General features: G+C 64.2%; 65 protein-coding genes, 2 tRNA genes and 1 pseudogene (1 of these 68 only partly in view). 33 read left to right on the top strand and 35 right to left on the bottom strand.

What is annotated here, in order from left to right; all coding sequences use genetic code 11:
* Positions 1-758: cytochrome P450 (locus PW947_RS30460; RefSeq protein WP_299636501.1), on the top strand; the 758-nt coding region annotated here is incomplete at its 5' end.
* A 57-nt stretch (positions 759-815) separates the two neighbouring features.
* Here PW947_RS30460 and PW947_RS30455 read toward each other — a convergent pair.
* Positions 816-2,213 carry an MFS transporter gene (locus PW947_RS30455; RefSeq protein WP_299636500.1) on the bottom strand — a complete coding sequence of 466 codons (1,398 nt, stop codon included), beginning with the start codon at positions 2,211-2,213 and terminating at the stop codon, positions 816-818.
* Between the two features lie 75 nt (positions 2,214-2,288).
* On the opposite strand from PW947_RS30455, the gene PW947_RS30450 reads away from it, so the two are divergent.
* Positions 2,289-2,564, top strand: coding sequence for a hypothetical protein (locus tag PW947_RS30450; protein ID WP_069709860.1), 276 nt, complete (start codon positions 2,289-2,291; stop codon positions 2,562-2,564).
* 135 nt (positions 2,565-2,699) lie between these two features.
* On the opposite strand, the gene PW947_RS30445 is transcribed toward PW947_RS30450, so the two are convergent.
* The 7 genes from PW947_RS30445 to PW947_RS30415 all read right to left on the bottom strand — a co-directional run bounded on the left by PW947_RS30445 (position 2,700) and on the right by PW947_RS30415 (position 9,895).
* Positions 2,700-3,821, bottom strand: coding sequence for a phosphotransferase family protein (locus PW947_RS30445; protein WP_069709859.1), 1,122 nt, complete (start codon positions 3,819-3,821; stop codon positions 2,700-2,702).
* Position 3,822: 1 nt separating this feature from the next.
* Positions 3,823-4,917, bottom strand: a complete 1,095-nt coding sequence (locus tag PW947_RS30440) for a TIGR03857 family LLM class F420-dependent oxidoreductase (protein WP_299636496.1) — start codon at positions 4,915-4,917, stop codon at positions 3,823-3,825.
* A 61-nt stretch (positions 4,918-4,978) separates the two neighbouring features.
* A complete protein-coding gene (locus PW947_RS30435) occupies positions 4,979-5,434 on the bottom strand; it encodes a nuclear transport factor 2 family protein (protein WP_069709857.1) in 456 nt (151 codons plus the stop codon).
* 10 nt (positions 5,435-5,444) lie between these two features.
* Complete coding sequence (locus tag PW947_RS30430; protein WP_299636493.1) at positions 5,445-7,508, bottom strand: tyrosine-protein phosphatase; 2,064 nt, start codon at positions 7,506-7,508, stop codon at positions 5,445-5,447.
* Positions 7,508-8,026, bottom strand: a complete 519-nt coding sequence (locus tag PW947_RS30425; protein WP_299636491.1) for a VOC family protein — start codon at positions 8,024-8,026, stop codon at positions 7,508-7,510. The genes PW947_RS30430 and PW947_RS30425 overlap by 1 nt, the downstream gene beginning before the upstream one ends.
* A gap of 64 nt (positions 8,027-8,090) precedes the next feature.
* Positions 8,091-8,876 carry an SDR family oxidoreductase gene (locus tag PW947_RS30420; protein WP_271183574.1) on the bottom strand — a complete coding sequence of 262 codons (786 nt, stop codon included), beginning with the start codon at positions 8,874-8,876 and terminating at the stop codon, positions 8,091-8,093.
* A 140-nt stretch (positions 8,877-9,016) separates the two neighbouring features.
* Positions 9,017-9,895 (bottom strand): AraC family transcriptional regulator, encoded by an 879-nt coding sequence (locus PW947_RS30415; protein ID WP_069709853.1) that lies wholly within the window; start codon positions 9,893-9,895, stop codon positions 9,017-9,019.
* Between the two features lie 147 nt (positions 9,896-10,042).
* On the opposite strand from PW947_RS30415, the gene PW947_RS30410 reads away from it, so the two are divergent.
* From PW947_RS30410 to PW947_RS30400, 3 genes are read left to right on the top strand one after another with little or no spacing between them, the layout of a single operon-like run.
* A complete protein-coding gene (locus PW947_RS30410; protein ID WP_299636489.1) occupies positions 10,043-11,332 on the top strand; it encodes a sulfotransferase in 1,290 nt (429 codons plus the stop codon).
* Positions 11,333-11,392: 60 nt separating this feature from the next.
* The gene (locus tag PW947_RS30405; RefSeq protein WP_299636487.1) at positions 11,393-11,743 is read left to right on the top strand and encodes a 2Fe-2S iron-sulfur cluster-binding protein; all 351 of its coding nucleotides are present in this window, start codon (positions 11,393-11,395) and stop codon (positions 11,741-11,743) included.
* Between the two features lie 48 nt (positions 11,744-11,791).
* Complete coding sequence (locus PW947_RS30400) at positions 11,792-12,295, top strand: ester cyclase (RefSeq protein ID WP_299636485.1); 504 nt, start codon at positions 11,792-11,794, stop codon at positions 12,293-12,295.
* A 65-nt stretch (positions 12,296-12,360) separates the two neighbouring features.
* Here PW947_RS30400 and PW947_RS30395 read toward each other — a convergent pair whose 3' ends face one another.
* Positions 12,361-13,017, bottom strand: a complete 657-nt coding sequence (locus PW947_RS30395; RefSeq protein WP_069709849.1) for a TetR/AcrR family transcriptional regulator — start codon at positions 13,015-13,017, stop codon at positions 12,361-12,363.
* Between the two features lie 78 nt (positions 13,018-13,095).
* Between PW947_RS30395 and PW947_RS30390 the strand changes: the two genes are divergently transcribed.
* The 4 genes and pseudogenes from PW947_RS30390 (at position 13,096) to PW947_RS30375 (ending at position 16,781) form a co-directional block, all read left to right on the top strand.
* Entirely contained in the window at positions 13,096-14,046 is a 951-nt protein-coding gene (locus PW947_RS30390) for a Rieske (2Fe-2S) protein (RefSeq protein ID WP_299636482.1), read from the top strand.
* Between the two features lie 14 nt (positions 14,047-14,060).
* Positions 14,061-15,132: pseudogene (locus PW947_RS31305) on the top strand (aromatic ring-hydroxylating dioxygenase subunit alpha).
* Between the two features lie 61 nt (positions 15,133-15,193).
* Positions 15,194-16,270 (top strand): LLM class flavin-dependent oxidoreductase, encoded by a 1,077-nt coding sequence (locus PW947_RS30380; RefSeq protein ID WP_069709847.1) that lies wholly within the window; start codon positions 15,194-15,196, stop codon positions 16,268-16,270.
* 28 nt (positions 16,271-16,298) lie between these two features.
* Complete coding sequence (locus PW947_RS30375) at positions 16,299-16,781, top strand: nuclear transport factor 2 family protein (protein ID WP_299636476.1); 483 nt, start codon at positions 16,299-16,301, stop codon at positions 16,779-16,781.
* A 32-nt stretch (positions 16,782-16,813) separates the two neighbouring features.
* On the opposite strand, the gene PW947_RS30370 is transcribed toward PW947_RS30375, so the two are convergent.
* From PW947_RS30370 to PW947_RS30310, 13 genes are all read right to left on the bottom strand, one after another.
* Positions 16,814-18,469 carry an FAD-dependent oxidoreductase gene (locus PW947_RS30370; protein ID WP_299636474.1) on the bottom strand — a complete coding sequence of 552 codons (1,656 nt, stop codon included), beginning with the start codon at positions 18,467-18,469 and terminating at the stop codon, positions 16,814-16,816.
* Positions 18,470-18,541: 72 nt separating this feature from the next.
* A complete protein-coding gene (locus tag PW947_RS30365) occupies positions 18,542-19,462 on the bottom strand; it encodes a TIGR03619 family F420-dependent LLM class oxidoreductase (protein WP_299636472.1) in 921 nt (306 codons plus the stop codon).
* An 89-nt stretch (positions 19,463-19,551) separates the two neighbouring features.
* The gene (gene cofC, locus PW947_RS30360) at positions 19,552-20,127 is read right to left on the bottom strand and encodes a 2-phospho-L-lactate guanylyltransferase (protein ID WP_299636471.1); all 576 of its coding nucleotides are present in this window, start codon (positions 20,125-20,127) and stop codon (positions 19,552-19,554) included.
* Positions 20,128-20,151: 24 nt separating this feature from the next.
* Positions 20,152-20,808, bottom strand: coding sequence for an NADPH-dependent F420 reductase (gene npdG / locus PW947_RS30355; protein ID WP_299636469.1), 657 nt, complete (start codon positions 20,806-20,808; stop codon positions 20,152-20,154).
* A 21-nt stretch (positions 20,809-20,829) separates the two neighbouring features.
* Positions 20,830-23,166, bottom strand: coding sequence for a 5-amino-6-(D-ribitylamino)uracil--L-tyrosine 4-hydroxyphenyl transferase CofH (cofH, locus tag PW947_RS30350; RefSeq protein ID WP_299636467.1), 2,337 nt, complete (start codon positions 23,164-23,166; stop codon positions 20,830-20,832).
* 78 nt (positions 23,167-23,244) lie between these two features.
* Positions 23,245-25,620, bottom strand: coding sequence for a TonB-dependent receptor (locus tag PW947_RS30345; RefSeq protein WP_299636465.1), 2,376 nt, complete (start codon positions 25,618-25,620; stop codon positions 23,245-23,247).
* Between the two features lie 180 nt (positions 25,621-25,800).
* Entirely contained in the window at positions 25,801-26,895 is a 1,095-nt protein-coding gene (locus tag PW947_RS30340; protein WP_299636463.1) for a CaiB/BaiF CoA-transferase family protein, read from the bottom strand.
* On the bottom strand, positions 26,895-27,824 hold the full coding sequence (locus PW947_RS30335) for a 3-keto-5-aminohexanoate cleavage protein (protein WP_299636462.1): 930 nt from the start codon (positions 27,822-27,824) through the stop codon (positions 26,895-26,897). Before PW947_RS30335 ends, PW947_RS30340 begins: the two co-directional genes overlap by 1 nt.
* 105 nt (positions 27,825-27,929) lie before the next feature.
* Positions 27,930-29,591, bottom strand: coding sequence for a LuxR C-terminal-related transcriptional regulator (locus PW947_RS30330; RefSeq protein ID WP_299636460.1), 1,662 nt, complete (start codon positions 29,589-29,591; stop codon positions 27,930-27,932).
* A gap of 283 nt (positions 29,592-29,874) precedes the next feature.
* Complete coding sequence (locus PW947_RS30325) at positions 29,875-31,029, bottom strand: glycosyltransferase family 4 protein (RefSeq protein WP_299636459.1); 1,155 nt, start codon at positions 31,027-31,029, stop codon at positions 29,875-29,877.
* The gene (locus tag PW947_RS30320) at positions 31,026-32,219 is read right to left on the bottom strand and encodes a glycosyltransferase family 4 protein (RefSeq protein ID WP_366146153.1); all 1,194 of its coding nucleotides are present in this window, start codon (positions 32,217-32,219) and stop codon (positions 31,026-31,028) included. The genes PW947_RS30325 and PW947_RS30320 overlap by 4 nt, the downstream gene beginning before the upstream one ends.
* Positions 32,216-34,048, bottom strand: coding sequence for an O-antigen ligase family protein (locus tag PW947_RS30315; RefSeq protein ID WP_299636457.1), 1,833 nt, complete (start codon positions 34,046-34,048; stop codon positions 32,216-32,218). The genes PW947_RS30320 and PW947_RS30315 overlap by 4 nt, the downstream gene beginning before the upstream one ends.
* Positions 34,049-34,205: 157 nt before the next feature.
* Positions 34,206-34,739 (bottom strand): GNAT family N-acetyltransferase, encoded by a 534-nt coding sequence (locus tag PW947_RS30310; RefSeq protein ID WP_299636455.1) that lies wholly within the window; start codon positions 34,737-34,739, stop codon positions 34,206-34,208.
* 239 nt (positions 34,740-34,978) lie between these two features.
* On the opposite strand from PW947_RS30310, the gene PW947_RS30305 reads away from it, so the two are divergent.
* The 10 genes from PW947_RS30305 to PW947_RS30260 all read left to right on the top strand — a co-directional run bounded on the left by PW947_RS30305 (position 34,979) and on the right by PW947_RS30260 (position 48,982).
* Positions 34,979-35,230 carry an acyl carrier protein gene (locus PW947_RS30305; protein WP_299636453.1) on the top strand — a complete coding sequence of 84 codons (252 nt, stop codon included), beginning with the start codon at positions 34,979-34,981 and terminating at the stop codon, positions 35,228-35,230.
* On the top strand, positions 35,227-36,504 hold the full coding sequence (locus tag PW947_RS30300) for an acyl-CoA dehydrogenase family protein (protein WP_299636451.1): 1,278 nt from the start codon (positions 35,227-35,229) through the stop codon (positions 36,502-36,504). The genes PW947_RS30305 and PW947_RS30300 overlap by 4 nt, the downstream gene beginning before the upstream one ends.
* A 2-nt stretch (positions 36,505-36,506) precedes the next feature.
* The gene (locus tag PW947_RS30295) at positions 36,507-37,613 is read left to right on the top strand and encodes an amino acid--[acyl-carrier-protein] ligase (RefSeq protein ID WP_299636449.1); all 1,107 of its coding nucleotides are present in this window, start codon (positions 36,507-36,509) and stop codon (positions 37,611-37,613) included.
* Between the two features lie 50 nt (positions 37,614-37,663).
* Complete coding sequence (locus PW947_RS30290; RefSeq protein WP_299636514.1) at positions 37,664-38,668, top strand: DUF1839 family protein; 1,005 nt, start codon at positions 37,664-37,666, stop codon at positions 38,666-38,668.
* Between the two features lie 245 nt (positions 38,669-38,913).
* Complete coding sequence (locus PW947_RS30285) at positions 38,914-41,466, top strand: glycoside hydrolase family 2 protein (RefSeq protein WP_299636513.1); 2,553 nt, start codon at positions 38,914-38,916, stop codon at positions 41,464-41,466.
* Between the two features lie 629 nt (positions 41,467-42,095).
* Complete coding sequence (locus PW947_RS30280; protein WP_299636447.1) at positions 42,096-42,830, top strand: Crp/Fnr family transcriptional regulator; 735 nt, start codon at positions 42,096-42,098, stop codon at positions 42,828-42,830.
* A 71-nt stretch (positions 42,831-42,901) separates the two neighbouring features.
* The gene (locus PW947_RS30275; RefSeq protein WP_299636445.1) at positions 42,902-44,299 is read left to right on the top strand and encodes an undecaprenyl-phosphate glucose phosphotransferase; all 1,398 of its coding nucleotides are present in this window, start codon (positions 42,902-42,904) and stop codon (positions 44,297-44,299) included.
* Positions 44,289-45,254: a glycosyltransferase gene (locus PW947_RS30270; RefSeq protein WP_366146152.1), complete on the top strand. Its 966-nt coding sequence runs from the start codon at positions 44,289-44,291 to the stop codon at positions 45,252-45,254. Before PW947_RS30275 ends, PW947_RS30270 begins: the two co-directional genes overlap by 11 nt.
* A gap of 39 nt (positions 45,255-45,293) precedes the next feature.
* Positions 45,294-46,493 carry a polysaccharide biosynthesis/export family protein gene (locus PW947_RS30265; RefSeq protein WP_299636441.1) on the top strand — a complete coding sequence of 400 codons (1,200 nt, stop codon included), beginning with the start codon at positions 45,294-45,296 and terminating at the stop codon, positions 46,491-46,493.
* 38 nt (positions 46,494-46,531) lie between these two features.
* Complete coding sequence (locus PW947_RS30260; RefSeq protein WP_299636439.1) at positions 46,532-48,982, top strand: polysaccharide biosynthesis tyrosine autokinase; 2,451 nt, start codon at positions 46,532-46,534, stop codon at positions 48,980-48,982.
* A gap of 1,265 nt (positions 48,983-50,247) precedes the next feature.
* Here PW947_RS30260 and PW947_RS30255 read toward each other — a convergent pair.
* Together PW947_RS30255 and PW947_RS30250 are read right to left on the bottom strand one after the other, a co-directional pair.
* On the bottom strand, positions 50,248-50,670 hold the full coding sequence (locus PW947_RS30255; protein ID WP_299636438.1) for a transcriptional regulator: 423 nt from the start codon (positions 50,668-50,670) through the stop codon (positions 50,248-50,250).
* A gap of 327 nt (positions 50,671-50,997) precedes the next feature.
* Positions 50,998-52,194, bottom strand: coding sequence for a glycosyltransferase family 4 protein (locus PW947_RS30250; protein ID WP_299636437.1), 1,197 nt, complete (start codon positions 52,192-52,194; stop codon positions 50,998-51,000).
* Between the two features lie 298 nt (positions 52,195-52,492).
* Here PW947_RS30250 and PW947_RS30245 point away from each other — a divergent pair, with 298 nt between their 5' ends.
* On the top strand, positions 52,493-53,887 hold the full coding sequence (locus PW947_RS30245; RefSeq protein ID WP_299636436.1) for a glycosyltransferase family 4 protein: 1,395 nt from the start codon (positions 52,493-52,495) through the stop codon (positions 53,885-53,887).
* Positions 53,888-54,054: 167 nt separating this feature from the next.
* Here PW947_RS30245 and rpiA read toward each other — a convergent pair whose 3' ends face one another.
* Positions 54,055-54,750 carry a ribose-5-phosphate isomerase RpiA gene (rpiA, locus tag PW947_RS30240; protein WP_299636434.1) on the bottom strand — a complete coding sequence of 232 codons (696 nt, stop codon included), beginning with the start codon at positions 54,748-54,750 and terminating at the stop codon, positions 54,055-54,057.
* Positions 54,751-55,167: 417 nt separating this feature from the next.
* Here rpiA and PW947_RS30235 point away from each other — a divergent pair, with 417 nt between their 5' ends.
* Positions 55,168-56,271 (top strand): glycosyltransferase, encoded by a 1,104-nt coding sequence (locus PW947_RS30235; protein ID WP_299636432.1) that lies wholly within the window; start codon positions 55,168-55,170, stop codon positions 56,269-56,271.
* Positions 56,272-57,175: 904 nt separating this feature from the next.
* Here the strand turns inward: PW947_RS30235 and rlmB are convergent.
* A complete protein-coding gene (gene rlmB, locus PW947_RS30230) occupies positions 57,176-57,913 on the bottom strand; it encodes a 23S rRNA (guanosine(2251)-2'-O)-methyltransferase RlmB (protein ID WP_299636429.1) in 738 nt (245 codons plus the stop codon).
* Between the two features lie 211 nt (positions 57,914-58,124).
* Complete coding sequence (gene rnr, locus PW947_RS30225) at positions 58,125-60,596, bottom strand: ribonuclease R (RefSeq protein WP_299636428.1); 2,472 nt, start codon at positions 60,594-60,596, stop codon at positions 58,125-58,127.
* A 304-nt stretch (positions 60,597-60,900) separates the two neighbouring features.
* On the opposite strand from rnr, the gene PW947_RS30220 reads away from it, so the two are divergent.
* Both PW947_RS30220 and PW947_RS30215 read left to right on the top strand, forming a co-directional pair.
* A tRNA-Leu gene (locus PW947_RS30220) sits at positions 60,901-60,987 on the top strand.
* A 217-nt stretch (positions 60,988-61,204) separates the two neighbouring features.
* Positions 61,205-61,291, top strand: a tRNA-Leu gene (locus tag PW947_RS30215).
* A gap of 92 nt (positions 61,292-61,383) precedes the next feature.
* Here the strand turns inward: PW947_RS30215 and PW947_RS30210 are convergent.
* Positions 61,384-61,785, bottom strand: a complete 402-nt coding sequence (locus tag PW947_RS30210) for an MAPEG family protein (RefSeq protein ID WP_299636426.1) — start codon at positions 61,783-61,785, stop codon at positions 61,384-61,386.
* Positions 61,786-62,066: 281 nt separating this feature from the next.
* On the opposite strand from PW947_RS30210, the gene PW947_RS30205 reads away from it, so the two are divergent.
* The 8 genes from PW947_RS30205 to PW947_RS30170 all read left to right on the top strand — a co-directional run bounded on the left by PW947_RS30205 (position 62,067) and on the right by PW947_RS30170 (position 74,118).
* A complete protein-coding gene (locus PW947_RS30205; protein ID WP_299636425.1) occupies positions 62,067-63,287 on the top strand; it encodes an MFS transporter in 1,221 nt (406 codons plus the stop codon).
* 415 nt (positions 63,288-63,702) lie between these two features.
* Positions 63,703-64,701 (top strand): TetR/AcrR family transcriptional regulator, encoded by a 999-nt coding sequence (locus PW947_RS30200; protein WP_299636423.1) that lies wholly within the window; start codon positions 63,703-63,705, stop codon positions 64,699-64,701.
* Between the two features lie 209 nt (positions 64,702-64,910).
* Positions 64,911-67,409, top strand: coding sequence for an acyl-CoA dehydrogenase (locus PW947_RS30195; protein ID WP_299636421.1), 2,499 nt, complete (start codon positions 64,911-64,913; stop codon positions 67,407-67,409).
* Positions 67,410-67,545: 136 nt separating this feature from the next.
* Positions 67,546-68,979: a 3-oxoacyl-ACP reductase gene (locus tag PW947_RS30190; protein ID WP_299636420.1), complete on the top strand. Its 1,434-nt coding sequence runs from the start codon at positions 67,546-67,548 to the stop codon at positions 68,977-68,979.
* An 18-nt stretch (positions 68,980-68,997) separates the two neighbouring features.
* Positions 68,998-69,912 carry a MaoC/PaaZ C-terminal domain-containing protein gene (locus tag PW947_RS30185; RefSeq protein ID WP_299636418.1) on the top strand — a complete coding sequence of 305 codons (915 nt, stop codon included), beginning with the start codon at positions 68,998-69,000 and terminating at the stop codon, positions 69,910-69,912.
* Between the two features lie 84 nt (positions 69,913-69,996).
* Positions 69,997-71,298: an acetyl-CoA C-acetyltransferase gene (locus PW947_RS30180; protein ID WP_299636416.1), complete on the top strand. Its 1,302-nt coding sequence runs from the start codon at positions 69,997-69,999 to the stop codon at positions 71,296-71,298.
* Positions 71,299-71,317: 19 nt separating this feature from the next.
* Positions 71,318-73,090 (top strand): AMP-binding protein, encoded by a 1,773-nt coding sequence (locus PW947_RS30175; RefSeq protein WP_299636414.1) that lies wholly within the window; start codon positions 71,318-71,320, stop codon positions 73,088-73,090.
* Positions 73,091-73,182: 92 nt separating this feature from the next.
* Positions 73,183-74,118 (top strand): DUF1571 domain-containing protein, encoded by a 936-nt coding sequence (locus tag PW947_RS30170; RefSeq protein WP_299636412.1) that lies wholly within the window; start codon positions 73,183-73,185, stop codon positions 74,116-74,118.
* Between the two features lie 7 nt (positions 74,119-74,125).
* Here PW947_RS30170 and PW947_RS30165 read toward each other — a convergent pair whose 3' ends face one another.
* From PW947_RS30165 to PW947_RS30145, 5 genes are all read right to left on the bottom strand, one after another.
* Positions 74,126-74,545: a hypothetical protein gene (locus PW947_RS30165; RefSeq protein WP_299636410.1), complete on the bottom strand. Its 420-nt coding sequence runs from the start codon at positions 74,543-74,545 to the stop codon at positions 74,126-74,128.
* A gap of 43 nt (positions 74,546-74,588) precedes the next feature.
* Positions 74,589-76,175: an FAD-binding oxidoreductase gene (locus PW947_RS30160; protein WP_299636408.1), complete on the bottom strand. Its 1,587-nt coding sequence runs from the start codon at positions 76,173-76,175 to the stop codon at positions 74,589-74,591.
* 94 nt (positions 76,176-76,269) lie between these two features.
* On the bottom strand, positions 76,270-77,223 hold the full coding sequence (locus PW947_RS30155) for an anti-sigma factor (RefSeq protein WP_299636407.1): 954 nt from the start codon (positions 77,221-77,223) through the stop codon (positions 76,270-76,272).
* On the bottom strand, positions 77,223-77,741 hold the full coding sequence (locus PW947_RS30150) for a sigma-70 family RNA polymerase sigma factor (protein ID WP_299636405.1): 519 nt from the start codon (positions 77,739-77,741) through the stop codon (positions 77,223-77,225). Before PW947_RS30150 ends, PW947_RS30155 begins: the two co-directional genes overlap by 1 nt.
* A 30-nt stretch (positions 77,742-77,771) precedes the next feature.
* Positions 77,772-77,924, bottom strand: a complete 153-nt coding sequence (locus PW947_RS30145) for a hypothetical protein (RefSeq protein ID WP_299636403.1) — start codon at positions 77,922-77,924, stop codon at positions 77,772-77,774.
* Between the two features lie 383 nt (positions 77,925-78,307).
* On the opposite strand from PW947_RS30145, the gene hfq reads away from it, so the two are divergent.
* Complete coding sequence (gene hfq, locus PW947_RS30140) at positions 78,308-78,769, top strand: RNA chaperone Hfq (protein ID WP_299636401.1); 462 nt, start codon at positions 78,308-78,310, stop codon at positions 78,767-78,769.
* A gap of 277 nt (positions 78,770-79,046) precedes the next feature.
* Positions 79,047-79,211: a hypothetical protein gene (locus PW947_RS30135; protein WP_299636399.1), complete on the top strand. Its 165-nt coding sequence runs from the start codon at positions 79,047-79,049 to the stop codon at positions 79,209-79,211.
* Positions 79,212-79,319: 108 nt separating this feature from the next.
* On the opposite strand, the gene PW947_RS30130 is transcribed toward PW947_RS30135, so the two are convergent.
* Both PW947_RS30130 and PW947_RS30125 read right to left on the bottom strand, forming a co-directional pair.
* On the bottom strand, positions 79,320-80,063 hold the full coding sequence (locus PW947_RS30130) for a DUF2968 domain-containing protein (protein WP_299636398.1): 744 nt from the start codon (positions 80,061-80,063) through the stop codon (positions 79,320-79,322).
* A 48-nt stretch (positions 80,064-80,111) separates the two neighbouring features.
* Positions 80,112-80,756 carry the final stretch of a sigma-54 dependent transcriptional regulator gene (locus tag PW947_RS30125; protein WP_299636396.1) on the bottom strand. Its footprint extends 747 nt past the window's final position, so the window shows 645 of its 1,392 coding nt (coding positions 748-1,392); its start codon lies beyond the right edge, outside the window; its stop codon occupies positions 80,112-80,114.

The following is an 80,756-nucleotide window of genomic DNA, read 5'->3' as shown; positions in this document are numbered from 1 at the left end:
CCGAGAAGTTCCCGATCTTCATCGTGCTCGATCTGCTGGGCCTGCCGCAGGAGCGGATGGCCCAGTTCCTCAAGTGGGAAAAGGAACTGCTGCACACCAACGACTGGCAGGTACGCGGCAACGCGGTGAAATGCGTCAAGGACTACCTGCTCGAGGAAATCGAGGCGCGCCGCAAGGAACCGCGCGACGATTACATCACCAAAGTGCTGGATTTCGACGTCGACGGCCGTCCCTGGACCGACGACGAAGTGCTCGGCCACTGCTTCAACCTCTACATCGGCGGTCTCGACACGGTCACCTCGCTGCTCGGCAACATCTTCAACTACCTGGCCTCGCATCCCGAGAAGCAGAACGAGCTTCGTGCCGACCCTTCGCAGATCGTGCTCGCGGTGGAGGAATTCCTGCGCGCCTTCGCGCCGGTCACGGCGTTCCGTATCGCCACCAAGGTCATCGAAATCCAGGGCCAGACGATCATGCCCGGCGAATACGTGGCGTTCTGCTCGCCGGTCGTCGGCCGCGATCCGGCGTTCTACGAAGATCCCCAGGACATCCGGTTCGACCGCAAGGCCCCGCACATGTCGCTGGGCAGCGGCATCCACAAGTGCCTCGGCATGCACCTCGCGCGGCTCGAACTTCAGATAGCGGTCGAGGAGTTCGTCAAGCGCGTCCCGGAGTTCCGGACCAAGGACGGTTTCCAGGTTCCCTATTTCGTGGGCAACATCCTGCACGTGCCCGACCTGCAACTGCAGTGGGACTGACGTAATTTTCCTGCCCCGAGCGGCTCGCGTCACCGCGACCGCTCGGGCAATTTGCGGTCAGGCCGTTTTTGCCTCGCTCGGCAGATGCTTCGCGGCAACGAGGTAGTTGAACACCGCGACGATCAGGACCAGCGCCGATATCAGCATGCTCTGCTGCAATCCCGTCGCCGACGCGGCCAGGCAACCGGGTGCCGGACTGGCGCCATGCACCGCAAGGCACTGCGCGGCATAGTCGCCCGCGAAATGGTAGTCCGCCAGCCGATCGCTCAGATAACCCAAGGCGACCGAACCGATCCCCAGCCCCGCCACCGTCTGCCCGAACGCATGCAACGCCGCCGCCGATGCGCGCATGCGCGGCTCGACCAGGGTTTGCGTCACCGTCATCACTGCAGGCGTGAAGGCGTAGAGCAGCGCCGTGGCGACGAACAGGAAACCGACCAGGACGCGCCAGTCGGACTGGTAGAGCGCCAGCAGATATAGCGGCAGCGCCATCCCGACGGTAATCGCCGGTGCCCATGCCCCCCATCGTATATCGCGTTCGATCAAGCGGCTGGCGATATTGCCGCCCGTGATCTGGCCGACCATCGTGGCGAGGCTGAACGACATCGCGAAAATCAGCCCGGCCTGCGACAGCGGCAATTCGAAACGCCGCACCAGCAGAGGGATCAGAAACAAGTTGGTCCCGAAGCCGACCAGCCCGACAAGGCCGCTGCCGCACGTCAAGTGAAGAAACGATGCCGATCGGCCAAGCCGCCGGAGAACTTCGGTGAAGCGCGGGGTCAGCGCCTTGTCGCCGGCGTCCTTGCGCTCGGGTTCGGGTATCGTCGTATAAAGCAGCAGGGCCAGCACCAGACCCGGCACACCGACCGCCGCCATCGTCCAGCGCCAGCCGAAATGCTGGGCAAAGGCGCTCCCCGCAACCGCGGCGAAGGCGCTGCCAAGCGGCGCGCCCAGCGCGATCAGCGAATATACCAGGGCGCGGCGCCCGACGGGAAACCGGTCGGAGATCATCGAAACCAGCGCCGGTGTGAAACCGGCTTCGCCCACGCCCACGCCCATGCGGCAGAGCAGCAGTTGCACGTATCCCCCGGCCGCGCCGCACAGTGCGGTCATGATCGACCACAGCACCGTAACCACAGCGATCAGGCGCACGCGATTGAAGCGCTCCGCCAGGCGGGCCAGGGGTATTCCCAGCACCGCGTAGAACAGCGCGAAGGCCAGACCGCCCATCATTCCCAACTGCAGATCGCTCAATTGCAGATCGCGCCGGATCGCTTCGCCGACGACCGCGATGATCGTGCGATCGACGAAATTGATCATGAAAATCGCGCCCAGCAAGGTCAGGAACCATCGGTCCCTGGCGGCAAAGCCTGTAACTGCCATGTCTACGTTCTCTCCCAACACGGACAAGGTCTTGTCTCGCGCATTGAACATATTGAACAGATTTCTTCTCATTTGCACAATTTTTTCTTGAACTGGATAGGGGCTTGGGCCAACAGCAAGGTCAAACTGCTATCGGGGATTCCGCCAATGAAATCGCTTTTGCTCGCTCTCACCGCCCTCACCCTATCAGCCCCCGCCTTTGCCGCCGACGCGCCTGTGATAGACCGCAACGAGGCGATCTTTTCGGCAGAAGGAACAAAGCTGGGCAAGATCGACCGCGTCCTGCCGGGGGCCGACGGCACTGCCAGCACGGTGCGCGTGATCTATCGCGGCAAGTTCATCACGATCCCGGTGCAGACGCTCAGCACCGGCGAAAAGGGCCTGACGACCAGCCTGACGAACGCCGAACTCAAGAAGCTCTGACGGTTCGCGTCAGCTCGGCAAGGTGTTGGACGGGACCCCCGGGTCCCGTCCCAACCGGCGGAGCCGCCATATACTTGAAGGTCAGGGCGACCCGCCCACCGCATCACCCGAATGCAGCGGGCATCGAACGAAGCCCTATTCCTTTACCGGCGTCAGGTTCTTCATGAAGGCCACGAAGTCCGGCCCGAACTCGGGCAGCGGCAGGCCCAGCTTTTCCGCCAGATACTGCGTCATGAAGTTGTCGTTGAGCGACTTGTTCGTCGCAGGGATGTTGCCGATGCCGACCTGACGGTCGAAGGCCCCGACCGCGACCAGCGCCATGCGCAGCGCGGCGACGATATCGTAATAGTCGAGGTGTCTGGCGGTCTGCCCGCTGGCCGCTTCCCACAGGGCAATGGTCTCATCCCGGCTCGGCAGGCCTTCGAGCCGGGGCACGCCGAAGCGGCGACCGAACAGGTCGTCGAAATAAAGCCACCACGCCAGATCGAGTTCGGCGGGGCCCAGCGCGGCCAGTTCCCAATCGATCAGCGCGTTGACGCCGCCGTCGGGCGCGAACATCACGTTCGACGGGGTCGGATCGCCCCACAGCACGTTGACGCCGGCATCGTCGGGCATATTGTCGCGGACATAGGCCATGGCGGCATCGACGATCGGCATCGCGCGCCCTTTGCCCGCCGCCTTGTGCCAGGCTTCCAGCGCGCCGACGTACTGGTCGAGTCCAGGCTTGCCGAGGTCCGGCAGGGCGAGGAACTCGAAGCCATCGTGCCAGTCGATACGCGCCATGCTGCCAAAGGCCGCGATGGCGTTGGCGAAAGTTTGGCCACGCTGGGCCGGCGTCATCTCGACGAGCCAGCCTTCCAGGTTGTAGTTGGGCTTCTGCTTGGCGCATTCGCCCTCGACCTTGCCCATCACCAGGAACGGCAGGCCCAGGATATCGGACTCCAGATGCATGCCGATCCAGGGCGGCACCGGCAGGTCGCCACGCGCATCGAGCGCGGCCATCATCTTGCCTTGAAGCGCAAGGCTGCTGCCGAACACGACCTCAAGATCGGTGGGCTGCCGGCGCACCACCAGGGTCTGGCCCCGCGCTTCGCCGGCTTCGACGTAATCGACGTCGACGAAGAATATGTCGGCCGAAAAACCGGCACCCAGCGTGACGTTCAAGGGCTTCACGACGATGTCGCGCCAGTCCGGCTTCTGCGTGGCCAGCCAGTCCTGCAACTGCACGGTGATGCGGTCGGGGGTCAGAACTTCCATGTCAGAGCCCCTTCGCGGCCAGAGCGCGCTTCAACTCGGCCGTCAGCGGCCCCATGTCCTTGGGCGAAGATCCATGGAGCAGGATCTCGTCGGCACCGGCGTCGAGGAAATCCATCAACTGGTCCGCGCAGCGCGCCGCGGTGCCTACGGCGGCCCCTTCGTCCAGCCACTGCTGCGGAAGCAGCTTGCTCACGTCGACCAGTTCCTGCCGGGTATAGGCCTGGTCGGCCGGCTTGCCGTTCAGCCCGGCGATCTTGGGATGGGCGCGAATGGCGTCCAGTACCGTCTTGTCCCAACCATTGATGTCGACGATCAGGTCGCCGAAACCGGGCAGTTCGAAATAGGTGATAGCCCGGCCGCCCACGACGGCCTCTTCCTCCGCCTTGGGCAAGTCCGGCGCGACGATGATGTTGTGATAGATACGCACCGACATCGGATCACGCCCGGCCTTCTCGGCCGCATCGCGCACGATCTTGGTGCTATTGCGCACGCCTTGTGCCGAGACGAAGGGGTGCAGCAGCACACCGTCGCAATGTGCGCCCGCGAATTCCAGGCTCTTGGGCCCGATGGCGGTGAAGATGATCGGCGGCGGCGTGCCGCCGTGCCGGTCCGTCAGGCTGATCGCCGGGAATTTGCCGAGGATGCCGTCGTAATCGACCTTCTCCCCCGCCCATAGACGGCGGCAGATCGAAATCAGATCGGCCAGCCGCTCCATGGTGATGGGCGGCGATCCCAGCATCTTCATGTAGGCAGGCACGGCCCGCGCGAACATCAGGCGGAACCGCTCGCCGCTCATCGCCTGCATCATGTCGGCGACGCTGGCCGTGACCAGCGGGTGCCGCATCGTCGCATACATGGTGCCGGTGATGCGGATCTTCGAGGTGGCCTGCGACACGGCGCCGGCCAGCACCGCCGGCTCCTTGAGCGAATAGCGTTCGGAAATCCAGACGCAGCCCAGGCCGATCCTTTCGGCCTCCTGCGCTTCCTCGATACCCCGGCGCGGATCGCTGACCCGGCCGGGCAGGATGTACGTGCCGAACTTGTCGAACAGGGCCCGCGCCCCCGGCTCCTGCGCCACGTGCCGCACTTGCGTCATCACATTCGTCCTCTCTTGTCGACGCGTCGGGATTGCCCCCGCCGTCCTTCACCGCAACCTATCAGGCGACAGGGGCGGGATGAACCTCGACATAGAGCCGGGTCAGCTTGAGCGCGGCGATCTTCCAGGTCCCGTCCTGCCGGACGTAGCGCTCGTGATAATGGCCGAACCCGGTGATCGAGGCCCCGCCGGGGATCGGGCACTTGCCCGGCGACCACACCACCCGGTCCTGCATGGCGGTGACGACATCCGCCTCGTCCTCGCGCAAGTCGATTTCCGAGGAATGGACCTGATGGGCGGAACGCGCATCGATCACGGCGAAGCGAACCTGGTCGAGGATCGCCGCATGGCCGGAGATCGGTGGATTGCCGGTGTCTTCGCGAACGTCCATCACCGCATCGGGCGTGAACAGACCGATGAAGCCGTCCCAGTCCTTGGTGTCGAGAAAGCGGCAGTAGCGGGCCTTAACCATGCGTATGGCTTCGTAGTCGAGCAGCCTTGCCAGATCGTCGGTCATGTCCGCACCCTCACCAGATCACGCGCATGTGCGCGCGCAAGGTGCGTTCGCGAATGGCCTCTGCGCGCTGCTCGGGCGTGACACGCACGGTATCGGCGGGAAGATGCGCGTTCACCTCGCTCAGCTTCACTTTCCTGATCGTCGGCGTCGGCCGCTCCTCGGTGTTGAACCAGCGCCCCTGCACCGCCCCGCGCGGATAGCCGGAGGTGTCCAGCCAGTTATGCACTCCCGGATCACGCGCGGAAATGACCGCGCGGAACACCCCATCGCCGTCGATCTTCGCCTGCGCCGCGTTGAGGCTCGACTGGTTGTGATACCAGTCGGTCGTCTCGTAGAGTTCGTTGGTGAGGATCAGCGACCAGTAGTCGACCTCCTTGGGAATGCGCACTTCGGTGACGAGCGCTTCATCCTCCGCGAGATCATAGGCGCCTTCGTAGTACGATTGCCGTGCCAGCCCGCTCATCTGCGAGAAGTCGACGACTTTCAAAGTGTTTATCAGTCCCTCGTCGCGCAGCTTCTGGACCTTGTCGGGAAAGGCGAGCGCGCAGACCGCAGCCGTGCCGGGTATCTCGGCGAACCTGTGGGCGAGTTGCGCCAGCGTGGGGCGCCCTTTCGAAGCCTGCGCCGCATCAAGCCGGACGATGCCCAGGCGCGGCTCGCGCTCGATGCCCCAGTCGCATCCGACGATGCGCAGCATCAGCTTCTCGGTCTCTGGCTTGAGTTCCCACCAGTCGCCGGCATGACCTTCGGGCCGGCTGGGCGAAAGGATGACGTCGAAACCGCCGTCCGCCGCGATCTTCAGGTCGTCGAAGTCGTTGGCGTCCTGCGCGGGATGGTGCTGGCCGGTGCGCAGCGTATCCGGCCCCAACTGCGCCAGGATCATCATGCGCGTAGTGCCGCGATCGCCGCGAATACGGTACGTGCCGCCCTTTTCGATCAGCGCCGCCTTGTAGATTGTGTCGGCGTTGGGCTGGAAGATGTTCTGGCAGATGTTCAGTTCGGGCACGAAGATCGGGTGACTACGATCATGCATGATGGCGTCGTTGGTGGTGCGCAACACGCCCGAAAGCAGCAGTCGCAGCGATTCCTGCATGACCTGCGGGTCGTCGCGCAGACGTTCGGGAATACGCTCGCGCATCTTCTGGCCCAGCGGTCGCAACTGGTCGAGCAGGTCTTCCCATTGGTAGATGCCGGTATCGGTCATGTCCGTCTCCACTGTCTGTCTGATGCCGGGCGAGGCAAGAACGCGATCCACGGGAAGGACCGCGCCGACCAGCAAGGCCGAAGCGCCCGCGCAGATATCGCGCCTAGTGTGTGGCAAGCAGGTGACCCTCAGTTCCTCGCGCCGGGCAGCGTCGATGCCGGCCGCCTCGAAATAGCCCTCGATGCCGCCCCACTGGCGATCGAGCACGTCAAAGGCCCCCTGGAGGAAGCCGTCGTCCACGCCGATCAGCACCGCGACCATGTCGTCCGGCGGCACGAAGCCGAAAGTCGCGTGAAGATCGTGCTTGAGGTTGCCCGACATCTTGAGATTGGCACCAAAGACATCGGACTTGCGATAATCGTCGAGGATGACCGGGCGCGGCACACCCACGAGGTCGAGGAACAGGGCCACAACGACACCCGTGCGGTCCTTGCCCGCCGTGCAATGCACCAGCATCGGCGTTTCCCCTTCCAGCAACGCGTCGGTCATCGCTGCAAGATGGCGCAGGAACGATTGCGGCATCAGGCCGTAGTTGTGAGTCATCACCTCGGTCGCCCGCCGAGCGGTCGGATCGCGGCCGAGCGATTGCCACATGTCCTCGCCCTGCGCGCGCAAGTCGGTGTTCATGTCGAGGTCGAGCAGGCGGCACTCAGGTCCGCACCACAAGTGCGGCGCCTTGTCGCGCTCCATCGACGAGCGCAGATCGGCGACCGTGCGAAAGCCGAATTCGGCAAGCTCCGCATTATGCTCGTCGAGGAAGCTGGCGGGCCCTTCCGAACGGAACAGGATGCCCGGTCGCACGGTCCGCCCGCCTGCGCATGACAGGCCGCCCACGTCGCGGAAATTGAGACGGGAAAGCGCTGCAGTCATCAGCTAGGGTCCTTGGCGGGGGGATAAGAAGGCACGACCGCGGCCATCTGGCCAAGCAGTTCGTCCGACATCCAGACATGCTCGACGAAATGGCCCACCGTATGGCGCTCGTCGGTGTAGATGTAGCGCAGCATCTCGCCGACGCTGCCCTCGAACACGACGGGATGGCGTGCAAGGTCGAGCGAGGCGAGATGCGCCTCCCAGTTTTCGACAGGGCCAGTGATACGGGTCGCTACGTGATGGAAACGGATCGCCAGGGCATCGCCACCGGGCAGGACCTCGCGAAACAGCGGCGCCGTATCGCCGACCGGCTCGATCAATTCGATCTCCACCCCGCCCACGGCCGTCAGCGCGACCTTGAGCACCGGCCTTCCCGCCGGGTCTTCGCCGGGCTGGATATTGGTCAGTTCGAAAAAGCCGGGGGCATCGTATTCGGCCTTCATCAGGGCCATGGCCGCGACGAGATCGTTGGTCACGTAGGCGACCTGGCAGTGCTGGCTATTGGGCCGTGCGAACATGCTGAATTCCTCGATGCGCAGCGCACGCTATGGCCGGGACGGCCGCATGCACCCTGCCGGACGGTCAGTTGGCGAACATCTTGCCGCCATCCACGACCAGCGTATCGCCGGTGTGGTAGGAGGACATGTCGCTGGCGAGATAGACGACGGCGCCGGCGAGGTCCGAGGGTTTCCCGGCGCGACCAAGCGGCGCCTTGGCCGCGACCATGTCGGCCAGCATCCGGCCCACTGCCGGATCGGCGAAGGTCATCTCCGTCTCGATGAAGCCCGGCGCGATGACGTTGCAGCGCACCCCGATCGGCCCGAGTTCGGCCGCAAGCGCCTTCGCGAGCGAATTGAGCGCGCCCTTGGCGATGCCGTAGTGCGCCATGGTCGGCACGCCCTGGAAGATCGAGCCGCTGCCGCAGATAATCAGCGACCCGCCGGGATCGCCCGCCTCGCTGCGCTGTTTCATGTGCCTGGCGCCTTCGCGCAAGGTAAACACGGCGCCGTCCAGGTTGACGTCGATGAGCTTGCGGTAGGTGCCGACGTCCATGTCGGTGAAGGCGACCTGGCTGGCGATGCCGGCGTTGGCCACTACCGTATCGATCCGGCCCATCGCCTCCAGCGCCCGCGCGAAGCCGGCCACGATGTCTGGCTCGCTGGCCACGTCGACGCTGTCGGCAAAGACTTTGACGCCATAGGCGCGCAGCGCTGCGGCGGCCTCCTCATTCTTGTCGGCGCGGCGCCCCCACAGGACCACGTCGCTGCCCGCGCGCGCCAGCCCTTGTGCGAAGCCGAAACCCAGCCCCGAATTGGCACCCGTGACGAGCGCCACCTTGCCGGTGAGGTCGAACAGATTTTCCGGCAATCGCTCTCTCCGCTCACGCCGGCCCGAAATGGCCGCGCTTTGGGGAAACCTGCAGTCGCCCCCGTCACTGCGCAAGCAGGCGGTGTTTCGTCATCGTGCCAATATCATCGTCAAACCGCCCTGGCGCGGCCACTGGCCGGTCACGACAACATTGCCTGCCGGAACTGCCGCGGCGTCAGGCCGCTCGCCTTGCGGAACGCGGCCGAGAACGCCGCCGCGCTGTCGAAGCCGCACTCCCACGCCACCACCTTGATCGCCGGGCCGCCGGGCGCCAGCAACCGGCGCGCCATCGCGATCTTGCGTTCGGCGACGTAAGTGGTGAGCGTCTGCCCGGTGGTGGCGCGGAACAGCCGGAAGAAGTGCCGTGTCGACAGGCCGCATTCCGCCGCGAGTTCGGCGACCTGGGGTAGCTTTCCGGGCTGCTCGACGCGTTCGTCTATCCGGGCGATCTGCATAGGCGAAAGGCGGGCGGCATCGCCAGCCTCGCGGCTGGTCGCCTGGTGCAGATAGCGATGCAGCTCGATGGTCGCCTGCATCCACACAGCGTGCGCCAGCATGTCGCTGCAAAATCCGGGCCGGGCGATCTCCTCGGCGATGCGCCGCAGCGCCTGGTCCAGCGCGCGGCAGCGAATATCGAGCGTGGCGCGCAGCGTATCCTCGCAGATGCCGATCTCCTCGGCCGGGAGGCCAGATCCGTCGAAACCGCAGCAGATCGAGGTCTGCCGCCCTTCCCCCCACCAGGTGTGCAACCGGGCCCCGGCGGGGATGAAGATGACCGGCCCCAGCGCCGTGGTCGCGCCGTGATCGATCTCCGCATAGCCGCCGCGCGGCCTGCCCGGCCGGGGCGACAGCGCCAGGTCCAGAAAGCTGCGCGGCGACGAGAACACGCCGCCTTGCGGCCCGTCGAAGCGGTAGTCGTGCAGTTCCATCACCACGCCGGGCAACGTGATCCGCCCCCGGATCGCGCAGTCCATGCCCGACGTAGCCGGCAGATCGTAGACGTGGGAGGTGCTCTCCATCAGCCCGCTTCCTCAACCATGGCGTTCTCGCGCCGAATTTGGCGCGGCGGCGATAGCCGCGCACCTTGCGAAGGAAAGGGTCGGCCTTGTTAGATCGTGCTCTGGCGCGTCCTCGACGGACAGCGACCATGGACAAGGGAGAGCGACATGAGCAGCCTCGCGCAGGAACAGGCGGCAAGCCGCAACGTCATCGACATCACCGACTTGCACGAACCGATCCTCACCGACATACAAAAGCAGGTCCTGGCGGGCGCAGAGGCCGGCGCCGACCAGATCGTGTTCGATCCCGCCGTGATCCTTGCCAACGCGCAAGGCCAGACCGGCCTGACCGATTTCGGCCCCGCCGATTTCCGCGAGCGCCTCGCCGTCTGGTGCCAGGCGGTCGACGAAGACGCGAATGCTTCTGCCGTCGCCCGCGCCAACCTGTTCCAGATGATGATCCGCCTCGCCGCGACACGGCTGCGTATCGAGGACATTGTGCAGCGGCACCCCGAAATCCTGGAGATCGCGATCGAGCGGCCGATCATCGTCGCCGGTCTGCCGCGTTCCGGCACCACGCATCTGCTCGGGCTGCTCTCGGCGGACCGTCGTTTCCGCTCCCTGCCCTGGTGGGAGGCGATCGCCCCGGTCCCGGCCCCGGATGAGGAACCGACCTCGCAGGACGCTAACCCCCGCTGGACCAAGGCCGAACATGGATGGCGGGCGATGGAATCGATCCTGCCGTACATGGCCATCATGCACGAATTCTCGCCCGACCATATCAGCGAGGACATCGAGTTGCAGGCGGTGGACTTCTCGTCCTACCTGATCGAATGGCTGGCCCACGTACCGCGCTGGCGCGATTATTACCTCAGCCACGACCAGTCCGGCACTTACGCCTACCTCAGGAAATGCCTGCAGGTTCTGACGTTCCTCAACGGACCGAACCGCTGGGTCATCAAGTGCCCCCAGCACATGGAACAGCTACCGGCACTTTACCGGACGTTTCCGGATGCCACCTTCGTGCTGACTCACCGCGATCCGGTCGGCTCGATCCGCTCCCAGCTTACGATGTATACTTACGCCGCGCGGATGCTGCGCAAGTCCGTCGACATCCGCGAACCGCTCGGCTACTGGCCCGCCCGCTACGAGACCCTGCTGCGCGCCTGCGTGCGCGACCGTGACGTGCTGCCGCCGGAGCAGACCATCGACGTCTATTTCCACGACTGGATCCGCAACCCCGACCCCATCGTCAAGGAAATCTACCGCATCGCCGACATCCCGCTGACCGACGACGTGCTGGCGGACCTTCACGCCTATCTTGCCGAGCATGGCGAGCAGAAGAATGGCAAGATCGTCTACGATCTCGAACGCGATTTCCACGTCACCGGAGAAGACCTGCGGCGGCCGTTCGACTTCTACTTCGAGCGCTTTCCGGTCAAGGTCGAGGTCCGATAAGATCGGGCCCTTGCGTTCCTACCGTCCGGCAGGACGGCGTCCCGGCGACGCTCCTTATGAGTGGGCATCACCCCGTCTCTCAAGAGGTATTCAATGCCCGAACTTAACGTCGTCACGCGCGATGGAACGCTCAGGACGATCGAGGCCGCAAGCGATGTCAGCGTCATGGAGGCGATCCGCGATGCCGGCTTCGACGAACTGCTGGCACTTTGCGGCGGATGCTGTTCGTGCGCGACCTGCCACATCTTCGTCGATCCGGCCTTTGCGCAGGCGCTGCCACCGATCTCCGAAGACGAAAGCGACCTGCTGGACGGGTCCTCCCATCGCGGCGAATATTCGCGCTTATCGTGCCAGGTGATGATGACGCCCGCGCTTGCCGGAATGCATGTCACCATCGCACCCGAAGATTGAAGTCCCTACCTATCCGCACCCGAACAGAACGAAACGGAGAGAAACACAGTGGCCTGGAAAGAACCCATTCGCGAGCAGTTGGACGTAACCGGCTCTCCCCTGCTGACCGACCGGCAGAAAACGATGGTCAAGCACTGGACCGACCTTCAGGAAACGCTGAACGCTGGCGATTTCGACGGGATGGACCGCTTCTTCCATCCCGATTTCCGCTACGGCAACCCCAACCGGCCCGACCTTGGCACGTACGAGCAATGGAAAACCTCGCCCGTCGCGCTCTACAAGACCTTCTTCCCGGCCGCCTACAAGACCATCGACGCGGTGGGCAAGGGCGAGGACGAGATCTGGATCTACGCCACCCATTACTGCAAGCACGTGGGCGGCCCTTACATGGGCGTGCAGCCGACCGGCAACGAATTCCAGGTCAACTGGTTCTCGATCGTCAAGTTCGCGGGCGACAAGATCATCAACATCTTCAGCATTTCCGATGTGCTGACCATGCTCAAGGACATCGGCGTGGTCGACGTGCCGCAGCCGGTCGATCCCTATAAGTAATCCGAGCGATCGGCATCACCGGCGGCGTGCGTGGGAACTCGATCTCCCGCGCACGCCGTGCGTCCTTACGGTTGGACCGGAGGGAGCAGGCCGGCGAGGAGGAAGGCGGCCATGCGCCCTGCCTGTTCCGTCGCGTGATCCTGGTCCACCTCGGAGCCCGCGCCCAGCCTTTGCTGCATCGGCACGGCGCTGAAATAGTACCCCACGCCCTGGACCAGCAACGCCATAAGCGCCGGGGTCGAGATATGGTTCACCGGGCGCGTGCGCCGCACCGCATCCAGCAGGTCGTCCAGGCGGTGCTGGAACGGCAGCACGAAGCGATCGACGATATGATCGAGCCGCCAGGTCGACCGGCACCCTTCCACGTTGGTCAAGGCCACGATATCGGCGTTGAGCGTCGCCCACAGGCAGAACCGCTCCACCAGATGGCGCAGGCGGCTTTCGGCATCGGCGCGTTCCTCGAACACGCTTTCGACGAAAGGCGAGGCCTGCGCCATGCGCCAGTCGACCGCGCGCACCCACAGGTCCTCCTTCCGCCCGAAGCGGACGTTGAGCAGATTGTGGCTTACCCCCAGCCGCTTCGAGAGGTCCCGCAGCGTCGTCCCTTCGTAGCCGCGCTCGGCGAAAGTCGCGAAGGCCACCCCAAGCAATACGTCTTCATCCACCGAATGGTCGGCGTTCTGGGCGGGGCGTCCGCGGCTGCGTTGGGGCTGATCGAGCATTGCGTGTCCCTTAGCGAATGGGCGTTGACTTATAAATTGTCATCCGTCAATTTAAACGCAAGGAGAATGGATGCCGCTATGAGTCTGCAAAAGGATGTTTGGTGGGCCGTCGCACGGTCGGAGGAAGTCACTTCGGACAAGCCGTTGTCCGTCGATATCGGCGATCAGCCCATCGTTTTGTGGCGCGATAATCATGGCATCGCGCGCGCCCTGGAAGACCGCTGCCCACATCGCCGCGCCCCGCTTTCGCTGGGCTGCATCCGCGACAATGGGTTGATCCAGTGCGGCTATCACGGCTGGAGCTACGACGGCGAAACGGGACGCCTGAAGGAAATCCCGAACATGAAGGACCAGCAGAAGTTTCCGCCGGTCTACAAGGCTACCGCCTTCGCCGTCAGCGAGCAGGCCGGATTCGTGCGCGTATGCCTCGATCCCAAGGCCGAGGCGCCGGCCAGTGCGTCGCCGCACTACAAGTACAGCGGCACCGCCAACGTGAGCTTGCGGCATCAGGAATACCTCGATGCCCTCTATGACGATCCCAGCCTGCTGATCGCCATCCGCGCGGTGCACTTCACCCCCTATCTGATGTCGGAACTGCACGAGCAGGGCGGCAAGCTGGTCATGGAACGCAGCTGCCAGTGGAAGACGCCGCATTGGCCGGCCCACTTCGTCGCCGAGTTTCCGCTCACCTTGCTGACCAGCACCGATCCGGTCAGCGGCGAAACCGAACTCACCTTGCGCGACGATCAGGCGAAGGAACTGCTCCACGCAGTGCTGGCGCCGGTACCGGCGGCACGCGGGGTCACGGCGGTACGCTGGCGGGCCGAACTGGGCGAGCGCCACGCCGGCATCCGGGGCGCGCTGCTGCGCGGCAGCAATCCGCTTTCGGTCCTCTCGTCGATCGACGGAACCAAGCTGCGAACCACCAAGCCGACGGTCTCTCTGCACGGCGAAGACCTGCGCGCGGAATTGCGCGGCGCCACTCATGACAGCTCCCAGCCTCCGGTTGATCGTACCGTGGCTGCCTGAAGGAGGATACCCCAATGCTCGAAGTAGCCGACCGTCCCTCGCAAACGGACGAAAGCCCGACCACCCGCGCGTCCACGCCGATTTCGCTGAACGCAATCAACCGCTGGGTTCCGCACGACATCGTGATGCGCGATAGCTGGTTTCCGGTAGCCCACAACTATTCCGTGACCGGAAAGCCAGTGCGGCGCGCGATCTATTCGCACCCGATCTTCCTGTGGCGCGAGGACGGCGTCGTCGTCGCCAGCGAGTTCCACCCCAACGAACGCATAGCCCGTGACAAGAGCGTCTATACCGACGTAAAGGGTCATTACCCGACCATGGAGCACTACGGTGTCGTCTGGGTGTGGTTCGGGAACCCCCAGGCCGCCGACCCGGTCCACCTGCCGAGCCTGCCGTTCCTGCCCCCAAAGGGCGGCCTGCCCAAACACATGACCGCCACCGTGCGGTTCGAATCCTCCGCGCCCATCAGCCTCGAAAACCTGATCGATCTGACGCATGCCGACTTTCTGCATGCCGACGTCGTGGGTGATGAACGTTCGGACAGCGAAACGGTCGAGACTTTCTACGACAGCGAGACCGTCACCATGGTTCGCACCTTGGTGAACAAGTCGGTGGCGCCGGTGATGAAGTTCTTCAGCGGCATCCGCCAGCCGACCCAGAACGTGCGCCAGGTGATCCGCATCTATCTGCGTTCGCACTGCGCGATCGCTTATGGCCAGCTTCAACCCCGGCGACGACGTGCCGCTGTTCCACCCCTGCACGCCCGAAACGCGCGACCGCACGCGCATGGAAATGGTGATGAACACCTCCAATGCCGGGCTCATGTTCCGCCATGTCATGCCCAAGGCCGGCTACAAGGTCTCGCGCCAGGACAGCTACATGACCTCGCCGCAAAGCCCGCGCTACATGCGCCATACCGACCGCAAGGACCTGCACAGCAAGTTCGACCAAGCCGGACAGCGCTATCGCATGGCGATGATGGAACTCGCCGAGCGCCAGGAGAAGGGCGATTTCGCCTATCGGGACAACGTCAGCGCCGATTGCAGCGACATCATCGGCCTGCGCAAGGAACTGTTCCAGTTCTGACCTGATCTCTCCACTGGGCGGGCCGCGAGTCCGCCCTTTTTTTCCGATAACGGGAGGGTACATGCCCACTTTCACCAACGCCGTCGGCGGTGAACGCCGCTGGTGGGCCGTCATGCCTACCCTGCCCGCCCCGGCGATGGCCGGTATCGGCCAGCAGATGGAACAGGCGGGCTTCGAAGGCTGCTTCTCGCTCCAGATCTACGGCCCGCCGTTCGTGCCGATGGCCGCGACGGCGGCGCTGACCAGCACGCTCAAGGTCGGCACCGGGGTCGCCATTGCCGGCACCCGCAGCCCGGTCGAAACCGCTTACGCCGCGATGGACGTCGATCGCATCTCGGACGGCCGCTTCGTGCTGGGCCTGGGTTCGAGCATCAAGAGCTGCGTCACCGGCATGTACGGAGAGCCCGAGCGCAAGCTGCTCACGCACTTGCGCGAAAGCGTGAAGGTCATCCGCTACGTGATCGCCAATGCCCACAAGGGCCTGGATCCGATCGCGGGCGAGTATTTCTCGGCCGATTTCGAGGAAATGATGCTCACCGCCCCGCCCGTGCGCGAGGAGATCCCGATCTGGATCGCCGCGCTGCAGGACAAGATGACCGCGCTGGCGCTGGAAATCGGCGACGGGCTGATGGTCCACGCGCTGTGGTCCGCCGCCTACACCAAAAGCAAGTTGCCTTTCCTCAACGAAACACTGGCACGCTTCGGCCGCACGCGCGCCGACATCGAGATCAACGCCTGGCCGTGGATCGCGGTCAACGACGACAAGCAGCAGGCCATCGACGACAGCCGCGCCACCGTCGCCGCCTATTCGGGCTACAAGGAGTACGAACCGTTCTTCGAAGCGATCGGCTTCGGCGACCAGGCGCGCGCCTGCCAGCTCAGTCTGGGCGAACACGGCGACATCGCCAAGGTCATCGGCAACGTCTCGGACGAGATGGTCGAAGCCTTCGTGACCTGCGGCCCAATCGATGAGGTACTGGAGAAGATCGAGCCGTTCTGGGACGTGGTCGACTCGCTCTGCCCGATGACGCCCTATCGCGACCTGACGATGGACCAGTTGACGCAATACAACGCGGGCCTGTTCAAGCTGGTCGCCACCGCCAAGGCACGGGCCGGCGCGGCGCTGCAATCGGCTTAGGGCGGCAGTGACGAGGACGCAGGACCCGATGCCCGCGCGCCAGGCCATCGCCGACCAGTTGAGCAACTATGCGCGCGCGGTGGACCGCATCGACCCTGAACTTGGTTACCGCGTCTGGCACGAAGACGGCACCGCCGACTATGGCATCATGTTCCGGGGCAGTGGCCGGGACTTCATCGACTGGGTGTGCGCCACGCATGCCCGGATGACCGCTCACGCTCATCATATAACCAACGTGCTCATCGACGTGCGCGGCGACCGGGCTTCGAGCGAGGCCTACGTCCGCGCCACCCTGCGGTTCAGCCGCGAGGGCCGGAACATGGTCGGCAGCGTCTTCGGCCGGTATCTCGATCGCTGGTCGCTGCGCGACGGGCACTGGGCCATCGACCACCGCATCTACATACAGGACATGGACGAGTTGCGCGACGCGGGCGCCCCGCTGGTCGGTGCCTTCGGCGGCACGCGCGACCGCAGCGACCCATCCTATGCGGTGCTTTCAGGCGAGCCCTAAGCCGCAGGGGCGCGACGCCGCGCCCCACCGCATCAGGCGGGCACCAGCTCCTCGACCATCGCCTTGCCGGCGATGAAGCCCGTCACCATCGCCGGGCCCACGTTGCAACCATGGGCCGGAGACTTGCCGCGCCAGATCGAATTGGCGTCGAGCCCGGCGGCATAGAGCCCCGGCACGGCCCGTCCGTCGGCACCGATGACCCGGCACCGGGCATCGATCTTCAGGCCAACGGTGGTCGAGCCATCGCCGGGATAGATCTTGATCGCGTAGAACGGTGCCTTCTCCACCGGGCCGAGGCAGGGATTCGGCTTGTGCTTGGGATCGCCGATCTCGATGTCGATCTGCGTATCGCCTTTGCCGAACTCCGTATCCGTGCCGGTTTCGGCAAAGCGGTTCATCCTGGCGACGGTCTTTTCCAGCCCATCGGCATCGACGCCGATCTTGGCGGCGAGCGCGCGCAGCGTCGGCGCTTCGATCACGTAGCCCGCCGCCACCAGCTTCTTGAGGCCGCCACCGCCGGGATAGACCATGCCCATCCCGTATTTCTTGACGAAAGCCGCATCGCCGATGATGTGCGCGGGCACCGCACCGTCGGCGTGCATGGCTTCGACGAAGTGAACCGACGCCTCGTTGCCGAAGCGTTCGCCCCTGGCGTTCACCGCGATGCAGCCCGGCTTCGACATGTCGATGAGGTGGGCATAGCGTGCCACGTAACCGTCGGGACGAGTCAGCTTGGAAACCACCGCCCAGACCGCGTTGACGATGTTTTCACCGCCCAGCGCCGCGCCGGCGTCCAGCCCCATGTTCATGCCATCGCCGGTGTTCTCGTAAGGCAGGATCGAGACGTGCTGCTCGGCAAAGGGGATGTAGGCCTTGCGCAACTGCTCGCTCGCCGAGAAGCCGCCCGAGGCCAGCAGCACCCCCATCCGCGCGCCGATCTGCTCCTCGCCGACACGCACGCCCGTCACCCGGCCGTCCTTCACGACGAGCTGGTCGACGGCGGCGCCCTTCTCCATCACGACCCCCGCGTCGAGCGCCGAGCGCAGCAGCCGGGCCGCCAGCGCATTGCCCATCGTCAACCGGGTTCCACGCGGATAGCGGCGCACCTTGTCGGCGCCGAACCGCGCCGCGAGCTTACCGAAATGGATGATGGAACGCGCCGACGGCATCTGCGCCAGATAAGGCAAGTCGAACAAGTCGATCATGAAACCGCCGGGCGCGTTGAACTCCTCGCGTGCGGGCTTCAGGTCGGCGAAGTGCACGCCCAGCTTCTTGCCGTCGAACTCCTGCGGCGCCAGCAATCGGCCGTGGTCGGCGGCTCCGGCGACTTGTGGGTACCAGTCGCTGCTGGGGAGGGAGAGCAGGAAGTGTACGGCGCTGTGCCGCTCCAGCCATTCGACCATTTCGGGGCCGGCATCGAGGTACGCGTCGATCAGGTCCGGCTCGGCGGTCGGCCCGATCACGTCGAGCACGTACTGGCGAGCAACCGCGCGGCTGTCCTTCACCCCCGCCGCGCGCGCCTGGGGGCTATCGGGGATCCAGATGCCCCCGCCGGATACCGAGGTGGTGCCCCCGAATTGCGGCGCCTTCTCCAGCACCAGCACCGATGCGCCTGTAGCAGCCGCGCGCAAGGCCGCTGTCATGCCTGCGGCGCCCGATCCCACTACTACCACGTCAAATTCGCGCATCGGGGTCTCCCGCTCCCTGTCCTGCTTCACTCTCGCCCGTTTCGGGGGCATTGCCCCCTCCGCCCGGTAGGTTCAGACCTTGGGCATGATCTCTTCGGCTACCCAGCGCAGCCGGTCCAGGTATTCGTCGATCCCCGAAATGCCGGGCGGCAGCGGCACGATCGTCTCGTTGACGCCCAGATCCTTGAGCCAGCCGATCTGGTCGATGATCTTCTGCGCATCGCGCGTGCCCGGCGCGCGCGGATCGTCCATGATCTCGTGATGCGCGCCGACGTTGAGCATTTCGAGCGCGAAGAACAAGTCGATCGGGCGGCCGTCGTATTCCGGTTGCGCCCGGATGATGTCGATGCATTCGGGGAATTTCTCGGGCGGCGTGCGGAACGGCGACCAGCCATCGCCGAACTTCGCCACCCGCTTGAGCACGGGCTCGGCATCACCGCCGAACCAGATCGGCAGGCGCGGCTGCTGCACCGGCTTGGGCGCGAAGCCGACATCCTTGAACTTCACGAATTCGCCGTCGAACTCGGGATTGTCCGAAGTCCACAGCTCGATGATCGCGGCGACGTATTCGTCGGCGATGCGTCCGCGCTGGTGGAAGTCGACGCCGAGCATGTCGAACTCGTCCTTGAGCCAGCCCACGCCGAACAGCGCGGTCGCCCGCCCGCCGCTCAACCAGTCGAGCGTGGACCAGGCCTTGGCCTGCACGATCGGGCTCTGCAGCGGCAGGATCGAAACCGAGGAACTGACGCGCATCCGCTTGGTGCGACCGGCCAGGAACGCCAGCGCCACGGTGCCATGCACGTAGTGATCGCCGGACAGCGCGATGTGCTCCTGGGGTATGATGAAGTGCTCGCCCAGCATGCACTTGTTGAAGCCCAGATCGTCCGCGACTTGCAGCGCGTGGCCGATGTCGTCACCCGTCAGCGCATGTTCCCACGGCTGGGTCATCGCCGCTACGTGCATGCTGTTCGGCACGCCCACGTTCAGCTTCATACCCTCTTCCCCTCTTCGCCTTTGTGTCGGCCGCGATGATCGGCCTGCACCGGGCGATCGCACCTTCCAAACGGAAGGGCGCCGCTGCTTCAGCCTGAAACGAGCGCCGATGCGCAGTGTCGGGCTTCGGCGAAGTCGTCGGGCGTATCGAGATCGAACGCCAGGCCGCGCCGGCGCACGATCGCCGCCTGCGGCCAGAAGCCGCGATGATGCCCCAGGCTGCCCGGCCCAAACGCGAAACGGCGCGCGCCGCCCCTGGCCAGCGCCAGAGCATTGGTGCCTTCGCCATGCCGATCGGGTGCGATGGCGACGCCTGCGTGGAATGCCTCGGCGAGGATTTCCTCCACGTCCTCGGGCGACAGGAACGGCAGGTCGGCATGGATCACCAGCAGCGGCCGATCCGGCAGCGCCGCGCAGGCACGCGTCAGTTCCTCGTTAAGCCCGGCGCCGCGATCGGGCATCCATGTCGTCATTCCGGTCAGGGCTGGCGTGGGTGCCAACAACCGCACGTCCTCGATGCCCTCGGCCGCCCGCAGGCTTGTCACGACACGGCGCGCCATCGCCTGGGCCAAGCTGGTCCGCGCCGGGAGGTCGAGCAGGTTCGACAGGCGTGACTTGACCTGTGAGCCCTGCTTCATCGCTACCAGCGCAGTCCATCGTTGCAAGCGAACGGTCCTTTGTCTGCGGCTCTAAGCCTCGAGCGGAACAAGCTCTCCGGTGATCCGAATCCCCGCGCCGTCCACCTTGTACGTCTTGTTGAGGAAGATCAGCACCGAAGTCAGCGCCTCGGCGGCGGCGGAGTTGGCGAGCGCGCCGCCATGCAGGCCGCGCAGGCCCATCGCGTCGGCCAGCGCCACGACGCGCCCGCGCGCGACCTTGTCGTCCCCGAAGACCAACACGTCGCAACCGGTATCGATGTCCTGCGCCAGCTTGTGCGCCGCCACGTTGTGGAACGCCGAAACCAGCGTCACCCCCTCGCCCAGCGCGGCCTGCGCCTTGAGCGCGGCCGATCCTTCCGACGGCAGTTGCACTCGCATGACGCGCGGCGGGACCAGCGGAACGGTGGTATCGACGACGAGTTTGCCGCTCACGTGCGGAGCGATGTCGGCAAGCGTCGCCTCCTGCGCGGCGAAGGGGACGGTGACGATGACGATATCGCCCTGGGCCGCCGCCTCGGCATTGGTCGCACCGCGCAGGCCATGACCGAGGTCTGCCGCCGCCGTCTCGGCGCTTTCCGTGCTGCGCGACCCGATCACGACCGGATAACCCGCCCGCGCGAGCCGCCAGGCGATCGCCGCGCCCAGATTTCCGGTGCCGCCCACGACGGCTATGGTTGCTAGGGTCATGCTGAGGTCTTCCTTCGTTTTTCAACCGACGCCGTGCGCCGGAACGCGCGCAGCGACATCGCGATAAAGCGTGGTGCGTTGGCGCACCGGCCGATCGACGGAGGCCGCCAGCGCACGCATCTCCGCAGGACCGAATTCCTGTCCGTTGACGCCGCCCGCCGCGCGCGTGATGGATTCGTCCATCAGCGTCCCGCCCATGTCGTTCGCCCCCGCCTGCAGCGCCGCGGCGGCACCTTCCGGCCCCATCTTGACCCACGACACCTGGATATTGGTGACGACCGGGTGCAGCACGATGCGCGCGACGGCATGCATCAGCACCGCCTCACGATAGCTCGGCCCGGACCGGGCAAGGCCCTTGCGCCAGATCGGCGATTCCATGTGGACGAACGGCAGCGGCACGAATTCGGTGAAGCCGCCGGTCTCCTCCTGCAAGGCGCGGATGCGCAGCAGGTGGCGCGCCCAGTGGCGATACTGTTCGACGTGGCCGAACATGATCGTCGCCGTGCTGCGCAGCCCGACGCCGTGCGCCACGCGCATGACCTCGATCCATTCGTCGGCGCTGACCTTGTCGGGACAGATGACGGCGCGGATTTCCGGATCGAGGATCTCGGCGGCGGTGCCCGGAAGCGACCCCAGCCCGGCGGCCTTCAGACGCGCGAGGTAGTCTTCCAGCGGCAGGCCCAGCGTCTGCGCGCCGTGCGTGACTTCGAGCGGCGAAAACGCATGGATATGGATATCCGGCGCCGCCGCTTTCACCGTGCGCAAAACCTCGAGGTAGGTATTGCCATCATAGTCCGGATGGATACCGCCCTGCAGGCACACTTCGGTGGCGCCGCGCTCCCACGCCTCGGCGGCGCGGCGGCCGACTTCGGCCATGTCCAGCCGGTAGGCGGGGCCGCGCATCGCCTTGGTGCTGCCCTTGGAGAAGGCGCAGAACCCGCATTTGTAGAGGCAGATGTTGGTGTAGTTGATGTTGCGGTTGACCGCATACGTCAGCGTTTCGCCCGAACTGTGCCGCCGCAGCCGGTCGGCGAGCGCGACGACGGCGGCAAAATCGTCGTCCTCGGCATCGAACAGCACCTCGATGTCGCGCTCGCTCGGCGGCTGCCCCGCCTCGGCCCGGTCCAGAATCGACGCGATTTGCGGGGAAACTGTCCGCGCCCCGATGCAGGCGACCTCGGGCACCGCGTCACCGCGTCCGGCCGCCCAGTCGTCGCGCTTGGGCAAGCCGCGCGCGTCGATCGCGCGCAGGACGCGCGCGGCCATCGCAGGATCCGCCCATTCCTTCGCGCCCAGCGCATGGCGCGGGCCGATCGCCAGCCGCTGCGCAAGCGTGCGACCGGCATCGCGGGTCGCGGTCTCCAGCACTTCGAGGTGCGGCCAGGGCGCTTCGGGGTTCACATGGTCCGGCGTGACCGGAGAAACACCGCCCCAATCGTTGACCCCCGCGCGGATAAGCGGCGCCAGATCGACCCGTTCGTGCAGGTTCGGCGGCGCCTGGATGGTCATCTCCGGCCCCAGGATCAGCCGCGCGGCGGCGATGGCCCACACATGATCCTCGAGCGATGGTTCGGCGTGGCCCGCCATAAGCGTGCCCGGCTTGGCGCGGAAGTTCTGGACGATGACTTCCTGGATATGCCCATGACGGCGATGCAGATCACGGATCGCCACCAGCGCCTCGACCTGTTCGGCGCGGGTCTCCCCGATCCCGATCAGCAGGCCGGTCGTGAACGGTACTTTCGCCCTTCCCGCGTCCTCGATCGCGGCGAGGCGGCGTGCCGGTGCCTTGTCCGGGGAGCCGAAATGCGGCCCGCCGCGCGCGCACAGACGCTCGGATACGCTTTCCAGCATGATCCCCATGGAGGCGGCATGCGGGCGTAGCATGGCGTAGTCGTGCGTATCCATGAGACCGGGATTGAGATGCGGCAGCAGCCCCGTTTCGCGCAGGACGAGCTGCGCCATCGCCCCAAGATAAGCCAGCGTCGATTCATAGCCCAGGTTGGCCAGCGCCTCGCGCGCGGCGGCATAGCGGGCCTCCGGCAGATCGCCCAAGGTGAACAGCGCTTCGCGGCACCCGGCCGCAACGCCCGCGCGCGCGATCGCCAGGACTTCCTCCGGATCCAGATAGGCCGTCCCCGACCGCGCGGGCGTGGTCGCGAAGGTGCAGTAATGGCAGACGTCGCGGCACAGCCTGGTGAGCGGGATGAACACCTTGCGCGAATACGTGACGCGCTGCCCGTGCCCGGCCAGCGTGGCGGCCTCCGCCGCCGCCATCATGGCGTCGGGCCCAACGCTCAGGAGCCGGCTGGCGATACCCTGCGCATTCTCGTCGCTTTGATAGAGCCTGTCCAACGTCACATCACACTCCACGCCTTGGCTCCACGCCTTGACCAGACCAGTGCCGGCTGGGGTGGCGACCCCAGCCCGGTACACCGATCAGAACGAGTATTTCGCCGATACCCCCCACGTCCTCGGCTCGCCCGCATAGACCGAGCTGGTCGGGAAAGAGGGCAGCAGCACGCTCGACGCGGAGTAGTAGTTCACGTTGAACACGTTCTTCACGAAGACGCCAAGGTCCAATCCGGTCCCGGCGATACCGCGCAGATCGAGACGGGCATTGGCGAGTTCGTAGCCCGGCAGCTTCTCTCCGTTCTGGCCGCCGAAGTCGTCGGTCATGAACAGATCTGCGTTGAACGTCAGTTCCCCGTCCGCCGGACGGATCGGCATGATCCAGCTAAGGCTGGCCGTGCCGGAGAAGGTGGGGGAATACTTGTTGACCTGATCAGGACCCAGCACGATCGTCGACGGCAAGGTGCCCGGGATGGTAACGCGCTCGACCTGCACGTTGGTATAGGCGGCATTGAAGCCGATCGTCATGCTCGGTACAGGGCTGATCGACGCTTCGAGTTCGACGCCCCAGATGCGCAGATCGGCCGCGTTCACCGCCAGCGATCCGTTGCTGGGCGAGTCGGGAGTGCCATTCGGCACGGTCGTCTGGGTATTCAGGAACTGCAGGGCGTTCTTGTACTTGCTGTAATAGGCGGCGATATTCAGCAGGCCTCGCGCCGAACCGACGTGGTAGTTATATTTCGAGCCGACTTCCACGTCGGTGATCGTCTCTTCGCCGGTCTTCTGGAACGGCCGCAAGTCGGCGCAGACGCCGCCGGTCGATACGCAGGCCGGATCGACGCCGCCGGTGGTGAAGGGGGTTTCGAAAAGCGGCGTATTGACGTTGGCACCGCGATAGCCGCGCCGGGACACGATATAAAGGAGCCAGTCCGGATTCGGCTTGTAATCGAGGCCGATGGTCCAGCTCGGCTCCTGGCCCTTGTTGGATACCGTACCGACGCCGTCGATCGCGCCGGTCCCCGCGACGGCGAGGCAGGTCGCTTCGGTGGCGTAGGTGGTGCCGATCGCGCCGCCACAGGCGGAAACCTTGTCCCAGCTATAGCGTGCGCCCAGGTTGAGCTTGAGCTTGTCGGTGATCTCGTAGCCGATCTGGCCGTAGACCGCCCAGTTCTTGTTGCGCACATGGGCCGTAACCGCCGGCGCCGGAACCGAGCCGACCGAGAAGGCGGTGAACTGCGAGCCGCTGGCACCCGCGGGCTTGTCGTTGTTGTAGAATACGCCTGCGATGAAGTTGAACCCGTTGAAATCGCCGAGCAACTGGGTTTCGTTGGTCATATACTGGCGGTCGAGCACCGACGAGGCCGTGAACAGCGTGAACGGCACCGACGCCGGGCTGGCGAGCCCCGTGGGGATATCCAGGATCGGCAGGCCGCCGGTGTTGATGAGCTGGTAGCTGTAGTTCTTGCGATAGCCGAAGATGTTGCGCAGCGTCAGCGCCCCGAAGGTGAACGAGGTGTCGTTCGTGATCGAGGTGGTCTTGCGATAAGACGCGCCGCCGTCGATCCCGCCATCGAACGAACCGCGCCTGTTCGCTCGCTGCGTGGCAAGCGCGGCATCGACCTGCGGCTGGACCGCGCCCAGGCCGAGCGCTGCGAACGGATAGTTCTCGCGCAGCAGATACAGCCCGCCCGCCAGTTCGTCGCCCTTGAAGTATTCGTAGATGGTCGTGCTCTTCAATCCGTCGACAGGTTCGAGCAGCAACGACAGGCGGAAGCCATCCTGATGGATATTGTCGAACCCGGGGCCGCCGTCGAAGGCGATCGTGCGCGGATCCTGGCGGCGGATCTGGCCCGCCGCACGAAACGCCACCTTGTCCTCGACGATGGGAATGTTCACCGCGCCCTGGATCTCGCGGTAATCGAAGCGGCCATACGTGCCTTCGACGTAGCCTTCGAATTCGTAGGACGGCTTTTCACTGCCGATCACAACCGCGCCGCCCAGGGTATTGCGCCCGAACAGCGTGCCTTGCGGGCCCTTGAGCACCTGGATGCTGCCGATGTCGTAGGTCGGCACGTTCGACCCTACGGACGGAAGCGGAATATCGTTCAGGTAGATGACCACGCCAGGCGTGACTTCGCCGAGCGGCAACTGCCCAATGCCGCGCAGTGTAAGCGCCACGTTGTCCTTGCCGCCCTCGGAGGAGAACGTGAAACCGGGCGCGATGGTCTTGACGTCGCTGACGGTCTGGACCGTGCTGCGTTCGAGCGCATCGGCCGAAAACGCGGTGATCGAGACCGAAACGTCCTGCAGCCGCTCGGCGCGCCTGCGGGCCGTCACCACGATGTCGGACGGACTGGCCGCTTCGGCCTGCGGTGCAGCCGCGGCGCTGTCCTGCGCGGCGGCCGGGATGGCGAACAGGGCCGCGGTCGAGAAAAGCGCGCCTTTCAAGATTTTCGTATGCATTTTTATCCCGTCCAAATACTGTTATCGTTGCCGCCACGATCTTGGGTCGAGGCTGGTGGTTGCTCTAGTTGCGCGCCTTCCCGGGTTTCCTCCACCTATCTCGCGATAGGCCGCGTACGCCCTGGTCCTGTTTCTTGCGTGATTGCCTTCCAGGGCAGACGCCCCGACGCGACCGTGCGATCAGGACCAGTCCCGTATCGCCTGCGCGATGTCGACCACGCTTGGTTCGCGGATCTGCCCCGGCGTGCCCGACAGGTGCGGCGCGGGTGCCGGCTGCGCAAACCCGCCCCGCTCGACGAACGTGCCGCGCGCTCGGTTGTGGGGGTGGTGCGGCGCTTCCGCCATCGACAGGATCGGCGTCACGCAGGCGTCGGTCGGCTCGAACACGGCCGCCCATTCGTCGCGCGTGCGGGTGGCGAACACTGCCGCGAAGTCCGCCTCCATGGCGGGCCATGCCGCACGGTCGTTCTGGTCGTAACCGCGGTCCGACAAGCCCAACCCCGCGAGCATCTGCGCGAAGAACTTGGGCTCCAGGCAGCCGACGGCGACATGGCGCCCGTCCGCGCAGGCATAGCTGCGATAGAATGGGGCCGCCCCGTCGAGCAGGTTGGACGCAGGCGCATCCTGCCACAGGCCCTTGGGTTGCCAAGCATAGAAAAGGCTCATGAGAGAGGCCACGCCATCGCCGATGCACGCGTCGACCACCTGCCCCCGTCCGCTGCGCTGCGCTGCCAGCAAGGCGCTGAGCATGCCCATGACGAGGAACATCGTACCGCCGCCGTAATCGCCCACGAGGTTGAGCGGGACCGGCGGCGGCGCGCCCTTTTCGCCCATCGCATGGAGCGCGCCGGTGATCGCCAGGTAATTGATGTCGTGCCCGGCGCGCAGCGCCAGCGGCCCGGACTGGCCCCACCCGGTCATGCGCCCGAAGACGAGGCGGGGGTTGCGTTCGAGGCAGACATCGGGCCCCACCCCGAGGCGCTCCATCACGCCCGGCCGGTACCCTTCGATCAGCCCGTCGGCGTGGGCGATCAGGTCGAGCAGCCGGGCCCGGTCGGCGTCCTGCTTGAGGTCGAGATGCGTCACCGCGCGGCTGCGGTGGAGAATGTCGCCGCCGACGTCCTCCCACGCGCCCGCCCCCGCGCTGGCCGGGCGGGCGACCCGCACGACGTCGGCGCCGAGGTCCGCCAGCAGCATCGCGGCGAGCGGAACCGGACCGATCGCGTCGATCTCCACGATGCGGATGCCGGCGAGCGGCCCCCTCGCTTCCTCCATCAGATGTTGGTCCGGTCCGCGCCCTTGAGATCGAGCATCTCGCGCGCCTCGGCGGGCGTGGCAACTTCCAGGCCCATCCCTTCGATGATCTGTCGCGCGGTGCGGACCTGCTCGGCGTTCGTCTCGGCCAGCCGCCCCCGGCCGCCCCACAGCGAATCCTCCAGACCCACGCGGACGTTCCCGCCCATCGAGGCGGCCATCGCGACGATCCCCATCTGGCGCGCGCCCGCGCCCAGCACCGACCACTCGTACTGGTCGCCGAACAGGCGATCGGCAGTGCGCTTCATGTGCATGACATCGTCGGGATGGCCGCCGATGCCGCCCAGGATGCCGAAGCAGGTCTGGATGAACAGCGGCGCCTTCACCAGCCCGCGATCGAGGAAATACTTGAGATTGTAGAGGTGGCTGGTGTCGTAGCACTCGAATTCGAAACGGGTGCCCAGGGGCGACAGCGTGGTCAGCAGGTGCTCGATGTCGGCATAGGTGTTCTTGAACACGAGATCGCGCGATGCCTCGAGCGCGGCGGGCTCCCACGCGTGCTTGAAGTCCTTGTAGCGGTCGAGCATCGGGAACAGGCCGAAGCCCATGGTGCCCATGTTGAGGCTGGCGACTTCGGGCGCGAATGTCTTCGCGGGGCGGATGCGCTCCTCCACCGTCATCGACGGGTGGCCGCCGGTGGTCAGGTTGATGACCGCGTCGCTGCGCTGGCGGATGACCTTCAGGAAAGGCGCGAACAAGTCGGGGTTCTGATCGGGGCGGCCATCGACGGGATTGCGCGCGTGGAGGTGGATGATCGCCGCGCCAGCTTCCGCGGCGCCGATCGCCGATTCCGCGATCTCCTCGGCGGTGACGGGCAAGTGGGGCGACATCGACGGGGTGTGAATGGCGCCGGTGACGGCGCAACTGATGATGACTTTACGTTTGGCCATGACAATTCCTTTCGCGCCGGGTGGCCTTGGCAGGCCCCCCGTTCGCGGCAATCTATCCTTCGATAGGATGACGGGCGCGACCGCGGCCGATCGCGCCCGAGGCCATTACGGCAGGATGCCGAGCTGGCGGGCGCGAAGGACCGCCTGGGGCCGGCGGCGCACCCCGAGCTTGTCGTAGATCTGCTGCATGTACCACTTGACCGTGCCCTCGGTCAGGCCCAGCCGGTCGCCGATCTCGCGGTTGCGCAGGCCGCCGCCCACCATGGTGAGGATATCGACCTCGCGGTTGGCAAGGCGTCCGGTGAGGCCGAAGTCGTCCTCCTCGTCTTCCTCGTCCTCTTCGTCGGTGCGCACTTTCGGCCCTGCCCGCATCAGCGAGACCAGGCTCACCGCGAAACGGTCCGCCGGGGTGTCGAGGTCCGGTCCGGTCGAATAGGCTTCGACCAGCAGCGATGCGATCACTTCGCCTTCATCGAGGAACATGCGTACCCATCCCGCCGGCTCCGCCATTTCCACGGCAGCGCGGACCGCCCGGCGCGCTTCCGAACGGTTGCCCTGCAGCACCGCGATCTCGGCAAGCAGGAGTTCGAAAGTGACGGCCGACCGCGTCGCGCCGCTGCGCTTGACGAATTCGAGCCAGCGATAGGCGACCTTGCGCGCGCGTCCCAGCCGGTGGCGCTGCATTTCGATGCGCAGCCAGGCGATGGCGATGCTCTCGTTGCGGCGGGTGGGGCGCAGTGTCGGGATCGGCTCGCCATCGATCTGGGGGTCGCCGGCGAGGAAGTGGCGCTCCGCCTCCTCGACTTGCCCCGCCTTGACCAGCAGCCGCACTTCCTCGGCCACCACGATGGCGCGCAGGCGCTCCAGCCCGCACTCGATCGCCACGAGGTGCGCATCGTTGAGGGTGGACAGCGCGCCGGGAAGGTCCCCGCGCGCGGCACGAAGACGCGCGTTCACCAGATAGCCCGAGGCCATCTGGTCCGCGAACGCCCATTCGCGCACCACCGGCAGATAAGTGTCCACCAGCGCTGCGGCGCCGTCGACGTCGTTGGCGTCGTAGAGCAGTTCGGCCAGCGGCAGCGCCGGCAGCGCCGCCAGCCCCGATCCTTCGCCGTGGATCTGGTGGGCCAGGTTCAGGGCTTCTTCGAGGAAACGCCGGGCAAACTGCGTCTTGCCCTGCGCCATCAGCGTCGGCGCGACGGACGCCTTGAGCGCGATCGAGGCGAAACCCGAACCCGGGCGCGCCAGGGCGACCCGCGTTTCGGCCTCCAGCTTGAGCATGTCGCTGAAATGATAGAGTTCGCGGCGGGCCGACATCAGCTGCGCCAGAAGCGTGCAGTTCAGATAGGCATGGCCTTCGTCCAGTTCGCGCAGCAGCACTTCGGCCTCGGCCTCGACACTGACCATGTCGTCGCGGGCGGCGTGGAGCATGACCAGGCGGTGGCGGATGATGAGCTGGAGCCGGTCGGCATCGTGGTCGGAAATGCTGCCCGCCGCGTGCTGATCGTCACGCGCTTTCTGCTCGGCGTTGCGCGACCCGCCGACGCGAGCGCCGGAAACACCGTTTCCGCCGCGACCTTCGCCGCCGACGCAATCTCGGCCGACTGCGCGACCGCACGCGCCGACGCCCGTGCCGACGGCGTCGACGGCGACGAAGACGTGGCCGGAGGAATCGACGTCGAAGTCGATGCAGTCGCGGTCGGTGCCGCCGACGGCGACGTGACGTCTCGCACCATCGGTGGTGGCACCGAGCCAGTTGCACGGCATCCGCCGACGACACCGCCGACACCGGCGGCAAGGTCGTGCGCACCGGTTCGAGCGGCGCCGCGCCGTTGCCGGAATCGCTGGTGCTGGCAAGCTTGATCGTGCCGCAGACCACGCTGCCGCTCGGCGCCTTGCCGCGCGCCACGGCCTGCGCGGACGGCAACGGGCCATTGTCGTTGCCGGCCAGCGCAAACAGCAGCGCCACGGCCGGTACGGCCAGGACGCCAGCGAGAATCAGCCGCTCAACAGTGCGACGGGTACCGGGTAACATGGCCCGCCCTCCGGTTCAATATGCGTCTATCGCATCGCGGTAGACTTGGGCCACCTGCGCCGCAATCACCGGATGAGCGAAATGCGTGCACGCATAGTCGCGGCACGCGGCGCTGTCGGGCAGCGGACGGATGCCGAGCAACGCGTCGGCGATACCGCTGCCGATCGCATGAAAACCGCCCGCCGGGAGCACAAGGTCCGGCGACAACGGCGACACCGCCTCCGGTAGCCCGCCAACCGGCGTCACCAGTACCGGCGTGCCGGACGCGAGCGACTCGATCGTGGTCAGCCCGAAGCCTTCGAGCGCGACGCTCGGCACCACCGTCACGTCCGACGCGCGATACCACATCGGCAACGCTTCGTCCGGCACGAAACCGGCCAGCCGCACGTTACGGTCGAGCCCGCGCGCGGTGATCCGCGACCGCAGCGCGTCTTCCATCGGACCTTTGCCCGCGATCACCAGCAGCACGTCCGGAACCGCCTGACGCACCACGAACATCGCGTCGATCAGATCGTCGAGGCCCATCCGGTGCACGAGACGGCGCACGCAGAACATCAGCGGCCGGTCTTGCGGCAGATCGAGCGCGGTGCGAGCGTCGCGCCGCGGCATCGTCGCGTTGAAGCGTTCCACATCGACGCAACCCGGCACCACGCGAATCCGGTCCTGCGGCACGCCGTAGCGCTCCGTCAGAATCTTGCCGAACGCATTCGACAGCACGATATGACGCGTGCCGCCGTTATAGACCATCCGTTCGAGCGCATAACGGAACGCGCCCGACATCCCGCCGCTGCCCTCGACACCCGACTCCGATGCCCACGGCCCATGAAAATGCACGACCTTCGGCACGCCGCCGAATACGCCGAGCGTGGGCGCCGCATACAGCGCGAAATGCGATGCGACGATATCCGGTTTCTGCGCGCGTTTGAGCGTGCGCGAATGTGCGCGCGCGCCCCACAGCCGCGTGCCGAGCCGCGCCTTGTCGTTCGCGAACGAACGCACCGAGCCGCCCGACGCCGCCGCGACTTCGTCGCTGCCGGCCACCATCCCGCGCACATTGACGCCTTGCGCGGGCAACGATGCGATCAGCGCCGCGAACATCCGGTCGAGGCCGCCGGGACGCTCGCCGAACCAGTGCATGCCAATCTGTAGCGAATCGATCGGCGCGCTCATGATCGGGCCACCGTGACGGCCGGCACGGCGTCCGACGATACGGCGCCGCGCCGCTCCATCACGCGCGCGTACAGCGCGAGGTAACGATTCGCCATCACCTGCCAGGTCAACGTCAGCGCGAGGCCGCGCGCGGCCACGCTCAAACGCTGCGCATACCGGTATTCGCCCGAGACGCTCGCAATCGCCGCGGCGAGTCCTTCGATATCGTCGGGACTGTCGAGCACGATCCCGCAATCCGGACCGATCACTTCGGCGCCGCCCGCGGTGCGCGCGGTAATCACCGGCAATGCCGACGCCAGCGCTTCGAGCAGTACGAGGCTCATCGCTTCGTATCGCGAAGGAAACACGAACGCATCCACCGAGCGCATCAACGCGGCCATATCGCGCTGATACCCGATGAAATGCACCCGGTCGGCGATCCCCAGCGAGGCCGCCATCGCCGGATAGCCGGTGGTGTCGTGCACCGTGCCCGCGACGGCGAGATGCACGCCCGGCACTTTCGCGAGCGCGTGCAACACCGTGTCGAGATTCTTGCGCGCCACCCGCAGGTCGCCCGCGAACAGCAGCATGAACGGCGTTTCCGGCAAACCGAAGCGCCCGCGTTCGGGCGAACCCGGTGCGAACTCGTCGGTATCGACGCCGTTGTGAATCACGTGCAGACGCGCCGGATCGATGCCATGCACGCAGACCTCGCTGCCCACTTTCGCCGACACCGGCACGATCACGCCGGTGTCGTTGAACGCGCGACGTTCGAGCCACAGATTCAGCCGCGCGTAGGTCACCTGATACGCATCGCGCAAGCTATGGAAAAAGCGGTACGGGAAAAAGCCGCAGCGATACCAGCCGTCATGCACGAAGTGAACGGAGTTCACATCCGAGCGTGCCCAGGTGATGAAACCGTTGACGTGCACGACATCGAACTCTTCGCGATGCGCGCGGATCCACAGGCCGGTGCGCAATGCGAAGAGCTGGTATTGCAGCAGCTTCGACGGCAGCCGTCCGGCGGCCATCTTGACGAAGCGTGCGCGCGGATGCGCGATCAGCTCGGGCGCCGCGCGCGAGGCCAGCAGCGTCACGCTGTGGCCCGCGTCGAGCGCAGCCCGCGCGATTTCGTAATTGACCCGTCCTTGCCCGTCGCCCTTCGCGACGACGTGCGTGACGATCAGAATGCGCATACCGTTGCCGGTCATGGCCGGACCTCCCGATTACGTGGATGGATCGGTGATGCTGGATTGAAATTCGCCGGCCACGGCGCGCTGCTGCCGCGCTTGCCCCAGCTTCGCGCGCTACCCGCCGGCGCGGCCGGACCGCCCGGACCGTCCGGCACGCCGCCACCCTTTACACCGCCTGCACCGCCTGCACCGCCTGCACCGGTTCCGCCCGGCGCACCCGGTCCGTGCTGCGCCGCTTGCGACACGTACGCCCACGACGCGCGCACCGCTCTCGCATGCCGCAGACCGATCACCGGCATGCTCACGCCGATAAAGAAGAACAGCCCTGAAATCCCGATCAGCGTATTCACGAAGATCAGCATCGCGAAGATCGCCAGCGCCAGACCGACGCCGCAAATCGCGAGCCGGTCTTTCGAGCGCAGCCGGCTGGCGAGAAACGCGCGCCACACCAGCAGCAACACGCCGCCCGCATACAGCAAGGTGCCGGGCCAGCCCATCACCAGCGGCACTTCCATCAGGCCGCTGTCGAAATCGACGCTGCGCGAGGTCGGGCCGTCGGAGTCGGCGAGCTTGGTGCCGATGCCGGTCGTGCCGAGACCTTGTCCCGCCACGTCGGTCAGCGCTTGCGACAGGAAGCGTTTGTAGAAGTCGGTGCGTTCCTGGAACGACGTGTCGTTCGAGATGTTCAGGATCGTGTCGAAGCGCTTCATCACCGGTTCGGCGACTTCGTCGATCATCAGCACCGGCGCGCCGAGCATCATCACGACCATCACGCCGCCGATCAGCTTCAGACGTTCGCGGCCGTCGAGCATCGCGAGCGGATAGATCAGTCCGATCACGAGTCCGCCCCACGCGCCGCGCACCGCCGTAAACATCAATGCGGGCACCGCGACCATCAGCATCAGCATGCGCACTTTTCCGCGTGCGGCCAGCGCGAGCAGGATCAGCGCCATGATCGTCACCGCGAACGGACCCGACGAATTCATCGTGCTGCCCACGCGCATCTGGAACGGCACTGCGTTGCCTTCGGACGTCATGCCCGACGCCTGCAGCCAGAACGCATCCCACGGCGGCACGAAGATAAATTCGATCACGCCGTACAGACCGATCGCGAGACCGCCGTACACGAACGTCTTTAGCAGCACGCGGTGATAGATCGGATAGTCCTGCCACGTCGCGACCAGCTGAAAAGCGACCAGCACCGGAAACAGCCAGTTGATCAGCGTGAAGGTCGCCGCCGAGATGCCGACCTGCGCCATCCCGACGATATACGCGTAGAACAGCGCGAGCATGATCATCACGAGCGGCGCGGCGCGGCGCTGGCCGAGCAGATTGGCATGCCGCAGCAACGTGAAGCCGCACAGCGACACCGCCGCGAGCGGCGCGATCATGATCAGGCTTTTCTCGCTGAAGGTGCCGCTCATGTAATCCGCGAGACGGCGCACTTCCGGCGTGAGGAAAAACAGCCAGCAGACGAAGCCGAGATAGTGCGCGGGCGAACTGCGATAGAAACGCAACGCGACGAGAAACGCACCGAGCGGAAAGAACAGTTCGACGATGCGCGACTGGTGCAGCACGATCAGACCGAGCGAGATCGCGAACAGTGCCAGCGGCAGACGCAGCGGATAGCGGATCGGCGGCGACTGGCGACCGAGCGCGCGCACGTTCGGCGCCATCGGCAACGGCGTCGCGCGGGTCGAACCGGGCGCGCCGAAGCTGCGATGACCGACCGCGTTCGCGCTGCCGCTGGTGCGCGGCGCGGCGACCCGCGTACTACCCGAAGCGCCTGCCGCCGAAGTGTTATCGGGCAGGTCGCCGGGCAAAGGTGAGGATGACGGACCAGTCATGCGCACACTCCTCGCAGTGCGAACGCGAAACGTGTCGCGCGGCGGTGGAATCCGTTACACGTGCCGCGAACATCGCAGCTTGCGAACGCAACGGGCGCAAAACGGCAATGCCGACCCGCGCGCAGCATCGCTGCGCGCTCGTTCATCGGGGGCATCATCACAGAAGCTCGAACGTATTGACCAAAGCGATCCCTTGCCGGTCGCGACGCCGGCCGTCGAACGCAGGTTGCCCGCCACGGGCATGACGCGTCAGCCCGATAAACGGCATTCCGTGTTCGAGGAACGGTCCTTCCGACTTACGAAAGCCAAACTGTTCGTAGAAGCTGCGCAAACCGACCGGCGCGGTGACGCGCGCGGCGCGACCCGGCCAGCGCTCGGTGACGGCATGCAGCACGCGTTCGATCAGCAGTTCCGCCGTGCCGTCGCCACGCCGCAACGGGCTCGTCAGCACCTTGTCGATGGTGATTTCCGGATCTTCCGCGTCGCCGGGTTGAACACGGGCGTACGCGAGGATCGGCATCGGGCGCGACATGTCTTCGGTCGCGAACACATGCAACGCGCCTTCATCGTGACCATCGGCGTCGAGATAGACGTGCGACTGTTCGACAACGAACACAGCACTGCGCGCACGAAGTATCAAATACATCTCTCGCGCGGTGAGCTGTTCGAATTCAAGCGTTTTCCAGTTCATCACATCCCCCCAGCGGTTCATTTTCGACGGGTCAAAGCCCGCTGCAATGGCTACACGTTACGTCCGCAACACGCGTATTTCCGTGCGGCATCGCACTGACGCTGACCTATCGCAATCCGTTAAATACGGACAACCGGAGCGCGCCTTGCGCGGCGATCCGGCGACGAGCATCCAGCACCACCATCGAGGGCGGCTGAGTGACTGTTGTGAACGATGAAATAACGAGGAGGCAACTCTCCATGAAAGACGCATTGCGACGCATCCTTACCGAATCGGCGCGTCTCGACGTGCCGGCGGACTCCCTGGCCGACGACGCCGACCTGTACGCAGCCGGCCTGTCGTCGCTGGCGACCGTCCACATCATGCTGGCGGTCGAAGACGAATTCGGCATCGAAATCCCCGACAAGATGCTGACCCGCCGGCTGTTTTCGAGCATCGATTCGCTCGCGGCGGCCGTCACCGAACTCCAGCAGGCGAAGGCGGCAGCATGAACGCACCGTTGTTGCACGAGTCGGCCGTACCGGCGGCCAGCGCTGCCGGGGCCGCTGAACCGGTCGCCGCGCCGCTCGCGGCGGTATCGCCGGAACCCGGCTGGCGGGCCGCCGCGTTGCGCGCCGCAGCGGTCGCCGCACAGTACGCCGACGCCGTCGACCGGGAAGCACGCTTCCCCGTCGAGGCGTTCGACGCGCTGCGCCGCGAGCGCCTGCTGTCGACGCTCGTGCCGGAACGCTTCGGCGGCGCGGGACTGTCGCTCGCGGACATCGCGACGATCTGCGAAATGCTTGCGCAAGGCTGCGCATCGACCGCGATGGTCTACGCGATGCACCAGATCCAGGTCGCGTGCATCGATGCATACGGCAGCGAATCGCCGTGGCATCAGGCGATGCTCGCGAAACTGGTCGAGCACCAGTGGCTGCTGGCATCGGCGACGTCTGAGGAAACCATCGGCGGCAACATGCGCACCAGCGCGTGCGCGGTCGAAATCGACGGCGATCGCTTCCGCATCGAAAAACTTGCCCCGACCATCTCGTACGGCGCACACGCGGACGGCATTCTCGTCACCGCGCGCCGCACGGCGGAATCGGCCGCGGCCGATCAGGTGCTGATCGTCGCGTTGCGCGACGACACGCAGCTCGAAAAGCGCGGCGGCTGGGATTCGATGGGTATGCGCGGCACGTGCAGCGAAGGCTTCCGGCTCGTCTCGACCGGCCTCGCCGCGCAGATCCTGCCCGCGCCGTTCGCCGAAATCGCCGACCAGACCATGCTGCCGGTGTCGCACACGCTGTGGGCGTCGGTATGGACGGGCGTCGCCAGCGATGCGGTGAATCGCGCGAAGGCGTTCTTCCGTGCGCAGGCGCGCGGCAAGCCGGGCGTGGTGCCGCCGTCGGGGCTGCGTCTGGCCGAAGCGGTCGGACTGCTGCAGATGATGCAGGCACGGCTGTCGGTCGCGCTCGAAGCGGCGCGCACGTCGCATCTCGCGAAGCACGGCGAGTCGCGTGCCGACGCACCGCTGTCCGCGATGCTCGGCTTCGCCTCCGACATGAACACGCTGAAGACCAGCATTTCCACCACCGCGCTTCAGGTCGTCCACGAAGTCCTGATGATCTGCGGCATGGCGGGCTACAAAAACGGCACCGAATACAGCGTGGGACGCCATTTGCGCGATCTGTACTCGGCACCCCTGATGATCAACAACGACCGCATCGCGCAGAACACGGCCAGCCTGCTGCTCGCGCAACGGCCCGCCGCACCCGGGAGAGCATGACCATGAACACCATTACAGATAACGCCGCAATCGAAGCGGCGGCGTTGGGAGACCAGCAAACCGAAGCCGCTCCGCTGTCGTTGCGCGATGCACTGATCGCGAACGGCATCCTGATCGACACCGGTGAAAACGGCCTGTACGGACGCAGTCAGGTGTTCGAGGATGTGATCGAACGCCTCAGCACCGCAATTGCATTTCTCGGCGCTGACCAGCAGCCGGAAATCCTGCGCTTTCCGCCGGCGATGCGCCGCACGGACTTCGAGGACAGCGAATATCTGAAGAGCTTTCCGAACCTGGCGGGCACCGTGCATTCGTTCGCCGGCAACGACTCGGGCCATCAACGGCTGTTGCGCGCGCTCGACGACGCCGTCAAGCTGCCGGACGGCGAACGCAGCGACGAATGGATGGACCAGCAGAAGCCGACCCGCCTCGTGCTGACGCCGGCCGCCTGCTATCCGGTCTATCCGGTGATCGCGCGCCGCGGTGCGCTGCCGGAAGACGGCCGCGTCGTGGACGTAATGTCGTACTGCTTCCGCCATGAGCCGTCGCTCGATCCGGGCCGCATGCAGATGTTCCGGATGCGCGAATACATCCGGTTCGGCACGCCGGAACAGGTGATGGCGTTCCGCCAGATGTGGATCGAACGCGGCTCGGTGCTGGTGAACCTGCTGAACCTGCCGGTCGAGGTGGATCTCGCGAACGATCCGTTCTTCGGCCGCGGCGGCAAGATCGTCGCCGACAGCCAGCGCGCGCAGGCGCTCAAGTTCGAACTGCTGATTCCGGTCGCGAACGCCGACGCGAAAACCGCGTGCTTGTCGTTCAACTATCACATGGACCACTTCGGCGAACTGTGGAAGATCCACACCGCCGACGGCGAAGTCGCGCACACCGGCTGCGTCGGCTTCGGCATGGAGCGCATCACGCTCGCGCTGTTCCGTCATCACGGCTTCGACGTCAACGCGTGGCCGGACGGCGTGCGCGCGCTGCTGTGGGGCGACACCCAGGCGCGCCTCGCCCACGGCATGGCCGAAGCCGCAGCCGCGGCCGCCAAAGCCGCGCAGACGTCCGCGCAAGCCGAGGCTGGAGCCGATGCGGGAGTGAACGCATGACGCCGCCGCTCCAGACCGCCTACAGCGCCCCGCAGTCGCTGGGCGTACCCATGCCCCTTGGCATGCCGCCGTCAGGCGCGCCAAGGGCCGTTCCGACGCAACCGCGCCGGCACGCGACGCATCCGCTGCATCAGGGCGAGCGCGTCTGGCAGGAAACCAACTGCTACGTCGATCTGTGGATCGAGTTGCTGCACGGTTTCGGTCTGGAGCCGCGCGCGGCACTCGGTTTCACGGTGACGCAGGACTTCGAGGGCGATCAGTTCACGTTCTTCAAGTTCCCGCTCGAAGATCTCGACCGGCTCTACGGCACCCAGGTGCAGGAGCTGGCGATCTACGATTCGCTGGAAGACCGCGTGCTCGCGCAGACGCGGCGCGGGCATACGGTGCTGGTCGAGGTGGACGGCTTCTATCTGCCGGACACGCGCGCGACGTCGTATCGCCGCGAGCATCCGAAGACGACGGTCGGCATCGATTTCATCGATCCGGCCGGTCACCGTATCGGCTACTTCCACAACACCGGCTACTACACGCTCGAAGGCGACGACTACGACGGCGTGTTTCGCAAGCTGCCGCAGTTCGCGGATCAGCCCGATCTGCTGTTTCCGTACGTGGAGTTCGCAAAACAGGCACGTCCCGCGCTGGAAGGCGCGGCGCTCGCCGAGGCGTCGGCGGATCTGCTGTGCGAGCATCTGTCGCGGCGTCCGTTGCATAACCCGATTTCCGCGTGGCGCGCCGCGTTTCCGGAACATCTGGAGATGCTGCTCGAACGTGGCGAAGCGTATTTCCATCCGTACTCGTTCAACCTGATGCGCCAGCTCGGCTCGAACTTCGAGTTTCTGTCGAAGTATCTGCTGTGGCTGACCGATCAGGGCTTCGACATGCCGGCGTCGATTCCGGCCGCCGCGCAAAGCATCGCCGCCGAAGCGATGGTGATGCAGTTCCGCGTGGTGCGCGCGATCGCGCGACGCCGCCGCGATCTGTGCGACGACTGCTTCGACGTGCTGGAAAGCGCGTACGAGCGGACCTTGCCGCCGCTCGCCGCGCTGGTGCTGTAGTGACGATGTAGTTGATCGAGGCGACACGTGCGACGGCGGCCGCTGAAGCGGTCGCCGTCACCGCAGTCGCACCAACGATGACGCCGTAGCGGTATCGAGGGTTTCACGCTGCGCAGTTCAGCGCCGATTTTCAGAGCCGGTTTTCACGGCCGACAAGCAAGGTTCACATGCGAGCACTGCCGTCCGGTCTGTCCACGCTCGCACCGCCGTATGCCGGACACGGCGCGTCGGGCGCGGATAGCGACATGCGCGGGTTCACGGATACCGCGCATCAGGATCTCTGGCCCCGCCGGGTCGAACACGGCTGGGAATGCGTCAGCATGCCCGCCGGACGTTGCGCGACACCGGCCGACTGGCCCGCCAGCGGCTGGATCGCCGCGCAGGTGCCGGGCACGGTCGCGGGCGCATGGCGCGCGGCAGGCAAGCTCGACATGGCGAATCTGCCCGCCTTCGCGTTCGACGATCACTGGTATCGCGTCACGCTCGACGGACACGGTTCGCGACGCCTGCGTCTGCACGGCCTGGCGACGCTCGCCGAGGTGTGGCTCGACGGCGTGCGCGTGCTCGACTCCGATTCGATGTTCGTCGCGCACGATCTCGATCTCATGCTCGACGGCAGCGTGCAACTCGCGCTGTGCTTCCGCTCGCTCGCGCCTGCGCTTGCCGCCCGACGCGGTCGCGCGCGCTGGCGCCCGCGCCTCGTCAATCCACCGACGCTTCGCAATCTGCGCACGACCGCGCTCGGTCATATGCCCGGCTGGTGCCCGCCGATACAGGCAGCCGGTCCGTGGCGGCCGGTCGAGTTGCTCGGCGACGCGCCCGATGCATTCGATACCGTCGATCTGTCCACGTCGCTCGAAGGCGACGACGGCATCGTGTCGCTGACGCTGCGCTTCGTTCATCCGCATCCCGACGCACCACCCGCGATGCTGGCTTGCGCGGGCGCGCATACGCCGCTGCAATGGCTCGACGCGCATACGTTGAGGGGCAGGCTCAGGGTCGCGCATGCGCCGCGCTGGTGGCCCCATACGCACGGCTCGCCGACGCTGCACGACGTGACGCTGCAACTTCAGCACGACTTCGACGAATCGCGCGATTCACGCGAATCGTGTGAACGGCATCATCCGCTCGGACGGGTCGGGTTTCGCAGCATCGAAGTGGAACGCGGCGCGGACGGCGAAGGCTTCGGTTTGCGGATCAACGGCACCTCCGTGTTCTGCCGCGGCGCGTGCTGGACCAATGCCGATCTCGCCACGCTCACCGGCACCGATGCGCAACTGACCCATACGTTGACGCTCGCACGTGACGCCGGCCTGAACATGCTGCGGATCGGCGGCACGATGCTGTACGAATCGGACAACTTCTATGCAATCGCGGACAGACTCGGCATCCTGATCTGGCAGGAGTTCGCATTTGCGAATTTCGATTACCCGACCGACGACGCGTTTATCGCGTCCGCCGAACGCGAAGCCGTGCAGTTCGTCGCCCGCACGCGCCGCTTCGCATCGCTCGCGGTACTGTGCGGCGGCAGCGAGATCGAGCAGCAGGCGGCGATGCTCGGCCTGCCCCCGTCGATGCGCGCGCAACCGTTGTTCACCGAACGTCTGCCCGCGATCGTCGCGCGCGAACGGCCCGACGTGCCGTATGTCGCGCATTCGCCATCCGGTGGCAGCTGGCCGTTTTCGACGCGCACGGGCGTCACGCATTACTACGGCGTCGGCGCGTATCAGCGTCCGCTCGACGACGCGCGACGCGCCGAAGTGCGCTTCGCTTCCGAGTGCCTCGCGTTCGCGAACGTGCCCGACGATGCAACTTTGAATCATGCGCTCGGCACGATCCACGTCCACGACCCGAAATGGAAGGCCGCGTCGCCGCGCGACCCCGGCGCGAGCTGGGATTTCGACGACGTCCGCGACTTCTATCTTCAGACGGTATATCGCGTCGAGCCCGCGCGTCTGCGATACGAAGATCCGCAACGCTATCTCGACCTGTCGCGCGCGGTGGTCGCGGAGGTCATGCACGAAACGTTTGCGGAATGGCGGCGCGACGCGTCGACCTGCGCGGGCGCACTGGTGTGGCAGTTACAGGATCTGCGGCCCGGCGCGGGCTGGGGCTTGATCGATTCGACCGGCAGGCCGAAGAGCGGCTGGCATGCACTCGCGCAAACCTTGCAGCCGGTTCAGCTGCTGATCACCGACGAAGGCCTGAATGGGCTCGATCTTCATCTGATCAATGAGCGCGACCAACCGTTGCGCGCACAACTGGAACTCGTCTGTCTCCGTGATGGCGCGGTGAAGGTGGTGTCCGCGTTCCGTGTAGTCGAACTTTTATCCCGTACGACCGAACGCGTGTCGGCAGCCGATCTCTTGGGCCAGTTTTTCGACTTCACGCATGCGTATCGATTCGGTCCACGCGCGCACGACATCACAATTGCAACACTGCGCGATCCCGACGACGGCACCGTCATCGCCGAATCGTTCCACCTGACCGAACGTAGCGCGCAGGAACGCTACGATGTGGGATTGACGGTGCAACTCGAAGCCATCGGCGACGGCTGGCAACTGGTGATCGAAGCGCAACGCTTCGCGCGCTTCGTGCATATCGCCGACGATCGTTATCGCGCGGCACGCGACTGGTTTCATCTTGCGCCGAACCGGCCGGTGATCGTGCCGCTTCTCGCAATCTGTACACAAAACGTGGGGACATCCAACGGTCTCACGCACACCGGCGAAACACCGCGCGCGCCACAAGGCGAAGTTCGCGCGATCAATACACGTACCCCTGTTTTCTACGGTTAACCTGTTCGGCCCAACCCACCACTTTGCGAAGAACCGCATCGCGCCTTGCGATGCGGTCAATCGCACACGCGCTTCCGATACCAACGGGTATTCCATCAGTACCCTTCACGATTTGCGACAAAAATCGGTCCGTACGGAAGCGAACAATCGCTGTGGAACACAAGTGAATCATTTCCGGCAGACCCAGTGATCGGAGCCATTTGTCACCTAAACAGACAGGCCCACATAGGAACCACTGCCTCAAGACCCATGCAGCACGCCACCCTTCACTCTTTCGCGTATTCGAGGGCGATCCCGTAACGTCTCACCGCCCGGCTATCGCAGCCAAACGAAGATGTACAGATTTGAAACAAAAACTTGCAGTTTGCGGGTTCGGAAGCACACGTGTTTTACGCTGCGCCGCACCAGTGCTCGTTTTAAGGCCACATGGCACGCTCCTCGCTAAGTAAGAGTCGCAACACAGACGTCACCGCAAAGCAGTCACAACACAACCGCGATGACGCCAGGCCAAATACCGGGGCCGGCACTGCCAACCCATAGTCGCTCGCCAGGCGACGGATCGTAAAGGGTGCAGCGACCGGGTCAAAACAAGAGACCGCGTAATGCGTGGTTTCACGCGAGGACCGATCATGTTGACACTTCAATCCGATCTGCACGGCAACCATTTGCTCGGCGCTTTGCCGTCGCATGAATGGCAAGCACTTGCACCGCATCTCGAACTCGTCCATCTGCGCACCGAGCAGTTGCTCTGCGATTCGGGACAACGCATTCATCACGTGTACTTTCCGACGACCGCGATCATCTCGATGCTGTCGACGATGGAAGACGGCAGTTCGGTCGAGATCGCCGCGGTCGGGCGTGAAGGCATGACCGGCGTGCCGGTCCTGACGGGTGGCGAAACCATGCCGAACCGCGTTCAGGTCCAGTGCTCGGGCTTCGCCTACCGGATGAGCGCACAGATCCTCAAGCAACAGTTCGCACGCTCCGACTTCCTGCGCCGCCTGATGCTTCTTTATATGCACGCCCTGCTGACGCAAGTCGCGCAGACCGCCGCGTGCAATCGCCATCACTCGCTGAACAAGCAGCTGTGCCGCTGGCTGCTGATCGAGATCGACCGTGTTGCGTCGAACGATCTGACGGTCACGCAGCAGTTGATCGCGGACATGCTCGGCGTGCGTCGCGAAGGCATCACCGAGGCAGCCGGCAAGCTGCACGACGAAGGGCTGATCCATCACAGCCGCGGCCATATCAAGGTACTCGATCGCAAGGGTCTCGAAGCACGTGCATGCGAATGCTACGGCCTCGTGAAACGCGAATTCGATCGACTGCTGCCGCGTCTGCGTCAAGCCGAAACGGTGAACTGAAACAATACTTCGCGACTCGCGAAGTATTGCCGAGGTTTCGGCATCACCCCGTCGACAAGGTAATTTTCATTATGTTCAGGAATACTGCGCGGTGCCTCGACGCACTGTTCGTGATCATGGGCGCGTTGATCGCCCACTGGATGCGCTTTTCGACGCCGATCGCACTGACCGACATCGAGCGCCTCCTGATCGCGTTCAACTGCGTACTGGTGCTGCTGCTGTTCCCCGCTTTCGGCGTGTACGAAACATGGCGCGGCAAGTCGTTGCCGGCGATGCTCGGACGCGTGGTGATCGCATGGTCGATCGTCAGCGTGACGGGTCTGGTACTGGTTTTTACGTTGCACAGGATGGATGCGTTATCGCGTCTGTGGTTCGGCTATTCGACGCTGATCAGCGGCGTGTTGATCGTCGTGACCAAGTGCATCGTGCATCTGCTGCTGCATGTGGTTCGACGCCACGGCCTGAATTACCGCACGGTGGCGATCGTCGGCGCGCCGGGTTTCTCGCGGATGCTGCTCGCGCATCTCGACCATGCCCCGCAAGCCGGCTTCAAGCCCGCCTGCGTGTTCGATACGACCATCGACGTGTCCGGTTCTGCCGGTGGCGCGGCCGGCGCGAAGATGGGCAAGTTGCCGGTCTTCACCGACGTCGAGGCCTTTGCGAAGAAGGTCCGCGAAGAACACATCAACGAAGTGTGGCTTGCGTTGCCGCTCTCCGAAGAACACACGATCTACCGCTTCACGCGCGCGTTCCGGCACGACTTCGTGAATCTGCGCTTCATACCCGATGTCCGCAGCCTGTCGCTGTTCAATCACGCGGTGGTGGATGTGCTCGGCCTGCCGACCATCAACCTGAGCGGCACGCCGATCGCATCGCCGCAAATGTGGCCGAAGCTGATCTTCGACCGGCTGTTCGCGTTGTGCGCATTGATGGCGCTGTCACCGGTGTTTATCGCACTGGCGATCGCGATCAAGCTCACGTCGCCCGGTCCGGTGTTCTTCAAGCAGACCCGCAAAGGCGTCGATGGACGGCCGTTCGGGATCTACAAATTCCGCTCGATGCACGTGCACAAGGAGACGGCCGGCCACATCACCCAGGCCGGACGTCACGACAAACGCGTGACGACACTCGGTGCGTTCATGCGGCGCACGAGTCTCGACGAACTGCCGCAATTCATCAACGTGCTGTTCGGCCAGATGTCGGTGGTCGGTCCGCGTCCGCATGCCGTCGAACACGACGATCTCTACAAAGACCTCGTCTACGGCTACATGCATCGCTACCGGATCAAACCGGGCATCACCGGCTGGGCGCAGGTCAACGGCTATCGCGGCGCGACCACGAAAGTCGAGAAGATGGAAACGCGGGTCAAGTTCGATCTTTTCTATATCCACAACTGGTCGTTCTGGTTCGACATACGGATCGTGTTCATCACGATCTTCAAGGGTTTTGTCGGCCGCAATGCGTACTGAACAGGACTCCCGGGGAACGATTGTGAACGTGTCCGTGATAGTGCCGACTTACCGGCGTACCAAAGACCTCGAGCGCTGCCTTGCAGCACTCGATCAACAGATCAGACGCGCTGACGAAGTCATCGTAATAGCGCGCGAGGACGACCATCAGACGCTCGACTTTCTGCGCGAGCGACATGCAGTACAACCCGACGCACGCCTGCGCATCGCGCATGTCACCACACCGGGCGTGGTGGCCGCGTACAACCGCGGCATCGAAAGCGCGACGGGCGATGTGCTCTGCTTCACCGACGACGACGCCGCGCCGCATCCCGACTGGGTCGAACGGATCGCGCGCGCGTTTGGCGGCGATCCCGCGCTGGGCGGCATCGGTGGGCGCGACAACGTGCATGAGCGCGGCATCATCCTGCAAGGCGAAAAGCCGCTTGTCGGCCTGGTGCGCTGGTATGGCCGGATGATCGGCAATCACCACATCGGCCACGGCGGCCCGCGTGAAGTGCAGGTGCTCAAAGGCGTGAACATGGCGTTTCGCCGCGAAGCGATCGGCACGCTGCGCTTCGATCCGCGTTTGCGCGGCACCGGCGCGCAGGTGCATTGCGAACTCGCATTCAGCCTCGACGTGCAGCGTCGCGGCTGGACGCTGATCTACGACCCGGCGTTGCGGGTCGAGCATTATCCGGCGCCGCGCAGCGATGAAGACCAGCGGCACACTTTCAACGACGCGGCGTTCTACAACGCGTCGTTCAACCTCCGACTCATCATGTGCGAATACCTGACGCCTCCGGGCCGCTGGGCGTTCGTCGTCTATTCGACGCTGATCGGCAATCGTGCGGACCCGGGGTTGGTTCGTGCGGTGACGTTGGCGCTCGCGGGCGACGGGCTAGCACTTGCGCTTCACAAATGGTGGGTCGGCGTACGCGCAATGCGCGGAGCATGGCAAGAGGCGACACGCTGAAAGACCAGCGAAGCGTGTCATCACGCGAGGGACCACAAAATGAACATCAAAACGATTGCCGCGGGGGTCGCGGCCCTTTCCCTGTCCGCCTGTCAGTTGGCGCCGGGGCCATACCTGGATACCGATCGGCTGCAGCCGTCAGCGCCTCCGCAACAGACCGCGGAGAAGTTTCCGGTCCACACGATCGACGTCGGTTACTTCCAGCAGGTTCGCGCAGCGGCCGTGCCGCCCGTGTGTCCGTTGTCGTGCCTGACATCGTCGAGCCGCCGGCAGTACAAGTACGACATCGGAATCGGCGATCAGTTGACGATCATCGTCTGGGATCACCCGGAACTGACGGGCGCGACGTCGTCGTCGGCGGTGCCGCCGCTGCCGACGGCACCGACCGGCTCGGCCGGCGTCGCACCGACGCAAGGTCAGAACCCGGTGCCGGTGATCGGCGCGACCGTATCGCAAGGCGGTCCGGAAAGCGGGCTGACGGTGCGGGTCGCGAACGACGGCACGATCTTCTTCCCGCGTGTGGGTCGTGTGAAGGTGACGGGCAAGACGGCGGCTCAGGTGCAGGAAACGTTGACGAAGGCATTGTCGAAGACGATTCGCGAACCGCAACTCGACGTTCGTGTGTCCGGCTTCAACAGCCAGTCGGTGCAGGTGACGGGCAATCTGCGCGCACCGGCATCAGAAGCGATCACGGATGCGCCGCTGAGCGTGCTCGATGCGATCAACCGCGCGGGCGGTGCGTTGACGGATGCGGATTTGCAGAACGTCGGCGTCACGCGTGACGGCAAGCGCTATACGGTTGACGTGGCATCGCTGCTCGAAACCGGCGATCCGCAGCAGAACGTGTTGTTGCAGGACGGCGACATCATCGACGTGCCGGACCGGTCGAACAGCCGCGTGTTCGTGCTTGGCGAAGTGACCCGCCCGACCTCGCTGCCGATGAACCGTGGCCGCCTGACGCTGGCCGATGCGTTGACGGGTGCGGGCAGCCTCGACGTGCGAACCGGCGATCCGCGTTTCGTCTACGTGATTCGCGGTGCGGACAAGACGCTCACGCCGGACGTGTACCAGTTGAACATGACGCAGGTGGACGCGTTGATGCTGATGACGAAGTTCGAATTGCAGCCGAAGGACGTGGTGTACGTGCAGGTGTCGAATGCCGCCCGCTTCAACCGCGCACTCGAACAGATCACGCCGACGCTTCAAACGCTGTTCTACACGTGGCAGCTTTCCAAATAATTGTGCAACCGGAGTCCGCCTCGCGACGGAGCTAAACCATGAGTACGTATGACATGCTTGACCACAGTCCATCGCCCGGCAGCGACGAGGACGCGGTGATGCGCGATCTGGTCCGCGTCGTCATCGACCAGATCTGGTGGGTGATCGGCATTGCCGCCGCGGTGATTCTCGCCGCGGTGATTTACACACGCCTCGCGACACCGATCTATTCGGCCGATGCGTTGATTCAGGTCGAAACGCAGAACAGCACTAATGGCGGCGGCACGAATCAGCAACAGCAGGCGATTTCGCTGACACCGGCCACGCCGACCCTGCGCACCGACGCCGAAATCGAAATCATGCGCAGCCGTGCCGTGGTCGAACCGGTCATCGAAGAGTTCAAGCTGAACTTCAAGGCCGGTCCGAAGACGATGCCGTTTCTCGGCAAGATCTGGGCGTTTTTCGCCGAGCCCGGCAAGCCGATGTCGGCACCGTTCGGCTTCGACGAGTACGCATGGGGCGGCGAGCAGTTTCAGGTCGATTCGATCACGGTGCCCAAGCTGCTCGAAGGTGCACCGCTGACGCTTCGCGCGCTCGGCGACGGCCATTACGAACTGTTCGACAAGGCAGGCGCGAGACTGCTGACGGGCACGGCCAGCGAAACCGCGACGGGCAGCGGCGTCACGATGCTGGTGAAGACGCTGGTCGCACGTCAGGGCACCGAGTTCAACGTCGAGCGTTACAACCAGCTCGATGCGGTGGCGGCGTTGTCCACGGGTTTGCAGATCGGCGAAAAGGGTCGTGAAACCGGCGTCGTGCAACTGTCGTATCAAGGCACCGATCCGCATGCGATTACCGCGATCACGAATGCGGTCGCCGCATCGTATATCGCGCAACGGACCGAACGCGCACAGGAAGAAGCGAGCCGGATGCTGTCGTTTCTGAACAGCGAACTGCCGCGTCTGCGCGGTGAAGTGCGCCGTGCGGAAACCGCATTGTCCGAGTATCAGCAGCGCGCCGGTTCGTTCCAGCCGACCCAGGAAGCCGGTGTGTATCTGCAAGGCGGACTGGAGTACGAACGTCAGATCGCTGCATTGCGGGTGGCACGTGCGCAACTGTTGCAGCGCTTCACGGCGGAAAGTCAGGAAGTGCAGACCGTCGATGCGCAACTTGCGGCGATGGCGCGTGAAAAGGCCCGTTTCGAGGACCATTTCACCACATTGCCGGGTTCGGAACGCGAAGCCCTTGCGTTGCAACGCGATGCGAAAGTGGCCGAGGACATCTACGTTGCGTTGTTGAACAAGACGCAGGAGCTGTCGATCTCGCGCGCCGGCACGGTCAGCAACGTGCATATCGTCGATGACGCGCTGGTCCCTTCCGCGCCGGTGCGTCCGAAGTCCGCGCTGATCATTTCGGCGGGCACGGTGCTGGGGATCATCGCCGGCATTCTGTTCGCGTTTTGCCGTCGCACGTTCTTCACGGGCGTATCGGATCCGGAGTTTGTCGAGCGTCGTTTCCAGATGCCGATTTTCGGTTCGATTCCGTTCAGTGCCGAGCAGGCGCGCAGCGACCGTCTGATGAGCGCGACGCGTCTTGCGCTGCAAGGTGCGCAGGCACCGCGTCTGGGTTCGTCGGTGGGACCGAGTTCGACGACCGTGCCGGAAGCCCCGACCGTGACCGGTTTCGACCGTCTGAAGCAGATGATCGTGCCGCGTTCGACGACGTCGAGTCACACGGGAACCGCACACGAACCCGTCGGCACGCAGACGATCATTCCTTCGGCGAAGGGTCCGATGCGTCCGTTGCTGGCGAAGACGCATCCGTTCGATTCGTCGGTGGAAGGTTTGCGCGGCTTGCGGGCGACGTTGCAGTTCGGTCTGATCGATGCGCCTAACCGGATCGTCGCATTCACGAGTCCGGCTCCGTCGGACGGCAAGAGTTTCCTGTGTGCGAACCTGGCCGCGCTGATTGCGGAATCGGGCAAGCGGGTGTTGCTGATCGATGCCGACTTGCGACGCGGACGTCTCGCGCAGTATCTGGGGCGTTCGCCGAATGGCGGCTTGACCGAGCTGCTGACCGGGCAGATGGATCTCGAAGTTGCGGCACGCGTGACCGGTGTTGCCGGGCTGCACTTTATTGCTGCGGGCGCCTATCCGCCGAACCCGTCGGAGATTCTGACGTCGCCGCGATTTGCGGAGATCCTGCATCGGTTCGAGCAGCAGTTCGATCTGGTGATCGTCGACACACCGCCGTTGCTTGCAGTTGCCGACGCAGCGATCGTGGCGAATATCGCCGGCTCGACGGTGATGGTGATGCGGGCGGGGATGCATACGGAGCATAACGTCAGCGAAGCGCTGAAGAAGTTGCGACGCGCGCGGGCCCGGTTGATCGGCGGGGTGATGAATGCCGTGCCGGCGAAATCAGGTGGGAAGTTTGGGACTTATGATTACGCTTATGCGTATACGTATTCGGCTTCCGATCCGGATGGTGGGAATACGAAGCGGCGGTGAGGAAGGGGTCTGGTTTGGTTCCTGGTTTTTGATTGTTGGTCGTTTTGGGTTTCTGGTTTTTTTGGTTCCTGGTTTTTCTTTGAGGCTTCGCTTTTTTTTAAAAGCGAAGCCTTTTTTCATTTTCTGATTTGCTGTGGGTTGTTCTGGGTTGCTGTTGGTTTGGTTGCTCATGGCTCGGTGTGCTTGGCCTGTTTTCACGCTGGTTTGCTCCGGTTTGGTTGCTCATGGCTCAGTGTGCGCGTCCTGTTTTCACGCTGGCTTGCGCCGGTTTGGTTGCTCATGGCTCGGTGTGCGCGTCCTGTTTTCACGCTGGTTTGCCTGGATCGTCCCTGTGCGGGACCGCACCTACTTTTCTTTGCTCGCGCAAAGAAAAGTAGGCAAAAGAAAGCGCGTTTACACCACCACTCCGTAGCGAGTGGCGTCCTTTCAGAACGGGTAGTGGACCGCGCACGTTTGGAGTTGCCGGTCCGTTTTTCCAAGTGGCCCGCGCCCGCACATCCCGCCCGCTTCGCGGCGGTAGCCTGCTTCAAAAACCCATTTGCGCCACGTCACTCTCCCGCCTGTTCGACGGTTCAAGCGTCCAGCCAAAAGCGCAGTTTGCGCCACAGCATCCGCCTGTCGTTTGTACGGTTCCGGCGTCGGCTCCGAAGCCCGGTTTGCGCCTCTCGATTTGCATGTCCCCACGACCGTTCCAGCCTCCGGCTCAAAGCCCGATTTGCGCCACGGCATTCACCCGACTTCACGATGGTTTCGACGTTCCTAGTTGCCGGGAATTTTGCGCGCGAGAACCGGCCGGCGCATGCCAGGAAAACGGGTGTTGTGACGGACGGAGTGCAGCGCGCGAATGGCGCCAAGAGATGAAGACGGGGCTGTGCCCAACGGCTGTCGCGGAGCGAACAGCCGGAACGAATGACTGCCTTGTCACCAAGGCAAGCGGTGCGGCAACTCAAATCGTGCGCGGTCCACTACCCGTTAGTCAGTAGACGCCACTCGCTACGGAGTGGCGGTGTAAACGCGCTTTCTTTTGCCTACTTTTCTTTGCGCGAGCAAAGAAAAGTAGGTGCGGTCCCGCACAGGGACGATCCAGGCAGACCGACGAGAAACCGGGACAACCGAGCGTAAAACCACGACAACCCAAAAACCAAATCAAAACCAACAAACGACAACATCCAGCCCCACACCAGGGCGCTCCAGGCACCCCAGCGCGAGAACTGGACGCACACAAACAACCGACATTCCCGCCAAAGGCAAAAAGCAAAAGCAAATCAGATAAAAACACTCACATCTGTATGAAACCTGACCGCCAACGCCTTAGCCACATTTTTGCTAATAGCCCGGCGCCCAGCCAGAATATCGCTAATAACAGTCGGCGAAGCAATCGGCGCCAGGTCCTTCTGCTTCAGACCATGCGTCTCCAGCAAATGCCGCAACACCTCCCGCGGCTCCGCTTTCGGCAACGTCACGTTGCGCGCTTCCCAATTCCCAATCAACTCCTTCACGATCCCAAACAGGTCCGCCAGCGGACTCTCCTGGTCACCGTTGAGATGCTCGGTAAGATCGCTCGCGAGATGGGTCATCTTCTGATAATCCTTCTCGCTGCGAATGGGTTTCAGACCAACCTGAAGCTGTAACGCAGCCCAGGTCTCGGCTAGTTCGGGCATTTGGCCCGGCAGGCGATCGGCGTTCATGTCCTTCGATTCTTCCTTGTCCAGATGTCGTCTGTCACGTGTGCACTCAACCACCCCGGCACAGCGACTCTCGGTTGTAATGGATTGCCGCTACGGTTCTCTCTTGTTCGCCGCTCACGTCGACTGTTCCGTCTTGTGGCAGCACGTATTCCACGTCCCCAACCGCAGCTGCAACGTGTCAACTCCTACTCCCTGCTTCCCTGCTCTTCTACCGCCTGCGCTGCCCCGCGATCCGCCTCCGTTACGATGCGACGACGTGACAGCGCGTACGCACGCCTTCACCGGCGTCGTACCGCTTGCGCCGGCAGGCATTGCATCAGGCGACTGTCAGCGTCCCCACATCGAACCCTGTTGTGCCGGGTCCCCAGGCCACGCCACTTCTTCGGTCTCCCGCTCGATCCGCTGACGCGCACCGCCCGCTGCGATGGTCCGCGTCACTTCGACCATAAACGCATGCCGGAACGCGCCCGCCGAAAAACGCTCGGCATTCGCGCGACACGCGGCCGGCGTGATCGCTTCGCCAAAACGCTCGAATCGATCCACCGCATCCATCACCGCAGCCACCGACTGCCGCGCGAAATACACGCCGGTCGGTTGCGGTTCGCCGAGCGGAATCACCGTTTCCAGCGCACCGCCCTTGCCGTATGCAATCACCGGCGTGCCGCACGCCTGCGCTTCCAGCGCGACGATGCCGAAGTCTTCTTCCGCCGCGAATACGAACGCCTTCGCGCGCTGCATATGTTCTTTCAGTACCGCAAACGGCTGGTAGCCGAGAATCGTCACATTCGGGCCCGCCTTCGCGCGAACCGTCGCCATTTCCGGGCCGTCGCCGATCACAATCAACTTGCGATGCGGGGTCGCCGTAAACGCTTCGACAATCAGATCGATGCGTTTGTAAGGCACGAGCCGCGACGCAGTCAGATAGAAATCGTCCTTGTACGCGCACACGTCGAACTTGTGCACGTCGACCGGCGGACACACCACCGCGGCATCGCGTCGATACGTCTTCATGATCCGGCGCGCGACGAAATGCGAATTCGCGATCAACCGGTCCACACCGTTCGCCGATCGCGAATCCCAACCGCGCAGGTAGTGCAGCAGACAGCGCACCAGCCATGATTTCGGTCCGCGCGTGAGTCGCGCTTCGCGAAGATACTGATGCTGCAAATCCCATGCATAACGCATCGGCGAATGCACGTAACTCACATGCGTCTGATCGGGTCCGACCAGCACGCCCTTCGCGACCGCATACGAACTCGTGATGATCAGATCGTACGAAGACAGATCGAACTGCTCGACCGCGAGCGGCATCAACGGCAGATACGCGCGATAGCGACGACGTGCGAACGGCAAATGCTGGATGAACGACGTCGCCACGGGTTTGCCGCACACCGGCGTGCGGTCTTCCAGAAAATCCACGAGGCTGAACAGGTCGGCATCGGGGAAACACTGAATGATCTGTTCGAGCACTTTCTCGGCCCCGCCGGGTGCGACGAGCCAGTCGTGCACGATCGCCACTTTCATCTCATCACCTGCTAAAAGGATTCATGCAAGGGTTCACTGATGCGACTCAGTGTAAGGGCGGCATCCTCTCCCGTGCGTGCGCACGACCACACTAAAAGCGCGACAGTCCGCGAATAATGAAGCCTCGTCAGCGCACTCTTCATCCATTGGATGAGGCGAAGGCACTGCGCTCGCTAAAAACGGTTTTAGTGCCTGTTTTACGGCATATTTCGCCGCTCGGGCAGTCGACCGTTTTATGCGTCGCGATGACGATCCGCCTCTCGAGCCGCTTCATGACCTTCACGAATCGCGTATCACGATGAATGCTTCGGACCTGCGTCGCCCGCTTGCCAACTCAGTCGCAAGCTCCCTTGCCAGCGCGTCTGGCCATCCGCTATCCGCGCCGCTCGCTCATGCGCTCGCGCAGGACGGCGGCATCGCGCACGATCCGCTTTCTGCGATGCATACGCTGTCGGGCGCGGACACTCTCGATCACACAAACCACCCGCTTGACACTCGCGCGTCGTCCACCGCATCGCACGATGCAAGTACTTCGCCAAGTGTGTTGTTCGTCGATCAGAGCGGCCAGCTAGGCGGTGCCGAATTCGCGTTGCTGCCGCTCGCGGCAAGCTGCGCGGCGCGCGGCAAAGTCGTGCTGTTATCGGAAGGCCCGTTTCGCGCGCGACTCGAAGCGCTAGGTGTTCGGGTCGAGATGGTCACCAACCAGAAAGTGTCGGGCATCAAGCGACAGGCGCCGGGTCTCGGCATGCTGCGCGCAGTACCGGCGATGCTGGGCCAGGTGCGCCGGATCGCGGCTCACGCGCGACAATTCGACGTGCTGTTTCTGAATACGCAAAAAGCACTTGTGCTCGGCGCACTCGGCAAGCCGCTGCATCGGCGGCCGGTGGTCTGGTATCTGCATGACATCCTCACCCGCGAGCACTTCGGCAACATGCAGTTGCGGGTCGTCAGGTGGCTGACGCGGCACGTCGTCGATCACGTGGTCGCCAATTCGAAGGCTTCCGCCGACGCGTTTTCCGCGTTGACCGGCATCGATGTATCGAAGGTGCCGATCGTCCATAACGGCATCGATGCGGACGCGTTCTCGAACGCACCGCGCGAACCGGCTGAAATCGCCGCACTGCGCCGACGCCTCGAATTACCCGAAAACGCGTACCTGGTCGGCCTGTTTGGTCGGCTCGCGCCGTGGAAGGGTCAGCATCTCGCACTGGAGATGCTAGCGCGCGTGCCTGATGCGCACCTCGTGCTGGTCGGCGCGGCGCTGTTCGGCGAACACGCGTACGAACAGGCGCTGCGTTTGCAGGCCGAACGTCTCGGCATCGCGGACCGCGTGCATTTCGCGGGCTTTCGCGACGACATGCCGGCGTGGATGCGCGCGATGGACGCGATCCTGCATACATCGACGGAGCCGGAGCCGTTTGGGCGCGTGATCGTCGAAGGGATGGCGGCTGGCAGGCCGGTGATCGGCTCGGCGGCGGGTGGCGTGAAAGAGATCTTGCGGCATGGCGAGAACGGCTGGCTGGTCGCCCCCGGCGATATCGACGGCTATGCGCATGCGATCGGCATGTTGCGCGTGGATCCGGCGCTGGCGCAGCGCGTCGCGGACCAGGGCGCAATCGAAGCGCGCCGCGATTTCTCGCTGAACAATTATCTGCTTCGCATGACGCAGGCGATTGCGAACGCCGCGAAATAAGCGATACATCCCCCCGTTTTCGGGGAAACAGGTTCGCATGCGCGCCACGCATCGAACTCGCATGCGTTATACGCATGGATAAAGCGGCGATAAAAAAAGCCCGCACATCGGACGATGCGCGGGCTTTCTGTTTGCTGCTTCATGGCCGCAACGATGCGGCGCGGCGTTTAACGCTTTGTGTAGTGAATCGTTTCGACGCCTTCCGCGGTGCCGAGCAGGCACAGATCCGCGCCGCGTCCTGCGAACAGACCGACGGTGACGACGCCCGGCCACGCGTTGATATGCATTTCGAGCGTGCGCGGGTCGCTGATGCGCAGCCCTTTGACGTCGAGGATTTCGTTGCCGTTGTCGGTCAGGAACGGCGTGCCGTCCTTCGTGACGCGCACGACCGGCACGCCGCCCAACGCCGTCACGCGACGTCCGATCGCGGTGCGCGCCATCGGCACGACTTCGATTGGCAGCGGGAACTGTCCGAGCACATCGACGCGCTTGCTGGCGTCGGCGATGCAGACGAACACCTCGGACACGGATGCGACGATCTTCTCGCGCGTGAGCGCGCCGCCGCCGCCCTTGATCATCGCGCCGCCGTGGTCGATTTCATCGGCGCCATCGACGTAGACCGGCAGCGATTCGATGTCGTTCAGGTCGAGCACCTTGAAACCGTGCGATTGCAGCCGTGCGGTGGTCGCCAGCGAGCTGGACACCGCGCCGCGATAGCGCGACCGGTTCGCGGCGAGCGCGTCGATAAAACAGTTGGCGGTCGAGCCGGTGCCGACACCGATCACCGCGCCGTCGGGCACGTTGGCGGTTACGTAATCGGCGGCCGCCTGGCCGACCAGTTGCTTGAGTTCGTCTTGAGTCATGGGCGTGCTTTAAAGCCGAATGGGAGCTGATAAGAGCGGACCGTCAGCGCGATGCGACGCGATGTGGCGCGCGCGAAATGCCGTCTAAAACGTGAGTTTACCGGAGAGTGTGCCGTAATCCGGAATTTGCCGGCAGGTGCGGGGCACGCTGGCTTGTTATGGGCGCATCGACGATGGCGGATCGCGCTGTATCGGGTGCGTCGGCGCGGTATCTGCGAGGCTTCGCGTCTTGCGTGAATGTGCTCTGGCCAACGGTGGCTGTGCGCGCGCGAACCTATGATGCTTGCAAGCCCGGCGCAGCACGACAGCGCCGCAAAGCCACAGCCTGCGCGCGTTCGCGCGAAGCCACCCGCGAGAGTCGCGATCCGTCGCCGCGTTCGTTATCCGCCGACGCGCGACCTTGCGGACGGAGAGTCCATGAAGCCGACCAATATCCACGTTCACCTGTATTACGGAATCGATCCGCGGCGTTTTCGCAACGGCGAAAAGCCCGGCTGCATTTACGGCTATCACCATGCGCGATCGGACGCGTTGTCCGTGACGTATTCGCACGATCATCCGGAAGGCCGCTTGCTGAGCGTGGTGCGTCGCGGGCTGAAGGCGGTGATCGGATTCGACATGATCCATACGTTCCGTAATCGCGCCGCGCTCGCCGAAGCCGATGTGATCTGGACGCATACCGAGCGCGAGTATCTTTCCGTGGCGTTGCTGCTGATGTTGACGCGGCGGGAGCGGCAACCGCTATTGCTGGCGCAGAGCGTGTGGTTGCTGGATCTGTGGAAGAACCTGAGTTTGCCGAAGCGGCTCTTCTACACCTGGCTGCTGCGGCGCGCGGACATGCTGACGACGCTGACGACGCGCAATGCCGCGCTGGTGAAGGAGTTCTGGGGGCGCAAGGCGACTGTCGTGCTGTACGGCCTGAACACCGACGATTTCCCGGTACGCCCGGCGACCGAATGGAAGCCGCACAGTCCGCTGCGGGTCGCGGCGATCGGCAACGACCGCGACCGCGACTGGGGCACGTTGATGAAGGCCTTCGCGAACGATCCCGCCTATGACGTGCGGATCGCGACGCGTCGCAAGGTCGCGCAGCAGGACAAGCCGTCGAACGTGACGATTACGAACGTGAACGGATTGCCCGCGCAGCGTGAGTTTTACGACTGGGCCGATGTGATCGTGGTGCCGTTGCATCCGAACTATCACGCGTCGGGGATTACGGTGATGCTGGAAGCCGTGGCGATGGGCAAACCGGTGGTTGCGACTGCCGGTGGCGGGCTGGAGGATTATTTCTCGGCGAAGAGCGCGTGGTATGTACCCGTGCATAGTCCGGATGCGATCCGGCGGGTGGTGGATTCGCTCGCCGAAGCGCCGGAGGAGACGCTTGCGCAGGCCGTGCGGGCGCAGCGGGAGCTGGCGGAGAAGGATCTGACGACGCAGGGGTTTGCGAAGCAGCATGTGACGTTAACGGATGTGTTGATCGATGGGGCTGCGCGGCGGGAGGAGATGATGGCGGGGGCATAAGGGTTTGGGGTGGTTTTTGCCTTCGGCTTCGGCTTCGGCTTCGGCTTTGGCTTTGGCTTTGGCTTTGGCTTTGGCTTTGGCTTTGGCCTTGGTCGGTTGTCCCGGTTTCACGCTGGTCTGCCTGGTTCGTCCCTGTGCGGGACCGCACCTACTTTTCTTTGCTCGCGCAAAGAAAAGTAGGCAAAAGAAAGCGCGTTTACACCGTCTCTTCGTAGCGAGTGGCGTCTACTGACTTTCGGGTAGTGGATCGCGCACGTTTTGTGTGATCGGTCGGTTTTTCGTGGTGGCCCGCGCCCGCACATCCCGCCCGCTTCGCGGCGGTAGCCCACTTCAAAAATCCATTGGCGCCACGCTATTTTTCGGCCTTTTCGACGGTTCCGGTGTCGGTTCGAAACCAGGTTGCGCCACACTATTCGCTCGTCATTAGGACGGTTCCGGCAGCGGGCCAACGCTCGGTTTTCCCCGCGGCATTCACCCGTCCTCGCGATGGTTTCGACGTTCTGATTGGACTGGAATTTTGCGCGCGCAACCATACCAGCGCACGCCAGAAAAATGGGTTTTGTGACCGACAGAGTGCAGCGCGCGAATGACGCCAAGAGATCAAGACGGGGCTGTGCCCGTCGGCTGTCGCGGAGCGAACAGCCGGAACGAATGACTGCCTTGTCACCGAGTTAAGCGGTGCGACAACTCAAATCGTGCGCGGTCCACTACACGATAATAAATAGACGCCACTCGCTACGGAGTGGCGGTGTAAACGCGCTTTCTTTTGCCTACTTTTCTTTGCGCGAGCAAAGAAAAGTAGGTGCGGTCCCGCACAGGGACGATCCAGGCAAACCGACGTGAAACCGGGACAACCAACCAAGGCCAAACCGGGACAACCAAAAACAAAAACCAAAAACCCGACTTATTTAATCCGCTGCCGCACGGCCTCAAACAACACCACCCCACTAGCAACAGAAACATTCAAACTCTCAACACTCCCAGCCATGGGAATCTGCATAACCTCATCACACGTATCACGTGTCAGCCGCCGCATCCCTTCCCCTTCAGCGCCCATCACAATCGCGACCGGACCGTCCAGCTTGGTCTGATACACGCTAGCCGTCGCTTCCCCAGCCGTGCCGACGATCCACACGCCTGCGTCCTTCAACTCCCGCAGCGCGCGAGCCAGATTCGTCACCGTGATATACGGCACGGTATCCGCCGCGCCGCTCGCTACCTTCGCCGCGGTTGCGTTCAATCCCACCGCCCGGTCGCGCGGCGCAATCACCGCATGCGCGCCCGCTGCGTCGGCAACCCGCAAACATGCGCCCAGGTTGTGCGGATCCGTCACGCCATCCAGCACCAGCAACAACGGCGTGCCGTTGATCCCGTCCAGCAGCTCGGCCAGATTCTGCGCAAGCGGCATGTCGCCGGCACGCGCCACCACGCCCTGGTGACGCTCGGTGTGCGCCAAACCCCACAGACGCGTTTCGTCGGCGGCGATCAGACGTACGCCGGCTTCCTTCGCCGTATGCAGGAATTCCGTCATCCGGCGATCCTTGCGCGTCGCGTCGTAATACACCTCTTCAACCGACGAAGCATCGTGCCGCATGCGTGCGGTCACTGCGTGGAAACCGTAAAGAACCTTGAGACGTGACATGACTGAAACAACCTTTGATGGCGCGCGTCGACGAACGACGCGCTGCTGAACATAACGACGAATGAAAATGCAGACCGCGCGCGAAACGTGTCATCGAACACCTTCCGCGCGCGGCCCAAACAAACAATCCAACTTCAGACGCAACGCGGACCGCCGCCGGTATGGCGATGCATCGATCGCATCGCCATGCCGGCGGAAATCCGCGCCGGCGTCAACGCTTCTTGCGCGCCTGCGGCTTCGGTGCCGACTTCGTCGCAGCGCCGCCGTGCTTGCGCGCAGCGCCGCGCGCGGCCCGTGCTTCCTTGACCGCCAGCGATTGCGCAGGCGCCGCCTTCTTGCGACGACCACCCGCCTCGCCGCCTTCGACCGGCGGCAACGAACGAACCCGCGCGCTACCACCGTCGATCGTCTTCTCCGCGACCGATCCGCGCGCGCTGCTGCCCGGTGGCTTGATCGGCGTATCGCGAACCAGACGGAAATCGATCTTGCGTGCGTCCAGATCGACGCGGCTCACCTGCACCCGCACCCGGTCCGACAGACGATAACGGATGCCCGTGCGTTCGCCGCGCAACTCGTTCTTGATCTCGTCGTACTGGAAGTAGTCGGAACCGAGTTCCGTCACGTGCACGAGACCTTCGATAAACAACGCGTCGAGTTGCACGAAGATGCCGAACGACGTCACGCCGCTCACCATCCCGCCGTACTCCTCGCCCAGCTTGTCGCGCATGAAATAGCACTTGAGCCACGCTTCGACATCGCGCGACGCTTCGTCGGCGCGACGCTCGTTGGCCGAACAATGCAAGCCGAGCTCTTCCCAGATCGCCGTATTGTTCGAGCGCGTGCGGCCGCGCTTTTCGTCATCGGCCTGCTGCATGGCGCGCGCACGCGGCGACAGCGCCGTGTTCAACGCCACGCCGTTCGGCGCTTCGGGCGCGTACTTGCGACCCTGCAAAATGGCGTAGATCGCGCGGTGCGTCAGCAGATCCGGATAACGACGGATCGGGCTCGTGAAGTGCGCATACGCCTCGTACGCGAGACCGAAGTGACCGATGTTGTCCGGGCTGTAGACGGCTTGCTGCATCGAGCGCAACAGCATGGTCTGAAGCATCTGCGCGTCCGGCCGCTCGCGAATCTGCGCCATCAGTCCGGCGTAGTCGCTTGCATGCGGCGTATCGCCGCCGCCGAGCGTCATGCCCATGCCGCGCAGGAACGTGCGCAGGTTCTCCAGCTTCTCGGCCGTCGGCCCCGCGTGGATCCGGTACAGGCCCGGCTGCTTGTTGCGCTTCATGAAGTCGGCAGCGCAGACGTTCGCGGCCAGCATGCACTCTTCGATCAGCTTGTGCGCGTCGTTGCGCGTGCGCGGGATGATCTGCTCGATCTTGCCCTGCGCATTGCAGACGATGTACGTCTCGGTCGTGTCGAAATCGATCGCGCCACGCTTCTGGCGCGCGGCGAACAACGACTTGTAGACGCCATACAGATTCTGCAATTGCGGCAGCAGCGCCGCGCGGCGCGTCGCTTCCGGACCCTTGGTGTTCTTCAGCACGGCGGCGACTTCGGTGTACGTCAGTCGCGCGGCCGAATGCATCACGCCCGGATAGAACTGATACGCCTTCACTTCGCCGCGCGAGGTCACGACCATGTCGCAGACCAGCACGCAACGATCGACGTTCGGGTTCAGCGAGCACAAACCGTTCGACAGCTTTTCCGGCAGCATCGGAATCACGCGACGCGGGAAATACACCGACGTGCTGCGCTCGATCGCATCGACGTCGAGGCCGCTATTCGGATGCACGTAATGCGACACGTCGGCGATCGCGACGATCAGACGGAAACCGTCGCCGCGACCGACCTTGATCGGCTCGCAATAAACGGCGTCGTCGAAGTCGCGCGCATCTTCACCGTCAATGGTGACGAGCGGCACATCGCGCAGGTCGATACGGTGACGGATATCCACCGGACGCACTTCGTCGGGCAGCTTCGCGGCGGCATCGAGCGCGGCCTGGCTGAACTCGTGCGGCACGCCGTACTTGCGCACCGCGATTTCGATTTCCATGCCGGGGTCGTCGATATCGCCGAGCACTTCGACCACGCGGCCCAACGGCTGCGAATGACGGCTCGGGAAATCGGTCAGCTCGACCACCACCACCTGGCCGACCTTGGCCTTCTTGGTGTTCTGCGTGATCAGGATGTCGTGACCGATCCGCTTGTCTTCGGGCGCGACGATCAACGCGCCGTTCTCGCTCAGCAGGCGGCCGATCACGCGTTTGTTCGCGCGGTCCGTCACCTCGACGATATGCCCTTCCGGCCGTCCGCGCCGGTCATAACCCACGATGCGCGCCAGCACGCGATCGTTGTGCATGACCTTTTGCATCTCGCCGCTCGGCAGGAACAGATCGTCCTGACCGTCGTCGCGCACGAGGAAACCGTAGCCGTCACGATGACCTTGCACACGCCCGGCGACGAAGTTCGACGGATGAGTCAGTTGATAGAGATTGCGCTGATCGAGCCGGATCTGGCCGTCGCGCTCCATGGCACCCAAGCGCTTGAAAAATCCTTCGCGCTCCTGGCGCTTGATCGACAACGCTTCGGCGATGTCGTTCGCGGCAAGCGGCGTTTCACTCGTGCGCAGCACGCCGAGGATTTCTTCGCGGCTTGGTATCGGATACGGATATTTGCTCAAGGGCTTGTCGATGATTTTTTCTCGTTGCGTGGACGTCGGACGCCAAGGTTTGGAATGCAGCCCGCCAACGTGTAGATCAAGCGCCGCATTCCTTGTATCGGTATGCAAGCGTGAACTACTGCGAGGCATTCTAACACCCGTGTTGCACGCGACGCGCCCCGTCAATACGGGCTCGGCGGCCTTTGCAAACACCGCTTTCGCATCGCAAACAAAACATCTCGAAAACGAAAGCGAAATGCTTGACACGAGTGTTTCTGTCGCTATAATTGCGGTCTTCGCTGTGCAGCAACTTGTACAGACACCTGCCCAGGTGGCGAAATTGGTAGACGCACTAGGTTCAGGTCCTAGCGGTGGCAACACTGTGGAGGTTCGAGTCCTCTCTTGGGCACCAGATTCAAGGTAAAGCCGCCTTGTCGTTTAAGGCGGCTTTATTATTGTGTAGGTTAGAAGGTAACCCGCTCTTCTCGAAAGAGTTTGGCGGGTTGGCAGTGCGGTCTTCCGGCATGAAGTTTTAATGTCCGATGTTCCGAACAGATAACGAAGCGCTGTGAAGGTTTCGATTGACACGCTGAGTTATCTTGTTAAAATATTGGTCTAGCTTGAAACGTGCCCAGGTGGCGGAATTGGTAGACGCACTAGGTTCAGGTCCTAGCGGTGGCAACACCGTGGAGGTTCGAGTCCTCTCCTGGGCACCACCGTTTTCAAGCAGCAAAGTAACCCCGCAAAGCGAACGCCTGCGGGGTTTTTTGTTTTCCGGCCACACAATCCTTCGTCGCTTGATGACCGCTCAATGCGCGACGATAAACATCGACACCACGCACGCCAATCCCACGAACCATACCAGCGATCTCAACGACGCCCAGTTCGCGAGATACAGCAAGCCGTGCAGCACCCGCGTGAGCACGAACGTGATTGCCAGCGCATCGAGCCACCAGAGCGTGCCGACACCATTGCCCGCGCCACCCGAACTCGCCGCCGACTGCCCCGCCACCACCACGGCCGCCGTAAACAACGCCAACGCTTCCCACGCATTCTGATGCGCGGCATGCGCCCGCGCGCGCCATCCGTCGAGACCGGCGAGATACGTGCGCGGCGTGCGGTTGTCGTAGCGGCGATTGAGTTTCGCCACCATCGTCCACGGAAAAGGCAGTAGCGCGACAATCAGAAGACACAGGTGCAATACGCTCATGAATCAATCTCCCTTTTAGTGTTTTAATTACATTTATCGAACGTTAATCTTTAATTTTCAATTCATATAATTACATTTAACCGACATCTCCGGCTAGAAAAATCCTGATCCGCTTGTGTCGCCCAGGGATTACCACATATCGCGCGCATTCAACCCTGCAGGCGCTTAACGGCGGGCGTACACTCGTCGGAGCCCGTGCCCACGGGGCGCACGGGGACCGCGCAACGGTTTGTCATCGCAGATAAACCGCTCGAGGATGGAAGAGACAGGAGATCATTTCAATGAGCTGGACTAGAGAACAACGCAACGTCACGATAGCTGCCTATCTCGGCTGGACACTGGATGCATTCGATTTCTTTCTGATGGTATTTGTTCTGAAAGATATCGCCGCCGAATTCAACACCAAAATACCCGCAGTGGCATTCGGCATTATGTTGACGCTGATGATGCGTCCGGTCGGCGCATTGATTTTCGGCTGGCTCGCCGACAGGTTCGGCCGTCGTCCGACCTTGATGGTCAATATCGCGTGCTTTTCGCTGCTCGAACTGCTGTCCGGCTTCTCACCGAATCTCACCACCTTGCTGGTATTGCGCGCGCTGTTCGGCATCGCGATGGGCGGCGAATGGGGCGTCGGCGGTGCACTGACGATGGAAACCGTGCCGCCGAAATCGCGCGGCTTCGTGTCGGGTCTGCTGCAAGCCGGCTATCCGAGCGGCTACCTGCTCGCGTCGATCGTATTCGGCCTGTTCTATCAATACATCGGCTGGCGCGGCATGTTCTTCGTCGGCGTGTTGCCCGCGTTGCTGGTGCTTTACGTGCGCGCGCACGTGCCCGAATCGCCCGCCTTCCGGACCCTCGAAAAGAAGACGCGCCCCGGCCTGATCGCTACGTTGAAGCAGAACATCGGTCTGTCGGTCTACGCGATCGTGCTGATGACTGCCTTCAACTTCTTCTCGCACGGCTCGCAGGATCTGTATCCAACGTTCCTGCGCGTGCAGCATCAGTTCGATGCGCACACGGTGTCGTGGATCACCATCACGCTGAACGTCGGCGCGATCGTCGGTGGACTGTTCTTCGGCTCGATCTCGGAGAAGATCGGCCGCAAGCGCGCCATCTTCATCGCCGCGCTGATCGCGCTGCCGGTGCTGCCGCTGTGGGCGTTTTCGTCGACGCCGGTACTGCTCGCGCTCGGCGCCTTCCTGATGCAGATTTCCGTGCAAGGTGCGTGGGGTGTGATCCCGGTTCACCTGAACGAAATCTCGCCCGATGAAATCCGCGCGACCTTTCCCGGTCTCGTGTATCAACTCGGCAACCTGATCGCGTCGGTAAACGGGCCGTTGCAATCCAGTGCCGCCGAAGCGCACGGCAACAACTATGCTTTGATCATGGCGATCGTGATCGGCATCGTTGCAATCGTGATTGCCGCGCTGATTCCATTTAGCCGCGAGCGTCGCGGTATCGACATGACGCAATCGGCGAAACAGGTGGCCGCGCAACTTTGATCGATGCGCAACGATGAATGAATCGCCGATAAAGAGTGAATGGCGAATGCAGTCAAAACCCGCAGCTTAAAGCGTTCGAACTAAACGCTTTTATGGCGTCTGTTGCAGTCCGCCAAACTCGGGCACAATAAGCGCAAGACAGGCGGCTCGATCCGCCGTCACGCCAACCGCATCACCCAGTTTCAAGCAATACGAGGCCGTTCCGACTTAACCGTCGGAACGGCTTTTTTATTGCGCGTCAGATTTGCATCCAATCGATCAAAACGCGCGTATGGATTGATGTCTTTAGAGGAGTTCATCGACATGTCGCCTTGATCTGAACGCACGTTCGTTCTTATTCTGAAAAAAACGGCTGTTTTAAAAAGCCAATTCAATTGCTTGTTTGCGGGCCGGGAAACCGGCGGGAGACGCAAAAATGCCAACACGTACCACCAGCCGGCTCGCCGGCGATACCAAGACGCGCATCCTCGATGCCGCCGAAAACCTGTTCGTCGAATGCGGGTATGAGGCGATGTCGCTGCGACAGATCACGTCACGCGCCGAGGTCAATCTGGCCGCGGTCAACTATCACTTCGGCAGCAAGGAAGCGCTGATGCACGCGATGCTGTCGCGTCGGCTCGACCGCCTGAACGAGGAACGGCTCAAGCTGCTCGACCGTTTCGATGCGCTGCTCGGCCCGCGCCTGACCTGCGAGCACGTGCTCGGCGCGATGTTCATTCCGGCGCTGCGGCTGTCGCGTGAACCGCGCGTCGGCGGCAAGGCGTTCCTGCGGCTGCTCGGCCGCGCGTACACCGATCCTTCGTCGTTTATCCGCGACTTCCTGAACGCGCACTACGAGTCGGTGTCGCTGCGCTTTTTCGATGCATTCCAGCGCGCGTTGCCGCATCTGCCGCGCGAGGAACTCGGCTGGCGTCTGCACTTCGCGATCGGCGCGTTGTCGGGCGTGCTGGCCGGCACCGATACCGACAGCCTGCTGTCCGAGTTCTCGCAAGGCAAGTCGATGAACGACCTGCAACTGATCGCACGGCTGGCCTCGCTGATGGTGGCCGCGTTGAAAGCGCCGTTGCCCGACGCCAACCAGCTGGCGATGTTCGCAGCCGTGCTCGGCGACGCCAACGACCCCGACAGCGCCCCTGACGACACCCTGAGCGCAACCGCACCGGACACGTCAGACACGTCCGACACCTCCGCGCACGGCCAGCCCGACACAACGGCAGCACCGGCCGCACCCGCCACGCCGGAGACGCCGGAGACGTCACACACGCCGCACACGCCGCAACACGGCGCATCGAGTCACGCATCGAATGGCGCATCGTCGAGCCCAACGCACGATGACGACGCGCACGACACCCATTCGACTGCGAGCGCCGAATCAGGCGCATCCTTGCACCACGGCACGCGACGCGTTGCCTGAGCGCACGCGCCGGGCGACAAGCGGCACGTCGCCCGGCCGCGTGGCGCAAGCCTTGCTACCCATGAAGTGAACGCTGAACGACGCGTGCCACGTGCACGCGCGAGCGTCGCCGTGCGCCGCATCGCGGCCCGAAAGCAACACCGCATCACCGCTTCACCACAACGCCTGAACGCCGCATCGAACGCACCAACAAAACGGGAGACAAGCTTATGACGTGGACCCTTCTTGCGCTGGTTTTGATCGCAGCCGCGCTCGTCTACTGGCGAGCCAACGCTCTGACGTGGCTAGGCGTCATGCTGGTCTGGGTGATCGCGGTCAATCGCGGCGGCCTCGCCGGTCCCGCACTGACCACGGTATTCGTGATCCTGTTCGTGTTGCCCGCGCTGCTGCTGTCGATCAAACCGCTGCGCCGGACCGTGATCAGTCGCCGGGTCCTCGATATTTTCCGCAAGATCCTGCCCGCGATGTCGCCGACCGAACGCGATGCCATCGAAGCCGGCACGGTCTGGTGGGACGCCCAGCTGTTCTCCGGCCGCCCGCATTGGGACACCCTGCTCGGCTACGGCCCCGCTCGGTTGAGCGCGGAAGAACAGTCGTTTCTCGACGTCGAATGCGAGCAGTTGTGCGATCTCGCGAACGATTGGGAAACCACCGCGATCTGGCAGGACCTGTCGCCGCAAACCTGGCAATTCATCAAAGACAAAGGCTTCCTCGGGATGATCATTCCGAAGCAGTACGGCGGCAAACAGTTCTCCGCCTACGCGCATTCGCAGGTCATCATGAAACTCGCCACGCGATGCTCGGCCGCCGCCGTCTCGGTGATGGTGCCGAACTCGCTCGGACCGGCCGAACTGCTGATGCACTACGGCACCGAATCGCAGAAAAATCACTATCTGCCGCGCCTCGCACGCGGCGACGACATCCCCTGCTTCGCGTTGACGAGCCCGTATGCCGGTTCCGACGCCGCCGCGATTCCCGATGTCGGCATCGTGTGTAAAGGCGTGATCGACGGGCGCGAAACGCTCGGCTTTCGCGTCACATGGGACAAGCGCTACATCACGCTCGGGCCGATCGCCACCGTGCTAGGCCTAGCGTTCCGCGCGCTGGACCCCGACCGTCTGCTCGGCGGCGACGACCAACCCGGCATCACCTGTGCGCTGATTCCGACCGACCACCCCGGCGTCAATATCGGCCGCCGCCACTGGCCGCTCAACGCGGTCTTCCAGAACGGTCCGAACTCCGGCAAGGACGTGTTCATCCCGATCGACTGGGTGATCGGCGGCGCCGACCAGGTGGGCAACGGCTGGCGCATGCTGATGGAATGTCTGGCCGCCGGCCGCGCGATCTCGCTGCCGTCGTCGAACGTAGGCATGGCGAAACTCGCGGTGCGCGGTACCGGCGCGTATGCCGCCGTGCGTCGCCAGTTCCGCACTGCGATCGGCAAGTTCGAAGGCGTTCAGGAAGCGCTCGGACGGATGGGCGGCAACCTCTACGTGATGGACGCGGCGCGCCGCCTGTCCGCGCATGCGGTCGATCTCGGCGAAAAGCCGTCGGTGATTTCGGCGATTGCGAAATACCACATCACCGAACGCGCGCGCCAGGTCATCAACGATGGCATGGATGTCGCCGCGGGCAAAGGCATCTGCATGGGGCCGTCCAACTTTCTCGCGCGCGCGTATCAGCAGGTGCCGATCGCGATCACGGTGGAAGGTGCGAATATCCTGACGCGCTGCCTGATCATTTTCGGCCAGGGCGCGATTCGCTGCCATCCGTTCGTGCTGAAGGAAATGGCCGCGACGCGCGAAGCCGACCGGACCCGCGCGCTGCACGATTTCGACGACGCGTTCTTCGGCCATGTCGCGTTCACACTGTCGAACGTGGTGCGTAGCTTCGTCTACGGCATCACGGGCGGCGCCTTTATCCAGCGCCCCAAGCTCGCGCACGGACCGCTCGTCCATTACTACCGCGAAGCGACCCGTCTTTCGACCGCATTCGCGCTGCTCGCGGATGTGTCGATGTTCGTGCTCGGCGGCGACCTGAAGCGTCGTGAGCGCATCTCCGGACGTCTCGGCGATGTCCTGTCGCAGCTTTATCTGATCTCCGCGACACTCAAGCGTTTCGAGGACGAAGGCCGTCAGGAAGCCGATCTGCCGCTGGTGCGCTGGGGCGTCGAAGACGCGCTGTACCGCGCGCAGGAAGCGCTCGACGGCGTGCTCGCGAATTATCCGAACGGCTTCGCGGCCGGTCTCGTGCGGGCGCTGGCGTTTCCGTTCGGGATGCCGCATCGCGCGCCGTCCGATGCGCTCGGCAGCGAGATCGCCGAGCTGATGCAGACGCCCGGACTCGCGCGCGAGCGTCTGGTGTCCGATTCTTATGTACCGCATCCGGACGTCGACGAACTCGGCTACGGCGAAGTGCTGTTCGCGCTGAGCCCGCGCTTCAACGCGATCGACCAGAAGCTGCGCGACGCCGTCAGACAGAACCTGCTGCCGCCGATGCCGCAAAGCCTCGTCGCGCTCGGCGCATGGACCGACGACGCGCAACGTCAGGGCTTGATCGACGCCGACGAGCGCAGCGTGCTCGACGACTACGCCCGCTACGGCGCGCTCGCCGTCAAGGTCGACGACTTCGCGCCGGACTTCGGCATGGCGGACGCGCTGAAACACCGCCAGGCCGCGCTCGACAAGGCGATGCAACTCGCCGCCTGAGCCGTGCGGCCACCCCGCACGACGGCGCACCGCCGTCTCTGGCCGCGCGCCAAGCCCACGCCGCGAACGTGGGCTTGATGCGCCGGCGCGGACGTACACTCCTATAAAAACCCGACGGCCAGCGGAGCAACGTCACATGAACGACTCGTATCTGAACTTCGTGAACTCGCCGCTCGGCGCGCGTGTCGCGCGCTCGCTCGGTTTGCCGAAGCCCGAAGTGCTGCGCCGCTATCGCGCGGACCGTCCCGAGTTCGACGGGATGGTCGCGATTGGCGCGGGGCGCGAGCCGCGTCTGCTCGACGCGCTCGCCGACGTGATCGCGAAGATCGGCGTCACCAGCGTTGCGCATTCGAGCGCCGGGCTGTGGGTGCCGCTCGCCAGCCGCCACAACCTGCTGACCGGCCGCTTCGAGGCCGCCGGTCACAGCCCGCAGGCACGCGTCGCCGCATTGCTGTTCGACGCCAGCGGTATCGACGACATCACCCAACTCGACACCGCGTACGGGTTCTTTCACGATGCGCTGCGCTCGGTCGGCACATGCGGCCGGATCGTCGTGCTCGGGCGGCCGCCGGAAACCTGCGCGACGCCGCGCCAATGGACCGCGCAACGTGCGCTCGAAGGCTTGACGCGCTCGCTCGGCAAGGAAGCGCGGCGCGGCATCACGTCGAATCTGCTGTACGTCGCGCCGGGCGCGGAATCCGGTCTCGAAGCGACGCTGCGCTTTTTCATGTCGCCGCGCTCCGCGTACGTGTCGGGCCAGGTGGTGCGGATCGAAGGCGGCGCCGCGCAGGCCACGGTGGATGCGGCGGACACGGTGGCTGTGCCGTTCGACTGGAAGCAGCCGCTCGCGGGCAAGCGCGCGGTCGTAACCGGCGCGGCGCGTGGAATCGGCGCGGCGATTGCGGCGGCGCTCGCAGCCGAAGGCGCGCATGTGATCGGCATCGATATGCCCGCCGTGCGCGATGCGCTCGATGCCACGCTGCGACCGCTATCGGGCACCGCGTTGTCGTTCGATATCGCCGCGCCCGAAGCGCCCGCGCAGATCGCGACCGCGCTCGACGAAAACGGCGTCGATATTCTGGTTCACAACGCCGGCATCACGAAAGACAAAACCATCGCGAAGATGAGCGACAGCGCGTGGCACAGCGTGATCGACATCAACCTCGCCGCGCAGGAACGGATCGACGACGCGCTGCTGGCGGCGGGCACCTTGCGCGACCACGGCCGCATCGTGTGCGTATCGTCGATCAGCGGCATCGCGGGCAACCTCGGGCAAACCAACTACGCGACGTCGAAAGCCGGCGTGATCGGCCGCGTGCAAAGCATGGCGCCGCATCTACGCGCGCGCGGCATCACGATCAACGCCGTCGCGCCAGGCTTTATCGAAACGCAGATGACCGCGAAGATTCCGCTCGCGATCCGTGAAGCCGGGCGGCGGATGAATTCGATGAGCCAGGGCGGCCAGCCGGTCGATGTCGCGCAGACCATCGCGTGGCTCGCGCATCCCGGCTCGGCGAGCGTGACCGGGCAGATCGTCCGGGTGTGCGGTCAAAGCCTGATCGGCGCGTAACGGAACCGGAGTCTGACGATGCGCGATCCGTTCGATCTCGACAACCCGCACAGCACACTCGCCGGCGTGCGCCCCAAAACGGTGGTGGTCGATCCGCTGCCGACGCCATCGAAGCTCTATGCGCGCGCACTGTCCGGCGTGTTCAAACGCAACCGGCCGACTCGTCTGCCGCCGCTGCGTCTGGTGCGACAGGCCGCGCTGATCGATCCGGGCGACCTCGGCCATTACATGCGCGTCTGCGGCTTTATCCCCGAACATGGCGTGCCGCTGACGTATCCGCATTTGCTGGCCTTTCCGTTGCATCTGCTGATGCTGACCGATCCGGCGTTTCCGTGGCCCGCGCTCGGCCTCGTGCATCTCGCCAACCGCGTGCGGCTGCGCCAGCCGCTGTATATGCGCGACGTGCTGCGCATCGAAGTGGAATTCGGCGCGCTGCTGCGTCACGACAAAGGTCAGGCATTCGTGCTGCATACGCGCATCTATCGACGCGGCGAAGCCGTCTGGGACGGCGACAGCGTCTATATGAAGCGCGGCATTGCGGCGAGCGGCGCGGTGCTCGCGCCGCTGGAGATCGAGCGTCATGCGTTGCAACGCGCCGCGCGCTGGCAACTGCCCGCGCAACTCGGGCGCGACTACGCGAAAGCATCCGGCGATTACAACCCGATCCATCTGCATCCGTTGACCGCGCGCGCGTTCGGTTTTCCGCGCGCCATCGCGCACGGCATGTGGACGTTCGCGCGCGCGGCGTCGGCGCTGCAACCGCCCAAGGTGCTGCTGAACGCGGAGTTCAGCGCCGAATTCAAATTACCGATGCTGCTGCCCAGCGACGTGTCGCTGTGGTCGTCGTCGCCGGGGACGACCTTGCGCGAACTCGAAGTGCGCGATGCGGCCGGCGACAAGCCGCATCTGCGCGGACGTTTGCAGTGGACCTGACCATCCGGCGTCGCGACACGATCCGGCCGCGCCGATCCGACGCACCCGACTTCGAGCGACACGCTCAACCATAAGGAGCTTTCGATGTCCCAACCGCTTCCGGCCGTACGACGCGTCGCCATTCTCGGCGGCAACCGGATTCCGTTTGCGCGCTCGAATACCGCCTACGCGGACGCGTCGAATCAGGACATGCTGACCTTCACGCTGCAAGGGCTGATCGACCGCTTCGACCTGCATGGCATGCGGCTCGGCGAAGTCGCGGCAGGCGCGGTCATCAAGCATTCGCGCGACTTCAACCTGACGCGCGAATCGTTGCTGTCCACCACGCTCGCGAAAGAAACTCCCGCCTACGACGTGCAGCAGGCGTGCGGCACCGGACTCGAAGCCGCGATTCTCGTCGCCAACAAGATCGCGCTCGGACAGATCGACGTCGGCATCGCGGGCGGCGTCGATACGACATCGGATGCGCCGATCGGCGTCAACGAACGGATGCGCAAGATCCTGCTCGAAGCGAATCGCGGCCGCACCACCGGACAACGCGTCGGCGCGCTGAGCCGGTTGCGCCCGGCGATGCTGTTCAAGCCGCTGTTGCCGCGCAACGGCGAACCGCGCACGGGCCTGTCGATGGGCGAGCATTGCGAACTGATGGCCAAGCGCTGGGGCATTTCGCGCGAGTCGCAGGACGTGCTCGCGTACGACAGTCATCGCAAGCTCGCCGATGCGTATGCACGCGGCTTCCATAACGATCTGATGACGCCGTTTCGCGGCCTCACGCGCGACAACACGCTGCGCGACGATCTCACGCTCGAAAAGCTCGCCAATCTGAAGCCGGTGTTCGACCGCGACGCGGGTACGCTCACCGCCGGCAATTCGACGCCGCTGACGGACGGCGCATCGGCGGTGTTGCTCGCATCGGAAGAATGGGCGGCGGCGCACGGCTTGCCGGTGCTCGCATGGCTGGGCGCGTCGGAAACGGCGGCCGTCGATTTCTTCGACAAAAAGGAAGGCTTGCTGATGGCGCCCGCGTACGCGGTGCCGAGAATGCTGACGCGCGCGGGGCTGACGTTGCAGGATTTCGACTACTACGAGATTCACGAGGCGTTTGCCGCGCAGGTGTTGTGTACGCTGAACGCGTGGCAGGACGACGAATATTGCCGCACGCAACTCGGTCTCGACGGCGCGCTCGGCACGATCGATCGCGCGAAGCTGAACGTCAACGGCAGTTCGCTCGCGACCGGGCATCCGTTCGCGGCGACTGGTGCACGGATCGTGGCCGGACTCGCCAAACTGCTCGCGCAACTCGACAAACCGGCGGGCACCGCGCGCGGGCTGATTTCGATTTGCGCGGCGGGCGGCCAGGGCGTCGTGGCGATCGTCGAACGATAGAACATTCAGGAGACTGTCGATGAACCCGATCACGCAAGCGAAACCCGAAGCGGCGTCTTTCACGCCGTCCGCCGCGCACCCTGCGCCGAACACCGACGGCATCTGGCTCAGGTCGTATCCCGCCGACGTCGCCCATGAGATCGATCCGTCGCAGTACGACTCGCTCGTGCAGTACTTCGACGAATCGGTCGCGAAGTTCGCCGCGCGGGTCGCGTTTGTCAGCGTCGGCGCGGAGATGACGTATGCGACGCTCGCGAAGAAAGTGGACGCGTTCGCGTCGTATCTGCAAAGCGTCGGCGTGAAGCCCGGCGACCGCGTCGCGATCATGTTACCGAACTCGTTTCAGTATCCGGTGGCGCTGTTCGGCACGCTGAAAGCGGGTGCGATCGTCGTCAACGTGAATCCGCTCTATACCGTGCGCGAACTGTCGCATCAACTGAAAGACAGCGGCGCGCAAACCATCGTCGTGTTCGAGAATTTCGCGAAGACCGTGCAGGATTCGCTGCAAGGCACGCGGGTGCAAAACGTGATCGTCACCGGTCTGGGCGATCTGCTCGCCGACGGTCTGAACCTGAAAGGCAAGCTGATCAATTTCGTGCTTCGCCATATCAAGAAGCTGGTGCCGGAATATTCGATGCCGCAATCCGTTATGTTGGTGGAGGCTCTCGAAAAAGGCGCCAAACGCCCGCTTTCCGCCGTGCATCCGGCGCCTCACGATCTCGCGTTTCTGCAATACACGGGCGGCACGACCGGTGTTGCGAAAGGCGCGATGCTGACGCACCGGAACGTGGTCGCGAACCTGTTGCAGGCGAAAGCGTGGGTCGCGAACCAGATGAACGACGATATCGAAACCGTGCTGACGCCGTTGCCGCTTTATCACATCCTGTCGCTGACGGTGAACGCGCTGATCTTTCTCGGCATGGGCGGCCGCAATGTGCTGATCGCGAATCCGCGCGACGTGAAGCGCGTGATGAAGATCATCCGCCACGAGACGTTGACGGGCATGTCGGCGGTCAACACGCTGTACAACGCGTTTCTCGACGACGAGGAATTTCGCAGCCGTGACTTTTCGAAGCTGAAGCTGGCGATGGCGGGCGGCATGGCGACGCAAAAAGCGGTGGCCGAACGTTTCAAGGCCGTCACCGGGCATCCGATCACCGAAGGTTACGGCCTCACCGAGTGCTCGCCGATCGTGTCGATGAACCCGGTCGATCTTAAGAATATGCCGGATTTCGAAGGCTCGATCGGCTTGCCCGCGCCGTCCACGCAAGTGCGTTTTCGCAAGGACGACGACAGTTGGGCCAATATCGGCGAAGCGGGCGAACTGTGCGTAAAAGGCCCGCAAGTGATGAAAGGTTACTGGAACCGTCCGGAAGAAAGCGCCAAGGTGTTCGACGACGAAGGCTGGCTCGCCACCGGCGACATCGGCTTAATGGACGAGCGCGGGTTTATGAAACTGATCGACCGCAAGAAGGACATGATTCTGGTGTCCGGCTTCAACGTCTACCCGAACGAGATCGAGGACGTGATCGCGATGCACCCGGACGTGCGCGAAGTCGCGGCGATCGGCATTCCCGATCCGGCTCAGGGCGAACGCGTGAAGGTTTTCGTAGTGAAGCGTAATGCAGCATTGGGTACCGACGACGTGATCCAGCATTGCCGCAAGAATTTGACCGGTTATAAGGTACCGAAGGTGGTCGAGTTTCGCGATTCGCTGCCGCAGACCAACGTCGGCAAGATCCTGCGACGCGAACTGCGCGACGAGGAACTCGCGAAGGACAAGCCCGACTGAGCGCCGCGCCGGTTCCCGATGCCGGGCCGGGCGCACGGTTTGCGTGCCTTCGACGATCCGCGCAATGCGCTAACGAATCAGGAGGCAGTTCGATGACGAAACCCCGGCTTCATCGGTTGTTCACGTCGCTGACGTGTGCAGTCTGGATCGCCGCCGCCATGCCCGCCGTGGCGCAAAGCGCGGCCTCCGGCCCCGCTGCCGCCGGCGCCGCCGCACCGGTTGCCGCGAGTGCGCTGAAGCCGCCCACCACGCCTGCATCGCAGGTCGGCAAACTGACGCTCGACCAGCAGGTTCGATGGCTGCGCGCCGCCCAGCAAAACGACCTGCTCGACAAGATGGACGACGCGCAACTCAATATGTTGTTCCGCTCGCTCGATCCGCTGACGGTGCCGCGTTTCGTTCAGGAAGGACCGGACGGCTACCCGTCGTACGAGTTCACGATGCTGCGTCAGGAACGCATCAAGGGGCAATGGCCCGATAAGCCCGATCACATGCTGGTGCGCATCGCACACGATCCGCTGCGCATCTATGCGAAGTGGTTGCCCGATAGTCCGCATGCCGGTCAGGAAGTGATCTACGACGAATCGAAGCGCAACGACGAGATGTACGGCCATCTCGGCGGCATTCTCGGCGTGATGCCGATCTGGACGTCGATTACGGGCTCGCTGGCGCGCGCGCAATCGAATCACGAGATTCTCGACCTCGGCACCGAATACGTGACGACGCAGTTCCTCGGCGAAGGCAGGAAGTATCAGAAAGCGGGCGTCGCGCGTACACCGCAAGTGGACACGCGCACCATCGACGGCGTGCGCGTAGTGGCGTTTTCATACGAAGCCCCGAGCGGCCCGCCCGACTTCTACGCGAAGAAGGAAGTGCTCGGCCTCGATCTGCGTCATCCGTATTTCCGCACGGTCGAATCGTATGGCAGCGACGGCGAACTGTTCGAAAAAATCATCTTCCAGACGATCACACCGAAGCCCTTCGACGACACCAGCTTCGATCCGAAAAATCCCGCGTATCGATTCTAGTGCCTGTTCAAAGCGGTTTTCTGTCGAACACGAAAGCGACGACGGTATGCGTCCAGTCGGACGACATGGACGGCACATTCGCGATGCACGCGTCGAACGGACCGGCGAGCCGTTCGAGCACGAAGTAATCGGACGCGCGCGTGCATCCGATCAACCGCGCGGGCAACGTGTTCAAACGCGCGGCGAGCGTCGAAAACCACAGCGTGCCGACATCGCTCGCGCCGCCGCCGACATCGAAAACCGGCGCGCCGGTACGTCGCGCGAATGCGGACACCGACGCAGCCGGATCGAGGCTCGCATCGATCACGATGATCGTATTCGACGCGTGAGAACTGTCGCCGCGCAGCGCGAGTTCATGCCACGCAAGCGGCCCGAACGCAGCCGCCGCGACGCTCGTCGTTGCCGCCATGAACGCACGCCGGTTCATCGAATATTCCTCCATGAAAACAACTGCGCGCAAAGCCCGCTGCTCACGTATAGCCGCGCCGGTTGCGCCATGCTTTAGGCCAGATGCCCTGCTTGCCCGGCGACAGGATGCCGGCGGGATCGAGTGCATCCTTGATCGTTTCCGACAGGCGCAACAACGCGCCCTCATTGAAACTGTACTGCGCGGCGGCGAAATCCATATAGCCGAGATGCGCGCGATATTCGCCATAACCGGCCGCGCGCGCATCGCTTATCAGCACGCGCAACAGTTGCCCGGCGAGTTCGGATTGCTGCGCATCGTGCCGGTCGAAAATCGCCGCGAACACGTGATGCAAATGGCGCGCACCGGCTGTGAAACCGCCGTAGTAATCGAAGCCGTATTCGGCTGCGCGGGTTTTCGTCATCGTGTACTGACGCATCGCGTGGGCGCCGGTGGCCGGACACAGCGGCGAGAAATCGACATGCGCGCCCGCGCCGCCGCGCCAGTCGAGCATCCGGAACGCCGCCATCGACGGAATGCCCGCGAGGTTGCGATCCGCGCCGCCGACCGGTTGCGCGTCGCCGCGATAGCGCGAGACCTTGATCGATGCGTCGCGCACCGACGCGAACGCACGCTGCACGATCGCCTGGCGCGCGTCGATCAGCTCGGGCGTGCCGTACAGCGCGTAATGCAAGTTCCAGCGTCCGACGCCGAGCGCGTCGAGCATCGCGACCAGCGCCGATTCCGGCATCGGCCCCGGTCCGTCGTACCACTGCCGGCGCGCGCCGAGGCCCGCCGCGCGCCGCAACCCGCCTTCGATCACCGCATGATTGCGGATCGTCTCGTCGAGGCGCAACGGCCGCAAGGTCTCGACGATCGCGCCGAGATCGTGTTCATGGCGGCACTGGATTTCGCCGAGCAGATACGCGGGCGGCGCAGGCATCAACCACACGCCCATCTTCGTGACGATGCCGTAATTCGACTGCATGAACATCGGATCGAACGACGGTCCGTAGCCGGGTTTGTAAAGCTGCCACGCCGTTCCGGTATCGATACCGCCCATGCCCGTGCGCACCACGTCGCCGTTCGCCAGCACGATTTCCATCCCGCACTGCTGCGCCGCGTGATCACCGTAAGGCGTATAGCCGAAGCCGCGTTCCAGCGTATTGCCGATCACGCTGCCCCAGCCCGCCGCCGGCGGATCGACCCATAGCCGGTAACCCTTGTCGCGCAGATACGCATGCAGATCGAAATAGCTGACGCCCGGTTCGACCAGCGCATATGCGAGCGTTTCGTCGACGGCGAGAATGCGATCGAGCCGTTGCAGATCCAGCACGACCGAACCGGTCAGACGCGGCGCCGCACCGCCATACGCAAAATTGCGGCCGGTCGAGACGGTCCACAACGGAATGCGGTACTGGTTCGCCACGCGCAGCACCGCGCGAATTTCATCGACGGACGCCGGCCGGATCGCCGCCGACGCGTCGGTCACGGCGAACTCCGGTTGCGACGCGAACGCAAACGGATCGCGATAGCCGTCGAGCGCATCCGGCGAACTCAGCACCTGCGCCGCGCCGACGATCGCGCGCCACGCGTCGAGCGCCTGGTCGAAGCGCGCTTCGGAGAGGTTTGGCGGCAGCGTGCGGTTCACGTGTCGTCCTGTGATGGATCGAGGTTGACGAAGCGTGGCGATGGTCGACAGCGTGGTCGCGGCCCGGCGTCGCCACGCGGGGCGCTACTGGTCGCTACTGCCACGACTCCGGACGGCCGCCGAGCGCGCTGCACACGTCGATCGCGATGGAGCGCAACTTGCCTTCCGCGATCGGTCCGGACAACGCGTAACCCATATGGTCGCTGACCCAGTAGAAGGTCCGCCGATTGCCGTCGCGCAGCAACCGGAACGCGGTCTCGTCGCGCGCGATGCCGGTCACGTACAGCGTCAGCCGCGAGCCGCCCGCGTTCTCGTACATGAACTGCGCGGCGGGTCCGGTCTCGTCGGGCAACAGCCGGCCACCGACCAGCGAATAGCCATATTCCTGCAGCGACGGCACCGACAGCGGCCGGTTCAGCCGCTTCGACAACCAGTTGATCAGATGTTCCTCTTCGCTCGCGGCGACTTCGACCGGATGCCGGCGTTCGGGCGTATAGACCGCGTACGCGACATCGGCGCGCTGCGCGAACGACATCGGCGGTTTCGGTTCCAGACGGCCGCCGAGACTCGCGATCAATCCGTTCGTGCCGCTGGCGCCATTCGCGACACGCGACGCGAGCGGGCCGAGCAGCACCGCGAGACCCGCGCCGAGCGCCAGCCAGCACGCGGCGAGTCCCGCGCGACGCCACCACGGCGAATCGCGACGCACGACGATCACCATCGGCTCGTCGGCGAGTTCGGGCACACCGCGTGCCGAGGTGGTCGCGCGCGTGCGTGACGCCGCCGCGCCGCATAGCGCCTGCAATGCGCTTTTCTGCGCACGCCAGGCCGCCACCTGAGCGGCGGCATGCGGATCGCGCGCCAGCCGGTCGAGCACGGCGGCACGCGCGGCGTCGTCGAGTTCGTCGTCGACGAAGGCGGACAGTTCGCGCAGATCGGCAAGCGGCGCGCCGCTCGCCAATGACGACAATGAATCGTGCAGATCGTGCGGATCGCGTGGATCGTGTGGATCGCGAGGATCTTTGGGGTCGCGGGGATCGTGGCTCATCACGGATTTCTCACAACTTTGAGCGGCGGGGATTGGCGCGCCGGGCCTTCGAGCAGCAGCACGCGCATATGTTCACGGGCACGCGCGAGGCGCGACATCACCGTGCCGATCGGCACGCCGAGCGCGCTCGACGCTTCCTTGTACGACAGCTCCTCGACGCATACGAGCAGCAGCACTTCGCGCTGCTCGACCGGCAGGCAATACAGCGCGCGTTGAAGATCGCGCAGCACGAGACCGTCGACTTCGCCGCGCGGCGCTTCGAGCGTGCGCCACGGCGCGCTTTCGTCATCGACGGCGATTTCGTGACGTCCGCGCAGCTGGTCGATATACAGATGGCGAAGGATCGTCAGCAGCCACGCGCGCAGATTGGTGCCGGGGCGAAAGCCGCGCCAGCGCGCGAGCGCCCGCTCCGCCGTATCCTGCACGAGGTCGTCGGCCCACGCGGGGTCGCCCGTCAGCGCGCGCGCATAGCGGCGCAACTGCGGCAACCACCCGATCACGTCCTGTTCGAAGCTCACGCCGGCCTCGCGCGCGACGCGCACGCGCGCTCAGTAACCACCGCTGCCACTGCCGCTATTGCCGCTGCTGCTCGACGACGAATCCATCGAACCGCCTTGCGATGTGCAACCGCTCGCGCCCAACGACGCGAACGCGAGTGCCGCCATCACGCAGACGGTCCAGACCATGCGGGACGTATTCATTGCTGTCTCCTGACGGGTGACCGCGGCATCACCGCGGTAATGCTGCCGGTTCGCAGCGACATTCTGTCGCGCGCCCGGTCCATGCAATGAACGCATCCGGCCACCGTTTTATTCCGCGCGCCGTGGTCTGGGCCACGATTCGACACGGTTCGAACTTCACGCTGGAAATTTCGCCTGATACCGTCTGATCGATGCGTGCGTTGCGTCCGGCGTATCCTGTTTCAACGTCTGCACCAGATTCGTAACTCAACGTTACATCGACGAGTTATCAGGTGCTTCGCCGCGCGCAAGCCGCTATAGTGGACCCAGACGTCCCACCGCCGGGCTTTACCCGATCAGGGTAGAATCGCGGCGAGTAACCGTTCTACTAACCGACTCGTCAAATGGCATCAGCAGATTCGCACCCGCAAAACGACTTCATGAACGCAGCGCGCAAAGAACGAAAGCGCGTCGAAATCTATCTCGTCAACGGCATTCGCCTGACGGGATGCATCGAGTCGTTCGATCAGTACCTGGTGATGCTGCGCACGCCTGTCGGCCTGCAAGGCATCTACAAGCGCGCGATCTCGACCATCCAGCTCGACACCGGCACACGGCCCGCGCCGCGCACCGGACGTCCGTCGCATGGCGAACACACCACGCGTGGACCGCATGGTTCGCGTGAACATCGCGAGCCGCGTGAACCGCGTGAACCGCGCGAGTCGTATGGTTCGCAGTCGTCGGGCGAACGCACGCCGGGCAGCGACCGTCCCGCTTCCGACGGTCCGGTGGTCGTCACGCGTCGTCGCCGTCTGTTCGGCACCGGCAACGGTGACGGCGGCAACAACGGCGGCGGTAACCACTAAGTTTTATCGCCGGCATATGTCGTGAAGTTTGCGGCAGGTGCCGGACAGCGCGCTGGTCGGCTGCATGGCAGTGTCCAGCGCGCCATTCGCAAACGGATTCCCGCTTGCGTCTCCGGCTTCAGGCCACTCTGCTTTTCGATCTCACGCTTCGTCTCTCTGCTTCGTCTGCGGATCGCTTCATCTGCTGATTCAGTCTGTGCGCACGATCGTGCACACCGCGTACGAGCGACCAGACCATGCGCTATGCTGAAAGCGTCACTCTGATGCGGAGCATGAAATGCCTACGCCGAAGCACCCGCAACCTGAAGCGCCCAAGTCAACGGTCCCGCCGGACGACATCGACGATCGCCTCGACGAAGCACTCGACGAGTCGTTTCCCGCCAGCGATCCGGTCGCCGTTCATCCACACGAAAAGACCCCGAAGCCCAAAGCGACGGAATGACGTTGGCCCGTCACGGTTGCTTCAATCACGCAGCCAGACGAACAAAACCCCGCATGGCGAAGCCATGCGGGGTTTTGTTTTTGCGCGGGCGATGCCCGTCGATGCTGCTTACTTCGTCGGCAAACCGACGTCGAGTTGTTTCTGCAGTGCGCGAACCTGACGCTGCGTCTCACGCAACTGGTCTTGCGCCGCAGCCTTCTGCTGCGCGAGTGCGGTCGCTTCGGCGCGAGCGCTCTGCTGCTGGCTCGACACGATGGTCTGCTGCTGACGCGCGACGTCGACGTCCGCCTGCAGACGATTCGCGCGTTCTTTCGACAACGCGATCATCCGTTCCGTGTACACCTTCTGCGCTTCGAGCAACGTGCGACGCAACTCGACATCCGACAGCTGCACGGTCTGACGCGCGAAGTCTTTATAGATCAGTTCGGCACGCGTTTCATCGGAGGTCTTGATCACGCGCCAGAAGTTCTTTTGCTGGAACAATGCGACGTAATAGGTCATTTCCTTGCCGTAGAACAGCAAGCTCGCACCGTAGCTGCCGTTGTACGTCGTGCGCAATTCCACCAGATCGGACGTGCGGATCATCTGTTGCAGCTCCGCGACGTTCCCCGCGGCGGACTGCTTTGCTTCGTCGGCATTGAGCGTCGTGGCCGGTGCCTGCTGGGCGGATTGCGCCGCCTGAGTCGCCTGCTCCGCCGACGTAGACGGCAACGCGGCCGTCGCTGCGGGTTGCGAAACGACGGCATCACTGCTGCCGCCGGTAGGTAACGTTTGCGCAGACGCGGTCACTGCAGCGCCCATTGCGAGCATCGCGCAAAGAGCGATTTGTCGAAGTTTCGACTTATGGTCCATGTAATTCCTGCTCGAACAGTTTTTGTTTTGTTACATCTTGTCTCATTATTACTCACTTTCGCGTGTTTCGGGCTCTTCATCAAAAATTTGATACTTGCGCATTTTTTCCCAAAGGACCTTGCGGCTGATGCCAAGATGGTGCGCCGTGTCCTGACGCCGCCAGCCGTTTTGGTCAAGCGCGGCGATCACACGGGCCCGTTCCGCCATGTCCCATTTGCTCCGGTCGACCACCACTTCGGGCGCGCTGTCGGGCGGCACCGGCTGCGAACTGCGCGCGAGCGCGATCAGCCGTTGCAGACGCGCGGCGTCCCACGCGCCGACCTGGCGCACCGTCACGCCGATCCGCTCGGCAAGATTGCGTAACTCGCGAACATTGCCCGGAAAGTAGGTATCGGCGACGGCGTCGGCGAGCCAGTACGGAATATCGGGCAGCGCAGCAAGCCGCTCGGCGCCGACCACGGTTTGCAGGAACGATTTGAAGATCGCGATCTTGTCGACCGCGCCCCGCTCTTCCAGCGACGGAATCTTCAGCTCGATCACCGCAAGCCGGTAATACAGGTCGGCGCGAAACAGGCCGTCCTTGACCAGTTGCGGCAAGTGTTTGTGACTCGCCGCGACCAGCCGGAAATCGAGCTTCATCGGCGTTTGCGAGCCGATCCGCGTGACCGCGCTGTCTTCGAGCACGCGTAGCAG

The organism is Paraburkholderia sp. (assembly GCF_028283785.1).
Taxonomy (GTDB): domain Bacteria; phylum Pseudomonadota; class Gammaproteobacteria; order Burkholderiales; family Burkholderiaceae; genus Paraburkholderia.
Note: the sequence above shows the minus strand (reverse complement) of the source record. Positions and strands in the feature narration are given on the sequence as shown.

Bases quoted from the DNA above. Each gene is read 5' to 3' on its own strand.
- PW947_RS30455 (WP_299636500.1), bottom strand. From the start codon at position 2,213: ATGAGAAGAAATCTGTTCAATATGTTCAATGCGCGAGACAAGACCTTG.
- PW947_RS30450 (WP_069709860.1), top strand. From the start codon at position 2,289: ATGAAATCGCTTTTGCTCGCTCTCACCGCCCTCACCCTATCAGCCCCC.
- PW947_RS30445 (WP_069709859.1), bottom strand. From the start codon at position 3,821: ATGGAAGTTCTGACCCCCGACCGCATCACCGTGCAGTTGCAGGACTGG.
- PW947_RS30440 (WP_299636496.1), bottom strand. From the start codon at position 4,917: ATGACGCAAGTGCGGCACGTGGCGCAGGAGCCGGGGGCGCGGGCCCTG.
- PW947_RS30435 (WP_069709857.1), bottom strand. From the start codon at position 5,434: ATGACCGACGATCTGGCAAGGCTGCTCGACTACGAAGCCATACGCATG.
- PW947_RS30430 (WP_299636493.1), bottom strand. From the start codon at position 7,508: ATGACTGCAGCGCTTTCCCGTCTCAATTTCCGCGACGTGGGCGGCCTG.
- PW947_RS30425 (WP_299636491.1), bottom strand. From the start codon at position 8,026: ATGTTCGCACGGCCCAATAGCCAGCACTGCCAGGTCGCCTACGTGACC.
- PW947_RS30415 (WP_069709853.1), bottom strand. From the start codon at position 9,895: ATGGAGAGCACCTCCCACGTCTACGATCTGCCGGCTACGTCGGGCATG.
- PW947_RS30410 (WP_299636489.1), top strand. From the start codon at position 10,043: ATGAGCAGCCTCGCGCAGGAACAGGCGGCAAGCCGCAACGTCATCGAC.
- PW947_RS30395 (WP_069709849.1), bottom strand. From the start codon at position 13,017: ATGCTCGATCAGCCCCAACGCAGCCGCGGACGCCCCGCCCAGAACGCC.
- PW947_RS30390 (WP_299636482.1), top strand. From the start codon at position 13,096: ATGAGTCTGCAAAAGGATGTTTGGTGGGCCGTCGCACGGTCGGAGGAA.
- PW947_RS30380 (WP_069709847.1), top strand. From the start codon at position 15,194: ATGCCCACTTTCACCAACGCCGTCGGCGGTGAACGCCGCTGGTGGGCC.
- PW947_RS30375 (WP_299636476.1), top strand. From the start codon at position 16,299: ATGCCCGCGCGCCAGGCCATCGCCGACCAGTTGAGCAACTATGCGCGC.
- PW947_RS30370 (WP_299636474.1), bottom strand. From the start codon at position 18,469: ATGCGCGAATTTGACGTGGTAGTAGTGGGATCGGGCGCCGCAGGCATG.
- PW947_RS30365 (WP_299636472.1), bottom strand. From the start codon at position 19,462: ATGAAGCTGAACGTGGGCGTGCCGAACAGCATGCACGTAGCGGCGATG.
- npdG (WP_299636469.1), bottom strand. From the start codon at position 20,808: ATGACCCTAGCAACCATAGCCGTCGTGGGCGGCACCGGAAATCTGGGC.
- PW947_RS30345 (WP_299636465.1), bottom strand. From the start codon at position 25,620: ATGCATACGAAAATCTTGAAAGGCGCGCTTTTCTCGACCGCGGCCCTG.
- PW947_RS30340 (WP_299636463.1), bottom strand. From the start codon at position 26,895: ATGGAGGAAGCGAGGGGGCCGCTCGCCGGCATCCGCATCGTGGAGATC.
- PW947_RS30335 (WP_299636462.1), bottom strand. From the start codon at position 27,824: ATGGCCAAACGTAAAGTCATCATCAGTTGCGCCGTCACCGGCGCCATT.
- PW947_RS30330 (WP_299636460.1), bottom strand. From the start codon at position 29,591: ATGCCGTGCAACTGGCTCGGTGCCACCACCGATGGTGCGAGACGTCAC.
- PW947_RS30325 (WP_299636459.1), bottom strand. From the start codon at position 31,029: ATGAGCGCGCCGATCGATTCGCTACAGATTGGCATGCACTGGTTCGGC.
- PW947_RS30320 (WP_366146153.1), bottom strand. From the start codon at position 32,219: ATGACCGGCAACGGTATGCGCATTCTGATCGTCACGCACGTCGTCGCG.
- PW947_RS30315 (WP_299636457.1), bottom strand. From the start codon at position 34,048: ATGACTGGTCCGTCATCCTCACCTTTGCCCGGCGACCTGCCCGATAAC.
- PW947_RS30310 (WP_299636455.1), bottom strand. From the start codon at position 34,739: ATGAACTGGAAAACGCTTGAATTCGAACAGCTCACCGCGCGAGAGATG.
- PW947_RS30305 (WP_299636453.1), top strand. From the start codon at position 34,979: ATGAAAGACGCATTGCGACGCATCCTTACCGAATCGGCGCGTCTCGAC.
- PW947_RS30300 (WP_299636451.1), top strand. From the start codon at position 35,227: ATGAACGCACCGTTGTTGCACGAGTCGGCCGTACCGGCGGCCAGCGCT.
- PW947_RS30295 (WP_299636449.1), top strand. From the start codon at position 36,507: ATGAACACCATTACAGATAACGCCGCAATCGAAGCGGCGGCGTTGGGA.
- PW947_RS30290 (WP_299636514.1), top strand. From the start codon at position 37,664: ATGCCCCTTGGCATGCCGCCGTCAGGCGCGCCAAGGGCCGTTCCGACG.
- PW947_RS30285 (WP_299636513.1), top strand. From the start codon at position 38,914: ATGCGCGGGTTCACGGATACCGCGCATCAGGATCTCTGGCCCCGCCGG.
- PW947_RS30280 (WP_299636447.1), top strand. From the start codon at position 42,096: ATGTTGACACTTCAATCCGATCTGCACGGCAACCATTTGCTCGGCGCT.
- PW947_RS30275 (WP_299636445.1), top strand. From the start codon at position 42,902: ATGTTCAGGAATACTGCGCGGTGCCTCGACGCACTGTTCGTGATCATG.
- PW947_RS30270 (WP_366146152.1), top strand. From the start codon at position 44,289: ATGCGTACTGAACAGGACTCCCGGGGAACGATTGTGAACGTGTCCGTG.
- PW947_RS30265 (WP_299636441.1), top strand. From the start codon at position 45,294: ATGAACATCAAAACGATTGCCGCGGGGGTCGCGGCCCTTTCCCTGTCC.
- PW947_RS30260 (WP_299636439.1), top strand. From the start codon at position 46,532: ATGAGTACGTATGACATGCTTGACCACAGTCCATCGCCCGGCAGCGAC.
- PW947_RS30255 (WP_299636438.1), bottom strand. From the start codon at position 50,670: ATGAACGCCGATCGCCTGCCGGGCCAAATGCCCGAACTAGCCGAGACC.
- PW947_RS30250 (WP_299636437.1), bottom strand. From the start codon at position 52,194: ATGAAAGTGGCGATCGTGCACGACTGGCTCGTCGCACCCGGCGGGGCC.
- PW947_RS30245 (WP_299636436.1), top strand. From the start codon at position 52,493: ATGAATGCTTCGGACCTGCGTCGCCCGCTTGCCAACTCAGTCGCAAGC.
- rpiA (WP_299636434.1), bottom strand. From the start codon at position 54,750: ATGACTCAAGACGAACTCAAGCAACTGGTCGGCCAGGCGGCCGCCGAT.
- PW947_RS30235 (WP_299636432.1), top strand. From the start codon at position 55,168: ATGAAGCCGACCAATATCCACGTTCACCTGTATTACGGAATCGATCCG.
- rlmB (WP_299636429.1), bottom strand. From the start codon at position 57,913: ATGTCACGTCTCAAGGTTCTTTACGGTTTCCACGCAGTGACCGCACGC.
- PW947_RS30210 (WP_299636426.1), bottom strand. From the start codon at position 61,785: ATGAGCGTATTGCACCTGTGTCTTCTGATTGTCGCGCTACTGCCTTTT.
- PW947_RS30205 (WP_299636425.1), top strand. From the start codon at position 62,067: ATGAGCTGGACTAGAGAACAACGCAACGTCACGATAGCTGCCTATCTC.
- PW947_RS30200 (WP_299636423.1), top strand. From the start codon at position 63,703: ATGCCAACACGTACCACCAGCCGGCTCGCCGGCGATACCAAGACGCGC.
- PW947_RS30195 (WP_299636421.1), top strand. From the start codon at position 64,911: ATGACGTGGACCCTTCTTGCGCTGGTTTTGATCGCAGCCGCGCTCGTC.
- PW947_RS30190 (WP_299636420.1), top strand. From the start codon at position 67,546: ATGAACGACTCGTATCTGAACTTCGTGAACTCGCCGCTCGGCGCGCGT.
- PW947_RS30185 (WP_299636418.1), top strand. From the start codon at position 68,998: ATGCGCGATCCGTTCGATCTCGACAACCCGCACAGCACACTCGCCGGC.
- PW947_RS30180 (WP_299636416.1), top strand. From the start codon at position 69,997: ATGTCCCAACCGCTTCCGGCCGTACGACGCGTCGCCATTCTCGGCGGC.
- PW947_RS30175 (WP_299636414.1), top strand. From the start codon at position 71,318: ATGAACCCGATCACGCAAGCGAAACCCGAAGCGGCGTCTTTCACGCCG.
- PW947_RS30170 (WP_299636412.1), top strand. From the start codon at position 73,183: ATGACGAAACCCCGGCTTCATCGGTTGTTCACGTCGCTGACGTGTGCA.
- PW947_RS30165 (WP_299636410.1), bottom strand. From the start codon at position 74,545: ATGAACCGGCGTGCGTTCATGGCGGCAACGACGAGCGTCGCGGCGGCT.
- PW947_RS30155 (WP_299636407.1), bottom strand. From the start codon at position 77,223: ATGAGCCACGATCCCCGCGACCCCAAAGATCCTCGCGATCCACACGAT.
- PW947_RS30145 (WP_299636403.1), bottom strand. From the start codon at position 77,924: ATGAATACGTCCCGCATGGTCTGGACCGTCTGCGTGATGGCGGCACTC.
- hfq (WP_299636401.1), top strand. From the start codon at position 78,308: ATGGCATCAGCAGATTCGCACCCGCAAAACGACTTCATGAACGCAGCG.
- PW947_RS30135 (WP_299636399.1), top strand. From the start codon at position 79,047: ATGCCTACGCCGAAGCACCCGCAACCTGAAGCGCCCAAGTCAACGGTC.
- PW947_RS30130 (WP_299636398.1), bottom strand. From the start codon at position 80,063: ATGGACCATAAGTCGAAACTTCGACAAATCGCTCTTTGCGCGATGCTC.